Raw genomic sequence first — 81,885 nt, forward strand, 5'->3', positions numbered from 1 at the left:
TTGGAGAATCGTATTCTACGTGTGAAGTATTAATTGTAATACCACGTGCTTTTTCTTCTGGTGCAGAGTCGATTGCAGCGTAATCTTTCGCTTCACCACCGAATTTTTTTGCACATACAGTTGCAATCGCAGCTGTTAAAGTCGTTTTACCATGGTCAACGTGACCGATTGTGCCCACGTTAACGTGTGGCTTATTACGTTCAAACTTAGCCTTAGCCATGCTTTTCTTCCTCGTTTACGTCGAACACAATTCTGAGTAAAACCCAGCTCCGACATATCGCCTAAAAAAATAAACACCCAATACTTGAAAAGCAGACTAAAAAGCCTGCTTCTGGAATCTTGCGCAACATTTAAAGTTGCTAAACTGTAAAATCTGGAGCTCTTATCGAGATTTGAACTCGAGACCTCTCCCTTACCAAGGGAGTGCTCTACCACTGAGCTATAAGAGCAAATATAAGCACTTCAATAGATATGGAGCGGGAGACGAGGGTCGAACTCGCGACATGTAGCTTGGAAGGCTACCGCTCTACCAACTGAGCTACTCCCGCACGATGTTGGTACAAACCACTTATTGAAGTCTTAAAATTGGTGGTGAGGGAAGGATTCGAACCTTCGAAACTTTCGTAGCGGAGTTACAGTCCGCCCCCTTTGACCGCTCGGGAACCTCACCATTTTACACTTACTTCAGTGTTGTTCTCTCTACTCACTCTCAAACTTTCTAAGATGGTGCCGGCACACGGATTCGAACTGTGGACCTACTGATTACAAGTCAGTTGCTCTACCAACTGAGCTATGCCGGCGTTTCTTAGTGTTTCGTACGTTTCGTATCGGAACGGTGTGCAGTTTAGCAAATCTTGAAATCCTTGCAAGTGTTTTTTCTAAAAAAAACGTGAAAAACTCATAAAATCAATCCATTTGATGATAATTCAACCGCTTTGATCACTGCGCGAGCTTTTATTTGGGTTTCATTCCACTCTGATTCAGGATTAGAGTCATACACCACCCCTGCTCCAGCTTGAACATAGACCTTATTTTCACGAATTACACAGGTACGAATCGCAATCGACATGTCCATTTCGCCATGCCAGCCTAAATAACCAACAGCACCCCCAAAAATTCCACGTTTTACTGGTTCAACTTCGTCAATAATTTCCATAGCACGGATTTTTGGTGCGCCTGAAAGCGTACCCGCAGGGAATGTTGCCTTAAAAACATCCAAAGCATCGATATCATCACGTACTTCACCTTGCACATTTGACACAATGTGCATGACATGCGAATAACGTTCGATCACCATTTGATCAGTCACGTGAACTTTACCGATTTTAGAAACGCGTCCAACATCATTTCGCCCCAAATCGATCAACATCAAATGCTCTGCAATTTCTTTTTCATCAGATAGCAAATCTTTTTCTAGCGCTAAATCTTCTTCTTTTGTTTTACCCCGTGGTCGCGTTCCCGCCAAAGGACGAACTGTTGCCACACCATTTTCTAAACGAGACAAAATTTCAGGTGATGAACCAACAATATGAAAAGGAATGTCATTTTCTAGTGTCTGCCCTTGCACCAAGAACAAATATGGCGATGGATTGAGGTGACGTAGTGCACGATAGACCTGCAAAGGCTCACCATCAAAATCGGATACCATACGATGGCCCGGCACAACCTGCATCACATCACCGGCTTTAATGTACTCTTTTACTTTTGCAATAGAGTCAATAAAGTTGTCATGTCCAGTGATGGATTCAAACTGTGGTGCAGTATGCTTATTTGCTTTGAGTGCAATTGGGGTTGCCAAAAGTTCTTCTAGCTCATCCAATTGTTGCTGCGCTTGGGTATAGGCCTCAGCATCATTTACATCGGCATGTACAATTAAGAATAAAGTATCTTTGAGGTTATCAAAGACGATGACGGTTTTAGACAGCATCATCCAAATATCAGGAATCCCGACTGGGTCAGCTTCTGGAACGTTATTGAGCTTTGGTTCGATATAACGTACAGCGTCATAACCAAAGTATCCAACCAATCCACCGGTAAAGCTCGGCAACGCTGGCAAATCTTGCTGTGTAGGCACTTTATATTGTGCTTGGAAGTCACGAATGTATTGAAATGGGTCAGCACATTGTTGTTTTTCAACCGAGCCATCAGCATGTTGAACGGTCAACTGCCCTTCATTACACGAAAATACGGTGGACTCGCCCAAGCCAATAATGGAGTAACGCGCCCAGTTTTCGCCACCCTCTACAGATTCAAATAAATAGGCTTGTTTATGTTGTTTTAATCGCGCAAAGACAGAAAGTGGAGTTTCTGTATCTGCCAAGCGCTGACGATATACTGGAATCAAGTTATATCCAGCAGTTTTCAGTTGTTCAAATTGAGTTTGTGTAGTCATTTGGGTTTCTCTATATTTCGCGTGGTCAATTTCAGTTAATTTCTTCTCATGCTGATTGAGTGACGCCATCGAAATACTACACACTTGCTCATTTTCACTTCCTTAACCCTACTTATTTCAACCCAATAATTCTTTTAAGTTATCAACCACGTGCTGCGGCTGACAATTTCGAATATTTTCACCATGATTATAGCCATAGCTGACCACAATACAATCAATACCCGCACGACGTGCTGCCTCTACATCATTGACAGAATCACCCACCATCAAAATTTGCTGTTTCGGCAAGGCATAATGCTCCGCACAATACTCTAGCTGCTTGGGATGTGGTTTACGCTCTTCAAAACGATCTCCGCCAATCACATCATCAAAGTATTCATGCATACCTAGTGCCTGTACAATACTGCGTGCCGGTTGCTCTGGTTTATTGGTCACACAAATCAGAATTTTCTCTTCTGCTTTTGCCCAATCCAAGAACGCTAGAATGCCGTCAAAGGGCTGCGTCAAAACACAAGGATCGGCATTGTAAATCTTTAGAAAAGTTTCCAGTAAAAGGTGGTGCTGTGCGGCATCAACCTTTCCGGTCAAGTATTCAAGTACGCTATGACAAAACAATGAAGTTCCTTTCCCAATCCAGTTTCGCACCTGCGCTTCTGTGACCAACGGTAATTGCAACGCATTTAGACTCATATTCATCGCATGATGTAAGTCAGATGCTGAATCGACTAGCGTTCCATCCAGATCAAATAAAATCATTTGGCGTTCTGCTAAACGAATTTCAAACATAATGTCCCTCTATTTTTTTGTAAATTTTCCCCATAAAAAAGGCATGCCCATGCATGCCTTTTGAGGAATGTCTCGGTTTATTTAAACAACACCCATGCAATAATTGCAAGAATGATTAAAACAATGACTGAGATTAAGCCCACAGAGGCATTTTTTTGCGCTTCACGCTCTTGCTCTACACATGTCGCTGGAATTTCTACATCACATGCCTCATTTTTCGGAGCAGCAGTAATGTCAATTCCCTCAGGGATTGGCGCAGGTTTAGGCACACCCACATTGGTCGGCATACCATCACGAGTCAATTGAACCGAGCCATCTCGCTCTTTCAACTCTGGCATACCTTGATCATTCATTTGTTGTGCTGCGGTTTTAACGATAGGCTCTTGTGTCTCAGTTTCAGAAACCGCAACAGCTTCAGACGGCTGCTGAACAGGTGTAATTTCTTCTGTTTGCAACGCTTCAACGCTTTGTTCAATATCCGCTGGGATCTGAACAGCTTTAGCTGGAGCCAATAAACTAAACTTCACACTGGCAAACTGTACAATATCACCTTCTTTTAAAAGTGATTCACCAGTCAAACGGACATCATTAATAAACGTCCCATTGGATGAATTGAGATCTTGCAACCAGAGTGCCTGATCTTTCAGTACAAAGGCAGCATGTTTACGCGATACATCAGATTCTTGTAAAACAATATCTGCTTGTTGATGACGACCCACCAACATATCTCGCTCAATACTAATTTCTTGTCCTGTTAAATCACCAGAAATTGCTTGAATTTTCCAAGTCATGAAGTTAATTCTCTATTGCTCGTTTTTTTCATCATAGCATGCAGTGGTTTCAAAGCTAAACCACCCTACTGTCTAACCTAAGGAGTTTCCGCCACTTTGCCATTTGGTACAGTAATGGTTTGGCGCTTCACTGCAGGTTCAATGGCGACTGGCGTGGAGACCACTGCCGCTGGCTGTGTGGTTTGTGGTGCTGTAGGTACCGTCTTATACACAGGGGCTGGTGCTGTACCTTTTGAAACAGGTATGCGCTGCTGATACACATCGTCCACATTTTCAGGTAATTTCGCAAAATTACCGTCATTATCCAGTGCCAGTTGCAGACTATAGAGCTGACTGTAACGTTGCTGAGACATTTTCTTCACATCAGCAGAATTTCCAACAATGGTCGGATGAATAAAGATCAGCAAATTGCGTTTACTGTTGGATTTTCCTTCCGAGCTAAAAAGTTTGCCCAGTACAGGAATAGCCCCGAGCCCCGGAACGGATTGACGCCCATGCAATGTATTGTCCGAGATCAAACCACCCAACACAATCGTTTGACCATGCTCTGCCAAGATCGAGGTTTTAATCGCACGTTTAGTCGTAACTAAGTCCGACGCTTGACCTTTATTGTCTTTTACATCAGAAACTTCTTGCTCGACCTCTAAACGCACCGAGCCGCCATCACCAATATGCGGCACAACTTTCAAAGTAACACCGACATCTTTACGCTCAATCGATGTATACGGATTGGCTGTACCACCATTGGTGGTGACCGAACCTGTCACAAATGGAACGTTTTCACCCACCACAATATAGGCTTCTTCGTTGTCCATCGTCACTATCGACGGTGTAGATAATAAATTGGATTTGGTCTTTTCTTTTAAGGCCTGAATCATCGCACCATAGAGTTTGCGCGAACCATCACTGCCTTCACGATAATCACCAAGAACTACAGAAGTACCCGCACTCACCGCGCTACCCGCACCCGCAGCACCACCAGTTAAATAACCTGCGGCAATATTTTTTAAACTAGAACCAAAGTTATCAAAGTTAATTAAGCCGATACCACTACTGATATCACCCAACGCCCATTGCACACCGAGCTGATCGGTATCCGTGCCTTCAACTTCAATAATCGCCGCTTCGATCAGCACTTGCTGACGACGAATATCGAGCTGCTGAATCGCAGATTCAATTTCACGCATGAGCTGCGGATCTGCTTTCACAATCAGTGCATTTTGTGTGGCATCAGCAATAATACTCACGCCATTGGCATTAAAGCTTGAGATACCGTTTTGCGTATTATTGGAAGAGTTATTACTGTTGAGGTTAATACCTGAACTGGTGTTATTTTGTGAACTGAATGACTGTGAATTCGAACTGTTACTATCATTCATTAAACTGTTCATCGTGCTGCTATTTGAGCTATTCGATGAATTTGTACTCGAAACGGCCTGCCCTGTGACCAAGCCTTGTAAGATTTCTGACAAGTTTTTGGCACTTGCATACTTTAGACGAAAAACTTTCAATCCACCCAATCGATCTGCAGCAGGCACATCTAAGGTCTCAATAATCTTACGAATACGCTTACGTGTCGCTGTATCACCTTTAATGATAATACGATTGGTTCGATTGTCCGCAATAATACGAATTCGTGAACCTTTCGGGTCTTTTGATGCGCCGGTCGAACTCATCGACTCTAACAGCCCAATCATTTCTTCGGCCTGACTCGATTGCAGCGTCACGGCTTCGATATCATTTTGACCCGTTCCATCTAAATTACGAATAATCGTTTCGAGCTGGTAAATATTACTAGCACGGTCTGAGACGATCAGCGCATTGGTCCCCGCCACTGCTGACAAATGTGCAAATTGCGGCATCAATGGACGTAGGGCTGGAATTAAGTCGTTGGCATTGGTGTTATCAAGCCAAATTACTCGGGTGACAATTTGGTCTCCAGACGCACGGTGGCGCGCATCATAAGGAATGCCCGAGCTTTTTACATTACTGTCTGGAACCAGTTTAATGGTGTTGCCCGATGGAATCGCCACCACGCCATTGACATTCAATACACCGAGAAACAGGTCATAGACTTCATTTTTATTTAAAGGCTTATTGGAAATAACCGTTACATTTCCTCGTACCCGTGGGTCAACTGCAAAATTTTTCCCCGTGATATCTGCGACTTCATTAATGAATGCCGTAAGATCTGCATCACGTAAATTGATTTTCCATGTTTGTGCATAACTTGCTGTGCTGACCATAGCAACCAAGGGCACCATGGCATAGGCAGCTAAAGTTGAACGGTTATTATTAAATAAAGCCATATACGCCTGTGTTTCCTAACCCTATAAAGTGATGAAACATCACTAAAAATCCTGTTGTATGGTCATCACTTGATCACCACGTTTGACTTCAAGTTTCACCTGCCCTTCACGGCGGGCTTGTTCTAATAATTGCGCCTCAGATTGTCCTGCACCGACTGCCTGCCCATTTAAAGACATGATGCGGTCACCCGGTTGCAAACCCAATTTATTTCTCAAGGCAGCAGGTGTTCGATTTGAAATCTCAAACCCACCATTACCTGATGGATTCACCCCCATTTCCTGCAGATATTGCTCACGATTTTCTGTCATGCGTTGTACGGCCTGACCAATCGCGGACTGCGTCGTGCCTTGCCCTGAATTTGCAGGATTAGCTGCATTTTGCATGCTGTTATTTTGCAAAGATCCGCCTGATGTTGCATTGGCTGTAGGGACAATCGGTTGATCTAATCCGTTTTCAATACCTTGGAACGCTAATTCACGCCGTGCACCATTACCCTGCGTTAAAATCACCTTATCCCAATAAACTTCAGCCAATTGGTAGGATGAACCTTGAATGGTTTCTCCAACCAAGTAGCGATCTGAACTCTCATTGACCTTAATCACTGCCGACGAGTAGCGACTTGGCTGTCCAACCACCACACCTTGTAACACCATATTTAACTGCGCGTCAGCTGCTGAACTGCGGTTTTCCTGAAACAAGGCAAAAGAGCTAATATTAGGAACTTGCGTTTGCTGTGAACCCAATTCAACTCGGTCTAACTGCATGGCTTGTGGCGGTGCAATCAATAACCAAAATAAAGCGGCTAACTTCCAGCACAAGTACAAAATTATTAAAACCAAGACCACAGGTGCAAGTCGATCTGTTTGCTTCCAATTGATCTCGCGGATTTTTTCGAAATAGTCAGCCATCAGTTCACCCCACTCAATAGAGGTTGACGCGAACTAATCACATACGTATCTAATCCTGCCTTACCTTCATAGGAAGCAACATTCATCAAAAAGCGCTGGGTTAATTGCACATCCAACATGAGGTCTGGCTCAAGTGATAAATTCATCATCTTTTGTTCGCGTTGATCTCGAACATCAATCGACAATTTGCCATTATCATCTTTTAATTGAGCCAACATGGCAGGCACATTCATTGACTCTTGACGCTGTGCAAAGCTAAATGATAAATCCCCACCTGCCCACTGTATCTCGCCTGATGAACGACTAAATCCCTGTTGTGGCTTATATTTAAACTGCACATCTTTTAATTGAATGGCATTCATTGGCCATTGCCAATCGGCAAAACTTTTTAAGGTTTCAGGAGCAATTTGACCCTCTAAGTTTTTAATACTAATACTTTTACCAAAACCATACCCCATCACACCTTGTAGTTTGGTATTGCCACTATGAAGTTCAACATTTGCACCCAAGCGTAATAAAATCAAATCCCACGGGCGTGTGTTCCAGTTTAACGAGCCTTTCAAATTTCCTCGTGTCCAATCTGCTTGCCCATGCCAAATATTGCCACTGACGTTATGTAGCATTTGGTTATTTTTATAAAACTTTGTAATGAGCCACGCTGCTGGCACTTGCAGCATAACGAAAATTAAAAAACTGATCGCAGCAAAAATGAGCCACCGAATATTATTAGTTTTATTGATCATCCCACCACAACCGATCCATCAATTTTTTTCCATCATTTAAACATTTTTCTTTATAGACACATTATGCATACTTTTTCTGCATAGCCAATTCAAAGAGATAAAAAAACCAGGCATTTGCCTGGTTTAATTATCCTGAACTCAGGATATGACGATTTCATGAATTGTTCTTAAATTAAGAAGTCTTCTAGTTTCGCGCCTTTTTCTAACTCAGCCACTAACCAACGTGGTTGTTTACCACGACCAGTCCACGTGTCATCTGCATTGGTTTTGCTACGGTAACGTGGCTCAACCGCTTTACGCGTTGATTTTTTACGTTTGCTTAAACCAAATTCAAGAATTTGTTCAACGCTTAAATCTAAATTTTCTGCAATTTCAACAATACGGTTGTACGCATCTTCAATCGCTTGATCTTTTTTAGATGCAATCAGTGCTTCAGCTTCTACTTGAAGCTTCTTTAACTCTTCAACTGATAAATTACTAATATCAGGCATAATCTTTAACTCCGAAATTTCATTTTAATAATGCTTATGAAAACTCGCTCATAATATTATAATAAAATTTTTATTCAATAAATAATTTTCATTTTACTACAATATTTTAACACGACTCCTTAAAATATATAAAGTTAAATTGTATTTAAATATTATTTCCCACTGAATTTTCTAAGGCTTTTATTTTGGTTTTAATATTTTCCGGAATAGAGGTTTTTTGCAGGGTCATTTTATCCACGCACACAATAACCGCATCGCCTGTTGCAACGATTTTTTGTTGCTGTTCACTCCATAATATATAACCCATACGAAATGCACTATTTCTTAATTCTTCAACGCGCGTTGCCACTTTTAAAATATCAGGATAAACCACGGGGCTTAAATATTTACACTGGCTTGAAGCAACAACCGTAACCACAGACTGATTAAATATATCCAACTGATCTAAATAACCAATCCGCGCACTTTCCATATAACGATAATAATGCACGTTATTTACATGACCAAAAGCATCCATATCCCCCCAAGCGATGTGTTGAGTATGAATCAATGAATATTGAGCTAAATCTTTTTGCATATTATGTCCTTATATTCGAATTTCCATAAAATTAGCATTATTTTCAAATATTAAATTTAATTGTTTGGTCAAATATTCCTGCTGATTTAAAGCTGACTTGATACGTAAATAACTCATTAATACATCATCTGGATATAATTCTAATAATGCATCCGCCTCAGCTTGGCGTTCTGTCGCTTGGTAAATATTCCATTTTGCAAAACTAAAAACAGGTAGTGCAGGATACTTTTCTTCCCAACGTTGAATCTGCTGTTCTACAGCCACATAGTCAGGGTTTTGCTTCAACATTTTTTGCTGGAACCACAAAAAGAACACTTCTTTGTTAAATTGCTGTTCCAGTAAATGAATAGCCAATTGCTCATGTTCCTGACTCATCTCTGGCACACGAGACAAGACTTTTAACCACAACACTTTGACCACATATTTACGCTCTGTTATTTGATCTTGCAAATCCAAATAACGCTGCTTTAAATGCTGTAAGTCATCGACATCAGCTTGATCAAATGCAGATAATAATTGCTCCAACCAAGCTTGTTTTGTCAGCTCATCTAAATGTCCATAACGTGTCGAACGCAAATACAACCAAGGAAACTGCAACGCAAACATGCCCCATAGCGTGGTTAAACGCTGCTCATAGGCAGTGCTGACTTTTTGCAACCATGGCGATAATTCATGTTGATTCAAAAATTCGAGATGCGTTAAAGCCTTTTCACCCTCTTGTTGGGATAAATAAATTTCAATCCGTTGCAATTCTGCGAGTTCAAAAGCCATTGGATTGGTCTGAGTTAATGCATTTAATGCTGTTTCATATTGTTGCTGAATCCAATATAAACGCGCATCAATCACCCCTTTTAATAATCCAGACTCAGTAAAAGCTTGCTGAATAAAGTTTTTTTGATCTTGCGCAGCATTTAAAAGCCAAATGACAGCCAATTGTTCATAGGGATGCAGTTTATTAAAACTAAAGACTGTTTCAGATTTACGCTGCTCTCGACTTAAATAGCGTTTAACCGCATACCAAAGCATTTGCACGAACAAACTCAGTAGTGCCAGCAATAATGCTAAAAACCAAATATTGGATTGAACTTGCCATTCACGCCAGTATAAATAGACATAGCCTGCACCATGTCCAAAACTCAGCAAACTAATAATGGCAACAACCAATAAGCTAATAAATAAATAGGCCAATAAAATATGTTTCATAGTCGATTATCCTATGAGTGCCCGAGTATTTAATAGCGGTACAGAAATAACCGGAATGTCCTTTAATTGTTCTAGACGTTGGCGTATCGGTTTTAATGAAGCATCTGGCAATTGCTGCATAATTTGCATAATTTCAGTGATTTCTTGTTGAAATTGAGGATATTGTCCTTGATTTAAAACTTGCTGAGCCAAAATTAAACGTAACTGCATTTCTTTTAATACCAAGCTACGCTGCATTAATACGGGACTCGGTTGTTCGACTGATTCGACTTGAATCCATTTTTGCCAAAAAGAAAGACCTTTTTGCTGCTCTTTTGAACTGTATGGCTTTAATATTTCTTTTTCTAACAATTGATCGATGGATTGCAGGGTATTTTTCACTTTATCAGATTGCAACTGACGCTCTGTCACATATTGCTTTAAGGTCTCACGGTCTTTTTGAATCACCTGATGCAAACTCATACGCAGTGCAGGTGCCAAGCTCAACTGATCTAATTGTTGGTCTAATTGGTTTAATTTTTCTAAAGCAACAGCAAATTGTTGTTGCTGCATGGCAAATTCAACCAAATCAAGTTGCTGGCCCACAACCATCATTGGCTCAATACTATGGGTCGCCTCAGCAGCAATCGAAGCATTCGATGTCGTTGCAGCCGACATCTCGGTCGTTGTGCCATTCAACTGGCGTTTCAAAGCCACGACCTGATCATTCAAACCTGCATTGTGCTGTTGCAATAAAGTTTGTTGTTGCATCAGTTCGGTTTGTTGAGCATTGACCTGAAACAAGTCAAAACTGAGTTTAGCCAACCAAAGTACGGCGACAATGACCACAACGACAAACAACTTCTTCATGTATTTCCCTGCACGACTTGCACATGCTGCAATATGTGTGTCGCGTTTAAATCTTCGAGTTGAATAATTTTAAAATCTTTGTTCAGTGTTATACGACTTTGCTCCAGTAGCTCGAACAACCTTACACCTAAAACTAAAAAATGTGCATGACTCAGCACTGATAAATGCGACTGAATCAAGTCAAGCCAATTGAGCCAACTAGCCTCACTGGTGATCAACATACAATATGGAGATGACAACTGATGTTCAGAAATGAGTGTTTTTACTTTTTGAATGGTCTCTTCTGGTAGATACCGTTCATATAGCACAAAATTGAAAATCTGAATGCCACGTGCTAGCAACTGCTGCATCATAAATTGACGACCACCTTCACCGCGCCAAAATGCAACGCAAGCCCCGGCCTCTAATTGTTCTAAATGGCTTAAGGTGAGCATTCCCTCCGAGGTTTCCACCTGCGGTACGACACTGTGAATGCCATAATCAGCCAGCTTTGCTGCAGTTGCATCACCGACTGCAACCCATTGAATATGTTCGAGCTGCTCAAGTGAAATGCCTGCCTTACGCAAACCTTGCATACCAAAGGTGACCGCAGAGGGGCTCACCACAACCAATACATCCGCAGCACTCAACTGGGCGTAGCACGCTGCTAATGCTTCTGACCATACCCGCGGCTTAAGCTCAAGTAATGGAAGCTCAGCCACAGCAACACACGCAGAGCGCAGCGTCAAGCTAAGCTGCGCTGCACGATCTGCTGGACGTGTATTGATAAAAAGCATGTATTAATACAGTGCCTTTAAAATTTCACCTGCACCTTGGGCTAACAAGTCTTGTGCCAATTTGACACCGAGCTGTTCAGCTTGTTCAGGAAAACCTACTTGCTGTGCTTTCAACAAGGTTTGACCGTCAACACTACCGACACGACCTTCCAAATGAATCTGACCATTTTCTAAGGTTGCATAACCTGCAATCGGTACTTGGCAGCCACCTTCTAGATATGCATTAAATGCACGTTCTGCGCGTACACAGGCATTGGTCTCTGTATGCATTAAGGGCAAAATTAAATCCAATACAGTTTGATCTTGGCTACGACATTCTAGGCCCAATGCACCTTGTCCAACTGCAGGTAAACTCACAACAGGCTCAAGAGTATGACGAATACGCTCTGCTAAACCTAGACGCTTCAACCCTGCACTGGCCAAAATAATCGCATCATAGTTACCCGCATCGAGTTTAGATAAACGCGTACCCACATTGCCACGCAGATCAATAATCTCAAGGTCTGGACGTTGTTTTAAAATTTGGCATTTGCGGCGCAAGCTCGACGTTCCCACCTTCGCACCCTGTGGCAACTCATCAAAACTGTTATAGGTATTTGAAACGAAAGCATCTAATGGGTCTTCACGCTCACAAATCACGGCCAAGCTTAAACCTTCAGGCAATGCCATCGGCACATCTTTCATCGAATGAACTGCCAAGTCTGCACGACCATCCAACAATGCCGCTTCTAATTCTTTTACAAATAATCCTTTCCCCCCAATTTTGGCTAAGGGGGTATCTAGAATCTTGTCACCTTGGGTCACAAAAGTCACCAACTCAACTTTCAAATTTGCATGAAGTGCTTCTAAGCGTGCACGAATATGTTCCGCCTGCCAAAGTGCAAGCGGGCTTTGTCGGGTTGCGATCTTAAGGATATTCATAAATTTTAAAATACAGTCTATAGGGCTATTATTCTAAACTTAACTTGCTCAGTTGAAAATGCAAGCTTAATTCGCAATGTGCTTTGACCCTTGCCCTATAATTTTTGTATTCGCTCACGCAAATTCGGTAAATGTCGACGGCTGACCGCCAAACGTTCTTCTAAATCTCGACACCGCACCTGATATTGCCCCGAGCTTACGACTTCCAAACCATCTAAAAAGCTCACAGACACCAAGGCATTTCGATGAATACGTATAAAGCGATCACCAAATTCATGCTCTAAATCCTTCAGCGTTTCATCAATAAGTACATTGCCATTTTTGTGCCGAACAGTGACATATTTCTGATCTGCAAGAAAATAATAAATATTTTCCACAGGGACCAGTTCTACACCACGATAAGTCTTTGCCGCAATTTGATGGCGGCTGATTTTAATTTCGTCCATATTTTCTTTTTGTTTTATCGTGCTCAATTGAGCTTGGGTTAATTTAGTTAAATGATCTAGAACCTGCTGCAATTCCTGTTGCATAACCGGTTTTAGTAAATATCCCTCTGCATTCGACTTAAATGCATCAAGTGCATGATGATCATATGCAGTACAAAAAATAATAGCAGGCATGGGATCTAATTCACGCAACAATTTCGCGCAAGTCAGCCCATCCATTTCAGGCATTTGTATATCTAGTAAGATGACATCAGGCTCGAGGCTTTGAGCCAAGTCAATCGCTTGTTGACCATGTGAGGCTTTCGCAACCACTTGATGTCCAAGTTGAGTGACTAAACGTGACAATCGCTCTACTGCTAGAGGCTCATCATCACAGATCAGGATGTCCATTTCTCCTCCTTATCTCGTTAACGTCATTTATTTTTATTGGTCAACTGAGATTTCTATTTATATTGATATTGCACCACAGTCGTATACATTCCCTCGCCTGCGTAGGTTTGAAAAGTGACATGCTGACCATAATATGCCTCAAGTCGCTGTTTCACATTTTCGATGGCAATACCATTCCCCTGACGTAATTTAATTGTATCCTGTGTATAAGGATTTGTAATAACGATATTAATTTGATTTTGTAATATTTCAATCAATATATTTATCGTACTCTTTGTCAAAATCTTTTCGACTCCATGAAAAATACTATTTTCTAACAAAGGTTGTAAAGTTAATAGTGGAATTTGTACTTGAGCGTACTGTTCAATGTCAGCCAGTTTCCACTCCACATTGAGCCGATCGCCCAATCGCATTTGTTCGATGGCCAAATAACGCTGACACAAATCGATCTCATCTTTGAGACTCACCAGTTTCAATTCTTGGAAACTTGCACGGAACAATCGAGATAAATTCAGTAGCATTTGCTCCGCTTTATCTGGGTCAATCGCAATCAAGCTAATCACATTGTTTAAGCTATTAAATAAAAAATGCGGATGAATCCGAGCTTGCATAGCCTGAATGCGTGAGTTTAACTCACTATGATGTTGTCGACCCCACTGTTCTCTTAAATATAAATATCGAAAACAAAATGCCCCAAGTAATACCCCATAGCTCAGATTTAAAACCACACCAGCAGTTAAAACGTCCGCACTCAAGCCAGTTAAACTGAAATTTCCACCAAAATAGATCAAGACATTTAAAATTAAGGTGGTGAACAACACCAAAGCTTGCAATAAAACAAACCCGCTAAACATGAGCATTTTCATGCTTAAACCACGCGTCTTACTCTGCAAAAGCTCTGAAAATGCAGCAAATGCCAATAAAATCCAGTTAATAAACAACATATGCTGCATGACACTGGAAAAACTTAAAGCATGCCACGATTGAGCTTGGGCCAAGGCCAAGACCAACGCCACGATATTGCCCGCAAGAAACAGCTCCCACAGATAGTGCCAGCGGCCCATTTTTCCTGAAAATACAGAAATTGTCATAGACCTAAACCCTGTCTAAAAGTTTGATCAACTTGCCCTTCGGCAACTGGGTTCGAATTTGCTATACTCTTGCTCAGTTCTATGCTTTTTATCTTATTGAGCCGACATGACCACATCTTCTAATTCCTCAAATCCGTCACAAGCCCAAACTTCAGGCATGTGGGGCGGTCGTTTTTCCGAAGCTACTGACACTTTTGTTGCTGAATTTACAGCATCTGTACAGTTTGACCAACGCTTTTATAAACAAGATATTGCAGGTTCAATTGCACATGCAACCATGCTTGCAAAAGTCGGCGTTCTGACTGAACAAGAGCGTGACGATATTATTAATGGCTTAAACACCATTAAAGCAGAAATTGAAGCGGGTAACTTCGAATGGCGCATTGACCTAGAAGATGTGCACATGAATATTGAGTCACGCTTGACTCAACGTATCGGTATTACAGGTAAAAAACTACACACCGGTCGTAGTCGTAATGACCAAGTTGCAACCGATATCCGTCTGTATGTTCGCGACGAAATCGATGCGATTTTAGAATTATTGAAAAAATTACAAAAAGGCATCCTAGGCTTAGCGGCGAAAAATACCAATACCATCATGCCGGGCTTCACGCATTTACAAACTGCACAGCCAGTGACTTTTGGCCACCATTTAATGGCGTGGTTTGAAATGTTGGTACGTGACTCAGAGCGTTTAATCGACTGCCGTAAACGTACCAACCGTATGCCTTTAGGTTCTGCTGCACTTGCAGGAACAACCTACCCAATTGACCGTGCATTCACTGCCGAATTACTAGGTTTTGAAGCTGTCGCTGAAAACTCTTTAGACGCCGTATCTGACCGTGATTTTGGTATTGAATTCAATGCTGCAGCATCACTCATCATGATGCATTTATCACGTATGTCAGAAGAAATGATTCTTTGGACATCGGCACAATTCAAATTTGTGAACATTCCTGACCGTTTTTGCACCGGCTCTTCAATCATGCCGCAAAAGAAAAACCCAGACGTTCCTGAGTTGATTCGTGGTAAAACTGGCCGTGTATATGGTGACTTGATGAGCCTATTGACCCTAATGAAAGGTCAACCTTTGGCATACAACAAAGACAACCAGGAAGATAAAGAACCACTATTCGATGCAATTGATACTGTTCGTGGCTCACTCATGGCATTTGCCGACATGATTCCTGCACTAGTACCAAACATTGACATCATGCGTGAAGCAGCACTTCGTGGCTTCTCAACTGCAACTGACCTTGCCGACTACCTCGTTAAAAATGGCGTAGCATTCCGTGATGCGCATGAAATTGTGGGTAAAGCGGTTGCCCTCGGTGTTCAAGAAGGCAAAGACCTTTCAGAATTAACCCTTGAGCAACTTCAACAATTCTCTGACTTGATTCAAGCCGATGTCTTCGAAAAAGCATTAACACTTGAAGCATCTGTCAATGCACGTAACCACATTGGTGGTACTGCACCTGCTCAAGTTGAAGCAGCAATTGAACGCGCACACGCACGTTTAGAAAAACTTTACGCATAACTTTTTCAAGTTAAATGGAGTATTGATATGTCTCGACAAGTTTTTTGCCGTAAATATCAGGCTGAAATGGAAGGTTTAGACTTTGCACCATTCCCTGGTGCAAAGGGACAAGAATTGTTTGATACGGTATCTAAACAAGCTTGGCAAGAATGGCTAAAACACCAAACTACGTTGATCAATGAAAAACGTTTAAACGTGTTTGAAGCTGACGCGAAAAAGTTCCTTGAAGAGCAGCGTGAAAAATTCTTCAGCAATGATGAATCTTTAGAAAAAGCCGAAGGCCTAAAGCCTGAGTAAAACTTAAAGCATTGCTTTAAGTTTTACGCAAGACAAGCGAAGCGCGTAGTTTCAAATGTCATGAAGGAGTCCAAAGGGGCTCCTTTTTTTATACTCCGCCACGCCGCAAGACAAGCAGCTATGCTGTGCGTAAGCTTTAATTGAAATGAATCTCCAATCTTGGGGATTCTTTTTTATTGCTCTAAAAATTACGCAAGACAAGCGAAGCGCGTAGCTTCAAATCTCAAAAAGGAGTCTAAAAAGGCTCCTTTTTTTTGTGCTTAGGAGCACTGCTTTTTTTCGTAAGACAAAGATGACGTCTGTGTAAGCTTTCATTGAGAAATGATCTTTATCATTGCTGAAAAATCTTTTATCCATTGATCAATTTTATTTAAACTTAAATAGATGAATCTATTATTTAAATAATGTTAATTGTATTTTTTATCATCGCATATATCGATTTTTATCGTTTAAATCCAAACAAAACCTACCAAAGTTACTGGCCAATTTGTATCAAAAATTCTTAATGTAAATTTGTGATACATTTCTCAATAAAACACAACATTACACTACAAGAAACTCCATGTATTTCTAAATCTGCTTTCCTATAATAGCAATCAAGGAGATGGAAACATCTTCCATAATAGCGATAAGTAACCCCGATTTTCCTTCCCAGATTTCCCCCAAAATCTGGGAATTTTTTTTATCCAAAATTTGCGCCAACGTCTCACATTTAACGTCAAGCTCTAATCAAATGAAGCGCTGTTCAAACTAGACAAACCCTCAATTTTTTCTAAAAGCTCGGCAATAAAAAAGCCCCGATAACGGAGCTTTTAATAACTTACTTTTAAATCAAGGTTGTTTTAAATACGGCCATGCGGCTTTCAAATATATAAACATCGACCATAGCGTTAAAACCACGGCTGTATAGAGCAATCCATACGCCAACATTTCTAGGGGTTGCCAATTCAGCAAGAACACTGAAATCGCAATCATCTGAAATGCTGTTTTATATTTACCAACGGTTGAAACCGCAACACTGGTACGTGCGCCTAATTCAGCCATCCACTCACGTAGCGCAGACACCGTGATTTCACGTGAAATAATCACAATCGCTGCAAAGGCCATCGAAATGGTTGGTTGCCATTGCACCAAGACGATCAAGGCTGTTGCGACCATCAGTTTATCTGCAACAGGATCGAGAAAACGTCCAAATGCTGAAGTCTGATTTAAACTTCTCGCAAGATAGCCATCAAACCAGTCAGTGACAGCTGCGATCACAAAAATAGCGGTCAGCAATATATGACGTGACATGCTTGCAGCATGCTCACCCACGCCCATTGCAGGTGGCCAATACGCCACCAACAAAAACACAGGAATTAAAGCAATTCGTGCCAATGTTAAAATATTAGGAATATTCAGGATTCGACCTGTTGTCATAGACACCCCAGTTTTCCCCTCATGCACGATGAAAATGCAGAATAATTTGAGGATTTATCCATCGTTAGTTGCACTCACTTTATACGAAATGCCCCGCAGTGTCACTAGGCAAACACCGTAACAGTCTGTCGCGCAATCGCAATCAACTGGTCATTTTCATCCCATAAATGCGCATATTCCGTGGCGTAGCCATCCGCTGCATAGTCGGTAAATACTTTATATTTAAACCAATTATGCAAGCTTGATTGCAAAGGATGCACATAGGTTAATGTCCACGTTAAAGAACTCGCAGGTGCCATGGTTTTGTACATAGGCAGCACGCCGGGCGGCCACATATCCATCGAGACCAGTAAATCAGCGACGGTCATCTTACGGTTATCATGGCGTTCTGGATTAAAACGCATCCAACCACTAAAGTCAGGCTTTTTGCTTGCAGTACACGGATACTGCCCATCTACCCAGGCCAAATCCATTTGCTGAAAACACTGTGGTGCAAGTGGATGATGTTCGGCGATCTTTAAACTGCTCACTTCAGGGAAATCGGGTGCTTGACGTTCCTGATTGACGGCAATAGTTGATTCACGTGGAACACCAAAACTCGCCAATAAAATGCTTTGTACTGCATCATCTTGCCAAAGTCGAACTTCGATGGTGGTGACGGATTTGCCCTGTCTTAAAATTTCAGTACTTAAACGCATGGGCGCCAATTGCACTGGCCCAACAAAGGTCACATTACAACTGAGTAAACGTCGCTGCGGATCGGCAATGGTAGCAACGGCTTTGTGCATCATCATGCCTGCCACTAAGCCGCCATAGATCGTTCGTCCTTGCAACCATCCTTCTGGAATCTCAACCCATTCATTGTGTTCAATATGTTGATACAACTGTGCGAGTGACATCATCATCCCTGATCATATTTTTGATTTTTATATCATTGTATAAAAATCAAATGATGTGAATGATCAGTGACTCATGCGTCAATGAGCATTTTGGCAAATTCAGGATTGACCCGTCATCGATTGGGCTTATTTCGTTCTATTCATGCAGGATTTTATAAATGGTGCGCGCCATCACATCGCCTAAGCCAGGAACCAGTTTTAAATCATTTTCAGAAGCTTTTAACACCCCTTGAATGCCACCAAAATGGGTCAGAAGATCCCGACGACGTTTTGGCCCTAAGCCCGGAATCACCTCAAGTACCGATGAGCCGCGCTTTTTATCTCTTTTCGCTCGGTGTTTGGTAATGGCAAAGCGGTGGGCTTCATCACGAACCTGTTGAATCAAATGCAGGGCTTTATGGTCTTCGGGCAATTGGATTTTTTCACCATCGGTAAAGTGCAAGGTTTCCAGACCCGGTTTACGCCCCTCACCTTTGGACACCCCGACCATAAAGGCATCGAGCTCAAGTTCTTGCATGACTTCCATCGCCATGTGTAATTGACCTTTACCCCCGTCAATTAATAGCAAATCGGGCAGCATATGCTTTTTATAGCGGCGGGTCAGCGCTTGACGCATGGCAGCATAATCATCGCCTTCGGTAATATCATTGATGGAAAATTGGCGATAGTCACGCTTTCTTGCGCCGCCCGCATCAAAGACCACACAAGACGCGATGGTTGCCTCCCCCATGGTATGAGAAATATCAAAACACTCAATACTGTCAATCGGCCGCCCAACGACTTGCTCTAACTGATGAAAGCGCTCATTCAATTCAAAATGATCAGCCAATTTACCTTTAATCGCATGTTGTACATTCATCTGTGCCAATTCTTGCCACTCTGCACGGGTTTCACGCACTTTATGTTTGATTTGAATCCGCTTTTCAAAGTGTTGGTACAACGCATCTTCCATGTCTTTACGATCTGAAATATCGACATTAATGATGAGTTCCGCAGGGATTTCGTCTGCCACCTGAAAGTAAAAATTGGCAATAAAATCTGAGAGCATTTGCCCCAAATCATCGCCCAACATGTCAGGAAAATAACTCTTTCCGCCGAGCATTTTACCATTGCGCACATGCATAATCTGCACACAGGTCACACCGGCTTGATAAGCAATGGCAATGATATCGGCCTCACCTTTGACTTTATAAATCGCTTGCTGGGTTTGTACATCACGCAGCAGTGCCATACGATCACGATAAAACACCGCCTTTTCAAACTCCAAAGCTTCGGCAGCAGCTTCCATTTTTCCAATTAACTCTTGATTGAGCTCTTTGGTGTCGCCTTGTAAGAAACGAATCGAGTTATTGACATCTTCTTTATAATCTTCGGGTGAGATCAACCCCACACAAGGCGCGGAACAACGTTTAATTTGGTATTGCAGGCATGGTCGTTTGCGCTGTGAAAAATAGCTATTTTCACACTGACGCACATTAAACAGTTTTTGCAGCACCACCAAAGTATCACGCGCGTTATAAGCACTCGGATAAGGCCCGAAAAACTTACCGGCCTGATGCTTCGCTTTGCCTCGCCCTGCGGCAATTCGTGGATAGGGTTTATCGGCTGAAATAAAAATATAGACATAAGATTTGTCGTCTCGCAGCATGATGTTATACGGCGGACGATGCAGCTTAATCAGGTTTTGTTCGAGCAATAAGGCTTCTGTTTCAGAACGCACCACCAAGCTTTCAATGTCATAAATACGGGCGACCAAGGCTTGCGTCTTGGGATGCTCAATGGTTTTGACAAAATAACTCGACACACGATTTTTTAAATTCTTTGCTTTACCCACATACAGCAACTCACCGTCTTTACCCAACATGCGGTAAACACCGGGTAGAGTCGTCATATTGGCAAGAATTTTTTCAATATGTTCGCGTGCGTTTTCGTTCACTTTTGCCTTGTTCCATCATCGATATTGCTCTTTGACATGATGTGATGCTTTTACCTGCATTTTCAAGCAATCCCGCAAATTTATTGTTGCTCATAGCAATGATCTGATTGCTAAAAGCTATTAATGCAAAATTCTAAATTTGCTATGCTCAAAACATCCCGCTTTAGGAACATGATGCATGACGAACGCCAATCCCGCCATCCATGTCGTACACCCGACAACTTCGACGCAGAGCACTGCTGAAAAAAACCGTTTGATGGGTAAGCCGCGTTTTCATTTTGAACCGCATGACGTTATGCAACACTTAAAGCAACGGATCATTGGACAAGAAGCAGCATTAGACGAAATTGAAAAAATGCTGCATGTGGTCAAGGCTGATTTTTCCAGTCCTGAACGACCACTCTGTGTAACCTTAATGCTTGGACCGACAGGTGTTGGTAAAACCGAAACCGTACGTTTAATCAGTGAAGTGATTTATGGCCGACCTGATGCCTTTTGCCGTATTGATATGAACACGCTCGCACAGGAACATTATGCGGCTGCCATTACTGGTGCGCCTCCGGGCTATGTCGGTTCTAAAGAAGGCCATAGTTTATTTGATGAAGTTGCCATTGCAGGTAGTCATACCCGTCCGGGCATCGTGCTTTTTGATGAACTGGAAAAAGCGTCAACCGAAGTTCTTCGCGGCTTAATGAATGTGCTGGATAGCGGAAAATTAACCCTAACCTCAGGTACAAAAACCATCGACTTTCGTAATTGTATGATCTTTATGACCAGCAATGTCGGTGCACAAGTGGCACAGCAATATCTAGATAAGTTAAATTTTTTGCCCGAAAAAATACAAAAGGTTTGTCTCAAGCGCGTGCCGGTCAGCAGCATTATTGAAAAAGTCATGCAACGTAAATTCGACCCTGAATTTATTAACCGTATTGATCGTGTATTGCAATATCAACCCGTTCAAAATGATGCCTTGCCCCGTTTGGTGGAGATTGAACTGGAAAAACTTAATCAACGCCTACAACATCAAAAACGCAGTATCAAACTCACAGATGTAGCCAAAGCACATTTTTATCAGAACCATGATATTCGTTATGGCGCACGACATTTAGCACGAAAAATGCGGGTCGAGCTTGAGCCTATTTTGGCGGTGTATTTTTTGAATCATCCCGAACAAACTAAAATACACCTAGATGCACAACTTGGACAATTGGTTATTATTAAATAATTCACTGGTCTTTAAAAGGCATGCTCACATACCTTTATTCAGCATTCTTATATTTATTGGATTGGAACACCAATCGCTTTAGCAAAAGCTTGCGGATCTTTCGGTGAAACCATGACGAATTTGCGTTGTCCATTCTGTATATATTCAATTTTTAAACGTTTAATGGAAAGCGCAGGTGCCGCAGACAAATCCTGACTTGCACTGATGCGTTGGATATCCTGCAAAGGAATCTGCCAACGTAGAAACATGCTACGGATATTTAATTCTGTAGCGGAAATTTGATAACGTGTATTGAGTATTGGCCACCACAGCAGTAACACCGTCAAAATATACACCGCGGTATGAACAGGATATTGTTGCATCGTGCCTTTGGCTTGCATGGTGAGTAATAATTGAATGAGTAAACCGCTCATACAAACAATAAACGCCACCACCCACCAATCTTTTTTTGAACGAAAAACTTGCATCTTATCCCCCATCAACTGCTTTTATTCTATACAAGATTTTGCAGGATGCATCTGCTATTTCAGCTTTATTTTTTGCAGGAAATAAGCATACTTATCACATTATTTTCAAGAATATGGAGATCCATTTCGCTCAAGTTTCGCTAGTCATCTATTGTTATTTTTGGCGTTCTTTACGCTCGAATCACGCTTCTTTCGACATGGGTTGTTCCTGCAAACGTTTATAATTCTTTTTCTCTTGATACATTTTTGCATCGGCTTGTTGTACCAAGCTCATGGCGTCTACATAGCCTTGCTGATGGTCTGTTTGGCACAGCCCAATACTCAAACTCAAGCCACTTTCCATTTCTTCCACGGTTTCAAGTAATCGCGGGATAAAACTCCCTTCCACATGCTTTTCACTGCAACCAGGCAAGACCAAACAAAATTCGTCTCCGCCATAACGGAAGCAATGATCATCTAAACGTGCAACCGACTTTATGGCCGCAGCAACCGTTTGTAGTACCTGATCTCCACGTGGATGACCTTGTTCATCATTGATCTTTTTAAAATCATTGATATCAATAAACACTACTGTTACAGGTTCATGATTACACTGTGCGGTATATAAAATACTGGTCAATAAGGTCGATAAATGCCGGACATTTAAGAGTCCTGTTAATGGATCGCGCTGTGAAAGTTCTTCCATTTCTTGTGCACGAAACTCTAGCGCATGCGCATACTGTTCCATTTTTTCACGGGAGATCTTCACCTCATTAATCAAACTCCATACATAGGTTTCCACCACCAATGTAGTGTCGAACATAAAGAGCTTTTCCAAGGTGTTAATAATCCGCTGATACTGTTCCGTATCATTAAAGGTACGCTGAATTAAGCGGAACAACATAGTCTTTAGGGTATGTACCGCAGAGAGATACAACTTAGGCTCTACACCAATGCGCTTATGAACCAAACCAATCCGTAAACGGTTATTCACATAAGCGCTGTCATAGCGCCCAGAAAATAAGTCCAATAAATACTGGTGCTGCGCGCGTTGCAAACGCTTCAAGGTATCAAGATCACCAATCAGAGTGGCAATTTCAGGAATTGAGGTTTGATTTTCATAAAATTCATCGACCATACTGTCGAGTATCGGCGCCACAATCCCACCAATCGAAGCCAGTTCCGCTAGCTCTAAATCAGTCAAGCCAAGCAACTGTTTACGTCGTTCTATATCTTGCATCGAAATATGCATTTGATGCATCAATGTTTGGTTGGTTGCTTTCATGAATCGGATCCCCTTCCCGCCAAATCAATCCCTTCAGGCGTTTAAACAGGGTTTCTATGCAGTAGGTCTTCATGCCTGCATGCAAAGCTTCAACCGTTCACCTTTGGGTTTTGGCTATCATTGATGATGACGCTTTTCTTTCAGCTCAACGGTTTTGCATGGGCTTAAGTTCGGACGTCAACATCATATTCCTCGTCTATTGGCTCACTTTTTCTGGCTTATTCTGGTTCTAGCTTATTCTGGCTAACACTATTTCTGCTTTTGGCTGATTTGCTCTGCATAATTATTTTTATTCTGCTTGCACGATAACTGATATTTTGCTGACTGTCAGCATAAAAAAACGCCCCTAAGGGCGCATTTTTTCAATATTTATTCTACTTTTAAAATAAATATGGACGTACAAAAATCAGGAAGAACAGCCCCAACATCAGGAACCACTTTAAAAAGTAATACAGTGAACGATTGGTTTTTTTCAAGGCTTTGGCTTTTATGCGAATTTGATAGACATAGCCAAATACTTTATTTAAACCACCTGTTTTATCACCGCTTTCATTCGGTGAACTTGCAGCAGTCATGACATTTTTACCAAACCAATGGTTAAAAGCTTCCATCCACTTTGACTTTAATGGCCGTTCAACGTCTGCAAAGAAAATAATCCGGTTCTGATCCGTTTTATTTTCAGCATAGTGAATATAGGTTTCATCAAACACCACACTCTCGCCGTCACGCCATGAGTACCGCTGACCATCGACATCAATAAAACAACGGTCATTATTCGGCGTTAGTAAGCCCAAGTGATAACGCAATGAACCGGCATAGGGATCACGATGACGGACTAAACGACTGTCAGGCGCCAACTCAGTAAACATCGCGGCTTTAATAGTGGGTAGATTTTTTAACAAGGCCGTAGTTTTTGGGCAAAGTTCAGCAGCCGAAGGATGGGCTGAGTCATACCATTTTAAATAAAAGCGTTTCCAACCTGTTTTAAAGAACGAGTTAAATCCAAGGTCATCATAAGTACTCGATGCTTTGATGCCCCCTTTTTCATATAAGGCCTTGGCTTCATCACGAATCATTTCCCAGTTTTCATCTAAGACTTTTAAATCTTTAAAATGCTGCGTGTCAATATAGGGTTGGCTCGGCACTTTTGAAAACATGTACATGAGAAAATTGATCGGTGCGAGCAATGTCGAATGATCAAAAAACTGACGATAAAATGAATGACGGACTTTACCGCGTTGCTGGATATAAAACGCAGAAATGACAAAGACCGCCAGGATAATCCACTTAATCATATGAGGACCTGGTGCTAATAAGCATTGTGCTTAATAAAAAATTAACTTTTGAGAACGCGGCGAGTATAGCATAGTGCTCAGTGACGCTTAAATAAGCAGCATAGAACACTGTGTCTCAGCAAAGATGGATGACAATAGTAAAAGTGAATTGACCATTCTGCCGAAAAATACACTTGCTTTTTTCTTGATTTTTTCTTTCGCATCTCAATCTATAGCTTACATTTATAAAAAAATGTGAACTGAAACATAAGCTTCAACATATTTAATCAGAGCGATAGCGTTTAAAGGCAGATCCGAAGGCTATTTCCAAAAGAAATTTTGATGACCCTAGCGTCACGGCTTGATACAACTTGTTATGTTCTTTTTAGATATAGTTATCGTAAGATTAGCGAGGCATAAAGTGTACGCAGGAACCGCGTACTCGCTTCACAACATCAACTTAGAAGTCCTCCAAAATAAAGGAGATCAGGCATGATCCACGCTGGCAATGCCATTACCGTCCAAATGCTTTCGGACGGAATTGCAGAATTCCGCTTTGACTTACAAGGTGAGTCGGTCAACAAATTTAACCGCGCAACAATTGAAGATTTTAAAGCTGCAATTGACGCTGTTAAAGCAAACGGTGACATCAAAGGTTTAATCGTTACTTCAGGTAAATCTACATTTATCGTGGGTGCAGATATCACTGAATTCGGTGAAAACTTCGCTCAAGGCGAACAAGCGATTGTGGATTGGGCATTGCCTGTTCACGACATCTTCAATGCGTTTGAAGATCTAAACGTTCCTAAAGTTGCTGCAATCAATGGTATGGCATTGGGCGGCGGTTTTGAAATGTGCTTAGTGTGTGACTATCGTGTGATGTCAGAAGCTGCACAAGTTGGCCTTCCAGAAATCAAACTTGGTATCTACCCTGGTTTTGGTGGTACGGTTCGTTTAAGCCGTGTGATTGGTATCGACAATGCGGTTGAATGGATGGCAATGGCTGCGCCGAAAAAGCCTGCTGCTGCGCTCAAAGACGGTGCTGTTGATGCAGTTGTTGCTGCAGACAAACTACAAGACGCTGCAATTGACCTTGTGAAACAAGCGATTGCTGGCCGTGTAGACTGGAAAGCAAAACGCCAAGAAAAATTAGATCCTGTTAAATTGAACATGCTTGAACAAATGATGGCATTCAATACAGCGAAAGGTGCAGTTCTTGCAAAAGCAAATCCTGCTCAATACCCAGCGCCAAAACTTCTTTTAGACTCATTACAAGCAGGTGCAAGCCTTCCACGTGATGAAGCATTGAAAATCGAAGCGCAAGGTTTTGCTAAAGCGGCTGTAACTCCACAAGCAGGTGCGTTAATTGGTTTATTCCTTAACGACCAAATTGTGAAGAAAACTTCGAAGAAATATGAAAAAGGTGCGCACCCTGTCAACCAAGCCGCTGTATTAGGCGCGGGTATCATGGGTGGTGGTATTGCTTACCAAGCGGCAAGCAAAGGCACACCAATCATCATGAAAGACATTGGTAACCCACAACTTGCTTTAGGTATGAAAGAAGCAAATGGCTTACTGACCAAACAAGTTGAACGTAAGAAGATGAAACCTGCTCAAATGGGTGAAACTCTTGCTCGCATCCGTCCTACATTAAGCTATGACGAATTCAAAGAAGTGGACATCGTGATTGAGGCAGTAACAGAGAACCCGAAAGTTAAGGGTATCGTACTTGCTGAAACTGAGAAAAATGTTCGTGACAATACGATCATTGCTTCAAATACTTCAACAATTTCAATCACACGTTTGGCTGAAAACCTACAACGTCCTGAAAACTTCGTAGGTATGCACTTCTTTAACCCTGTTCACATGATGCCATTGGTAGAAGTGATCCGCGGTGAGAAAACATCTGCTGAAGCAATCGCGACAACTGTGGTTCTTGCTCAGAAAATGGGTAAAACACCAATCGTAGTTAACGACTGCCCAGGCTTCTTGGTAAACCGCGTACTATTCCCTTACTTCGGTGCATTTGACCTTCTACTGAAAGACGGTGCTGACTTCCAGCAAGTTGATAAAGTGATGGAAAAATTCGGCTGGCCAATGGGTCCTGCTTACCTCATCGACGTTGTGGGTATCGACACAGGCGTACACGGTGCGGAAGTAATGGCGGAAGGTTTCCCTGACCGCATGAAGCCAGACTACAAAGGCGCAACTTTAACCATGTACGAAAACAAACGTCTTGGTCAAAAGAACGACGTTGGTTTCTACAAATACGAACTTGACCGTAAAGGTAAGAAAGCCAAAGTGGTTGATCCAGTGGCTTACGAACTTGTGGCTTCTGTTGCAACTGCGGAAAAACGTGAATTTGATGCTCAAGAAATCATTGACCGTATGATGCTGACGTTCTGTAACGAAACTGTTCGTTGCCTAGAAGACAACATCGTAGCGACTGCTGCTGAAGCAGATATGGCGATGATCATGGGTGTAGGTTTCCCTCCATTCCGTGGTGGTCCATGCCGTTACATCGACCAAACAGGTGTCGCTGAATACGTAGCGCTTTGCGACAAATATGCGTATTTAGGTAAGGCTTATGAAGCGCCACAAATGTTGCGTGACATGGCTGCTAACAACAAAAAATTCTACGGTTAAGGAGCAACGTGAATGGCTACTTTAAATCCACGTGACGTTGTCATCGTTGATGGCGTACGTTCAGCAATGGGTAAAACCAAAAATGGTATGTTCCGTAACGTCCGTGCTGACAGCTTATCTGCTGAATTAGTACGCGCGCTTGTTGCTCGTAACCAGTTTGATACCAATGAAGTTGAAGACGTAATCTGGGGCTGTGTAAACCAAACCCTAGAGCAAGGTATGAACATTGGTCGTAATATTGCATTGTTAGCAGACCTACCACGTACTGTTGCAGGTCAAACAGTGAACCGTCTTTGTGGTTCTTCTATGCAAGCAATCCACACAGCGGCTGCGCAAATTGCAACCAACCAAGGTGATATCTTCATCATTGGTGGTGTAGAACACATGGGTCACGTTGGCATGATGCACGGCATCGACATCAACCCTGAAGCGTCTAAGCACTATGCAAAAGCGTCTAACATGATGGGCTTAACGGCTGAAATGTTAGGTCGTATGAACGGTATTTCGCGTGAAGAACAAGATGCGTTTGGTGTTGAATCACACCGCCGTGCTTGGGCTGCAACACAAGAAGGCCGTTTCAAAAATGAAATCGTGGGCGTTGAAGGTCACGATGCAAATGGTTTCAAAATCCTGTGCGATATCGATGAAGTGATTCGTCCTGATGCAAACCTTGAAGCATTCCAATCGTTACGTCCAGTATTCGATCCGAAAGGCGGTACGGTAACTGCTGCAACATCTTCAGCTTTGTCTGACGGTGCTTCTGCAATGTTGCTGATGTCTGCTGAACGTGCTCAAGCTTTAGGTCTTAAGCCACGTGCTGTGATTCGCTCTATGGCAGTTGCAGGCTGTGATGCTGCGATCATGGGTTATGGTCCTGTACCAGCAACTCAAAAAGCGCTTAAACGTGCTGGCTTGTCTATCGCAGACATCCAAACGTTTGAATTGAACGAAGCGTTCGCTGCGCAAGGTTTGTCTGTTCTTAAAGGCTTAGGCATTTATGACCAACAAGACCGTGTGAACTTGAACGGTGGTGCGATTGCATTGGGTCACCCATTGGGTTGTTCTGGTGCGCGTATCACAACGACTTTGCTGAACGTTATGGAACAGCAAGATACACAAATCGGTCTTGCGACTATGTGTATCGGTCTTGGTCAAGGTATCGCGACCATTATCGAACGTGTTTAATATTTAGTTAAATACTGAGATAAAAGAAACCCCGCTTAGTGCGGGGTTTTTTATTTGTTAACTAAACTCTCATGAATACATACTGGAAGCCCCTTCTCCCTCTGGGATGAGCAGCATGCGCCACAAGAGGATGAGGGAAATTTTTCATATAAATCCTCTCCCTGAGCGGTATTCTGCGCAAGTCTCCTTAAAAGGAGAGGGAATGTCCATTGTGAAGTAAATTTTGTTCAAAAATCTTCAGCAATAAACCGTGCTAAACAACCCTTAAAAAACGTCTTAGCATATTTAAAATTTAAAACGTTAATTCTCGATTTTCAGCGATTTTTGAATTATGGTAAGGCCTGAACCAAAACTTAAATATGCATAACAATGATAAATAAACGACTTCACTACCTCATAAAGATGAGCTGCCTAAGCACTTTTATTTTTCTTACAGCTTGCGTTACAAATAATCAAATCGGTGAACTCTCCCGTGATCTGTTTCAAAAATACGAAACAAAATATGCATGGAGAACAATCCTTGAAGATGATGTGATCGCATTTGGCAAACCTGCTAAAGCAATACCCAATGAACCAATCGATAGCATCGTAGTCGCAGGCAATAAATACAGCTATTTGATCAATAAAGGCGGTGCTGATTTTATTCAACTGATAAGCCAACTCAATCCACAATATATTCGTCTCCATCGAGAACTTGACTTTAATTCTCCGAGCCCGAACAGCACTAAATTTAGCGGAAGCTTTAAATTTTATTATGCGCCTCCCAATGGAACACTAAGTCCTACGGAAAGGGCATTATTCAACCAATATGGCGTAGCACCATGTGATTGTTCAAAGGCAGAACAGCAAGATCATCTCTTTAACTTAGAAATTGCAGGTACGGTTTACCCAAAAGTTGCGAATGCCGCAGATTTAAAGCCCTTAAGCCATCCCTATAAGATCCGTATCCAGCATTACGAAGACCAAAGTGGCTATGTTAAAAAGTCAGGGCAGGAAAAATTGGCAGAATTACCACTATTACCTTTAACACTCACAATCGACATCATTCAATTGCCTCTAAAAGCTTTGGGCTTTATTTATCAGCCTTAAATCAGAGTACAATCATATTCAATTGGTCGAATTTTCTAAGTACAAATACAGCCTGACTAGCTCAAAAATGGTTCCCTTTTTCTAGTTTAAGTAAAGTAAGTGTTGAGTTGATCACCAATCCTTCAACTCAACATCCTACAATTCTTGGCTTAAATTTTCTGCGCCAACAAAGTCGCAAAATGCTGCTTAATCCGATTGCCTTGCTCATCCACCCGATGCAGCTCACCGACATTTTCATTGTATTTCACAATATTCCAGCCCTCATAAAGCGCACTTAACTCCCCTGCTTTAAACGCAAAAGGAAAGTCAGGCTGCGCAGGCAGATTAGGCGTATCCATCGCGCAAACGATCAGGTTATAACCATTGATATTTGTCGCTTGCTGCATCTGCTGAATCAGCGGCTTGACTGTATTGGCCTCTAAAAACATCATCACCACGGTACAGCAAATAAAGTCGTATGTACCTGCAATGCTTGGGTCAGCGTTTAGATCACGCTGCTGTACATGAATATTTTCAATGCCTTCCGCAGCGATTACCTCTTGCAGCTTATGCAAACTGTGTGGATTGACATCCCATGCATCCACCTCAAAACGCTGCTCAGAAAACTGACTTAAGTACAGCGAATTACGCCCCTGCCCACAGCCGACATCCAAAGCCCGACCACCTTGCAAATATGGTGTTGCTGCCAAAATCTCTGAATGTGTTGGGCTGAGTTGATATTTCTTATAAAAATAGTCCTGTGCTAAGCAATAAAAACTCAACTGACATTGCACATCGTCACTCGCAGACACAATCTTGTGCCACGCCTGCGGTTCGATAAACGGCGGTGGCTGATCTGGGCTAAATACATGCGTGGAAAGGATATTTCCAGACGCATCTAACATGGCAAAGTTCACTTCACCTTGCAGTACGGTGAGTTTTGCCCAAGTGCCTGCTTTGGTATTGTGCTGATTTTTAAAACCTTGTGGAATCGACTGCTGCGTCCACACAGGGAGCTGTTTATAACAAATAAGCTGCTGCATCTGACGTAATCCCTCATGCGACGTTATTTTTATGCCATACCAATAGCGGAAATGTATATTCACCATAACGGCTTTAACAGTGATTTTAAATCAGCTTTGAATTGAAAATTTCGAATGCTGTGCAATGTACGCTGTTTTTGTTTGTTTTTCTGCGTTACACCATGTTATCCGTTTGTAACATTAGTGGAATATTCACACAATCAAATCCCTTACTCTGTGCCGTGTAACCTAAGGGCTGTTGATAAGGCATAAAATTTACAATGCCTTATTTTAACTAAGTTTTATAGAGTGATGACTATGAACGCGATCAAAACTACTTTAGCTGTTGCTTTAGTTGCTGCTACAACTTCTGCTATGGCAACTACTGCTGTAGAACAAAAACCTGCGACTGCTGTTGAAGCTGTAAAAGCTCAAGCTGCACAAGCGAAAACTGCAACTGTAGCTGCTGCTCAAGCAACTAAAGATGCTGCTAAAACTCAAGTGGCTGTTGCAGAAAAAGCGACTCAAACTAAAACTTTAACAGTGAAAGAAACCACTAAAGCAAAAACTGCTGACATGAAAAAAGCAGTTGTAGAAAAAGCAGCAGCAACTAAAGAAACTGCAGTTGCAGCAAAAGATGCAACTGTAGCAAAAACTGTAGCGGCTAAAGACGCTGTTGTTGCGAACACTGTTGCAGCAAAAGACGCGACTGTAGCAAAAACTGTAGCAACTAAAGATGCTGTCGTTGCAAAAACTGTTGAAGCAAAAGATGCAGCTGTAGAAAAAGCAACTGATGCAAAAGAAGCTGTTGAAACTAAAACTGAAGAAGTAAAAGCTGAAGCGAAAAAAGACTGCGCTAAAAAATGTGCAGAGAAAAAAGCTGAAGCAGCTAAAGCTGAGAAAAAAGGTTTCTTTTCTTGGTTCAAAAAAGCAGCTTAATCGTTGATTAAATGCAAAAAAAGATGCCTTCACGGCATCTTTTTTTTGCCCATTTAGACTGCAATACTGCTTTCTGACAACGGAATAATCTTTTGATAAACAAACTGATTTTTCCCTTGTGATTTCGCCTGATATAGGCAGGCATCGACATGTTGTAAAGTCGTGGAGTAATTGGACAAACTCAACTGTTGAAACTCGGCCAAGCCCATACTAAAGCTGACATCTAGCCTTAATTGATCTTTTCGAAACGGCACATGTTCGCAGCGTTCCAAAATTGTTTCACACAACATTTTACCCTGCTCCAAATCGGCACCTTCGAGCAAAATTAAAAATTCTTCACCGCCCCAACGACTAATAAAACTCGCGCGTGGACTACAATTTTTTAAGATTTTTGCCAAATGCACCAAAACACTGTCCCCCATTTGGTGTCCATATTGGTCATTAATTTTTTTAAAATTATCGACATCGAGCAAAATGACACAGCCTTTATCAACCGCACCCTCTATAAATATTTGTTCTTTAAAGGCATGGCGATTTTTCAGTCCCGTCAACTCATCGCAAAAACTTACACGTTGCAAAGCCAAATATAGACGTTTATTTCGTGCATACAGCTCACAAATAAACAGAAAAATGATCAAATAAATACCCAATGCCAAACGATAAGAACTGATCCGCGAGAGCATATGTACCTGTGCATCCGACCAATATTCCCCAGCCAATGGCATGGCACCATACCAGCCACAGATCAGCGTCATTAAGCCAATCAGCCAGCAAAAGGTTTTGAAGTCATATTTGATCGCGTAGTAACACATCAATAAAGGCAAGACCATGCAAGCATAGAAGATCTGATCATTTGAGATCACATATTGGACGGCCAGTGCCACGATCAGATAGCCATAATCCACCCACGGCACATTCATCCAGCGCTGAACACCAAACAGTAAACACACCACAGCCAAACTTGTTGCAAATTGCTCTAGAAAATAATCAACAAAGGCAAAGTATTGGTTGTCCATCTGAAAGCACGCCACAAACAAGAGACTGCCTGCAAAAGCACTCACGATACTCGGAACAGCTAACATTAGGGTTCGCTTAAAGCGGCGTTTTTTTAAATGGCTCAGCGCTAAATAGGCTTTAATAAATACCCAAATCTGAAATGCCGAAATCGCACACAGGAGAAATTTATCTTCTAAGATTTTGGCAGGATCGACCATCAGCGAAGCCACAAAGATCGCACTAAAAGCATAAAGCACGATCAGTAAATCGTGACTTAAATGCTTTCGCATTAAAACCATGCCATAGGCAGCGAATGCATTTACCACCCAAACAGGGCTAATGAATAATTCATAGGTATAGCCTATCGACACCAATGAAACCGCACATATGGCAAGCCATAGCAGTATTAATTTTTTCATACGCTAAAAAAATCGTCTCTAAAAATGGCGATAAACCTTTCATTCAAAGCCAATCGGTCTAAGGTTAGAATTTTTGCAAGTTCAATACAGCTCAGCTTCTTATGAGTTATGGGCTGCTGGCTAAAAAGTTATGTTTAAATTTTCGGCGTATTTTAAGTGATTTAAGTCACACTATTGGTTGATAGTTGTATTAAATTTGCAAATCCAATGCCTCAGGACAATTTTAGGGCTCACGTTTTCTGCGCCATTCATACTAGCTCAGACCACGCTCCCCCCAATTAAGTTCGCTAGCAACAAAAAAAGCCATCCGCTAAAGGATGGCTTTGAATTGCATAACATATCTCGAAGCTGTGCTGAATAATTTGAATGAAAAGGACTTATTTTAATATTTGTAATTGTTCCATCAACCAAGCCATGTATTTATCTTGATCCATAAAGTCAGGCGCCGTCCCTGTATCCAAACTATAAAATTGTTGATTAAATTCAATCACAATCTGTTCAGTCAAATGCCAATCTTCAATCATACGAAAATACTGACTGAAGAAAAAACGGTTCTTGCCCCAATTGTTTAAACTTTCCAAACGTGGATATTGGCGGTTCGCGATGAAGTCGATATAGACCTGCTGAATATCATCAAAAATCTGAATAGCTCGCATGAGCATGGACCTCTATATGATGTAAAACCTTGCTATAAGCCACTTTATCGCGCAATTTTGAAAGAGAGATGACCGTCAGTTAAAGCTTTTGTTTCAACTCTGAACGGTTCTTTTGGCGGATCTCATCCATTTGCGCATTGAGCGCTAACATCTCTGTATAAAGCTGATTAAACTGCTTTAAAGGCGCATCTTCATAGAACATAAATAATTTATTTTTCTTTTCCCATTTATTGGCTTTCAGCACAGCAAAGATCTCATCAGCCTTCGCCAAGCTTTGCTTTTCTAACTCAAATAAAGCATGCGACTCATCACTATCACGACTGTCTCTTAAACTCTGGGCAATTTGCTGACGAAACACCTGTTTGACTGCCAACTGTTTGGCCTGAGCTAAACCATTTTCCTCTTGCTGTGTGGTTTTTTGCTCATAAGCATCGACCACTGCATGCACCTGCTGCAGCATTTGCTCAGTCTCTTGATATTGGTTTTTTTTATCTTTTAATAAGCGATCGATATCGAGAAATTTATCCCAATTCAGTGCTTTAAGATCACGAATATATTGATTCCGCGCTTCTGCACGCTGCAGCATTTGGCTCAAAATAAAATCCGACATGATTTTATAATCACCCGTTAGCCGTGCATCTGTCACATTGAGTTGTATCGGCTCTTCCCAGTGCTGAGCTTGCTGAAAAATTTGCTCGGTTTTTTCACGCAAAACCGTTTCATAGGTCGAGAGTTGCACAGCTTCTTTTTGCTGTACTGAATATTGATAAAACATCCATCCAAAGACCAATACCGTAGCACTGGCCAAGACAACAAAGATACGCGGCATAATGAGCTCCGAATGCCCTTTTATTCAGTTTAACCAAAAGTTTGAAGATTGACGATAAAATAGCCATGCTTTTTAAGAAGGCTATTTGAAAACATCAATGTAAATAGACTTAAATTGCGCATGCCATCAAAACGAAAATTCATGGATAAAACATGAATTTTCGCCTTCAATGTACTGTAGAGATGTATTCGATTATGGGGTCTTAATCGGATTGGTATTTAACTGACGGTCGATGTTTCCGAGATTGATTTGCTCACGACTGATTTGCACATTGGTCGCATTACGGTCAATCCCAAAGGGTTGCAACATAATATATAAACCATTGCGTGGGTCAGAAGACTGCAAACCTGCGGCAATATTTAAAACATGCTGTTGCATCAAAGGCGATAAATTCGACATATCTGGCACTGCTGTGGCAGGTAAGATATCAATATTTGACACGATTGTTGCATCGACACCTTTGTTTTGAGTATCACGCTCAAGTTGCATCACCCGTTGCTGTAAGGCTTTACGGCGATCCACCTGCTCTTGATACTCAACAATGCCCGTCTCTGCACGCATTTCACGCTCTGCCATAATGGTTAAAGCAGGCATCTGAATAGCTTGTTGTTCGGTTTCATCAGCTTTTGTAGTGGCTTTTTCCGCAGCCAATGTACTCATAGCCGTCATTGCTGCACTAACAAAAACCAAAACGGAAACAGATTTAGGGAGATTCATCATGTTCATTCCAAGAGATTTAAAAATAGAAAATTGAAAAAATTTACACTGCTATTATTGTACAACAATTAATCAATTTACCAGATTTAACCCCGACAAACGGCAGGATAGCACAGCTAGTTTAAACCTCACGTTGCTCATTCTGGACTTGAGATATCATCCTTTACCTATCTGCATTACCACTGCTTTTTCTTTTTTATACTGTTCCAATTCTTAACAGCACAGGAAATGACAAAGCAAACTCTTGCTGCGGATGTCGGCTAAAGAAATCCTGCAAAGCTGCACACGGCTGAAGTGTCGGATGCCGCTGTTGATAGTGTTTAAGCCCAGACCACGTTTGCAAATAGTCCAAAATTTGCTGTGAACTCCACCTGTAATTTAAAAACAGCTGAGGTGTCGCTAACTCCTGAAATGGAAACGGAATACTGCGATATTCTTCGTCGATGTAACAACGTTCAGCATCCCAATAGCCTTTTAACGTGACAAAATACAGATCCTGTAAAAGCTGGTTCAATTCCGCGTGTTCAAATTGAATCAGACCATAACCCACAATGGCGATATGACCTTGGGGTTTCAATACGCGTCGTACTTCTGCATAAAATGCAGCAAAATCGAACCAATGAATCGCTTGCGCGACTGTGATTAAATCCGCTGAATGGTCGGCAAGCGGACAATGTTCGGCGCTAGCTTGCTCATAACGCACATTGTCTAAATTGGGTGCTTGTGCCAATTGTTCAGCACTCAGATCTGTCGCTAAAATCTGTTGAAAATAGGGCGCCAAACCTTTGGTAAATTGACCTGAACCTGCACCACAGTCCCATGCCAATTCACGCACGGCAACATACTGCAAAATGCTATCAACGACTTCAGCAGAATAACTTGGACGTGCTTGTTGATACAGCACACTCCCTGTAGAGAAAAGATCTTTCATTGTAGAAATTCATTGGTTATTTTTTATCAGTTTAATCGAATTTTAGGGGTAGGAACTAGCACTTAAGTCATAGCTTCAGCGATAAAATTTGAGCTTCAAAATATTTACTCAATCACATGCTGTATATAAAAACTGGTCTGCGCAATCGGGCTTAATTGATCATTCATTTGATAATATTTCACATCATAATGACCAGTTTTACATCCAGTCATAGGATAGAAACTCACCCAGTTTTGTTGCTGTTGCTCACTAACTTTGCGTGGTGTAAAGAGCAGCACTTCACCGCTATCACGATGCGTCAAACGCACCATGACTTGCATATTGTTTGGAACTTTACCCATGGTATCAAAATGTGCATACAACGGCTGCTCTGCATAAATGTCACGCGGCAGTACATTTTCAACCCCGTATTCTTGCTGTGCCATAACCGCGGCTCGTCCACTCATAGGCTCATGAGGATTATTTTTTGCATCAACAAATTCGCGTACAAGATGCTTCGCAAATTCGCGTTTGTTTTTTATTGCCGATAAATCATAGCTGGGAAAAGCTTGTTTTAAATATTGATCCAACTGTTGTGGTGTCGCCTGATCAATGACGGCATTCACCTGAGTCATTTGATTTTTAAGTTGCTGTTGTAATTCGATATTATTTTCAGACTGCTCAGGTATATTCTGCTGAAGGTTTTGAATAAACCTAATCCCTGTCTGATCTCTATTACTTTCTATAACTGTAGGATCATCAGATACAGTATTAGACGGGGCTATTAAATAGCCCAATCCAAAACAGACGAGTCCAATCAACATTGGCACAATGAATTTCATCAGCATTAATTACACGTAATCGTTTCAGTCACGTTATTCGCCAGCGTGATTTTCAAACTTCCATTTGTAAATAATGCCCCCTGATTCACTTCTTCTTTAGTTCGATTACTGCCTGACAATAATCTTAATCCTTCTGATGTACAGATTCCTGTCTGGGTATCATTTGTTAGCTTTAATACACAGCCTGCTGTTGTCACTTTATGGGTATTTGCTACAGGTTGAGTACATATTGCCGTGATCACATTTGTAGACGGTGTTTTAAGATCACACGCTGAACAATCTCGACTTGCACTACCGCATGCATTTGCTGCATTTTCACTTTTACATTCATAGGTCACACCATTTTGAATAATGGTTTTAGAATAGGAAGAATCGACATTACTACCGCCCCCGCCACCACATGCGCTCAGCAAGGCAATCATGCCGATCAAAACAGGAAATAATATTTTTTTCATAACCTTAACCCTTATTTTTTAATAATTTTCTTATAGCAATTGGGCCCATCATCTGGCATCGATTGTAGCAGTTAAACTGTGCGAAATATCAACACCTGAAAAACAGCAGACGAAAAAAAACCTCAAACAATCGTTTGAGGTTTTTCTAATATGGTGGCGAGACCCAGGATCGAACTGGGGACACACGGATTTTCAATCCGTTGCTCTACCTACTGAGCTATCACGCCGATGCGGTGTATTAAGCCGCATCTCAGTTAATTAGTCAATCATATTTATAAAAATATTTTTCGTATGCATATTTTTTAGGCAAAAAAAATCCCTGATGGGATCAGGGATTGATAAACTGAAAAATCAGTTTTGAATATGGTGGCGAGACCCAGGATCGAACTGGGGACACACGGATTTTCAATCCGTTGCTCTACCTACTGAGCTATCACGCCGATGGGGCGTATTAAACAATTTCAGTCTCATGGCGTCAAGCATCCGTTGCGCTTTTTTGTGCAAATGTTTATTTTTAAATCAATATTTCACACTATTTGCTTATTTTTTGAGTGATTTCAAATTTCCACAGCTGAAATTACAGTGACGAAACTGTATTTATCCAACAAAAAAGCAGCTCAATGGCTGCTTTATTATTGGAGGGCAGGTTATTCAGCCGCAGTAATTTTTCCAATGTGTGCCAAACAGCGGTGGATCGCGCCACAACCTGGTTCAAAAGTTTTCACCCCTTTTTCTTCTTCCATACGGGTGGTCTCACTGACCAAGCGCTCTGCAACACCACGCCCACGATTTGCAGGGTGTACCACAATATATTCAAGGGTTTTGCTTTCACCTTGGCCTGTACACCAAATCGCACCAATCAATTTTGTATTAAATTCTGCAGTATAAACTAAGGTATACTGAGCTAAGTTCTGCTCAAGTTGTTCAATCGCATCGGAACCGTCGCTAAACTCAGGGCTGGTGTCATACAGTCGCTCAAGCTGGCTACGCACTTCATCATTTTCCAAAGAAGTATAGGCATGTACGGTAATAGGCATTGATAAACCCTCCTGAGCAATCTAATATGCGGTGACTTTTCGTCACAGCGAAAATATTTTTACATCAATCATTTTGACGTATTTGAGGAACGTGTCTATGACAGATCGTATCAGTGAAGTGGTAAGAAACACCAACGAAACCAAAATTCGAGTTCGTGTGAATCTTGATGGTACTGGTCAAGGCACTTTAAACACTGGTGTTCCATTTTTAGATCATATGATTGATCAAATCAAGCGACATGGTCTGTTTGATATTGATATTCATTGTGATGGCGATCTTGAAATTGACGATCATCATACCGTAGAAGACTGTGGGATTACACTGGGCCAAGCCTTTGCTCAAGCACTGGGCAATAAAAAAGGCTTACGTCGCTACGGTCACTTCTATGCGCCGCTCGATGAATCACTGAGTCGTGTTGTGGTGGATTTATCTGGCCGTCCGGGTCTTTGGATGGATATTCCATTCACTCGCGCGCGCATCGGGACTTTTGATGTGGATCTTTTCTCTGAATTTTTCCAAGGTTTTGTGAACCATGCGTTAATGACGCTGCACATCGACAACCTAAAAGGTAAAAACAGCCACCACCAAATTGAAAGCGTATTTAAAGCCTTTGCCCGTGCATTACGTATGGCGTGTGAAGTTGACCCGCGTGCCGAAAATACTGTTGCGTCTACCAAAGGAACATTGTAATGACCCGTATTGCCCTTCTTGACTATGGCATGGGAAATCTTCACTCAGCAGCAAAAGCCCTCGAACACGTGGGTGCAACTGTTGATGTCACCAATGATCCTAAGCTGATTGCACAAGCAGATAAAATTGTGTTCCCCGGTGTGGGAGCAATGCGTGACTGTATGCAAGGCATGCATGATGCAGGCATTGATGATGTGGTCCGTAAAGCGGCATTTAATAAACCTGTGCTTGCGATCTGTGTCGGCATGCAAGCTTTAATGCAGCATTCCGAAGAAAATGGCGGTGCAGATGCATTGGGTATTTTTGAAGGTTCGGTTAAACGTTTTCCTGATGTAGAGGGATTAAAAGTGCCGCACATGGGCTGGAACCAAGTGCATCAGGCAGACCCTAGCCACCCGATGTGGAAAAACATTGAGCAAGATGCACGTTTCTATTTCGTACATAGCTTCTATGTAGAGCCGCAAGATTCAAGCATTGTCGCTGCTACCTGTGACTATGGTTTGGAATTTTGTACCGCAATTCACAAGGAAAACTTGTTTGCAACACAATTTCACCCAGAAAAAAGTCATACAGCCGGTCTGCAATTGCTGAAAAACTTTGTGGAATGGGATATTTAAAATTCCTTCACCGCAAAAAAGCCCGCTCCTTGCGGGCTTTTTTGTACTGTTTATTTTTCATCCTTTTATTTTCTACATATTCATTTTAGAATTTGCCTACTTATAAAAATACCAAAGCCTAGGAATAATAATGAATACCTTCACATCTGACTCACCGACCCAAGCCAGTGGTCGCTTTAGCCGGCGCGCATATCTTGCATGGAATCTACTTCTCGGCATTATTTTTACGCTAATTGCTGTTGTAGTCGGCCTGCTCATACCCGGCGCGCAAAATGCGCTGACTGAGGGTGCTATGTCGACGCCACTCATGATTATTTTCTTTATCATGTATGCCATCGTCATTTATTACAGCGTCATTTTCTTAATCCGTCGTTTACATGACCGAGACCATTCTGGATGGCTTGCACTGCTGATCTTAGTTCCTGTAGTGAATATATTGTTTGCGCTCTATGTGTTATTTGCACCGGGTAATAACGGTAGTAATAGCTTTGGACAACCACGCCCGACCAAAGGCTGGGAAACCGTGCTGGCTGTTTTGTATATCGTGGTGTTTATAGTCGGGATACTTGCTGCGATCATGATTCCGTCTTACCAAAACTATGTGATCCGCTCTCAACAAACCACGATTCAACAACAATAATGATAAATCATTAGATGCCGCCGAGATCGTCCTAAACAGCAATACATCTACTCAAACAAGCTCACACAAGTGGGCTTTTTTTGTACTTTACCTTTATAATCAACGCGCTTTTTTGGTACAGGATCAAATCCTGTACTTTTTCACATTTTTATGTCGTTTTTAGCTCAATTTTTTGCGGCTAAAAATGAATGATAACAATACTTTTTACGATAATTTAAGATCATTTAATATGAATAATTCACCCAATATTAACTCTGGCTGGAACCGTGACGGTCGCTTTAATCGCATGTCATTTATCGGTTGGAATGTCTTCTATGGCCTCATGCTAAGCATACTGATGCTGCTGATTGTCAGCATGATGCCCAATACTCTCAATGCCCTAATAGCTCACGCTGAAAATCCAATGACGCAAGTGATTGGATTTATCCTAAATGTTTTAATGCTGATCCCTTTGATGATTTTTTCAGTGCGTCGTTTGCATGACTTTAATCTCTCAGGCTGGTTTGCACTCTTAGAGCTGATTCCGTTGCTCAATATCGTCATGTGCATTGCGCTGATGCTCATCCCCGGGTCTGCAAATGCCAATCAATATGGTGAGCCACGTGAATCCAAAACATGGGAGGTGGTTCTCGCCTTTCTCTTTATCAGTTTATTCTTACTGATCTTGGTAAATGTATTATTTACTGCGCGTTTTCTGTTTTAAGTTACTGTCTTTAAACCTCTTGGTCACTGTGTTTAAGTGCCCTCGTCACTGTCATAGCAACGCGCTATGACAGGCAGGTGAGTCAATGGCTCATGCTCAACGCCACATCTCGGTATTTGCATTTCCCTACTAAACGCTCTAGGCTGCAACAACAAGCCTTTGAATTAAATCACAATGACTGATGCTCTACTGACACCTATTTTGCCAACAAAAGAACAGATTAAAAATTTTCCATTGTTCCAAAATTTAGTGCCAGAGCAGATCCATGTCATTCACAATGCAGAACAATGCCAACACTGGGCCGATGAATTGCAGACGACTGCCTTATTCGGTTTCGACTCTGAATCTAAGCCGACTTTTCGTAAAGGTGAGGTCTCTACCGGTCCACATTTAATCCAACTTGCGACGGCGCAACAGGCGTGGTTGTTTCAAATGAACGAATGCACTTGGGATTTTTTAAGACCAATCTTGAGTAATCGGGATCAAATTAAAGTAGGTTTTGGCTTAAAAAATGATGCGCATTTATTTCGTAAAAAAGGCATCGAACTGAATAGTGTCTTGGAACTCTCCAAGTGCTTTGCTTCTTTTGGCTTAACCCAACCCGTCGGTTTAAAAAATGCCATGGCACTGCTTTTTCGTGTGAATTTTCCAAAATCTAAATCGGTCAGCACCTCGAATTGGGCCAAAAAGCGCTTAAATCCAGAACAAATTCGTTATGCCGCTGCCGATGCTTATGCCCCTGTTTTGGTCTTTGAAGAATTATTACAACGTGGCTTATTACCTAAAACCATTCCCAATACCTCCCTCAAACTAAGAATTCGTCCGCACATGAAATTATAAACCCTTAATTATTTTAATGATTTAATTTATATTCAGCGATGTAACCACTCTGTAACTGGATATTGCCCCAATCTATGGCATGACCAAGTGCAAAGATCGGCTGAAGAGTGCCAATGAATTTGCAGTTTATTTGCGCTAAAGATTTGAACAGTACGTTATTGCTTTAAAAATAGTCACAGCACAGCCTAAAAACAATAAAATTGCACCTTTTAAGTACATTTATACCTTTGATTTAACTCATTTTAATTACATTAATATACATTTGTATTTTTATTCAACTAAGGTTTTGATCTCTCTTGGTTTTCTAGCAGAATTACATGATTTATCTCATTCTTTCTATACTTTCATAATTTGTTTTCATCAATCTCCTTTTGCTAAAACAAGTCTGCAAAATACATAACACATCATAATTTAAAAGCTTGGAGAACCTGACATGTTGAACTTATTTACAGGAAAAATCAGCGGTGTACTCAGCCTGACTTTACAAGGAATCAGTAAAGCGATTGGACTGGTTTTAAATACTGTTTTGGATACTGTAGACAGCGTTTTAGAGACCGTGAGTAGCTTAACAGCCCCCTTAACGGATGCACTGACTGAGCTTCCACTCATTGGGGGGACCATCGAAAAAGTACTGGCAGTTGAAAATCAGTTGATCGGCACTTTAGGCGATGGCTTACATGCGGTAGCCGATCAACTCGCGACAGGTGATCTTCTCGGCGGTGTACAGACCGCTCTCAATGGCATAACTGGTGTGGTCGGTCAAACTGTGACTGAAGTTGCAGGTTTGGTTGATCATCTCAGTGGGGGGCTGCACCAATCACAGACGCACTTTCTGACCTGCCATTGCTGGGCGGTCTATTGGATGCAGTAGGCGAAACTACAGGCAATTTAACAGGCTTGTTGGCTGAAACGGGCGGCTATGTAGCCAGTATTGATCCTACCGAATTATTAACAGCTGTCCTGAATGCTCCTTTAACAAGTGTAGGTGGTGTCGTGCAAGATGTTTCAGGCACTTTAGATGCCTTACTGGATGACATTGCACCGATTACATCGATTGCCACTGAACTTCCTGTAGTCGGTGATCTCGTTCAAGTGGTCGGTGAAAGTACCACAGTCCTCAATCATGGCTTGTACGATGTCGGTAGCTTACTTCAGTCCGTAAACAGCGATTTATTACAAACAACCGCTTATATTTAATGACTCAAAACGCGAATACACAGCGCATTTTTATAGATCAAGAATAAAATCCAATCCTCTATTTGCACTGGCCTGACACATGTCAGGCTTTTTTAATTCATCAATTCTGATATTAGCCTTTAGTGAATCAGCGTTTATTTGATAAGATTAAGCACAAATTCATTCTTATTTTGATTGAGCAAGGAGCGAAAGCATGCTGATCATCCCTGCAATTGACCTGAAAGATGGCAAATGTGTCCGTTTAAAACAAGGTCGTATGGAAGACGATACCGTATTTTCTGACGATCCAGTGGCAACTGCACAGCATTGGGTAAATGAAGGCGCGCGTCGCTTACATTTGGTAGATTTAAACGGTGCTTTCGCTGGTACACCGATTCATAAGCCTGTGGTTGAAGCGATTGCTAAAGCACAGCCTGAATTGCCAATTCAAATTGGTGGTGGTATCCGCTCTCTTGAAACCATTGAACACTACCTTGATGCAGGCGTATCGTTTGTCATCATTGGTACAAAAGCGGTAAAAGAGCCTGAATTTGTTGAAGAAGCGTGCAAAAAATTTGCAGGCCATATCATTGTTGGTATCGATGCCATGAACGGCATGGTGGCAACAGATGGTTGGGCAAATGTCACAGACGTGAAAGCTACTGATTTGGCAAAACGCTTTGCAGATGCTGGCGTATCAAGCATTGTCTACACCGACATCGCACGTGATGGCATGATGCAAGGTGTGAACGTTGAACAAACCGTTAACCTTGCAACGTATTCAGGCTTACCTGTTATTGCATCGGGTGGCGTGACCAACCTTGACGACGTGCGTAACTTAAAAGGCCAACCGGGTATTTTAGGTGCGATTACCGGTCGTGCAATTTATGAAGGCACATTGAACCTTCGTGAAGCTCAATTACTGCTTGATCAACAAAGCTTGTAATTTTCCCGAGCAGAAAAGAGGTCTTCGGGCCTCTTTTTTATGCCAATAATTTAACTTTATACTCGATTTGAATGGCTTAGGCTTAATTCACACAATTTCGCATAAAACGTACGACGGTCGAACCTGAATTGATATAACGATAATTTACATCACTGGCATAGACGTGACTTTGACCTGCACTGAATGTGACAGGTTGATTATTGAGATCCAAGGTTAATTGACCTTCAATCACAAAGATCATTTCATGCCAACCAGCCGGATCAGGTTCAGCATAATAAATTTCATTGGGTGCCAAAGACCATTCCCACATTTCTACATGCTGTTTAGCCTGACAGCTCGATAAAATTTTGGCATAACTCTGACTGGTTTGCCCTTGCCAAAGTTGCTCATGAATCCTTTCAGGAGGTTGTGCGGCAGCAGCACGAACCAAATCCACAAAACTGACTTCTAACGCATCTGCCAGCCAACCCAACTTCGCCAAACTAATATTGTCCTGACCCGACTCTAAACCTGCGATGGTACGTCGGCTCACGCCGGACAAATCAGCCAATTGTTGTTGCGTAAAATTCTTAGCATCTCGGTAATGTTTTAAATTAGATGCAACATGCTTTAGCACATACGTTGAATTGGTCATAGGATCAATCCTTGTGAGTATTGTGCAATATATTGCACATTTAATAAAAATAAGACAATATGTGACTTAAATTTTTATCAGCTTTTCACTATGTTTCCCGCCACGCTCTCACAGAAAGCACCACAAATTGCGCTCATTTTAATTACTGTCATATGGGGTGCGAGCTTTATTACGGTTCAATATGGCTTAAATTTTAGTAGCCCAGTCTTGTTTGTTGGGCTGCGATTTGCTGCTGCGACGATTGCGGTGAGCCTGCTTTCCTTAAAATATCTGAAGCATTTTTCTAAACAGGATGTAATTGCTGGAGCGAGCATTGGTGCTGTTATTGCCATCGGCTATGCCACACAAACTGTAGGTTTACAGACGATTAGCAGTAGTGAATCGGCTTTTTTAACCGCGCTATATGTCCCTTTAGTGCCATTTTTTATGTGGCTTTGCTTTAAAAACACGCCGCATTTAATGACATGGTTAGGTGCAAGCTGTGCTTTCGTCGGTTTAGTGTTTTTAACGGGTAATGGCTTTGGCGCCATTCAGCTTAACTTTGGACAAATCATTACGCTGCTCGGGTCGATTGCCATTGCCTTTGAAATTATCTTGATCAGCTATTTTGCGCCCCGCGTCAATCTGCGCAGAGTGACGGTTCTACAGTTGGCATTTGCCTCTCTGTTCTGTTTTTGCTTTGCCCCACTGGTGGGTGAAACCACTTTGCCAAAATTTGAATGGCCATTAATTGCTGTACTTTGCGGATTGGGGCTAGCCAGCGCCGTAATTCAATTGGTGATGAACTGGGCGCAGCGTATGGTTGATCCTGCACAGGCGGCAATCATCTATGCAGGTGAACCGGTTTGGGCCGCGATCATTGGGCGGCTTGCCGGTGAACGCTTAACACCGCTCGCTCTCATTGGCGGACTGTGTGTAGTTCTTGGTGTGATTGTGAGTGAATGGCGGCCGAAATGGTTAAAGAAACGCTAATTTCAGCTTCCACTTTTACATTAAAAAGCGACCCATTAGGTCGCTTTTTAATGCCAAGATTTTTATGCCAAAAAGTTCTGAACTCGCATTAGTCATACATCGGTCTGTTGTCATTGACACGAATTAAACCTTTAATCGCGCGGTACACAATCCATAACCAAGACAGTCCGATCACCGTGACGCAGAAGGTACTTGCTCCCAGTGCCACCCCTGCAAAGGCATTAGCATTATTGCCAGTAAAGAACAGAAAAATAAAAGGCACGAAAGCAATGATGTTCCAAATGAGATACCACCAAAACGTACGAATCTGCCAAGTAAAATGGCTTTCAAAAATCGTACCACGCACATCACTGCGTTTGACGTAATTGATAATCAGCGCGAGGACCGCAAGCAAGCCGGCAGAAAAAATCGCCACAATATAAAGAATATACAAAATAATCGTGAGCAGGCGGTTTGGATCTTTATCAATGGAATAATTCATTTCGCTCTCCGTCATGATGATTTTTCGGATCATTCCACCCTAGATATGCAGGATATTAAATGGTGAAATTAGCCATAAAATCAGTAATATGTTAAAGGCTATGGTACAGAAATATATTTTTCGAAACGGTTGTTTTTGTGTTTTATGCCGCAAACGTTGCTGAGCTAGCCATGCCGCCGGCCACCCACCTAAAAAAGACAAAAGATGCAGTGTATTTTCTGGCACGCGTCGGTTCCCCATTTGCGCAGCTTCTTTATCTTGAGCGTAGAACCAATAGGTCAGGACATTGATAATACTCACAAAAAGCAGCACCATGCCACTGAGTAAACCCGCCACAGACAAACCCGCCAAGGCGAGGATATAAATGATGCACAAGATTTGCATCGGCTCTGCCTGACGCGGCATCTGCACCACATTTTTTTTATTAGGGCGTTGTGTAGCTTTGGTTTGTGAGGCTTTTAAATAATGCACTTGCTGCGCACGAAAGCGTCCGCGTTCGTCTAAGATCACAGCATAATCCAACGCGCAGCCCACGATTGGTCGTGGGCCGGGACGGGAAAAGTCTTTAATGTGCAAAAATACGCGATCTTTGGTGCTATCGTTCGGTTGAATGAAGCCGTAGCCCTTATCATCAAACCATTCTACTAAGCGTCCTTGATCACGCATGCTTTTCCCTCTCGTTGTTTTTAAAATTTATGCTGTGACGAATTTTAATCGTTCAATCAGCATATTACGCATTTCAGCAGGGTTTTTCTGCAAAATATCATCCCCTGTACGGCCTTCTGCAGCATTTTTCTGTGCCACCTGTAAACGCATCATCCAGAAGCGACCCGCCGCCATTGCCAAATATAACTCTAGACATGATTTTTCATCTGCGGTTAATGGGCGCACGCTTTCATATGCATTTAAAAAGGCAATGGCTTTGTCTTCATTCAAATGCACATCCGGATATTCAGTACAGAAGTCATTTAAAGTAATAGCAATATCAAACAAGAGTTCGTCTTTATTTAACTCATAAAAGTCTAAAATACCGTTGAGTTGATCGCCTTCAAATAGAGTATTGTCACGGAACAGATCAGAATGAATAAAACCGGCAGGACGGTCTGGATACATCGCCGTTAAGATGTCATATAAGCCCAACAGATTGTTGAGCAACGTGGTATCTGCTTCATTTAATGTTGGACGAATATCGCGTGAAACTTGTAACCAATAAGCATGATCACGATATTCTGCACGTTCCAAAGGGAAGTCTTGTAGAGCCACATGCATTTTCGCTTGGGCAACAGCAATCACTTCTGCTTGCGCTAAGCTCGCAGGCATCGGATGTTGACCGTGCATGCGTGGCGCAATCTGAGCAGGTTTATCCTTTAAGCTATGAATCGCTTTACCTGAATGATTCAGCGGTACAGGCACAGCTAGACCAGCCTGCCCCAAATGTTCGAGTACAGGCACCAGCTCCCCTGCACCTTGCTCGTCCATCTCTTCAAAAACGGTTAATACATACTGCGTGCCATTTTCGCAAACAATAAAATAGTTGGTATTTTGAATACCGCCTTGAATCGGAATCAGGTCAATCACCTCCAGTCCATAAGGTGCTGCAAAATCCTGAACTTCCTTTAAAGTCAAAGTGGTATAAACCGACATAGAAAACCTGCGAAAAAACTTACATATTTTTGATAGAATAACCGCTCCGACTACTAAGGTGTAGCATCTAAGTCGCGAAGTTTCATAATCGGCTGTTATTTTTGGAAAAAATTATGCTTGCTAAACGTATTATTCCTTGCCTCGACGTGGACAACGGTCGTGTAGTGAAAGGTGTTCAATTTCTTGATATTCGTGATGCAGGCGATCCAGTTGAAGTTGCACGCCGTTATAACGAACAAGGTGCGGACGAAATTACCTTCTTAGACATCACCGCAACCTCAAATGGTCGTGATACTACTTACCGTACAGTAGAGCGTATGGCTGAGTCTGTATTTGTGCCATTAACAGTCGGTGGTGGCGTGCGTAAAGTAGAAGATATCCGCATGTTATTAAATGCGGGTGCGGACAAAGTTTCGATTAACTCTGCGGCTATTTATAATCCTGAATTTGTACAAGAAGCCTCTCAGCGTTTTGGCGCACAGTGTATTGTGGTTGCTATTGATGCGAAAAAAACCGGCGATAATAAATGGGAAATTTTCACCCACGGTGGTCGTAAAGAAACCGGTATCGATGCCATCGAATGGGCGGTAAAAATGGCGGACTTCGGTGCAGGTGAATTACTCATCACATCGATGGATGCTGATGGAACCAAAGCTGGTTATGACATTGAACTGATGCGTAATATCAATGACCGTGTGACCATTCCAACCATTGCTTCTGGTGGTGTCGGTAATCTACAACATTTGGCCGATGGTATTTTAAAAGGTGGCGCAGATGCGGTGCTTGCAGCCTCTATTTTCCACTTTGGTCAACACACCATTCCTGAAGCGAAAAAATATCTAGCAGAACAAGGCATTGAAATGCGTCTTTAATGGGCTTGTTTTCAATGAAGATTGAAAAAGAGCGATGATTCGCTCTTTTTTTTGCTTTGGTGTTTTTGATGCAACGCCATTGATTTGTAGCAGAGCATCGCCCATACAATTCATCAACGATAGACATAAAAAAAGGAGCCTTGTCGGCTCCTATAAACCAAGAAAAACTACAGCACTTGGTCTGATACGTAAAACAAATGAAAAAATATACATAGCAACTTCATCAATCAACTCGTCGTGTACAAGCCTTTTGATGATTTAAATATAGGGCATTTACACTGTATTTGATTGACAGTAGATTCATAATTTATTGACAAATTGCGACAGCTCAAATGGGTAGCAACGCTCGTTGTCAAAACGCACAGCGCATTCATATTAGACCGTTTCAAGCAGTGCAACTGGCTTTTTGCGCTCAGCGACCCACTTTGCAGGAAATACCCGATTCACCCAGTGTGACAATGGTTTCGCAATCGCTGTCGGTAGTAACACACCTAGTGGATTCTGTTCCTGTAATTTTGCCGATGAGATCACCCGAGTCCCTAAAATATAATCAAACCACGGTTTGGTCACACACCAGTTGGCATCCTGATTTGAATTCATATGGTGGTCATAGTGCCATGGAATCTTTTTCATCGCCCACTCTGGCTCAAGATGTGCGCGACGATGGATATAATAATAATTCCCTGCACAATACAGCACAGACAAACTCATTCCTTTGGAAATGGGATAAAACAGCGGGACAAATACGGCTGAAACTGCCACCAGTGACAATATTTCATTTTTCGTGCGCCAGTTCTGTACACCTTCAACATAGCCATGATCATGAAAATCTGTTTTTCGAACTTCACGATGATGTTCCCAATGTGATTTCATGCTTTTCGGTACTGGACTAAAACGTGGCTTGCCTGACCGATGTGTCCCATGCAAAACATATTTATGCGCGACCCATTCAAAGGCATTGGCGACGACCAACCCTGCAATAAAACCTTTTAACATGACCAATATCTCCTTTTCTTAGCTCCACTATAGGTAATGAAGAGGGCTAGATATTGACCGTTTTTTTTAATATTATTGACAAAACACGACAAAATTTAGAATTAAAAAAATATGCAACAACTCAAGGACTATACAGGATCGGTCTATGGAGGACTGGGCCATTTGCTCTATGCTTATCACCAAGCTCAAGGCATTGCTATTCCTGAAAAACTGAATAAAGTTCAAAACTTAGAACGTTTTGATTATGCCGTTTGGCGTGATTTATTGATGGATTTGGATCAAAAGATCCAAAAGCCAGCGCTGGGTTTAGAAATTGCAGAACATGTGCAACCCAAACATATTGGCATCATTGCGTATATTGCCCTGTCCTGTGAAAACTTAGGCGAAGCGCTGCTCCGCTACCATGATTTTCATCGCTTAATCTTCGATGGTAGTCCATTGCTGATTGATATTCAAAATGATTTTTTCTCGATCGGTTGGAATGATTTACCCATGAATATGGCCAATCAATTGACCGATGAAATTGCGATTGCCTTAATGCTGCAGTTTCTAAAATTATTCATGCGTTTTGAAGATATCAATTTACACGAAGTGCATTTTCATAATCCTGCACCGAAAAATGTCGCTCAGTATGAACAATATTTTCGCTGTAAAGTTCGATTTTCCCAAGAAAAGTCGAAGGTTATTATTCCCATTCAAGAACTGTCTCGCCCCTTTTCCCAAGGCGATCAGACCTTACAAAAACTGTTAATGCAACAGGCACAGTCTTTATTGGAAAAGCTGCCGAATACCACGCAAATCGACCAACGCTTACAACAAGCCATCTTAATGGGTTTGCAAAAAAATCAGTTCCAAATTGAACATGTCGCTACTCAACTGAATCTGTCCGTCCGACAATTACAACGCCATTTACAACAACAAGGCAGCACCTATCAGCAACGCATGCAGGAGGTCCGCTGTATGATGGCTGAAGAATTTTTAAGAGACCCACATTTAAGTTTGCAAAAAATTGCGCTACTGCTGGGTTATTCAGAACAGAGTGCATTTCAACGTGCTTTTAAACAATGGCGAAATTTAACCCCACAGCAATGGCGCTTATCGCAAATTGATGCAGCAAGTTAAAATGTGACGCAGTTATCATTTTATATATTGTGATTTTCAGCAAAATCCATTAAAGCTATGCATATTCAATAAATGAATAAAACAACACTTCACAACTATATTGCACTCATGCTGAGTGAAAGATTGAAAATCTATTCCAAATGACAAAAACAAATGGAATTTTAAATGAATAAATATTTAGCAGAACTGATCGGTACGTTTTGGCTGGTCTTTGGTGGTTGTGGTAGTGCGGTCTTGGCTGCGGCCTTTCCTGAACTTGGCATTGGCTTCGCAGGCGTGGCACTGGCCTTCGGTTTAACGGTGTTAACGGCTGCTTATGCGCTGGGTCATATCTCAGGGGGACATTTTAACCCTGCCGTGAGTATCGGCTTGTGGGCCGGTGGTCGTTTTGAAGCGAAAGAACTAGCACCCTATATTATTTCTCAATTGCTGGGTGCAACCCTCGCCGCATTTATTCTATTCATCATTGTACAAGGTCAGGCCGGATTTACAGGAGTCGGCGGTTTTGCCACCAATGGCTATGGTGAATTATCTCCAGGTAAATACTCTATGCTCTCAGCGTTAGTCATTGAAATTGTGCTGACGGCTGGCTTCCTGATTGTGATCATGGGAGCAACGGATAAACGTGCCCCTGCTGGATTTGCCCCAATTGCGATCGGTCTTGCGCTTACATTGATCCATCTGATCAGCATTCCCGTCACTAATACTTCGGTCAACCCAGCGCGTAGTATGGGTGTGGCATTCTTTGCTGAAACTGCTGCGCTATCACAAGTTTGGCTATTTTGGGTAGCCCCAATCATTGGTGCGGTGATTGGTGCGGTCATCTATAAACTGATGGCAAAAGACGAATAAATAGAAGAAGACACCATAAAAAAGCTCACAATCTGTGAGCTTTTTTTCATTCATCCCGAATTGAGCTTTGCTTCCTTCGACGGCCGATGACACAGCTTTAAAGAAATGGATTTTCTACTTCGTTTTCTTCACCGCCCTGCGCTATTTTTTCAGCTAAGTTGGTTTCTGCCTCAAGCGTGGTCACCACATCATTGAAAAATGCCTGTAAAGCTTTCGCTGCAGCTAAACCTGCTTGGTCTTTCGTCACCTGTAAATTGCCATAAATATTAATTCGATCTTGGCCATTTTCTAGTGTTAAGTCATGAATTGCATGCGACGCAGTGTCATTTTCAAATGCTTTGAACATGATGGATATCCTTCTTTTTTGTTGTAGTGATGCAGCAATAGAAATACGTGAAAAAGATTTCAACTGCAAGCAATGATCCTCTTCATCGCTCGCAGTTCAGCGCTATTATCTACTCAATTATTTCAAAATCTGTAGCAGATATTGCAGAATTTCTTCAATCAATTGTTTGACCAAGGCATCTTGATTGTTGTCATTTTCACTGCTTGCCATGGATGTCTCTCCCACAGAACCACCACTCGATTTAAACTCTTTTTGCAAACTTAAAATCTTGTCTTCTGCGACATCTGCAGCACACTGGCTTTCAGCATCCCAATGCAAATAAGCGATATCTTGATTTGCTTTTACTTGGGTGGCTTTGAGTGGCAAACGGTAGGTATTACGCTTTTGGTCTTCAGTTAATTCTGGAAAGAAATTAATTCCAGTCAGTTCTTCTAGCGCACAAATACTCATGACTTTGACTGTCGGTGCCGTATCACGCAAGGTATTGTCCGCATAGTACACGCCTGCAACACCTTTTTTCGGCAAATAGATCGCCTTATAAGTAGCGGTCGGCACGATGACCCCTTGCCCGATGGTTTTTAATTTTTTCGCACTATATACCGGCCCCGTTACCACATAGACATCTTGCTTTTGTTTGGTCACTATCGCCCGTGTGGCTTCTTCTAACTCACGCCACACTTGCTGATTATTTTTTGGAGCTTGCGGCACCATATTGGCCAAAGAAAAACTATCTAACTGCGCAGCTTTATTGGGCATATCGGCATTTGGCGCCATGTGTCCACGGTCATAGCCTGAAGATTTATAGTCTGACAGCAAAGCCCGATATTCAGACGGCACGCGAGTCTCTTCATGAAAGTTATCTTCACGCGGAATTTTTTGACTCAGGCGTGCGGGGGTTAATGCTTCTGCAACCCAAAGCGGTGTCTTGGATATCCCTGAATACATGACATTAAAGCCATTAAAACACAGTGGAAAACTGTTTTTATGTAGGCTTTCACGGACCAAATAAGGTGGCACTTCACGATAAAATTGGTCCAAACAGGCGCTATTTGAAGTGCTGCTCATAGAAACAAGTTGTTGAATTTTTTCTTGCCCGAAAGCAATAGCAAAGCTTCCTGTTGCCACCAGACCCAACAGCACTTTTATGCCATTTTGCCCAAATAACTGTGAAAGTGGATTTGCTGAATTGCGTTTCTTTTTGACCATGACTTACAACAATGACTTCTAAAAGGACTATTTTTCCGCAGCTTAGCAAGGGTGCATATTTTAGTACACTTTTCTTTTTTAATTTGCTTAACAATCACACAAATATTGTTTAACAAAGCAGCAGTTGATGTAACTTTATGTCGCAGTTGTGCAGTTCTTTATAGGAGGTCATGAAGCAGTTGCGTATGTTTCATTGAATTCGCCTCAAGAATTATGACAAGGTAAAAATACGAAAAATTGCGATAAAAATATACGGAGTGATTATGCATTCTAAAATTTTAGGTTTAGGTTTAATTTCAGGTTTAATGAGCGCAGCAGCATTTGCAGAGCCGCCGATTCAACCCGGTGATACATTAGAAAGCTTATCTAAAGTCAAAATTGTGACCACCGTGAATGGTCAACCTGGTTCCATTCAGGACTTAGTTTCAAGTGGCCAAGTTCAATTGGTTGAAGCTCCTGCCGGACAAGTCAATGCCGCTGCAACAGAACAGCCCTTAAACCCTGAACAGGCTCAGGCAAACCAAATCGATCCGAATGCCCCTGCAGTCCCTGCAAATGCTGAACAAGCCGTGACTGAAGCGGAAAATGCACTCGCAAATGAACAACAAAGTGTAGCTGCTGCACCTACAGAGCAGTCCGTTCCAACTGAACAAACAGCAGTGGCCAATACACCTGAAGCCGCGGTAACTGAAGCACCTGTGGAAACAGCACAGCAAGCACCTGAAGCCGTATCAGCGGATAACAACGCTGCACCCGTCATTGCCTCTTCTGCAGAAGCGCCAGTGAATGCCGATAGCGCATCGGCTGCATTGCCTGAAGCTCCTCAAGCACAACAAGATGCTTTTATGGCAGCACCTGAGACTCAAAGTGTAAATCCTGCAGATGCATCAATTCAAGCCAACCCAGAAGCACCTGTTGCTGACGAAGCCATCCAAGCTGCGCCTGAAGCCTCTGCAGATGTAGACGCGACAATCAACTAATCAGCGTATTTTCAAGGATCAAATAACGCAACATCTTCATTCTGTTGTTTTGCTCGCATACTCCTCCCAGGAAAAAGCAACAGAATGATCTCTATGTCTTTGGACTAAAAAGTTTAATTATTACAGATAAAAAAAAGCCAGAATTGATCTGGCTTTTTCGTGTCTAACTTTTAAATCTATGCCTAAAAGTTCAATCTACGTCTTAAATTTCAATCTGACTGCCCAACTCAACCACACGGTTGGTTGGAATTTGATAAAAATCGCTGACTGGACTGGTATTTCGCTGCATAGAGATAAACAGCTTTTCTCGCCAAGGTGCCATGCCTTCACCCAAGGTATGAATAATACGGTCTCTGGAAATAAAGAAACTGATTTGCATTAAATCAAATTCAAATCCCAATTCACGATACGCATGCTCCAAAGCGGCAGGAATATTCGGCTGATCTTTAAACCCATAAAACATCGTGATTCGATAGAATCGATCATCTAGTTTTTCCGTGATCACCCGCTCATTTTCGGGTACAAATGGCACATCTCGGGTGTTGACCGTAACCATAATATTGCGTTCATGCAGAACTTTGTTGTGCTTAATATTATGCAACATGGCATGAGGCACGATCTCAGGCGTTCCTGTCAAGAATACGGCATCACCTGGAACAAACTTGGTTTCACTACCCATGCTAACACTGCGAATAAACAGGTCAATAGGCAAAGCATCTTTACCGAGCCGATTGAGCACCAATGCCCGTCCATCTTTCCACGTCATTAAAATCGTAAACAATACCGCACCAATCAGGATTGGAACCCAACCGCCCGCTGCGATTTTTAATGATGTCGATGCAACAAAAATCAAATCAATCAATAAAAATGGAACTGCAAAAATCGCCACTTTCCAAACCGGCCAACGCCATAAACCATAAGCTAAAACTGAGATCAAAATCGTACCGCAGAGCATGGTCATGGTCACAGCTACGCCGTACGCACTGGCCAAATTCGCACTGTTTTCAAACAGCAAGATCAAGATCAGCACCGAGATAAACAATGCCCAGTTAATAAATGGTAAATAAATCTGACCACGTTCAACTTCAGAGGTATGTTTCACTGTCAAACGCGGCAAGTAACGCAATTGAATCGCCTGATTGACCATGGAGAATACCCCTGTGATCACCGCTTGAGAGGCAATCACCGCGGCCGCAGTTGCCAAAGCAATCATTGGATACAATGCCCATTCAGGAATCAGCATATAGAATGGATTGGCTAAAGCTTCAGGATTACGCAGTAGCAAAGCACCTTGACCCGCATAGTTCAACAGCAAGCACGGCATCACCACAATAAACCATGCCAAGCGGATTGGGAGTCGGCCAAAATGCCCCATATCGGCATAGATTGCCTCACCACCCGTCATCGTCAAGATAACCGCACCCATAGTCAAAAATGCAACATAAGGCTGCTGAACCACAAAATTGAAGGCCCAATGTGGACTGATCATGGTCAACACAAATGGCGTTTGCGAAATACTCCATAGTCCAAAACCACCAATGGATAAAAACCACATGAGCGTTAAAGGCCCAAAGAATTTACCCATCGTGCCTGTGCCATGGCGTTGCACTAAAAATAGCCCCGCTAAAATACCGATCGATAAGGGTTGCAGCCATTGGTTAAACATCGGCGTCGCAATACTTAAGCCTTCAATCGCGGATAACACAGAGATTGCGGGGGTAATGATCCCATCACCAAAGAACAAAGATGCCCCAATAAAGCCAAGGGCAATCAGGTAGATTTTTTTGTTTTCGGCAATTCGTGTGGTTCGTAGATTCAAGGCCAACAGCGACATAATACCGCCCTCGCCATTGTTATCTGCGCGCATGATGATGCTGACGTATTTAAAACTAATCGTCAGCATGATGCACCAGAAAATCAGGGACAGAATACCCAGCACAGACGCTTCGCTAATCGCCAAGTGTGCTGTGAGGAAACATTGGCGCAGCGCATATAATGGGCTCGTCCCAATGTCTCCGAATACTACGCCCAAAGCTGCCAAGGTGATGGCAGGCAATGCGGCTTTTTGTGCAGTACTTTGCATATAATTGTCTTCAATTTAGACAGGATTTTTGCGAATCATAGCACCGCTCAAGATGTTTTTGTCTAATTCAATTGTTTCTCTTGGCAGAATATATTTTTTTCGCTATTATCCACCGCGCAAAAGGTGAAGTGTCCGAGTGGCTGAAGGAGCACGCCTGGAAAGTGTGTAAACGTTTATAGCGTTTCGAGGGTTCGAATCCCTCTTTCACCGCCAGAATAAACTGCAATGCCAAGCAGAATGAAGGTCTAAATTGATAAAATTTAGGCCTTTTTTAATTTTATTGTTCTCAATATTAAATATCCCCCTAATTGATCTTCTATTTGTTTAGCTCAATAACTTCACAGTATTTAAGTCCTGATTGACGGATTTCAATCACACGTTTTTTTCCTAATGCACGACTTATGGATTTTTTATTGGCAGCAATAAGTACACGTATATTTACAAATACAAATTTTATATTCTAAAGACAATTACTTAAGCCTATGCTAAAAATAAATCATCCTCTCAATATAGGTACTATTCAAAAAATTATTCATTAATTTAAACATCATAGAACTGAAACGCGATTGCGGTACTTTTAACTTGATCAACGAAAAACTTAAAAAACACATTTCATATATCACTGCTATTCGGGAGAGAACATGAATAACAGCCAGAATTATGTTAAGCAGATCAAGAACGCCAAACGTGGTGGCTATACCCCAACCCTTGCCAAAGACATCAATAAACATAAAATTCAAAAAGCACAGCGTCTGATTGACGAATGGCGAAAGCTCGCCAATGAACTCCGCCCCCAAATGCAACTGGAGATGGCATATACACTTGAAGAATGCGCACAGGATCTAGACCAAATTTTAAGAATGAAATAGCACTCAACGCTCACCCATCCTATTTTTTCGCCCACATCTTGTGGGCGAAACATTACCTATTTTTATTTCTCTGGTTTTTAGAGCCAAACATCGGTCGAATGCTGAATAAATCAAACGTATAAATTACATTCGATTTGCTGTTTTTTTAACTTGCACCACTTCAAAAAATCTGTAGAATGCATTCCACAACGCCGGCATAGCTCAGTTGGTAGAGCAACTGACTTGTAATCAGTAGGTCCACAGTTCGAATCCGTGTGCCGGCACCATTTCTTAGCCTCGCTTTTTAGTGAGGCTTTGATGTTTTTAAAGCCTCTTTTTTATGGCTTCCTCGCGCTAATCTGCACATAACGAATCAGCCCGTCTCGATACAACTTCTCACACAATTTTGCCGTCATCTTGATTTTGAATTGATCCACATGACTCAGGCTCATCTGACTTTTTTGTTCTTGAATATAATCGGCAAAACCCTGAAATACGAATTCGCTGATATCTTCAATCTGGATATTTTCGAAACCTGCCTGTTGCACTTGGTGTTGTAAATTTTGCTTTGAATTTAAATTTTTCAAATTCACATCTGCTGCTTTCAACAGACTTTGATATTTCAATCGTTGCACTGAATTTAAATTCAAAAACGCATCGGACAACATCAAATAGTGAAAAGCAAAGCGTCCCTTTGAATTCAAAACATTAACAACTGATAAAAGCAATAAATTCAAATCACTATGATACGCAGCATCAATACACAGTACGGCATCCATACAGTTTTGTGGATAAATATTTTTTAAATTCAAAAATGAATCTTGTTGTATTTTGATTTTTGAATTTAAATTTTTTTGGATTTTTTCCACACATTCGGTTTGCAATTCGACTGCGGATAAGTTTTGAATTTGAAAATGTTCCATCCAAAAAACCAAGCTCGCGCCCTGCCCACAACCAAGGTCTAAAACACGATCTGTAGATTTTAATTGAATGGATTCGGCAAGATGGAAAGCGAGTTTTTGACAGGCTGCAGGATAGGATGATTTTGCATCATTCCAATAGCCCAAATTGCTCCAAGCAAGCTCCGCATCATCTCCGAGTAGTCGACTGTTAATCGCATATTTATGGCTAGGGACGTACTGACGAATTGCTTGAAGCCATTTCATGTTAGTAACCGAGTTGAGGGGCAACCTCCACTTTAGGTTTTAAACCCACAAACGGCAATGGCGCACCAAAAATTTCTGCAATATGCATAGCAGACGTTACCGCAGACTCTAAAATCGGCAGACCATCGCAAGACCATGAGCCACAAAAGAAGACTTTACGCTCAGGGGATAAATGTCGTTGCTGTAACTCTTTATTCAGCGCCACCGTATGTGAATCCACCACTGCGCGTGTCAAACTGACCGAAGAGATCACTTTTTTAGGATCAATCGGTGTCACTGGCTGCCAAGTTTGGAACACTGGAGTTTTACCCACCAAGCTCGGCTCGATTGAGTTAAGCCACACGGTAAATTGCTGACGAGTAAATTTACGATCCATCATATAACTTAGTACAGACCAATCTTTGCGCTTCGGCGGCATCACCGTTTGATCAGTGTGGATCACCAACTGACCTTGCTCAAATTTAAATTTCTTTAAGAGCTCAATATCGTCAGCAAACTGAGTAGAATCTAAAAATTCTTCCGTTTTGGTGGTTGGTGTCGCAACAACCACGCGATCGAATAGATGATGTGCACCGGCCTCAGTTTCCACCAAGACTTTATCGTCTTGCTCGAGCACTTTGGTAATTGCCGTACCACTTTGAATATTTAAACCTTCAATCAGTTTATCAACCAACGCAGGTGTACCACCTTGGATACGCAACAAGGCATCACCATTGGTCAATTGACGCAAGAAAATCAACAGCGGTTTCGCAGGCCATTCGCCAATCGTTTTCGGGTTACAAGTGCAAATGGTATACAACACAGGCATGACTGCACCATGCCAAAATACTTCTTCAATTTCATTTTTATTAATGAATTCAGCAAGCGTAATATCCTGATTTTTTGATTTAAAAAATCGAGTGATCGCGGCTTTGAGTTGCAACATTCCTTTGACTAAACGCCAGCCATATTGTTGTAAGCCTTTACGATTATTAATAATTGGGAAATTACCAATACGGCTACGACTGGTGGTCAACCACGTTTCTGTACGATCTTCAAATAGCCAACTGCATGCCATATAGGTACGGACTGGGAAGGTTTTAATCCCTAAATGGGTCGCCAAACTTAAGGTATTTTTCCAGAGGTGTGGATTCATCACACGCAAAGGGGCATCGATCAAGCCGCCTTCAAACTCAGTGCTGTGGCTATCCATACCACGACCCGGCAGAGCTTCGAAAATTGTAATGTTATGCCCTGCGTCTTTAAGAATTCTTGCGGTAGCCAGCCCAGCCATGCCACTACCGATGACTGCAATTTCCAATTTTCTTTTCCATCTATAAAACACAGTTTAAAAGTATGACTGATCAGAAGTTAAAAATAGCTATTAAAAAATACCAGATTCGCACTTTTTGTATGGATTTCAGTACAGCCGTTTTTAAGTTAAATTTACAAATATTTACAGTCAAAAAGCACACAATTTAAGCTTTGTTTTTTAAACATATTTTTCTTTAAAATTTTAATTACCCTATAAAACCAAACAATTAAATTAACCATTTTTATAACTTTCGGTTTACTTTAAAGCCAAGTCTCGCTAAGATGCGCCACATAAGAAAGTGATAAATTCATCACAATTTATAAAAAGTAAAATGATATTTAAATCATGACAACTATAAATACTACAGCGCTCAATAAAAAAGCCTCTGACTGTTCAGAGGCTTTTTTTTCGGCTATTTCAACGGCATGAATTTCACTTAAGCCTCATGCGCTAGCGCAATTTCACCAAATTTTCCGTTATTGAAATCATCAAAGGCTTGAATAATTTCAGCTTTGCTATTCATCACAAATGGGCCATAACCTTGAATCGGCTCATTTAGTGGCTCACCGCTAAGCAACAAAAATTGTGTGTCCTGCAACGCTTGTAGCTGAATGGCGATATCGTCTTTGGCAAACATGACCATCGAACTGTCTTGCACTTTATGGCTTTCATTCACCACAACCTCACCCTTCAAGACCACCAAAATGGTGTTATGCCCTTCAGGTACATGTAAGGTGGTTTCATATTGAGCTTTCAACTCACCATCCCAGACATTCACTGGACTAAAGGTCTGTGCTGGCCCAAGGTGACCACCCATTTCACCGGCAATCACCCGAATATGGCCTGCACCTTCATCCATGTCTATGCGTGGAATATCTTGGCGCGTGATCGCTTGATAACGAGGCTGAGTCATTTTGTCTTTTGCCGGTAAATTCACCCACAATTGAACCATCTCAAAAAGACCACCTGCTTGAGCAAATTCAGGCGAATGAAATTCTTCATGTACCAAACCCGAACCTGCGGTCATCCATTGCACATCGCCCGTTTGAATTGTGCCGCCACCACCACTTGAGTCTTTATGAGTCACTTCACCGCTGTAGGCGATAGTCACGGTTTCAAAACCACGATGTGGATGTGAACCCACGCCATGCTGTGCAGTGGTGGGATCGAACTGATAAGGTGCCGCATAATCCAAAAGCAAAAATGGGCTAATGGCCTGACCTAGACGATCATAGGAGAATAAGCTTTTGACTGGAAAACCATCACCCACCCAATGCATTTGCTGATTACGATAAACACCAATTACTTTTTTCATTTCTTAGCTCCTATATTCATACGATAGGATGAACATAGCGCTTATTTTAAGCTTTGAAATACTTGATGGCCATCATCCAGATAGCATTCTATATCTCAAATTTAGAACAATACTCAGACATACAATCTGCACCTCACTCAAAACCAAGCATTAATTCAGAAATTCTAAGCTTTAAGTCATATATAACGATGAATTATCCCAATTTTATGATTGAGCTTCTCATTTAAACCCATTTCATTGTCTCATTTTTACAACTATTCTAAATCTAGTTAACACGCAGATTTCATCTGATCCTGCGTACTTGCAAACAGGAAAGAGGACAATAAAATGGGCAAACCTTACGTTCGTTTAGACAAAGATAATGCCGCGGTACTTTTAGTTGACCATCAAACAGGTCTACTTTCATTGGTTCGCGACATTGATCCAGATAAATTTAAAAATAATGTGCTCGCACTGGCTGCAGCCGCAAAATATTTTAATCTTCCAACGATTCTCACCACCAGTTTTGAACAAGGTCCAAACGGTCCATTGGTTCCAGAACTAAAAGAGATGTTCCCTGACGCACCTTATATTGCACGCCCAGGTCAAATTAATGCTTGGGACAATGAAGACTTTGTGAAAGCCGTCAAAGCAACAGGCAAAAAGCAATTGATTATTGCCGGTGTAGTGACTGAGGTTTGTGTTGCATTTCCAACCTTGTCTGCTTTAGAAGAAGACTTTGACGTCTTTGTGGTGACCGATGCTTCAGGTACATTCAACCATTTAACCCGTGACTCAGCTTGGCAACGTATGACGCAAGCGGGTGCGCAGCTTATGACGTGGTTTGGTACCGCGTGTGAATTACACCGCGACTGGCGTAATGATATTGAAGGTTTAGGTGCGCTTTTCGGCAACCATATTCCAGACTACCGCAACCTCATCAACAGCTATACGCAAAATACTGAAAAGAAATAATCCTTCAGTAGTAAAAAGCGGCTCCGAGCCGCTTTTTTTATACCTGATATATAAATTGACGTATGATAATTTGAATTGAAATAATTTTTCACTGCATAAGGTGATCCATGCATTCATTTGATGACTATTACTACTTTTACTTGGTGGTGAAACATGGCGGTTTTAGCGCTGCAAGTGAAGCATCGAATATTACAAAATCAAAATTAAGCCGACGCATTTTAGATCTTGAAGCCAAATATAATGTCACCCTTATTCAGCGTTCTACCCGACACTTTAAGGTCACGACATTAGGCCAAGAATTGTATGAAGAATGCATAAAAGTGATCGAACAAGTCGAATGTGCGCATCAGGTACTCCTGAAGCAAAAAAGTGAACTTGAAGGCTTGGTTAAAATTAGCTGTCCACCGGTCATGATGGAACATCAAATTCGCCCCTTGTTAAATCAATTTTTAAAAGATCATCCCAAAGTTCAGGTTGAACTCGAGCTGTCTAGCCGCCGTGTAGATGTCTTGCATGACGACATTGATTTAGCGATTCGTACCAATTTTAGTAAGAATGAAGACTCGAGCATTATTGTACGTGACGTGATTAAAACCGTGCATTGCTTAGTGATTAGTCCTGAACTTTTACAAGGACGCGAGTTAAAGCATATTACCGAATTGACAGAATTTCCGAGTATCGTTTTGGGCACACAGAAAAACCGCTATCAATGGCATTTGCATCATACGGGACAGCAAGAGCAGATTGAAATTGCCTTACAACCTCGGATTAAAAGCAATGACTTAGCAGGTGCTTATTATGCGGTACTCGATGGTTTAGGCATCGCAGACTTACCGTATTTAACGGTACAAGCAGATATTGAGGCAGGTCGTTTAATTCACCTCTTCCCCGAATGGTGCTCAAATGTCGGTACGGTACAATTGGTATATGCTTCGCGAAAAGGTCAGCGCCTAGTCATGGAAAGATTAATTGACTATTTAGTCGCTGGAATTCGTGACTATGCTCCGGAGCATGATGGCTATTTAGTTTAATGTTCTAGACCACAAAAAAAAGCCAGAACTGAGTTCTGGCTTTTTTAAATCTACGGTTGGATCACTAAATTAGATTTTACCCACTAGGTCGATCGATGGTGCAAGCGTCGCTTCACCTTCTTTCCATTTTGCAGGACATACTTCACCTGGGTGTGCATGTACATATTGAGCAGCTTTTACTTTACGCATCAATTCAGAAGCATCACGACCAATACCACCTGCATTGATTTCAACGATTTGGATTTTACCTTCAGGGTCAATTACGAAAGTACCACGGTCAGCAAGACCATCCGCTTCAATTAAAACATCAAAGTTTTTCGCAAGTGTCCAAGTTGGATCGCCAACCATTGGGTATTCGATTTTCTTAATTTCTTCAGAAGAATCGTGCCAAGCTTTATGCGTGAAGTGTGTATCAGTAGATACTGAATAAATTTCTACGCCCATTTTTTTGAATTCAGCATAGTGATCAGCAAGATCGCCTAATTCTGTTGGACATACAAAAGTAAAGTCAGCAGGATAGAAAAACACCACAGACCATTTACCATAGAAGTCTTTTTCTGAAACTTCAATAAATTGACCGTCTTGGTAAGCGGTAGCGTTAAATGGTTTTACTTCAGTATTAATTAAACTCATTTGATATTCCTCTAACTCATTTCAGGGATTGCTTATCTGTTGAAGCTAGAATACGACTTATCAAATCATAGGTAAAACCGAACTTTTTTATAAAAACTATCGGATTTTTAGATTTACTATTTAAATCAATCTTTGCCTTTCCATCGAGAAAACCAATCAATTTCAATGAGAGCAAGGCTTTATATCCATACAGAGGGCCTGCCAAGCAGCCTGTATAAACTGTTGTTTATAGTGTGATGGTGGCGTTTTGACTTTATGCGATAACCATGCCCGACAATAATTTTCCGTTGCCCCTAAGACCAAAGACATCATTAATTCTTTGGGTAAATGCTCGATCAAATGCCAATCGGATTGTGCGGTCAACCAATCCAGCAGCGCGGTATTGCGTTGTAGATTATGTTGTTTTAACTCGGCTTGTAGCGTTTCCTTACGCATATTAAACCCTGCAGCATATAAGAATTCTGCAAAATCAGGATAGGCTTCGACCCAGTCTATATACGAGCACAAAATGGCTTGAATGCCTTCCTGCAGCGATTGGGCCTGTGTCAAGGCGTCTGCCCTTTTCGCAAATTGATCTTGCAATGCCGCAAAATACAATGCTGCTACTAAACCATCTTTATTTTTAAAATGATGGTAAATCGCACCAACACTGGTCTCTGCACGGTCTCGTACATGTTCAATCGTCGTCGTTTCAATCCCTTGCTCTAAAAAACATGCAAGGGCTTCTCCTAAGATCTGCCTTTTAAGTTCCGCTCTGCGACCGCTGTAAATTCGTTGCAATAATACTTGATTTGACGACATTGATACTTTCCTTTGCTAGGGTCATTTTAAAACAATGTTGGCTTTTTTTAATAGCTATGACGTCATTTACGCCATTAACAGAATATTATTCCGTATTAGAATTATATTCTGAATAATGAAGGATAATTAAGCATGAGCCAAGCATTAAAATTATGGAAGACCTTCCAAAACAAATCCGCAGGGAAATGGACTTTTTCTAAATTGCTGTGTTTAAAAGCACCGTATTTCAGCAGTATTTCGCCTGTTTTTGATGAATTAAAGCCCCAATACTGTGAACTACATATTAAAAAACAGCGCAGTGTGTTGAATCATATTGGCACTGTCCACGCGATTGCCATGTGTAATATGGCCGAATTGGCTGGCGGTACCATGACGGATGTAACCGTTCCGAGCAGCCATCGTTGGATTCCCAAAGGCATGACTGTGGAATATTTGAAAAAAGCCGATACAGATTTAACGGCCATTGCCACGCCTGTCGATGCTAATTTTACGTGGAATGCAGGGAGTGATTACTTGGTGAATGTCGTGGTGAACAACACGCGTAATGAAGCCGTTTTTAAAGCCGTAATTACTATGTGGGTTTCTGAAAAAAAATAAGTCGTCGACTCAATTGCAAAATGAAACTGATCTTTCAAGATGAGACATGCGAAAAAAACCCTCAAGATTGAGGGCTTTTTTTGATGATGATCTACCGTTTTAAACGCTGTGTTTAAGGTTCATTAGAACGGTAAGTCATCATCTAAATCTGCTGCTGCAGGAGCCGGTGTCGGTGCAGGCTGTTGTTTTGGCGCAAAACCACCTGGGTTGTTATTGCCATAGCTATTGCCTTGAGCCGGTTGGTTATTGCCATAACCGCCTTGGTTTGAGCTATTACCGTAGCCACCTTGGTTTTGGTTATTGTTATAACCACCTTGTTGATTATTAAAACGAGGCTGACCAAAATCACCGCCTTGACCTTGTTCGCCTTGTTGGCGATTATTGTCAAGCATTTGCATTTGTTCACCACGAATTTCAGTCGTGTAACGCTCTTGACCGCCTTGATCTGTCCACTGACGAGTACGTAATGAACCTTCAATATAAACTTTAGAACCTTTGCGCAAATATTGCTGTGCAATTTCACCTAAGCGGTTATGTAACACAATACGGTGCCATTCTGTTTGCTCTTTACGTTCACCTGTATTTTTATCTGTCCATGAATCACTCGTTGCAATTGAGAACTGAGTGAGAGAACCACCATTTGGGAAAGTTTTTGTTTCAGGGTCACGACCCAAAGTACCAACTAAAATGACCTTATTTACACCACGCATCAGACGTATTCTTCCTATTTGTTTCTATTATTTACTTTATAAGAGTTATGGTTAAATGGCTACCTCTTTCCCTAACAAGTGCGTTAAATGTTGTCGCGCAGATTCATCCATCTGCTGCTTATCCACTTTTACATAAGCCACTTGCTGGTCAGACATCACCACAACTTCTTCAATACCACGAATTGCTAAAAGCTGAGAAGTCCATTCATCCGTTTCTTTATCTTCAGGCAAACTGAAAACCATAGACGATAAATAACGCGGCTGAGCCAACCCAAAACTAATGATCAACCATAAAATGGCTAGCCCTGTCAGGATGCCCCATCCCATTGCCGTATCATTTAGCAACAAAAGTTGCCCGCCAATCATACCACCAAAAAATGCCCCCAGAAACTGACTGCTGGCGTTCACGCCCATGGCTGTCGCTTTAGACTGAATTGGAGCCGCTTTCGATAACCATGACGGTAATAATGCTTCCATCACATTAAATGCAATAAAGAATAATCCTAAGCCAGTAAGCAGAATATATTTAGATTCGAAACCAAAAATTAAGATGCCCAATCCTAGAATAATGCCACCAATGGCGGTCAAGAAAATGCCACGCATTTTGCGATATTTTTCCGCCAGAATAATGCTCGGAAAGGCAAAAAACAGGCTCACGACCAAAAGCGGCAAATATACCAGACCATGCGAATGCAAGGGAATATTGGCGAAGTCAATCAACTGAGATGGCACATAAATAAACATCGCTGTGAGTAGTAAATGCAATGCAAAGACTGAAACGTGCAACCGATTTAGATCAGGCATTTTCAGCACTTGCTTCAATTGCGTCAGATAACCTTGTTGGAAATTTCGGTGATGACGCGTCACTTTCGGCACCAACAGCAACATCGCAATCGCAGCAAGTCCCATGATGGTGGTCACCCAAAATAAACCCGAGATACCGACTAAACCTGTGAGCCAAGGTCCAAGGCTAAATGCCACCACAAAGGACAGACCGATACTCATCCCCATCATCGCCATGGCTTTAGTGCGCTGTTCTTCACGTGTGACATCGGCTAACAAAGCCATCACTACCGCAGACACAGCGCCACCACCGGCTATCGCACGCCCGATAATTACGCCATAGATACTATCGGACATTGCTGCAATTGCACCGCCTAAAGCAAACAACAGCAGCCCGATCACCACCAACGGTTTACGGCTATAACGGTCTGCAATCAAACTAAACGGAATCTGTAAAATTGCTTGGGTCAAGCCATAGACACCCACCGCTAAACCAATGAGTGCCGGTGTTGCCCCTGCATATTGCTGACCTGCCACAGAGAAAACAGGAATAATCATGAACAGCCCCAGCATACGTAAGGCGAAAATACTACTCAAAGCAAAAGTTGAGCGTCGTTCAAGAGCATTCATCATAGCTGGTTAAAAATTCATTAATCTTGGAATGGGATTATAGGACATTCAGCTTAAAGCGAAGCAGGATTTTTATTGATTTTAAATATCCTGATAATTGGACAAATAAAAAGCGCAGCTAATGCTGCGCTTTTTGGGAGATTTCAGGCAAATTTAAATTAGCCTAGACTTTCTTGGCGCTTTTTATATTGAATTGAGGCAATCACCGCCCAAACAATAAATGCCACACCAATCAGGCCCGTTACCACTTCAGGGACATGCAGACCTGTGCCACTCGCCAACATAATGAAGGCCAAAGCACCAATCGCATAATGCGCACCATGTTCAAGGAAGATATAAGCATCTAAGGTGCCTTTATCCACTAAGTAAATGGTCATCGAACGCACGAACATGGCACCAATGGCAAGACCAAGCATAATGATTACGACATCAGAAGTAATCGCAAATGCACCAATCACACCATCAAAACTGAATGAGGCATCGAGTACTTCAAGATAAAGAAAACCACCAAAACCGGCTTTGATCACGCCTGTCGGTACGCCATTTGCGTCATGTCCAACCGCATTACCATTTTCATCAACTTCAGGTTCACCACCCAATAAATGACTCAGTACTTGGACACCGATATACACCACGATCCCCCAAATACCCGCCATCACAACTGCTAAACGAGAGACTTCGGCCACGTTTGCTGCCATTACCAATAACGCAATTAGAGCAATAAACACGGACATCGCAGGAACGTTTGCAAGATTGGCCAAACGGCGCTCTAACCAACGGAACCAATGGGTATCTTTCCCTTCATCTAAGAAGAAGTTCAGGAACACCAATAATAAGAAAGCACCACCAAAGGCCGCAATTTCTGCATGATGGGCCATCAATTTAGCTGAATACTGAATTGGATCATTCAACGCCATTTGAACCACTTCCATTGCACCCATGTCTGCGGTCACAGCCACGATCACAATTGGGAAAATCAAACGCATACCGAATACAGCAATCACGATCCCGACGGTTAAGAAAATCATTTTCCAAAAATGATCCCAACCACGGAGTACCGATGCATTCACTACAGCGTTATCAAATGACAATGATACTTCCATCACTGCCAAAATTGCAGTAATGGTCAGTGCTGTCAGCATGGCTTGCACACCTGCATTTGGGCCATGATTCAGACCCCAATATGCAGAAATGGCAAGACACACGATCGTAAAGACGATTGAGAAACCAAAATGTTTCATCATGAGAGATCGACCTATTCATTCAATAAGATTTCAAAATGAGGGAATACCCAGTTTGAAGCTAAGTTTATGGCGCAATTATGCCGCTTTTCAGGATTGAAACCAAAAATTATTCGTTACATTTTGAATAAACACTCTAAGATGGAGGCTCTCAATTACATCGCATCATGGTGTAGACCCGTCTTTCATTTTTAACGACAGGAATGTTCAATGCGTTTTTCTGAAGAAGTTTGGCAACGTAATACCGCGTTATATCAGCAGATACTCCATCTACCGTTTAATCAGGAATTGGCTCAGGGCAGTTTAAGCCGCGACGCCTTTTGCCACTATGTCATTCAGGATGCCCATTATTTATTGGCTTATGGTCGTGCGCTTGCTGTGTGTGCAGCCAAGGCATTTGATGCCGACGATGTGATTCAGTTTTCTGAAGCGGCAAAAATTGCCATCGTGGTGGAACGTAGTCTGCACAATGACTTTATGCAAGGTTTCAACATCAGTAAAGAACAGTTTGAAAATACCCCACTGACCCTTGCCTGCCATCATTACACTTCGTTTCTAACAGCGACAGCATGGTCAGAAAGTTACCCTGTGGTCCTTGCCTCACTCCTGCCTTGCTTTTGGATCTATGCGGAAGTCGGCAAAGCCATTGTCAGCCAATCTGTGCCGAATAACCCTTACCAAGCATGGATCGACACCTACTCAGGTCAAGACTTCAACAGCGCTGTACAAAATGTGATTCAAACCATTGATCGAGTGGCGGCTCGCTGTGATGCAGATACACGTGAAAAAATGCATGCGGCTTACACGAACGGCGCAAAATTAGAATGGATGTTCTGGGACAGCGCGTATCAACAGCGGACTTGGCCCATTGAATAAACCTGTGATTTTAGCTGTATAAAAATTTAAGGATCTAAAATTACTTTTAGATCCTTTTTTTAATACGGTTGGATTCGGTTCAAATGACCCTACACGATCATTCAGTGTATTAGCGTTTAAAACGATACCATCCGAGAAAAATCCCCATCGCGATAATCACCAAAAAAATCGCAAAACGTGCTTCACGCAACTCACTGCGTGCTGCTTTGCGTTCCTGCATCTCTTCTGAATGAAATTGTGATTTGACCATCGGATCTAGTTGAGCAATAGCCAATAAATCTTTGGGCTTTTCACCTTTGCCTAAAATGAAATAAAGCCCTTTGACTTGCATTTCATTGAGTTTTCCCAGTTCAATATTCAGTTGAGTAGCTTGTGCATTATAGTCAGGCACCCAATCTTCTACGCGGGCATATACATGGGCACGACTAATATCAAAGATTGATGCATCCTGCACTTTCTTGCCAGTTTGATCTTCCAGTTGTTCACTCAAATCTGAGAATTGGGACAGTACATAGTCTTTTTTCTGTGCCAACTGTACACCATCAAAAGCATACTCTTGTATTTTTTGTGCAGGATTATTTTTCAACAATAAACCTTGCGGAACGACTTTAAAGTCCAGAACAGTATTGTCAGGGACTTGGTTGGTTTGCAGTACCATATAGACCACAGACCATAGCTGTTCATTTTGCCCGACCGCAGGCACGCTCACGCTATAACGCTGCTCGGCTACCGGGTCAATAAACTGTTCAAACGCGAGGATTTGACTGTCTTCAGCCCACAGGATTTGACTTGAAAACATGAGGCAGATGATCACCCAAAATTGTTTTAACATTATTTGCTCTTATCATGATTATTTTCTGTTCTGGCAGAATTATAATTAATTATTCAAATACTTACATTTTAAATCACACATTTAGTGATTGGAAATTCATCATAATTTAATACAAATCTATTGTTTTATAAATGATCTAGAACCGATAAAAAGTTAATCTGAAACAGCATCGATATAGGCTTTTGATGCTTACTGAAAACTCTGCCATGCATAAATCAAAACAGCCGCAGCAAGCACCCAACTCAAAGTTGCTACACTCAAACATGCCGTTAAGCTCAAACGTGTTGCGAGCAGGTACACCATCAATAAATAAATGAAATATGGGATGAGAGACCAGAGTCCAAACAGCGCAGTTTTTTGTAATGCGGCTGCACCCTGATCATTTGCCACAATTACATGAGCAATCAACGCAAAAGTCGGAAACAATGGAACCAAACCTGCAATATAAAACACCTTACTTTTAGACAGCAAAGCAATTAATACCACAACAAAGGCACCCATTAAGCTTTTGAGAAATAAGGACAACATGGCATTCTATGGTTTCGATAAAACTGCATTTTACGCCTTTTCTGCGATAGTCCTGAGATTTTCCAATGGATTGTTATGCACATGACACAGGAGATTTAAACGATGAACTCAAAAAAGTCATAGCGCTTTTATCTTTATGCACCTTTACACCATAGGCTAGATGTAAAGCGCGCTTTTTGTTGCTCAGCCATTTGCTTAAACTGCGCTTGAACTTTTAAATCTTCAGCACTCATCAAATGTTGATTGTTTTCAACAATTGCCAAAACCAAATCAAACTGTTGAGGAATTTTTTCGCAGGCCAGCTGCTTTTTTTCAGCTTCTGTTTTGGCTTGACCTAATTTCGCAAGATACAGATCAATTTTTTCACTTTCGGTATTCAGCGCCAAAGTTGCTTGTTCTAAGCTGTCATATTTTTGCGCTTTCGGTGTGTGGTTCGGGGTACATGCACTCAAAAACACACTACACATCAATAAACCCATCACACCTAATGTTGGATTGAGATGAAGTTGCCATTTCATGTTAAAAGTCCTAGATTGCTGATTTGCAGATGTTTTAGGGCATCGGCACAGACAGCTATATTTTGATTCGGCCATTTTTCTCACAAAGTCACGCATAAATCTAGGTTTAAATTACACTTGAACATTTTTCATGCGCTATCATATATAGGTTTTTCGATGAATATTTTAGGACCCCTTGCATGAGCCAAAGCCATATCCGTATTCGAGGCGCACGTACCCATAACTTAAAAAATGTGTCACTCGATATTCCACGCGACAAGTTTGTGGTCATTACGGGTCTTTCTGGTTCAGGGAAGTCCTCTTTGGCTTTTGATACCTTGTATGCTGAAGGTCAACGTCGCTATGTTGAGTCCTTATCTGCCTATGCACGCCAATTCCTTTCGCAAATGGAAAAGCCCGAAGTTGACTCGATTGAAGGCTTGAGTCCTGCGATTGCCATCGAACAAAAATCAACGAGCCACAACCCACGCTCAACAGTGGGAACAATCACCGAAATTTACGACTATTTACGTCTACTCTATGCCCGTGTCGGCACGCCGTATTGTCCTGAACATGACCTCCCAATGGTGGCTCAGACTGTGTCTGAAATGGTCGATACCGTCAAAGGTCTAGAAGAAGGCACGGCGCTTATGTTGCTTGCCCCTGTGGTCCGTGACCGTAAGGGTGAATACACCAACTTATTTGAACAATTACAAGGTCAGGGTTTTGTCCGTGCCCGTGTCGATGGTGAAGTCATTGATATTGACACGCCACCCGAATTAGACAAAAAGAAAAAGCACACCATTGAAGTGGTGGTCGACCGTTTTAAGGTTCGTGATGATCTTGGCAACCGGATTGCAGAAAGTTTTGAAACGGCTTTACGCATGGGCGGCGACATTGCCATTTTGTCGTGGATGAAAGGCGAACAAGAAGACCGCGTATTTTCAGCCAAACACTCCTGCCCTGAATGTGAACGTGCCGTAGGTGAACTCGAACCGCGTCTATTTTCCTTCAATAATCCATTCGGTGCCTGCCCTGTTTGTGATGGTTTAGGCACACGCAGCCATTTTAGTGCTGACAAATTGATTCCTAATAATGAAGTTTCGATTAGCCAAGGGGCAATCCGTGGTTGGGACCGTCAACGTCCGTATTACTACAGCATGATCCAAAAAGTTGCCGATCATTTTGGTTATTCTTTAGACACACCGTGGAATGAACTCGATGCCGAGACCAAAAAGAAATTCCTTTATGGTACAGGCAAGGAAAAAGTTGACCTCAGCTATATTGATGAGCGTGGTCGTTCGCATAAACGAGTACAAGCCTTTGAAGGGATTTTGCCGCACCTAGAACGTCGCTACCGTGAAACGGAGTCGAACTATGTACGTGAAGATTTAGCACAGTATTTATCAAATGCCGCATGTGATGCTTGCGGTGGCTCACGTCTCAATGAAATTTCACGGCATGTCCGAGTTAAAGATAAAACCATCGCGCAAATCACCAAAATGTCAATTGGCGATGCTGAAAGCTATTATCAAGACCTCAACTTAAGCGGTGCCAAAGGCGAAATTGCCGACAAGATTTTCAAAGAAATCCGTGAGCGTTTACACTTCCTGGTCTCTGTGGGGTTGAACTATTTAAGTTTATCGCGCTCGGCAGAAACACTGTCGGGTGGTGAAGCACAGCGTATTCGTTTGGCTTCACAAATTGGCGCGGGCCTCATGGGCGTGATGTATGTCCTCGATGAACCCTCTATTGGTTTGCATCAGCGTGATAATGACCGCCTATTGGAAACCCTAGTACGTTTGCGTGACTTAGGTAATACCGTATTAGTTGTAGAACATGATGAAGATGCGATCCGTGCCGCCGACCATATTATTGATATTGGCCCGGGTGCAGGTGTACATGGTGGTCATGTAATTGCCGAAGGAACTTATGATGAAATTTTGGCAAACCCTGACTCACTGACAGGTCAGTATTTATCAGGCAAGTTAAAAATCGAAGTTCCAAAACAACGTGTACAGCCACCCAAACCTGAAGAGCAAATCAAGTTAATGGGCGCTGCGGGTCATAACCTAAAAAATGTCGATCTGACCATTCCTTTAGGGGTCATGACCTGTGTGACGGGTGTGTCGGGTTCAGGTAAATCGACCCTGATTAACCGGACATTATTGCCGCTTGCAGCAACTCAATTGAACGGTGCAACCACACTGACTGCGGAAAAATTTGACTCGATTGATGGCTTACAGTTTCTCGATAAAGTCGTCGATATTGACCAAAGCCCAATTGGTCGTACACCACGTTCAAACCCTGCAACCTACACTGGTTTGTTTACCCCAATTCGTGAACTGTTTGCGCAAACCCCTGAAGCTAAAGCGCGTGGTTATGCTGCAGGTCGTTTCTCGTTTAACGTGAAAGGCGGTCGCTGTGAAGCCTGCGAAGGCGACGGTATGATTAAGGTTGCAATGCACTTCTTACCTGATATGTATGTGCCTTGTGATGCCTGCCACGGCAAGCGCTATAACCGTGAAACGTTAGAAGTTGGCTATAAAGGTCGCAACATTTCAGATGTCTTAGAAATGACGGTTGAAGATGCGATGCATTTCTTTGATGCTATTCCTGTGATTCACCGTCGTTTGGAAACCTTGAACCAAGTGGGCTTGGGCTATATCCGTTTGGGTCAGTCTGCAACCACACTTTCAGGTGGTGAAGCGCAGCGTGTGAAATTGGCACGTGAGTTGGCGAAACGTGATACAGGCAAAACCTTGTACGTGCTTGATGAACCAACGACAGGTCTGCACTTCCATGATATTGCCAAGTTGCTCGACATCCTGCATGAGCTACGTAATAAAGGCAATACCATCGTGGTGATTGAGCATAACTTGGATGTGATTAAAACTGCCGATTGGATTGTGGACTTAGGTCCTGAAGGTGGTGCGGGTGGCGGTATGATTATTGCCGAAGGTACACCTGAAGTTGTTGCGAAGAATAAAGTGTCGCATACAGCGAAATTTTTAAAGCCGATGTTGAAATAAGATTCTCTTTCCTTTAAGTGCATGATAAAACGGTGATTCATTCACCGTTTTTTATTTATATGACTTTATTAGAGATAATTGATACAGCCGTAAAAATTGGTTTAGGAGCACTGATAACTGGCGTAATTACCTACTTAAATCAAAAGGCAAATATTTCAGCATCAGTAGCAAAAGATAACCTTCTATATAATCGTAATTTATTGACCAATATTTCCAAAGATCTCGAGGAAATAAATCATCTCGTTTTAAAAATTTGGGCAATTTTTGAATTTGAAACAAAACAATCTCAACCAGCTCTTAATGAGATTTCAGATAGACTTTAACCTCTAAGACACGCACTTTTTAATGACTTTAATTTGCTTAGCAAAAATGAAGGTTTAATTCTTTTACATGGATATATTGAACAATAAGAAAAGCTAAGAATTTATGGCGAATTACTCGGAAAATTTAACGCTTATACACTTTGTAAAAATGGAGCTATCAATGTTGAAACAACTGCTCAATATAGATTTAAAATTTTAGAAGCTAGAAAATCACTTTATACGAGCTTAAACAAAGCCATTTCTACATAAATTCTTGTTCTTCACAATATTCAATCACATGAAGGCGACATGGATGTCGCCTGTTTGACTGGGGCAGCACGGATGTGCCCTCAGTCAAACAAAAGCATTTTGCCTACTTTTGTGCTTTCAAAAGTGGGAATCTCCTACGCAATGGAAACTCAACCCCAATGCAAAGCGAGGACGTTTAGAAAAGCATATTTTTTTGAAAATAACCTTAACTAAATCCATCAACAAAATTCGCACCATTATTTATACATTCAACTGGAACTTTTCGGACTTACCTTCAACCAAACAAAAGCATTTTGCCTACTTTTGTGCTTTCAAAAGTAGCAACGTCCTACACAATGGAAACTCAACCCCAATGCAAAGCGAGGACATGCAAACTTAAAACTCAAAAAATTAACGTAAATAATGAAACACACCCAACTTATCCAACACATCCAAAGTTAACTGCTTACGCTCTGCCACATCATCCCCTGCTGCCATCTGCATATTCAAACTAAACGACATGATCTTGCCATGACCATCATCCACCCAACCGGTATACCAACCGACTTGGGGTTCAACATCCATGCCCCAACCACTCTTGGCATACAACTTCGCATCGCCACGACTTTCAATATAAAGCATGTCTTTGACTTGCTTTTGTACCGCGACATCAAACGGTAATTTCTCTGTCGCAAGCTGATACGCAAATTTGGCTTCTTGCTCGGGCGTAATCTTTAACGGCCCAACCAACCAAAAATTATCCACCTGTTTGCCAATATTGGCATTGCCAAAACCGACCCGTTTGACTTCTTGTTGCATTAACGCCAAACCTATTCGCCTTGCCAGTTCCTGATAAACAGGCACCGCAGACGCTTGCATCGCTTCACCCAAAGTCAGGTCTTTTTCCCATGACGGGAAAGCACGTTTTTCACCTTTCCATTTAAAAACTTCAGTGGTTGTCGCCTTCTGATGCTGCAAACCAATTAAAGCATTTAACATTTTAAAGGTAGATGCAGGAATGTATGCTGTCTGGGCGCGCTGTAAGTCATTGCCATAATGGCTCATGCTCTGACCATCAAATGTGACAAATACCGCCTGTGTCTGTGCTTGATTAAATAAAGACGGAATTTCACTCACCCGTGAATTTGCTAAATTGGCTTGAGCCGTTTGTTTTAAGTGTTGAGATGAATCCAACATGCCTTCATTTGCTGTACATGCTGTCAAACTCAGGACAGTCATCAACGATAGATATATTTTTTTCATTGCACTATTTTTATGGCGTTTAAAGTCCATAGTATAAGATGAAGTTCAAACCTGAATTGTTTACTTTTCAACAGTCTTGTATCTGTTGCAAACTTAGCGCATCCACTATTTATTTTTAAACAAAACATCCTTATGATGACGCCTATCGTGGACTCAACAACGAATAATTTTTAACTTTTTAAAATATAAAAGCATACTAACAATGAATAAATTTATCTTAAGTTTCAGCCTCTTATTATGTCCAATATATAGCTTTGCCGATGGCTATCTAAACGAATACATGGTGCTGTTTGTCTCACAAGAAGACCCCGATCTTAGCCCATGGAAAGATAAGCCGCAGTGTAAAGCCCTCAGTACCCCGACTCAACACAAAGGAATCTTTGAAAATCAATATGTCTATGCCAATGGCAATGCCCTGACCACCATCTTTCTGAGCAACAGCAAAATTAAAAACGGTGAATGTGAACATTTAATTCACTTTCCAGATGGCATTCAAGGCTCAGGCGTATTTGAAAGCTTCTTCCCCAACGGCAAACCCCGTAGCCGCATTGCCTATAAAAATGGGGAGTACGAGGGCAAACTTGAGTTTTGGTTTGCCAATGGGATAAAAGAACAAGAAAGTAGCATCATCAATGACGAATCACAGGGGGATTACAAAATTTGGCATCCAAATGGGCAACTGGCTTTTTCTCAAAATTATAAAAATGGGATCGAAAATGGCCTGCGCCAACGCTGGTACAGTAATGGTAAACCGTGGACCTATGCCAATTTTCAAAACAATAAACTGATTGGCGAGCTGAAAATGTGGTTTGAAAACGGCAAACTAGAACGCCAAGGTTATTATCGTAATGGCGTTCGTCATAACAGTTATAAAATTTGGTATGACAATGGGCAACCTGAAGCGGTGCTTCAGTACGATTTAGGCAAAATTACCCAAGCCCAGTGTTGGAATGAAGACGGCAGCCAAATGAACCAACAAGCCTGCAATAAATTATATAAAGATGAAGATTAATTCATTTGTCTGGCTAACTATATGAATCTGCCAAGCTGCGTTTAGGCTGAAACACGATCACGCCCCGCAGCTTTGGCTTTAAACAATGCTTGGTCTGCGCGCTCTAATAAATCGATCCAGCTTTTGGCACCCACTGCAACACCAATACTCACCGTCACGATGAGATCTGCTTCGTCTTCTGCCAAATTGAAATTCACATGCTGAATATCATGCCGTATGGTTTCGGCAATGTGCTGGGCTTTGAGCATATCAATCCCCTCGATCAGGACTAAAAACTCATCTCCACCATATCGCACCACCAAGTCGGATGAACGAATATGTTGTCGTAATTGATTGGCAACATGTTGAATCACCAAATCGCCGACAATATGCCCATAGCGATCATTCACCTGTTTAAAGTGATCAATATCAATCACGATCAGTGCTGTATGTAAAAAGCCTGAATTTTGGCTGTCGCGAAATTTAATATATTCATCTAAGGCAAAACGATTGGCGACATTGGTGAGTGAGTCAGTATTGGCAATATGTTTAAGCTGAAATTCAAAGGCATCACGTTGTTCCAACATGTTTTCAATATGCTGAATGGCATCAAATAAACTGAGATAACCTACTTTGGCAGGTTCAATCACGCCTTGATCCATTTGTCGGTGCCGAGCCAGTTTAAATAACTGATTACGAGCACGAATTAAAGGTTCAAACACCCATTTCTTGGCATAGAACATCGTTAATAATGCAGTCAGTAATGACACGAGCGAGACAAAAAGCGTGAAAATCAATTTATTTCGCGCTTCACGTTGTTCATCCGCAGCTACTTTGAGACTGTAATCTAAAATATAACTTTGCAATTCCACCACTGTGACAAATTTATTGACCATTGCATCAGTGAGCTGGGTGCCATCCATGTGATAACGCTGATGTTGAAGACTTTTTTGAGCCAAACCATCAATAATTGGCAAACCTTTATCTAAAAATTCCGTTCGTACCGCATGATGTAACTGTTTAAACTCGGGTGTTTTGTCATGTTCGGACTGCACGACATTGATCAATTCCCATAGATAGCGTGTTTGACGCTGGGTTTGTAAACTCCGCGCTAAATTTTGCTCTGGAATTTCCTGTTGAAATGATACCGCAGCCATAATATTTGATGCGACTCGTCCCGCCTGATCACGTAATTCTGCCAGTAATAAAATCAGCGTGTAATAATTCGATACACGGGTATCTTTACCATGTGAATGATTGACCAATTTCTGCATGGCAATATAGCTTTGATCCCAAGCTTGGAACATCGCCAAAATGGCATGATCCAATTTTTTAGCTTCACGCTGTTGTGTCGGCAGCGCAATATATTGATCGACCGTTTTGCGACCCTGCAACAAATATGGATATAAATTGGACTCTAACTGCTGGGCGATCGGTGCAAAGCCCGTTTCTTTTAAAACTTTCAGTGTATCTTGATATTGCCGATCAACGCCTTGACGATATTCAGCCAACTCAATAATTTTTTGCTCGCGCTGAAGACCTTGACTCGACATTGCACTGTTAGCTGGCGCACGTTCACGAGAAATTTGGTTGGTTAAATCTGCCACCATTTTTAGCATCTGAATTTCTTTCAGCGCTTGAGCATTTTTGAGGTAGTTTTGATAACTGCTCACAATCAGTGGAACACTAATAAATACGATAGACAAGACGATTACTAGCATCGCAAGTTGCAAGCGCTTACTAATATGCTCTGTTCGTAATGTTTCCATCTATTTTATGCCCCACACTTGTTGCATACCCCAACCCACTTATCAACTAAACGCGGGAATATTTAAATTAATGATCAATAATTTATTAATTTATAAAATGAACATTTATACAGCTAAATTCTATACAAATGTGTTGAATCTGTCACATTTTTATCATTTTAAAACGAGATAATTTGCTAAAAAACAGCAACATATTTGAAAGGAATAAATTTTTTTATGAACTTGCTTAAATAAATATTTACAATTGCAATAAATTGGTGCAGAATGCACCGTATTAGGGCACACTAAATTTCTTCCTCAGCAGAATATTTTAGTTTCCCGAAAATTTTGGCTAAAAAATCCTGATTTTCCATGAAAATCAGGATTTTTTTTGTCTGGACCTACTGAACTCGATGATAAATTCAATAATATATGCACCATAAAAGGGCATTTATTTTTATTCCATCTCCGTTTTATCTATAATCTTTGCGGTAAAGTTCCATTTTTAGACAAAAAAAAAGCCCAACCTTGGGGAAAGCTGGGCGAATAAAAAACAAATGATGGAGAATCAGGGTCAAAGTCACACTTTTAAACTGTGTGACGACTCGATTGGCAAATTATGAATCAAATAAAACCTGATGTAAAGCCAAGTATTTCACAAGGATATTAAATTTATCACTAAGATATTCATTTAAGTGAAGTAGACCTCAGATTTAAAACAAAAACGTCCATTTACTATGCAAATAAACAGTTTTTGCCCAACAATTCGGCAGTCAAAGCCGCAATTTATCGCTTCAAATGCGTGAAAAGCGTTAGAATTTACCCACTACAATAAATGTTATTTTGAATTAAGATAACAATAATAATTGTTATTTTAGATTGAAAAGTTGTGTATTTTTTCAAGTGTATTTTTTTAATTAAGAATTTAATCAAACTTACTTAATTGTTCTCAATGATTTTTTTTCAGTGACTTATTAGTTAGAGTAAAAACTGAATTTCTTATTATGAAATAAAGATCTGAGTCAGAGACTGAATAATAACCTTTAGGATCATTGACTTAATATATTGTTACAATACAATGCTCAATGTTTAATCCATTTGTAACAACTGGTAGAAAATCATGAAAAAACTCGGTTTAGCCACTGCTTTATTATTAGCCATGACCGGTGCTCAAGCTTACCAATTTGAAGTTCAAGGCCAAGCAGAATACATCGACACAACTGCAAATGACAAAGATTTCATTGGTGGTGTTCAAGGTACTTACTACTTCAAAAATGTTGACTCTACAAAAGGTCCTTTAGCAGAAGCTGCATTCTTAAACCAAGCTTCTAACGTAGCTGTTGCTTACAACTACGGCGAAGTTGGTTCACAAGGTGTTGACGTAATTGCTCATAACTTTGGTGCTAAAGCTGAAGCTTATGTTCCAACTAAAGTTGTTCCTGTATATGCAAGCGCGTCTTACAGCCACACTATTTTAGATTCTAAAAACCAAGTATCTAAAGAATTAGAAGGCAATGGCGACCGTTATGCATTAGAAGTTGGTGCGCTTCCAACTCAAAACTTCTTAGTTGCTGTTGGTTACACTAGCGTTGCTGACCAAGCTGCTGTTGACGCGTTCAACGTTATGGGTAACGGTGTTGCTAAAGCTGCTGCAGAAGCTGCGACTATTGGTCAAGACCAAGACGCAATCACTGCACGTGCTAAATATGTTGGCGCAATCGACGACACTAACATGGCAATTGGTTTCGAATCAGGCATCATCTACGGTGATGACACTGCTTACCAATTCAAAACTGATCTTTTCGTAACTCCTAAATTAAGCGTTGGTGCTTCTTACGCTGAATCTAGCTTTGAAGGTACTCCAGACTCAGCTTGGGGCGCGAATGTAAACTACTTCATCACTCCTGCTGTTGCAGTTGGTGCTAGCTATGTAAATGCTAATGCTAAAGAAGTTGTTGCGCTTGATACCCAAACTGTTGGCGTAAATGCTAAATTCCGTTTCTAATTTATATTAGATCCTGAAGACAAAAAGGACGCATGTGCGTCCTTTTTTACTGCCATTATTTGTCTTTAGGTTCATGACGTTCGGGTAAATGGGCAATATATTGCAAGGCGATTAAGCGTGAAACGATGAGAGCCAAATACATCACCCCACAGAACATTTGAAGCATAGCCAAGACCCGTGCTGGCGCACTCACGGGCATGAGATCCGACAAGCCCGTTGCGGACTGCAAACTAAAACTTAAAAATAATAAATCTAACCACGACTGCATGCCCGGCGCTGCAGGATTCACAAAACTATCCGGATAAATCAGCTGACAAATACTATAGAGAAAGGCAAAACCCCATGCGATGAGGGTAAAAACTGCTCCTGCTGCAAAGAGTTCATCTTTGGTTAAATAGCGATCTGCGAACATATAACGCAATACGCCATAAGCGGCACTAAAATACGCACAGGCTTCAAAACCATGCGCAATAATTTGAATATTCGGATGATTTACACCCAGCATAATCAAAGTAGAAAACAATACTGCACAGCCAACAAAACTCAGCCCAAGAATCGTAAACATTGGAGTTTGGCGAATTACTTTGGCGATGATCAACAATACCAATACCCCAAGCACCCAAATCAGCGCACGAAAAGACAGACTTTCTCGGGTAATCGCAGTTAAAACCAAGATCAGAAACTGCACCAGTAACAGCCATGCTGAGGGCAAAAGTCTAAAGCTTTTCCAAAAATCCACGAATCCTTGCATTATTTTCAATCTCTATATTTTTTTATCATGCGCTGAAATGATCGATCTGAAGCATCATCAACTGATTGATTTTAAATTAGCACGAAGTGAGTTTTTTATACTGCAAAGATTTGTTGAGCGTGACCTGAAAAACATCACATATGCTTAGGGTCTGTTGACATTTGTTGATTAAAAAAATAGCGAGATAGTAAAATTAAATCGCCAAACCCAATTTTACACTCGCTATGCCTCGAACAATGCTAAATGATCAACACTGGTCCAAGTTACTTGCTATTTTCCGTCACTTTAATATTT

Annotated in this window: 81 protein-coding genes, 8 tRNA genes and 1 pseudogene; 32 read left to right on the top strand and 58 right to left on the bottom strand. The window is 41.6% G+C overall.

The features are described from left to right. From FTV38_RS09710 to FTV38_RS09800, 19 genes and pseudogenes are all read right to left on the bottom strand, one after another. Nucleotides 1–220 (bottom strand): GTP-binding protein (locus FTV38_RS09710; RefSeq protein WP_228146067.1); only part of this gene is annotated, 220 nt, incomplete at its 3' end. Nucleotides 221–374: 154 nt separating this feature from the next. Continuing rightward, nucleotides 375–449, bottom strand: a tRNA-Thr gene (locus tag FTV38_RS09715). 23 nt (nt 450–472) lie between these two features. Continuing rightward, nucleotides 473–548 (bottom strand) — tRNA-Gly (locus FTV38_RS09720). Nucleotides 549–586: 38 nt separating this feature from the next. Beyond that, a tRNA-Tyr gene (locus FTV38_RS09725) sits at nt 587–670 on the bottom strand. Nucleotides 671–724: 54 nt separating this feature from the next. Next, nucleotides 725–800: transfer RNA gene (locus tag FTV38_RS09730), tRNA-Thr, on the bottom strand. Between the two features lie 98 nt (nt 801–898). Next, nucleotides 899–2,392 carry an anthranilate synthase component I gene (gene trpE / locus FTV38_RS09735; protein WP_180022387.1) on the bottom strand — a complete coding sequence of 498 codons (1,494 nt, stop codon included), beginning with the start codon at nt 2,390–2,392 and terminating at the stop codon, nt 899–901. A 117-nt stretch (nt 2,393–2,509) separates the two neighbouring features. Beyond that, a complete protein-coding gene (gene gph / locus FTV38_RS09740; protein WP_180022350.1) occupies nt 2,510–3,178 on the bottom strand; it encodes a phosphoglycolate phosphatase in 669 nt (222 codons plus the stop codon). Between the two features lie 77 nt (nt 3,179–3,255). Beyond that, nucleotides 3,256–3,969, bottom strand: a complete 714-nt coding sequence (locus tag FTV38_RS09745; protein ID WP_180022351.1) for an FHA domain-containing protein — start codon at nt 3,967–3,969, stop codon at nt 3,256–3,258. A 77-nt stretch (nt 3,970–4,046) separates the two neighbouring features. Then, nucleotides 4,047–6,278 carry a type II secretion system secretin GspD gene (gene gspD / locus FTV38_RS09750; protein WP_180002842.1) on the bottom strand — a complete coding sequence of 744 codons (2,232 nt, stop codon included), beginning with the start codon at nt 6,276–6,278 and terminating at the stop codon, nt 4,047–4,049. 42 nt (nt 6,279–6,320) lie between these two features. After that, nucleotides 6,321–7,187 carry a type II secretion system protein N gene (locus tag FTV38_RS09755; protein WP_180007029.1) on the bottom strand — a complete coding sequence of 289 codons (867 nt, stop codon included), beginning with the start codon at nt 7,185–7,187 and terminating at the stop codon, nt 6,321–6,323. Next, a complete protein-coding gene (gspN, locus tag FTV38_RS09760) occupies nt 7,187–7,930 on the bottom strand; it encodes a type II secretion system protein N (RefSeq protein WP_180022352.1) in 744 nt (247 codons plus the stop codon). The genes FTV38_RS09755 and gspN overlap by 1 nt, the downstream gene beginning before the upstream one ends. A 167-nt stretch (nt 7,931–8,097) precedes the next feature. Next, complete coding sequence (locus FTV38_RS09765; RefSeq protein WP_180007248.1) at nt 8,098–8,424, bottom strand: H-NS family nucleoid-associated regulatory protein; 327 nt, start codon at nt 8,422–8,424, stop codon at nt 8,098–8,100. Between the two features lie 142 nt (nt 8,425–8,566). Beyond that, entirely contained in the window at nt 8,567–8,998 is a 432-nt protein-coding gene (locus tag FTV38_RS09770) for a thioesterase family protein (protein ID WP_180022353.1), read from the bottom strand. A 9-nt stretch (nt 8,999–9,007) separates the two neighbouring features. Continuing rightward, the gene (locus tag FTV38_RS09775) at nt 9,008–10,201 is read right to left on the bottom strand and encodes a heme biosynthesis protein HemY (RefSeq protein WP_180022354.1); all 1,194 of its coding nucleotides are present in this window, start codon (nt 10,199–10,201) and stop codon (nt 9,008–9,010) included. 6 nt (nt 10,202–10,207) lie between these two features. Next, on the bottom strand, nt 10,208–11,050 hold the full coding sequence (locus FTV38_RS09780) for a hypothetical protein (protein ID WP_180022355.1): 843 nt from the start codon (nt 11,048–11,050) through the stop codon (nt 10,208–10,210). Next, nucleotides 11,047–11,826 carry a uroporphyrinogen-III synthase gene (locus FTV38_RS09785; RefSeq protein WP_180022356.1) on the bottom strand — a complete coding sequence of 260 codons (780 nt, stop codon included), beginning with the start codon at nt 11,824–11,826 and terminating at the stop codon, nt 11,047–11,049. The genes FTV38_RS09780 and FTV38_RS09785 overlap by 4 nt, the downstream gene beginning before the upstream one ends. A gap of 3 nt (nt 11,827–11,829) precedes the next feature. Beyond that, nucleotides 11,830–12,747 (bottom strand): hydroxymethylbilane synthase, encoded by a 918-nt coding sequence (gene hemC / locus FTV38_RS09790; RefSeq protein ID WP_218949541.1) that lies wholly within the window; start codon nt 12,745–12,747, stop codon nt 11,830–11,832. Nucleotides 12,748–12,842: 95 nt separating this feature from the next. After that, the gene (locus FTV38_RS09795; protein ID WP_180012128.1) at nt 12,843–13,583 is read right to left on the bottom strand and encodes a LytTR family DNA-binding domain-containing protein; all 741 of its coding nucleotides are present in this window, start codon (nt 13,581–13,583) and stop codon (nt 12,843–12,845) included. 53 nt (nt 13,584–13,636) lie between these two features. Beyond that, a pseudogene (locus FTV38_RS09800) lies at nt 13,637–14,790 on the bottom strand (sensor histidine kinase). Here FTV38_RS09800 and argH point away from each other — a divergent pair. Then, nucleotides 14,781–16,211: an argininosuccinate lyase gene (argH, locus tag FTV38_RS09805; RefSeq protein WP_180002826.1), complete on the top strand. Its 1,431-nt coding sequence runs from the start codon at nt 14,781–14,783 to the stop codon at nt 16,209–16,211. The pseudogene FTV38_RS09800 and the gene argH sit on opposite strands and share 10 nt — an antisense overlap. Before the next feature lie 27 nt (nt 16,212–16,238). Further along, nucleotides 16,239–16,508, top strand: coding sequence for an oxidative damage protection protein (locus tag FTV38_RS09810; RefSeq protein WP_078190466.1), 270 nt, complete (start codon nt 16,239–16,241; stop codon nt 16,506–16,508). Between the two features lie 831 nt (nt 16,509–17,339). Here the strand turns inward: FTV38_RS09810 and pgsA are convergent. From pgsA to uvrC, 3 genes are all read right to left on the bottom strand, one after another. After that, nucleotides 17,340–17,927, bottom strand: a complete 588-nt coding sequence (gene pgsA, locus FTV38_RS09815; RefSeq protein ID WP_078190467.1) for a CDP-diacylglycerol--glycerol-3-phosphate 3-phosphatidyltransferase — start codon at nt 17,925–17,927, stop codon at nt 17,340–17,342. Between the two features lie 104 nt (nt 17,928–18,031). Further along, nucleotides 18,032–18,826 (bottom strand): thioesterase family protein, encoded by a 795-nt coding sequence (locus FTV38_RS09820; protein WP_180022389.1) that lies wholly within the window; start codon nt 18,824–18,826, stop codon nt 18,032–18,034. A gap of 136 nt (nt 18,827–18,962) precedes the next feature. Then, on the bottom strand, nt 18,963–20,762 hold the full coding sequence (gene uvrC / locus FTV38_RS09825; protein WP_180022357.1) for an excinuclease ABC subunit UvrC: 1,800 nt from the start codon (nt 20,760–20,762) through the stop codon (nt 18,963–18,965). 178 nt (nt 20,763–20,940) lie between these two features. Here uvrC and FTV38_RS09830 point away from each other — a divergent pair, with 178 nt between their 5' ends. Further along, nucleotides 20,941–21,987, top strand: coding sequence for an AAA family ATPase (locus tag FTV38_RS09830; protein WP_180022358.1), 1,047 nt, complete (start codon nt 20,941–20,943; stop codon nt 21,985–21,987). Nucleotides 21,988–22,040: 53 nt separating this feature from the next. Here the strand turns inward: FTV38_RS09830 and FTV38_RS09835 are convergent, their stop codons facing one another. Continuing rightward, entirely contained in the window at nt 22,041–22,454 is a 414-nt protein-coding gene (locus FTV38_RS09835; RefSeq protein WP_180022359.1) for a PH domain-containing protein, read from the bottom strand. A 181-nt stretch (nt 22,455–22,635) separates the two neighbouring features. After that, the gene (locus FTV38_RS09840) at nt 22,636–23,718 is read right to left on the bottom strand and encodes a diguanylate cyclase domain-containing protein (RefSeq protein WP_180022360.1); all 1,083 of its coding nucleotides are present in this window, start codon (nt 23,716–23,718) and stop codon (nt 22,636–22,638) included. Here FTV38_RS09840 and FTV38_RS18080 point away from each other — a divergent pair. Further along, nucleotides 23,717–23,842 carry a hypothetical protein gene (locus tag FTV38_RS18080; protein WP_257220820.1) on the top strand — a complete coding sequence of 42 codons (126 nt, stop codon included), beginning with the start codon at nt 23,717–23,719 and terminating at the stop codon, nt 23,840–23,842. The two genes, FTV38_RS09840 and FTV38_RS18080, sit on opposite strands and share 2 nt — an antisense overlap. Nucleotides 23,843–24,098: 256 nt before the next feature. Here the strand turns inward: FTV38_RS18080 and lpxO are convergent, their stop codons facing one another. Next, nucleotides 24,099–25,013, bottom strand: coding sequence for a lipid A hydroxylase LpxO (gene lpxO, locus FTV38_RS09845; RefSeq protein ID WP_180022361.1), 915 nt, complete (start codon nt 25,011–25,013; stop codon nt 24,099–24,101). A 471-nt stretch (nt 25,014–25,484) separates the two neighbouring features. On the opposite strand from lpxO, the gene fadB reads away from it, so the two are divergent. From fadB to FTV38_RS09860, 3 genes are all read left to right on the top strand, one after another. Continuing rightward, complete coding sequence (gene fadB / locus FTV38_RS09850; RefSeq protein WP_078190473.1) at nt 25,485–27,638, top strand: fatty acid oxidation complex subunit alpha FadB; 2,154 nt, start codon at nt 25,485–25,487, stop codon at nt 27,636–27,638. A gap of 12 nt (nt 27,639–27,650) precedes the next feature. Continuing rightward, complete coding sequence (fadA, locus tag FTV38_RS09855) at nt 27,651–28,823, top strand: acetyl-CoA C-acyltransferase FadA (RefSeq protein WP_168379008.1); 1,173 nt, start codon at nt 27,651–27,653, stop codon at nt 28,821–28,823. A 369-nt stretch (nt 28,824–29,192) separates the two neighbouring features. After that, nucleotides 29,193–29,912, top strand: a complete 720-nt coding sequence (locus FTV38_RS09860) for a hypothetical protein (protein WP_180022362.1) — start codon at nt 29,193–29,195, stop codon at nt 29,910–29,912. A 149-nt stretch (nt 29,913–30,061) separates the two neighbouring features. Here FTV38_RS09860 and tehB read toward each other — a convergent pair whose 3' ends face one another. After that, on the bottom strand, nt 30,062–30,934 hold the full coding sequence (tehB, locus tag FTV38_RS09865) for an SAM-dependent methyltransferase TehB (protein WP_180022363.1): 873 nt from the start codon (nt 30,932–30,934) through the stop codon (nt 30,062–30,064). Between the two features lie 297 nt (nt 30,935–31,231). On the opposite strand from tehB, the gene FTV38_RS09870 reads away from it, so the two are divergent. After that, complete coding sequence (locus tag FTV38_RS09870; RefSeq protein WP_180010565.1) at nt 31,232–31,852, top strand: hypothetical protein; 621 nt, start codon at nt 31,232–31,234, stop codon at nt 31,850–31,852. A 53-nt stretch (nt 31,853–31,905) separates the two neighbouring features. Here the strand turns inward: FTV38_RS09870 and FTV38_RS09875 are convergent, their stop codons facing one another. From FTV38_RS09875 to FTV38_RS09920, 10 genes are all read right to left on the bottom strand, one after another. After that, on the bottom strand, nt 31,906–33,267 hold the full coding sequence (locus tag FTV38_RS09875; RefSeq protein ID WP_180022364.1) for a GGDEF domain-containing protein: 1,362 nt from the start codon (nt 33,265–33,267) through the stop codon (nt 31,906–31,908). Nucleotides 33,268–33,644: 377 nt separating this feature from the next. After that, entirely contained in the window at nt 33,645–33,923 is a 279-nt protein-coding gene (locus FTV38_RS09880) for a hypothetical protein (RefSeq protein ID WP_078190480.1), read from the bottom strand. Nucleotides 33,924–34,002: 79 nt separating this feature from the next. After that, nucleotides 34,003–34,752 (bottom strand): hypothetical protein, encoded by a 750-nt coding sequence (locus FTV38_RS09885; protein ID WP_180022365.1) that lies wholly within the window; start codon nt 34,750–34,752, stop codon nt 34,003–34,005. Between the two features lie 192 nt (nt 34,753–34,944). Next, on the bottom strand, nt 34,945–35,472 hold the full coding sequence (locus FTV38_RS09890; RefSeq protein WP_373683023.1) for a hypothetical protein: 528 nt from the start codon (nt 35,470–35,472) through the stop codon (nt 34,945–34,947). A gap of 193 nt (nt 35,473–35,665) precedes the next feature. Further along, nucleotides 35,666–36,400 carry a class I SAM-dependent methyltransferase gene (locus FTV38_RS09895; RefSeq protein ID WP_180002804.1) on the bottom strand — a complete coding sequence of 245 codons (735 nt, stop codon included), beginning with the start codon at nt 36,398–36,400 and terminating at the stop codon, nt 35,666–35,668. Nucleotides 36,401–36,504: 104 nt separating this feature from the next. After that, complete coding sequence (locus tag FTV38_RS09900; protein WP_180002802.1) at nt 36,505–37,227, bottom strand: hypothetical protein; 723 nt, start codon at nt 37,225–37,227, stop codon at nt 36,505–36,507. Continuing rightward, nucleotides 37,227–37,676, bottom strand: coding sequence for a hypothetical protein (locus FTV38_RS09905; RefSeq protein WP_180002800.1), 450 nt, complete (start codon nt 37,674–37,676; stop codon nt 37,227–37,229). Before FTV38_RS09905 ends, FTV38_RS09900 begins: the two co-directional genes overlap by 1 nt. Nucleotides 37,677–37,827: 151 nt before the next feature. Then, nucleotides 37,828–37,903 (bottom strand) — tRNA-Phe (locus tag FTV38_RS09910). 137 nt (nt 37,904–38,040) lie between these two features. Continuing rightward, nucleotides 38,041–38,116, bottom strand: a tRNA-Phe gene (locus tag FTV38_RS09915). A gap of 207 nt (nt 38,117–38,323) precedes the next feature. Further along, complete coding sequence (locus FTV38_RS09920) at nt 38,324–38,713, bottom strand: GNAT family N-acetyltransferase (RefSeq protein WP_180002798.1); 390 nt, start codon at nt 38,711–38,713, stop codon at nt 38,324–38,326. 97 nt (nt 38,714–38,810) lie between these two features. Here FTV38_RS09920 and hisB point away from each other — a divergent pair, with 97 nt between their 5' ends. The 8 genes from hisB (at nt 38,811) to hisA (ending at nt 44,326) form a co-directional block, all read left to right on the top strand. Then, complete coding sequence (hisB, locus tag FTV38_RS09925; RefSeq protein ID WP_078190487.1) at nt 38,811–39,404, top strand: imidazoleglycerol-phosphate dehydratase HisB; 594 nt, start codon at nt 38,811–38,813, stop codon at nt 39,402–39,404. Continuing rightward, on the top strand, nt 39,404–40,021 hold the full coding sequence (hisH, locus tag FTV38_RS09930; RefSeq protein WP_180002797.1) for an imidazole glycerol phosphate synthase subunit HisH: 618 nt from the start codon (nt 39,404–39,406) through the stop codon (nt 40,019–40,021). Before hisB ends, hisH begins: the two co-directional genes overlap by 1 nt. Nucleotides 40,022–40,151: 130 nt before the next feature. Further along, nucleotides 40,152–40,661 (top strand): DUF805 domain-containing protein, encoded by a 510-nt coding sequence (locus FTV38_RS09935; protein ID WP_111884526.1) that lies wholly within the window; start codon nt 40,152–40,154, stop codon nt 40,659–40,661. Between the two features lie 229 nt (nt 40,662–40,890). Beyond that, nucleotides 40,891–41,364 (top strand): DUF805 domain-containing protein, encoded by a 474-nt coding sequence (locus FTV38_RS09940; protein ID WP_180022366.1) that lies wholly within the window; start codon nt 40,891–40,893, stop codon nt 41,362–41,364. A gap of 174 nt (nt 41,365–41,538) precedes the next feature. Next, nucleotides 41,539–42,204: a 3'-5' exonuclease gene (locus tag FTV38_RS09945; RefSeq protein ID WP_180022367.1), complete on the top strand. Its 666-nt coding sequence runs from the start codon at nt 41,539–41,541 to the stop codon at nt 42,202–42,204. 433 nt (nt 42,205–42,637) lie between these two features. Next, on the top strand, nt 42,638–43,075 hold the full coding sequence (locus FTV38_RS18090; RefSeq protein WP_257220775.1) for a hypothetical protein: 438 nt from the start codon (nt 42,638–42,640) through the stop codon (nt 43,073–43,075). Beyond that, the gene (locus FTV38_RS18095) at nt 43,063–43,401 is read left to right on the top strand and encodes a hypothetical protein (protein ID WP_257223971.1); all 339 of its coding nucleotides are present in this window, start codon (nt 43,063–43,065) and stop codon (nt 43,399–43,401) included. Before FTV38_RS18090 ends, FTV38_RS18095 begins: the two co-directional genes overlap by 13 nt. 193 nt (nt 43,402–43,594) lie before the next feature. Beyond that, entirely contained in the window at nt 43,595–44,326 is a 732-nt protein-coding gene (gene hisA, locus FTV38_RS09955) for a 1-(5-phosphoribosyl)-5-[(5-phosphoribosylamino)methylideneamino]imidazole-4-carboxamide isomerase (protein WP_078190493.1), read from the top strand. Between the two features lie 82 nt (nt 44,327–44,408). On the opposite strand, the gene FTV38_RS09960 is transcribed toward hisA, so the two are convergent. Continuing rightward, a complete protein-coding gene (locus FTV38_RS09960; protein WP_180022368.1) occupies nt 44,409–44,960 on the bottom strand; it encodes a helix-turn-helix domain-containing protein in 552 nt (183 codons plus the stop codon). 90 nt (nt 44,961–45,050) lie between these two features. Between FTV38_RS09960 and FTV38_RS09965 the strand changes: the two genes are divergently transcribed. Then, nucleotides 45,051–45,932: a DMT family transporter gene (locus tag FTV38_RS09965; protein ID WP_180022369.1), complete on the top strand. Its 882-nt coding sequence runs from the start codon at nt 45,051–45,053 to the stop codon at nt 45,930–45,932. Nucleotides 45,933–46,020: 88 nt separating this feature from the next. Here the strand turns inward: FTV38_RS09965 and FTV38_RS09970 are convergent, their stop codons facing one another. From FTV38_RS09970 to FTV38_RS09980, 3 genes are read right to left on the bottom strand one after another with little or no spacing between them, the layout of a single operon-like run. After that, on the bottom strand, nt 46,021–46,413 hold the full coding sequence (locus tag FTV38_RS09970; RefSeq protein WP_078190495.1) for a hypothetical protein: 393 nt from the start codon (nt 46,411–46,413) through the stop codon (nt 46,021–46,023). A 39-nt stretch (nt 46,414–46,452) separates the two neighbouring features. Next, complete coding sequence (locus tag FTV38_RS09975; protein WP_180022370.1) at nt 46,453–47,079, bottom strand: DUF1294 domain-containing protein; 627 nt, start codon at nt 47,077–47,079, stop codon at nt 46,453–46,455. Between the two features lie 27 nt (nt 47,080–47,106). After that, nucleotides 47,107–48,057: a homoserine kinase gene (locus tag FTV38_RS09980; RefSeq protein ID WP_180022371.1), complete on the bottom strand. Its 951-nt coding sequence runs from the start codon at nt 48,055–48,057 to the stop codon at nt 47,107–47,109. Between the two features lie 110 nt (nt 48,058–48,167). On the opposite strand from FTV38_RS09980, the gene hisF reads away from it, so the two are divergent. After that, on the top strand, nt 48,168–48,929 hold the full coding sequence (hisF, locus tag FTV38_RS09985) for an imidazole glycerol phosphate synthase subunit HisF (protein ID WP_373685396.1): 762 nt from the start codon (nt 48,168–48,170) through the stop codon (nt 48,927–48,929). 375 nt (nt 48,930–49,304) lie between these two features. On the opposite strand, the gene FTV38_RS09990 is transcribed toward hisF, so the two are convergent. Then, the gene (locus tag FTV38_RS09990; protein ID WP_180022373.1) at nt 49,305–49,925 is read right to left on the bottom strand and encodes a hypothetical protein; all 621 of its coding nucleotides are present in this window, start codon (nt 49,923–49,925) and stop codon (nt 49,305–49,307) included. Nucleotides 49,926–50,036: 111 nt separating this feature from the next. Between FTV38_RS09990 and FTV38_RS09995 the strand changes: the two genes are divergently transcribed. Next, entirely contained in the window at nt 50,037–51,047 is a 1,011-nt protein-coding gene (locus FTV38_RS09995; protein ID WP_180022374.1) for an AraC family transcriptional regulator, read from the top strand. Between the two features lie 165 nt (nt 51,048–51,212). After that, entirely contained in the window at nt 51,213–51,899 is a 687-nt protein-coding gene (gene aqpZ / locus FTV38_RS10000) for an aquaporin Z (RefSeq protein WP_180002782.1), read from the top strand. A 97-nt stretch (nt 51,900–51,996) separates the two neighbouring features. Here the strand turns inward: aqpZ and FTV38_RS10005 are convergent, their stop codons facing one another. Together FTV38_RS10005 and FTV38_RS10010 are read right to left on the bottom strand one after the other, a co-directional pair. Then, nucleotides 51,997–52,245: a hypothetical protein gene (locus FTV38_RS10005; protein ID WP_180002780.1), complete on the bottom strand. Its 249-nt coding sequence runs from the start codon at nt 52,243–52,245 to the stop codon at nt 51,997–51,999. A 117-nt stretch (nt 52,246–52,362) separates the two neighbouring features. Beyond that, on the bottom strand, nt 52,363–53,451 hold the full coding sequence (locus tag FTV38_RS10010; protein ID WP_078193159.1) for a DNA/RNA non-specific endonuclease: 1,089 nt from the start codon (nt 53,449–53,451) through the stop codon (nt 52,363–52,365). 263 nt (nt 53,452–53,714) lie between these two features. Between FTV38_RS10010 and FTV38_RS10015 the strand changes: the two genes are divergently transcribed. Further along, nucleotides 53,715–54,431, top strand: coding sequence for a hypothetical protein (locus FTV38_RS10015; RefSeq protein ID WP_180022375.1), 717 nt, complete (start codon nt 53,715–53,717; stop codon nt 54,429–54,431). A gap of 202 nt (nt 54,432–54,633) precedes the next feature. On the opposite strand, the gene FTV38_RS10020 is transcribed toward FTV38_RS10015, so the two are convergent. Next, nucleotides 54,634–56,514, bottom strand: a complete 1,881-nt coding sequence (locus FTV38_RS10020; RefSeq protein ID WP_078193161.1) for a potassium transporter Kup — start codon at nt 56,512–56,514, stop codon at nt 54,634–54,636. Between the two features lie 122 nt (nt 56,515–56,636). On the opposite strand from FTV38_RS10020, the gene FTV38_RS10025 reads away from it, so the two are divergent. The 3 genes from FTV38_RS10025 (at nt 56,637) to FTV38_RS10035 (ending at nt 57,649) form a co-directional block, all read left to right on the top strand. Next, nucleotides 56,637–56,727: transfer RNA gene (locus tag FTV38_RS10025), tRNA-Ser, on the top strand. Between the two features lie 428 nt (nt 56,728–57,155). After that, a complete protein-coding gene (locus FTV38_RS10030) occupies nt 57,156–57,383 on the top strand; it encodes a hypothetical protein (protein ID WP_078190515.1) in 228 nt (75 codons plus the stop codon). Nucleotides 57,384–57,573: 190 nt separating this feature from the next. Continuing rightward, nucleotides 57,574–57,649 (top strand) — tRNA-Thr (locus FTV38_RS10035). A gap of 51 nt (nt 57,650–57,700) precedes the next feature. Here FTV38_RS10035 and FTV38_RS10040 read toward each other — a convergent pair. The 3 genes from FTV38_RS10040 to FTV38_RS10050 form a co-directional block, all read right to left on the bottom strand. After that, a complete protein-coding gene (locus FTV38_RS10040) occupies nt 57,701–58,528 on the bottom strand; it encodes a cyclopropane-fatty-acyl-phospholipid synthase family protein (protein ID WP_180002761.1) in 828 nt (275 codons plus the stop codon). 1 nt (nt 58,529) lies between these two features. Next, complete coding sequence (locus FTV38_RS10045; protein ID WP_180002759.1) at nt 58,530–59,828, bottom strand: FAD-dependent oxidoreductase; 1,299 nt, start codon at nt 59,826–59,828, stop codon at nt 58,530–58,532. A 430-nt stretch (nt 59,829–60,258) separates the two neighbouring features. Continuing rightward, nucleotides 60,259–61,137 (bottom strand): pirin family protein, encoded by an 879-nt coding sequence (locus FTV38_RS10050; protein WP_078190517.1) that lies wholly within the window; start codon nt 61,135–61,137, stop codon nt 60,259–60,261. Between the two features lie 327 nt (nt 61,138–61,464). Between FTV38_RS10050 and ycaC the strand changes: the two genes are divergently transcribed. Then, on the top strand, nt 61,465–62,091 hold the full coding sequence (ycaC, locus tag FTV38_RS10055) for an isochorismate family cysteine hydrolase YcaC (protein WP_180022376.1): 627 nt from the start codon (nt 61,465–61,467) through the stop codon (nt 62,089–62,091). A 107-nt stretch (nt 62,092–62,198) separates the two neighbouring features. After that, a complete protein-coding gene (locus FTV38_RS10060; RefSeq protein ID WP_180022377.1) occupies nt 62,199–63,122 on the top strand; it encodes a LysR substrate-binding domain-containing protein in 924 nt (307 codons plus the stop codon). A gap of 69 nt (nt 63,123–63,191) precedes the next feature. Here FTV38_RS10060 and ahpC read toward each other — a convergent pair whose 3' ends face one another. Then, nucleotides 63,192–63,755 carry an alkyl hydroperoxide reductase subunit C gene (ahpC, locus tag FTV38_RS10065; RefSeq protein ID WP_078190520.1) on the bottom strand — a complete coding sequence of 188 codons (564 nt, stop codon included), beginning with the start codon at nt 63,753–63,755 and terminating at the stop codon, nt 63,192–63,194. A 162-nt stretch (nt 63,756–63,917) separates the two neighbouring features. Beyond that, nucleotides 63,918–64,556 (bottom strand): TetR/AcrR family transcriptional regulator, encoded by a 639-nt coding sequence (locus FTV38_RS10070; protein ID WP_180022378.1) that lies wholly within the window; start codon nt 64,554–64,556, stop codon nt 63,918–63,920. Nucleotides 64,557–64,688: 132 nt separating this feature from the next. On the opposite strand from FTV38_RS10070, the gene FTV38_RS10075 reads away from it, so the two are divergent. Next, nucleotides 64,689–65,153, top strand: coding sequence for a hotdog fold domain-containing protein (locus FTV38_RS10075; RefSeq protein WP_180022379.1), 465 nt, complete (start codon nt 64,689–64,691; stop codon nt 65,151–65,153). A gap of 122 nt (nt 65,154–65,275) precedes the next feature. On the opposite strand, the gene ssb is transcribed toward FTV38_RS10075, so the two are convergent. The 3 genes from ssb to FTV38_RS10090 form a co-directional block, all read right to left on the bottom strand. Then, nucleotides 65,276–65,863: a single-stranded DNA-binding protein gene (gene ssb / locus FTV38_RS10080; RefSeq protein ID WP_078193176.1), complete on the bottom strand. Its 588-nt coding sequence runs from the start codon at nt 65,861–65,863 to the stop codon at nt 65,276–65,278. A 51-nt stretch (nt 65,864–65,914) separates the two neighbouring features. Continuing rightward, nucleotides 65,915–67,279, bottom strand: a complete 1,365-nt coding sequence (locus FTV38_RS10085; RefSeq protein ID WP_180002751.1) for an MFS transporter — start codon at nt 67,277–67,279, stop codon at nt 65,915–65,917. Nucleotides 67,280–67,434: 155 nt separating this feature from the next. Then, nucleotides 67,435–68,520: a DUF475 domain-containing protein gene (locus FTV38_RS10090; RefSeq protein WP_180002749.1), complete on the bottom strand. Its 1,086-nt coding sequence runs from the start codon at nt 68,518–68,520 to the stop codon at nt 67,435–67,437. Between the two features lie 207 nt (nt 68,521–68,727). Here FTV38_RS10090 and tenA point away from each other — a divergent pair, with 207 nt between their 5' ends. After that, on the top strand, nt 68,728–69,393 hold the full coding sequence (gene tenA / locus FTV38_RS10095) for a thiaminase II (RefSeq protein WP_180022380.1): 666 nt from the start codon (nt 68,728–68,730) through the stop codon (nt 69,391–69,393). 109 nt (nt 69,394–69,502) lie between these two features. Here the strand turns inward: tenA and FTV38_RS10100 are convergent, their stop codons facing one another. The 3 genes from FTV38_RS10100 to FTV38_RS10110 all read right to left on the bottom strand — a co-directional run bounded on the left by FTV38_RS10100 (nt 69,503) and on the right by FTV38_RS10110 (nt 71,271). Continuing rightward, nucleotides 69,503–70,225 (bottom strand): hypothetical protein, encoded by a 723-nt coding sequence (locus FTV38_RS10100; protein ID WP_180002745.1) that lies wholly within the window; start codon nt 70,223–70,225, stop codon nt 69,503–69,505. 189 nt (nt 70,226–70,414) lie between these two features. Further along, complete coding sequence (locus FTV38_RS10105) at nt 70,415–70,753, bottom strand: GlpM family protein (protein ID WP_180002743.1); 339 nt, start codon at nt 70,751–70,753, stop codon at nt 70,415–70,417. Between the two features lie 134 nt (nt 70,754–70,887). Next, nucleotides 70,888–71,271, bottom strand: coding sequence for a hypothetical protein (locus tag FTV38_RS10110; protein WP_180022381.1), 384 nt, complete (start codon nt 71,269–71,271; stop codon nt 70,888–70,890). A gap of 179 nt (nt 71,272–71,450) precedes the next feature. Here FTV38_RS10110 and uvrA point away from each other — a divergent pair, with 179 nt between their 5' ends. After that, nucleotides 71,451–74,282, top strand: coding sequence for an excinuclease ABC subunit UvrA (uvrA, locus tag FTV38_RS10115; RefSeq protein ID WP_180002739.1), 2,832 nt, complete (start codon nt 71,451–71,453; stop codon nt 74,280–74,282). Between the two features lie 59 nt (nt 74,283–74,341). Further along, complete coding sequence (locus FTV38_RS10120) at nt 74,342–74,605, top strand: hypothetical protein (protein ID WP_180022382.1); 264 nt, start codon at nt 74,342–74,344, stop codon at nt 74,603–74,605. 639 nt (nt 74,606–75,244) lie between these two features. Here the strand turns inward: FTV38_RS10120 and blaOXA are convergent. After that, on the bottom strand, nt 75,245–76,096 hold the full coding sequence (blaOXA, locus tag FTV38_RS10125) for a class D beta-lactamase (RefSeq protein WP_373685348.1): 852 nt from the start codon (nt 76,094–76,096) through the stop codon (nt 75,245–75,247). 202 nt (nt 76,097–76,298) lie between these two features. Here blaOXA and FTV38_RS10130 point away from each other — a divergent pair, with 202 nt between their 5' ends. Beyond that, on the top strand, nt 76,299–77,108 hold the full coding sequence (locus FTV38_RS10130) for a toxin-antitoxin system YwqK family antitoxin (RefSeq protein ID WP_180022383.1): 810 nt from the start codon (nt 76,299–76,301) through the stop codon (nt 77,106–77,108). Between the two features lie 41 nt (nt 77,109–77,149). On the opposite strand, the gene FTV38_RS10135 is transcribed toward FTV38_RS10130, so the two are convergent. Then, the gene (locus FTV38_RS10135) at nt 77,150–78,856 is read right to left on the bottom strand and encodes a diguanylate cyclase (RefSeq protein ID WP_180022384.1); all 1,707 of its coding nucleotides are present in this window, start codon (nt 78,854–78,856) and stop codon (nt 77,150–77,152) included. Between the two features lie 1,099 nt (nt 78,857–79,955). Between FTV38_RS10135 and omp33-36 the strand changes: the two genes are divergently transcribed. Next, nucleotides 79,956–80,840: a porin Omp33-36 gene (omp33-36, locus tag FTV38_RS10140; protein ID WP_180022385.1), complete on the top strand. Its 885-nt coding sequence runs from the start codon at nt 79,956–79,958 to the stop codon at nt 80,838–80,840. Nucleotides 80,841–80,895: 55 nt separating this feature from the next. On the opposite strand, the gene FTV38_RS10145 is transcribed toward omp33-36, so the two are convergent. Continuing rightward, nucleotides 80,896–81,591 carry an ion channel gene (locus tag FTV38_RS10145; protein ID WP_180022386.1) on the bottom strand — a complete coding sequence of 232 codons (696 nt, stop codon included), beginning with the start codon at nt 81,589–81,591 and terminating at the stop codon, nt 80,896–80,898. Nucleotides 81,592–81,885: the final 294 nt, after the last annotated feature.

The organism is Acinetobacter sp. YH16044 (assembly GCF_013417145.1).
In the GTDB taxonomy this organism is placed as follows: Bacteria; Pseudomonadota; Gammaproteobacteria; order Pseudomonadales; family Moraxellaceae; genus Acinetobacter; species Acinetobacter amyesii.

Coding starts and splice junctions, on each gene's coding strand:
- hisB (WP_078190487.1), top strand. CDS start 38,811: ATGACAGATCGTATCAGTGAAGTGGTAAGAAACACCAACGAAACCAAA.
- FTV38_RS09835 (WP_180022359.1), bottom strand. CDS start 22,454: ATGCAAGTTTTTCGTTCAAAAAAAGATTGGTGGGTGGTGGCGTTTATT.
- FTV38_RS18080 (WP_257220820.1), top strand. CDS start 23,717: ATGAATCGGATCCCCTTCCCGCCAAATCAATCCCTTCAGGCGTTTAAA.
- FTV38_RS09970 (WP_078190495.1), bottom strand. CDS start 46,413: ATGAATTATTCCATTGATAAAGATCCAAACCGCCTGCTCACGATTATT.
- argH (WP_180002826.1), top strand. CDS start 14,781: ATGACCACATCTTCTAATTCCTCAAATCCGTCACAAGCCCAAACTTCA.
- FTV38_RS09945 (WP_180022367.1), top strand. CDS start 41,539: ATGACTGATGCTCTACTGACACCTATTTTGCCAACAAAAGAACAGATT.
- FTV38_RS09960 (WP_180022368.1), bottom strand. CDS start 44,960: ATGACCAATTCAACGTATGTGCTAAAGCATGTTGCATCTAATTTAAAA.
- FTV38_RS10135 (WP_180022384.1), bottom strand. CDS start 78,856: ATGGAAACATTACGAACAGAGCATATTAGTAAGCGCTTGCAACTTGCG.
- ahpC (WP_078190520.1), bottom strand. CDS start 63,755: ATGAGTTTAATTAATACTGAAGTAAAACCATTTAACGCTACCGCTTAC.
- hisH (WP_180002797.1), top strand. CDS start 39,404: ATGACCCGTATTGCCCTTCTTGACTATGGCATGGGAAATCTTCACTCA.
- FTV38_RS09885 (WP_180022365.1), bottom strand. CDS start 34,752: ATGCCGCGTATCTTTGTTGTCTTGGCCAGTGCTACGGTATTGGTCTTT.
- aqpZ (WP_180002782.1), top strand. CDS start 51,213: ATGAATAAATATTTAGCAGAACTGATCGGTACGTTTTGGCTGGTCTTT.
- gspN (WP_180022352.1), bottom strand. CDS start 7,930: ATGATCAATAAAACTAATAATATTCGGTGGCTCATTTTTGCTGCGATC.
- FTV38_RS10070 (WP_180022378.1), bottom strand. CDS start 64,556: ATGTCGTCAAATCAAGTATTATTGCAACGAATTTACAGCGGTCGCAGA.
- FTV38_RS09770 (WP_180022353.1), bottom strand. CDS start 8,998: ATGCAAAAAGATTTAGCTCAATATTCATTGATTCATACTCAACACATC.
- FTV38_RS10020 (WP_078193161.1), bottom strand. CDS start 56,514: ATGCAAAGTACTGCACAAAAAGCCGCATTGCCTGCCATCACCTTGGCA.
- FTV38_RS09990 (WP_180022373.1), bottom strand. CDS start 49,925: ATGTTAAAAGGTTTTATTGCAGGGTTGGTCGTCGCCAATGCCTTTGAA.
- FTV38_RS09895 (WP_180002804.1), bottom strand. CDS start 36,400: ATGAAAGATCTTTTCTCTACAGGGAGTGTGCTGTATCAACAAGCACGT.
- FTV38_RS10130 (WP_180022383.1), top strand. CDS start 76,299: ATGAATAAATTTATCTTAAGTTTCAGCCTCTTATTATGTCCAATATAT.
- gspD (WP_180002842.1), bottom strand. CDS start 6,278: ATGGCTTTATTTAATAATAACCGTTCAACTTTAGCTGCCTATGCCATG.
- FTV38_RS09965 (WP_180022369.1), top strand. CDS start 45,051: ATGTTTCCCGCCACGCTCTCACAGAAAGCACCACAAATTGCGCTCATT.
- FTV38_RS10005 (WP_180002780.1), bottom strand. CDS start 52,245: ATGTTCAAAGCATTTGAAAATGACACTGCGTCGCATGCAATTCATGAC.
- FTV38_RS09785 (WP_180022356.1), bottom strand. CDS start 11,826: ATGCTTTTTATCAATACACGTCCAGCAGATCGTGCAGCGCAGCTTAGC.
- tenA (WP_180022380.1), top strand. CDS start 68,728: ATGCGTTTTTCTGAAGAAGTTTGGCAACGTAATACCGCGTTATATCAG.
- FTV38_RS10110 (WP_180022381.1), bottom strand. CDS start 71,271: ATGAAATGGCAACTTCATCTCAATCCAACATTAGGTGTGATGGGTTTA.
- FTV38_RS09840 (WP_180022360.1), bottom strand. CDS start 23,718: ATGAAAGCAACCAACCAAACATTGATGCATCAAATGCATATTTCGATG.
- gph (WP_180022350.1), bottom strand. CDS start 3,178: ATGTTTGAAATTCGTTTAGCAGAACGCCAAATGATTTTATTTGATCTG.
- pgsA (WP_078190467.1), bottom strand. CDS start 17,927: ATGACAACAGGTCGAATCCTGAATATTCCTAATATTTTAACATTGGCA.
- FTV38_RS10090 (WP_180002749.1), bottom strand. CDS start 68,520: ATGATGAAACATTTTGGTTTCTCAATCGTCTTTACGATCGTGTGTCTT.
- FTV38_RS10145 (WP_180022386.1), bottom strand. CDS start 81,591: ATGCAAGGATTCGTGGATTTTTGGAAAAGCTTTAGACTTTTGCCCTCA.
- FTV38_RS09810 (WP_078190466.1), top strand. CDS start 16,239: ATGTCTCGACAAGTTTTTTGCCGTAAATATCAGGCTGAAATGGAAGGT.
- FTV38_RS09830 (WP_180022358.1), top strand. CDS start 20,941: ATGACGAACGCCAATCCCGCCATCCATGTCGTACACCCGACAACTTCG.
- FTV38_RS09890 (WP_373683023.1), bottom strand. CDS start 35,472: ATGATGAATCTCCCTAAATCTGTTTCCGTTTTGGTTTTTGTTAGTGCA.
- fadA (WP_168379008.1), top strand. CDS start 27,651: ATGGCTACTTTAAATCCACGTGACGTTGTCATCGTTGATGGCGTACGT.
- FTV38_RS09795 (WP_180012128.1), bottom strand. CDS start 13,583: ATGGACATCCTGATCTGTGATGATGAGCCTCTAGCAGTAGAGCGATTG.
- ycaC (WP_180022376.1), top strand. CDS start 61,465: ATGGGCAAACCTTACGTTCGTTTAGACAAAGATAATGCCGCGGTACTT.
- FTV38_RS09820 (WP_180022389.1), bottom strand. CDS start 18,826: ATGTCACTCGCACAGTTGTATCAACATATTGAACACAATGAATGGGTT.
- FTV38_RS09780 (WP_180022355.1), bottom strand. CDS start 11,050: ATGAAGAAGTTGTTTGTCGTTGTGGTCATTGTCGCCGTACTTTGGTTG.
- FTV38_RS09860 (WP_180022362.1), top strand. CDS start 29,193: ATGATAAATAAACGACTTCACTACCTCATAAAGATGAGCTGCCTAAGC.
- FTV38_RS09870 (WP_180010565.1), top strand. CDS start 31,232: ATGAACGCGATCAAAACTACTTTAGCTGTTGCTTTAGTTGCTGCTACA.
- FTV38_RS10085 (WP_180002751.1), bottom strand. CDS start 67,279: ATGATGAATGCTCTTGAACGACGCTCAACTTTTGCTTTGAGTAGTATT.
- FTV38_RS10010 (WP_078193159.1), bottom strand. CDS start 53,451: ATGGTCAAAAAGAAACGCAATTCAGCAAATCCACTTTCACAGTTATTT.
- FTV38_RS10050 (WP_078190517.1), bottom strand. CDS start 61,137: ATGAAAAAAGTAATTGGTGTTTATCGTAATCAGCAAATGCATTGGGTG.
- FTV38_RS09980 (WP_180022371.1), bottom strand. CDS start 48,057: ATGTCGGTTTATACCACTTTGACTTTAAAGGAAGTTCAGGATTTTGCA.
- lpxO (WP_180022361.1), bottom strand. CDS start 25,013: ATGATTAAGTGGATTATCCTGGCGGTCTTTGTCATTTCTGCGTTTTAT.
- hemC (WP_218949541.1), bottom strand. CDS start 12,747: ATGAATATCCTTAAGATCGCAACCCGACAAAGCCCGCTTGCACTTTGG.
- FTV38_RS09875 (WP_180022364.1), bottom strand. CDS start 33,267: ATGAAAAAATTAATACTGCTATGGCTTGCCATATGTGCGGTTTCATTG.
- omp33-36 (WP_180022385.1), top strand. CDS start 79,956: ATGAAAAAACTCGGTTTAGCCACTGCTTTATTATTAGCCATGACCGGT.
- FTV38_RS10120 (WP_180022382.1), top strand. CDS start 74,342: ATGACTTTATTAGAGATAATTGATACAGCCGTAAAAATTGGTTTAGGA.
- FTV38_RS09880 (WP_078190480.1), bottom strand. CDS start 33,923: ATGCGAGCTATTCAGATTTTTGATGATATTCAGCAGGTCTATATCGAC.
- FTV38_RS09775 (WP_180022354.1), bottom strand. CDS start 10,201: ATGAAACATATTTTATTGGCCTATTTATTTATTAGCTTATTGGTTGTT.
- FTV38_RS09975 (WP_180022370.1), bottom strand. CDS start 47,079: ATGCGTGATCAAGGACGCTTAGTAGAATGGTTTGATGATAAGGGCTAC.
- FTV38_RS10015 (WP_180022375.1), top strand. CDS start 53,715: ATGCATTCTAAAATTTTAGGTTTAGGTTTAATTTCAGGTTTAATGAGC.
- trpE (WP_180022387.1), bottom strand. CDS start 2,392: ATGACTACACAAACTCAATTTGAACAACTGAAAACTGCTGGATATAAC.
- FTV38_RS10030 (WP_078190515.1), top strand. CDS start 57,156: ATGAATAACAGCCAGAATTATGTTAAGCAGATCAAGAACGCCAAACGT.
- FTV38_RS10105 (WP_180002743.1), bottom strand. CDS start 70,753: ATGTTGTCCTTATTTCTCAAAAGCTTAATGGGTGCCTTTGTTGTGGTA.
- FTV38_RS10075 (WP_180022379.1), top strand. CDS start 64,689: ATGAGCCAAGCATTAAAATTATGGAAGACCTTCCAAAACAAATCCGCA.
- ssb (WP_078193176.1), bottom strand. CDS start 65,863: ATGCGTGGTGTAAATAAGGTCATTTTAGTTGGTACTTTGGGTCGTGAC.
- FTV38_RS09905 (WP_180002800.1), bottom strand. CDS start 37,676: ATGAAAAAAATATTATTTCCTGTTTTGATCGGCATGATTGCCTTGCTG.
- FTV38_RS09995 (WP_180022374.1), top strand. CDS start 50,037: ATGCAACAACTCAAGGACTATACAGGATCGGTCTATGGAGGACTGGGC.
- FTV38_RS09900 (WP_180002802.1), bottom strand. CDS start 37,227: ATGCTGATGAAATTCATTGTGCCAATGTTGATTGGACTCGTCTGTTTT.
- fadB (WP_078190473.1), top strand. CDS start 25,485: ATGATCCACGCTGGCAATGCCATTACCGTCCAAATGCTTTCGGACGGA.
- FTV38_RS10060 (WP_180022377.1), top strand. CDS start 62,199: ATGCATTCATTTGATGACTATTACTACTTTTACTTGGTGGTGAAACAT.
- FTV38_RS09935 (WP_111884526.1), top strand. CDS start 40,152: ATGAATACCTTCACATCTGACTCACCGACCCAAGCCAGTGGTCGCTTT.
- FTV38_RS09920 (WP_180002798.1), bottom strand. CDS start 38,713: ATGCCTATTACCGTACATGCCTATACTTCTTTGGAAAATGATGAAGTG.
- FTV38_RS10100 (WP_180002745.1), bottom strand. CDS start 70,225: ATGTTAAAACAATTTTGGGTGATCATCTGCCTCATGTTTTCAAGTCAA.
- blaOXA (WP_373685348.1), bottom strand. CDS start 76,096: ATGAAAAAAATATATCTATCGTTGATGACTGTCCTGAGTTTGACAGCA.
- tehB (WP_180022363.1), bottom strand. CDS start 30,934: ATGCAGCAGCTTATTTGTTATAAACAGCTCCCTGTGTGGACGCAGCAG.
- hisA (WP_078190493.1), top strand. CDS start 43,595: ATGCTGATCATCCCTGCAATTGACCTGAAAGATGGCAAATGTGTCCGT.
- FTV38_RS09745 (WP_180022351.1), bottom strand. CDS start 3,969: ATGACTTGGAAAATTCAAGCAATTTCTGGTGATTTAACAGGACAAGAA.
- uvrA (WP_180002739.1), top strand. CDS start 71,451: ATGAGCCAAAGCCATATCCGTATTCGAGGCGCACGTACCCATAACTTA.
- FTV38_RS09940 (WP_180022366.1), top strand. CDS start 40,891: ATGAATAATTCACCCAATATTAACTCTGGCTGGAACCGTGACGGTCGC.
- FTV38_RS18090 (WP_257220775.1), top strand. CDS start 42,638: ATGTTGAACTTATTTACAGGAAAAATCAGCGGTGTACTCAGCCTGACT.
- FTV38_RS09755 (WP_180007029.1), bottom strand. CDS start 7,187: ATGGCTGACTATTTCGAAAAAATCCGCGAGATCAATTGGAAGCAAACA.
- FTV38_RS10040 (WP_180002761.1), bottom strand. CDS start 58,528: ATGAAATGGCTTCAAGCAATTCGTCAGTACGTCCCTAGCCATAAATAT.